112 protein-coding genes and 1 tRNA gene (2 of these 113 only partly in view) are annotated in these 112764 nt (G+C 63.2%); 45 read left to right on the top strand and 68 right to left on the bottom strand.

The features are described from left to right. On the top strand, positions 1-1165 hold the end of the coding sequence (locus GW587_RS04325; protein WP_166098903.1) for an ABC transporter permease. It extends 1250 nt beyond the left edge of the window; only the last 1165 of its 2415 coding nucleotides appear in the window; the start codon falls outside the window, past its left edge; it ends in the stop codon at positions 1163-1165. Positions 1166-1222: 57 nt separating this feature from the next. On the opposite strand, the gene GW587_RS04320 is transcribed toward GW587_RS04325, so the two are convergent. Next, complete coding sequence (locus GW587_RS04320; protein WP_229259273.1) at positions 1223-2080, bottom strand: FKBP-type peptidyl-prolyl cis-trans isomerase; 858 nt, start codon at positions 2078-2080, stop codon at positions 1223-1225. 139 nt (positions 2081-2219) lie between these two features. Then, positions 2220-4100: a potassium transporter Kup gene (locus GW587_RS04315; protein WP_166098898.1), complete on the bottom strand. Its 1881-nt coding sequence runs from the start codon at positions 4098-4100 to the stop codon at positions 2220-2222. Between the two features lie 194 nt (positions 4101-4294). Here GW587_RS04315 and rarD point away from each other — a divergent pair, with 194 nt between their 5' ends. The 4 genes from rarD to GW587_RS04295 all read left to right on the top strand — a co-directional run bounded on the left by rarD (position 4295) and on the right by GW587_RS04295 (position 10643). Continuing rightward, a complete protein-coding gene (gene rarD, locus GW587_RS04310) occupies positions 4295-5182 on the top strand; it encodes an EamA family transporter RarD (RefSeq protein WP_166098895.1) in 888 nt (295 codons plus the stop codon). 28 nt (positions 5183-5210) lie between these two features. Beyond that, a complete protein-coding gene (locus GW587_RS04305) occupies positions 5211-7124 on the top strand; it encodes a CocE/NonD family hydrolase (protein ID WP_166098892.1) in 1914 nt (637 codons plus the stop codon). A 117-nt stretch (positions 7125-7241) separates the two neighbouring features. Next, positions 7242-8909 carry an energy-dependent translational throttle protein EttA gene (gene ettA, locus GW587_RS04300; RefSeq protein ID WP_166098890.1) on the top strand — a complete coding sequence of 556 codons (1668 nt, stop codon included), beginning with the start codon at positions 7242-7244 and terminating at the stop codon, positions 8907-8909. Between the two features lie 201 nt (positions 8910-9110). Further along, positions 9111-10643, top strand: a complete 1533-nt coding sequence (locus GW587_RS04295) for a dienelactone hydrolase family protein (RefSeq protein ID WP_166098888.1) — start codon at positions 9111-9113, stop codon at positions 10641-10643. A gap of 104 nt (positions 10644-10747) precedes the next feature. Here GW587_RS04295 and GW587_RS04290 read toward each other — a convergent pair whose 3' ends face one another. Continuing rightward, complete coding sequence (locus GW587_RS04290; RefSeq protein WP_166098886.1) at positions 10748-11401, bottom strand: hydrolase; 654 nt, start codon at positions 11399-11401, stop codon at positions 10748-10750. Between the two features lie 244 nt (positions 11402-11645). Between GW587_RS04290 and GW587_RS04285 the strand changes: the two genes are divergently transcribed. Next, positions 11646-12281, top strand: a complete 636-nt coding sequence (locus GW587_RS04285; protein ID WP_207393320.1) for a helix-turn-helix transcriptional regulator — start codon at positions 11646-11648, stop codon at positions 12279-12281. A gap of 44 nt (positions 12282-12325) precedes the next feature. On the opposite strand, the gene GW587_RS04280 is transcribed toward GW587_RS04285, so the two are convergent. Next, the gene (locus GW587_RS04280) at positions 12326-12916 is read right to left on the bottom strand and encodes an outer membrane beta-barrel protein (protein ID WP_166098884.1); all 591 of its coding nucleotides are present in this window, start codon (positions 12914-12916) and stop codon (positions 12326-12328) included. A gap of 186 nt (positions 12917-13102) precedes the next feature. Beyond that, entirely contained in the window at positions 13103-13708 is a 606-nt protein-coding gene (locus tag GW587_RS04275; protein WP_166098881.1) for an alpha-ketoglutarate-dependent dioxygenase AlkB family protein, read from the bottom strand. A gap of 43 nt (positions 13709-13751) precedes the next feature. Here GW587_RS04275 and GW587_RS04270 point away from each other — a divergent pair, with 43 nt between their 5' ends. After that, a complete protein-coding gene (locus GW587_RS04270) occupies positions 13752-14327 on the top strand; it encodes a molybdopterin-dependent oxidoreductase (protein ID WP_166098879.1) in 576 nt (191 codons plus the stop codon). A 1-nt stretch (position 14328) separates the two neighbouring features. On the opposite strand, the gene GW587_RS04265 is transcribed toward GW587_RS04270, so the two are convergent. The 6 genes from GW587_RS04265 to GW587_RS04240 all read right to left on the bottom strand — a co-directional run bounded on the left by GW587_RS04265 (position 14329) and on the right by GW587_RS04240 (position 19139). Then, positions 14329-14691, bottom strand: coding sequence for a hypothetical protein (locus tag GW587_RS04265; RefSeq protein WP_166098877.1), 363 nt, complete (start codon positions 14689-14691; stop codon positions 14329-14331). Between the two features lie 183 nt (positions 14692-14874). Further along, positions 14875-15702, bottom strand: a complete 828-nt coding sequence (locus tag GW587_RS04260; RefSeq protein ID WP_166098874.1) for a Rossmann-like and DUF2520 domain-containing protein — start codon at positions 15700-15702, stop codon at positions 14875-14877. Continuing rightward, on the bottom strand, positions 15702-16313 hold the full coding sequence (locus GW587_RS04255; protein ID WP_166098871.1) for a DUF924 family protein: 612 nt from the start codon (positions 16311-16313) through the stop codon (positions 15702-15704). The genes GW587_RS04260 and GW587_RS04255 overlap by 1 nt, the downstream gene beginning before the upstream one ends. A 4-nt stretch (positions 16314-16317) precedes the next feature. Beyond that, positions 16318-17064: an MgtC/SapB family protein gene (locus GW587_RS04250; RefSeq protein WP_166098869.1), complete on the bottom strand. Its 747-nt coding sequence runs from the start codon at positions 17062-17064 to the stop codon at positions 16318-16320. Between the two features lie 12 nt (positions 17065-17076). After that, complete coding sequence (locus GW587_RS04245; protein ID WP_166098867.1) at positions 17077-17328, bottom strand: hypothetical protein; 252 nt, start codon at positions 17326-17328, stop codon at positions 17077-17079. Further along, positions 17325-19139: an aminopeptidase P family protein gene (locus GW587_RS04240; protein ID WP_166098864.1), complete on the bottom strand. Its 1815-nt coding sequence runs from the start codon at positions 19137-19139 to the stop codon at positions 17325-17327. The genes GW587_RS04245 and GW587_RS04240 overlap by 4 nt, the downstream gene beginning before the upstream one ends. Before the next feature lie 577 nt (positions 19140-19716). Here GW587_RS04240 and GW587_RS04235 point away from each other — a divergent pair. Further along, complete coding sequence (locus GW587_RS04235) at positions 19717-19863, top strand: hypothetical protein (RefSeq protein WP_166098860.1); 147 nt, start codon at positions 19717-19719, stop codon at positions 19861-19863. A gap of 90 nt (positions 19864-19953) precedes the next feature. On the opposite strand, the gene GW587_RS04230 is transcribed toward GW587_RS04235, so the two are convergent. Continuing rightward, complete coding sequence (locus tag GW587_RS04230) at positions 19954-20643, bottom strand: Crp/Fnr family transcriptional regulator (RefSeq protein ID WP_166098857.1); 690 nt, start codon at positions 20641-20643, stop codon at positions 19954-19956. 142 nt (positions 20644-20785) lie between these two features. Between GW587_RS04230 and GW587_RS04225 the strand changes: the two genes are divergently transcribed. From GW587_RS04225 to GW587_RS04170, 12 genes are all read left to right on the top strand, one after another. Further along, on the top strand, positions 20786-22732 hold the full coding sequence (locus GW587_RS04225) for an AMP-dependent synthetase/ligase (protein ID WP_207393345.1): 1947 nt from the start codon (positions 20786-20788) through the stop codon (positions 22730-22732). 14 nt (positions 22733-22746) lie between these two features. Next, the gene (locus GW587_RS04220) at positions 22747-23580 is read left to right on the top strand and encodes an ABC transporter ATP-binding protein (protein ID WP_166099166.1); all 834 of its coding nucleotides are present in this window, start codon (positions 22747-22749) and stop codon (positions 23578-23580) included. A 5-nt stretch (positions 23581-23585) separates the two neighbouring features. Next, positions 23586-24482 (top strand): branched-chain amino acid ABC transporter permease, encoded by an 897-nt coding sequence (locus GW587_RS04215; RefSeq protein WP_371875542.1) that lies wholly within the window; start codon positions 23586-23588, stop codon positions 24480-24482. 11 nt (positions 24483-24493) lie between these two features. Further along, on the top strand, positions 24494-25552 hold the full coding sequence (locus tag GW587_RS04210; protein WP_166098849.1) for a branched-chain amino acid ABC transporter permease: 1059 nt from the start codon (positions 24494-24496) through the stop codon (positions 25550-25552). A gap of 31 nt (positions 25553-25583) precedes the next feature. Beyond that, positions 25584-26897 carry an ABC transporter substrate-binding protein gene (locus GW587_RS04205; RefSeq protein ID WP_166098846.1) on the top strand — a complete coding sequence of 438 codons (1314 nt, stop codon included), beginning with the start codon at positions 25584-25586 and terminating at the stop codon, positions 26895-26897. Further along, positions 26894-27736 carry an ABC transporter ATP-binding protein gene (locus GW587_RS04200; RefSeq protein WP_166098844.1) on the top strand — a complete coding sequence of 281 codons (843 nt, stop codon included), beginning with the start codon at positions 26894-26896 and terminating at the stop codon, positions 27734-27736. Before GW587_RS04205 ends, GW587_RS04200 begins: the two co-directional genes overlap by 4 nt. Positions 27737-27743: 7 nt before the next feature. Beyond that, positions 27744-28091, top strand: coding sequence for an MmcQ/YjbR family DNA-binding protein (locus tag GW587_RS04195; RefSeq protein WP_166098842.1), 348 nt, complete (start codon positions 27744-27746; stop codon positions 28089-28091). Positions 28092-28095: 4 nt separating this feature from the next. Then, positions 28096-29361, top strand: a complete 1266-nt coding sequence (locus GW587_RS04190) for a phenylacetate--CoA ligase family protein (RefSeq protein WP_166098839.1) — start codon at positions 28096-28098, stop codon at positions 29359-29361. A 92-nt stretch (positions 29362-29453) separates the two neighbouring features. Beyond that, positions 29454-30023, top strand: coding sequence for a hypoxanthine-guanine phosphoribosyltransferase (locus GW587_RS04185; RefSeq protein WP_166098836.1), 570 nt, complete (start codon positions 29454-29456; stop codon positions 30021-30023). A gap of 10 nt (positions 30024-30033) precedes the next feature. Further along, positions 30034-30858 (top strand): substrate-binding periplasmic protein, encoded by an 825-nt coding sequence (locus GW587_RS04180; protein WP_166098832.1) that lies wholly within the window; start codon positions 30034-30036, stop codon positions 30856-30858. After that, positions 30795-31985 (top strand): AraC family transcriptional regulator, encoded by a 1191-nt coding sequence (locus GW587_RS04175; RefSeq protein WP_229259272.1) that lies wholly within the window; start codon positions 30795-30797, stop codon positions 31983-31985. Before GW587_RS04180 ends, GW587_RS04175 begins: the two co-directional genes overlap by 64 nt. A gap of 79 nt (positions 31986-32064) precedes the next feature. Beyond that, positions 32065-33522 (top strand): amidohydrolase family protein, encoded by a 1458-nt coding sequence (locus GW587_RS04170; protein WP_166098829.1) that lies wholly within the window; start codon positions 32065-32067, stop codon positions 33520-33522. On the opposite strand, the gene GW587_RS04165 is transcribed toward GW587_RS04170, so the two are convergent. From GW587_RS04165 to GW587_RS04150, 4 genes are all read right to left on the bottom strand, one after another. Beyond that, on the bottom strand, positions 33519-33974 hold the full coding sequence (locus GW587_RS04165) for a hypothetical protein (protein ID WP_166098826.1): 456 nt from the start codon (positions 33972-33974) through the stop codon (positions 33519-33521). The genes GW587_RS04170 and GW587_RS04165 overlap by 4 nt on opposite strands. Before the next feature lie 81 nt (positions 33975-34055). Further along, positions 34056-35009 (bottom strand): NAD(P)H-dependent flavin oxidoreductase, encoded by a 954-nt coding sequence (locus tag GW587_RS04160; protein WP_166098822.1) that lies wholly within the window; start codon positions 35007-35009, stop codon positions 34056-34058. 90 nt (positions 35010-35099) lie between these two features. After that, entirely contained in the window at positions 35100-36008 is a 909-nt protein-coding gene (locus tag GW587_RS04155; protein ID WP_166098820.1) for an MBL fold metallo-hydrolase, read from the bottom strand. Then, on the bottom strand, positions 36005-36211 hold the full coding sequence (locus GW587_RS04150; protein ID WP_166098817.1) for a DUF1289 domain-containing protein: 207 nt from the start codon (positions 36209-36211) through the stop codon (positions 36005-36007). The genes GW587_RS04155 and GW587_RS04150 overlap by 4 nt, the downstream gene beginning before the upstream one ends. Before the next feature lie 85 nt (positions 36212-36296). Here GW587_RS04150 and GW587_RS04145 point away from each other — a divergent pair, with 85 nt between their 5' ends. Continuing rightward, positions 36297-36710, top strand: a complete 414-nt coding sequence (locus tag GW587_RS04145) for a ribbon-helix-helix domain-containing protein (RefSeq protein WP_166098815.1) — start codon at positions 36297-36299, stop codon at positions 36708-36710. Between the two features lie 9 nt (positions 36711-36719). Next, positions 36720-37895, top strand: a complete 1176-nt coding sequence (locus GW587_RS04140) for an extracellular catalytic domain type 1 short-chain-length polyhydroxyalkanoate depolymerase (RefSeq protein WP_166098813.1) — start codon at positions 36720-36722, stop codon at positions 37893-37895. Here GW587_RS04140 and GW587_RS04135 read toward each other — a convergent pair whose 3' ends face one another. Continuing rightward, positions 37896-39734 (bottom strand): hypothetical protein, encoded by a 1839-nt coding sequence (locus GW587_RS04135; RefSeq protein WP_166098810.1) that lies wholly within the window; start codon positions 39732-39734, stop codon positions 37896-37898. It abuts the gene before it with no gap. A gap of 44 nt (positions 39735-39778) precedes the next feature. Next, complete coding sequence (locus tag GW587_RS04130; RefSeq protein ID WP_166098808.1) at positions 39779-39988, bottom strand: cysteine-rich CWC family protein; 210 nt, start codon at positions 39986-39988, stop codon at positions 39779-39781. A gap of 166 nt (positions 39989-40154) precedes the next feature. Here GW587_RS04130 and argB point away from each other — a divergent pair, with 166 nt between their 5' ends. Continuing rightward, the gene (gene argB / locus GW587_RS04125; RefSeq protein WP_117012405.1) at positions 40155-41048 is read left to right on the top strand and encodes an acetylglutamate kinase; all 894 of its coding nucleotides are present in this window, start codon (positions 40155-40157) and stop codon (positions 41046-41048) included. A 54-nt stretch (positions 41049-41102) separates the two neighbouring features. Continuing rightward, a tRNA-Thr gene (locus tag GW587_RS04120) sits at positions 41103-41177 on the top strand. A gap of 24 nt (positions 41178-41201) precedes the next feature. Here GW587_RS04120 and GW587_RS04115 read toward each other — a convergent pair. Continuing rightward, complete coding sequence (locus GW587_RS04115; protein ID WP_166098805.1) at positions 41202-42104, bottom strand: TraB/GumN family protein; 903 nt, start codon at positions 42102-42104, stop codon at positions 41202-41204. Between the two features lie 29 nt (positions 42105-42133). Here GW587_RS04115 and GW587_RS04110 point away from each other — a divergent pair, with 29 nt between their 5' ends. Genes GW587_RS04110 through GW587_RS04100 form a run of 3 tightly spaced genes read left to right on the top strand, consistent with a single transcriptional unit; the run spans position 42134 to position 45338 of the window. Further along, entirely contained in the window at positions 42134-42859 is a 726-nt protein-coding gene (locus GW587_RS04110; RefSeq protein WP_166098803.1) for a pyrimidine 5'-nucleotidase, read from the top strand. Between the two features lie 42 nt (positions 42860-42901). Beyond that, positions 42902-43477 carry a nucleoid occlusion factor SlmA gene (slmA, locus tag GW587_RS04105; protein ID WP_166098802.1) on the top strand — a complete coding sequence of 192 codons (576 nt, stop codon included), beginning with the start codon at positions 42902-42904 and terminating at the stop codon, positions 43475-43477. 7 nt (positions 43478-43484) lie between these two features. Further along, positions 43485-45338: a chorismate-binding protein gene (locus GW587_RS04100; RefSeq protein ID WP_166098800.1), complete on the top strand. Its 1854-nt coding sequence runs from the start codon at positions 43485-43487 to the stop codon at positions 45336-45338. Here the strand turns inward: GW587_RS04100 and GW587_RS04095 are convergent. Together GW587_RS04095 and ftrA are read right to left on the bottom strand one after the other, a co-directional pair. Beyond that, on the bottom strand, positions 45335-45694 hold the full coding sequence (locus tag GW587_RS04095) for a DUF1428 domain-containing protein (protein ID WP_166098798.1): 360 nt from the start codon (positions 45692-45694) through the stop codon (positions 45335-45337). The genes GW587_RS04100 and GW587_RS04095 overlap by 4 nt on opposite strands. Positions 45695-45736: 42 nt before the next feature. After that, positions 45737-46693 carry a transcriptional regulator FtrA gene (gene ftrA, locus GW587_RS04090; protein WP_166098795.1) on the bottom strand — a complete coding sequence of 319 codons (957 nt, stop codon included), beginning with the start codon at positions 46691-46693 and terminating at the stop codon, positions 45737-45739. Positions 46694-46789: 96 nt separating this feature from the next. Here ftrA and GW587_RS04085 point away from each other — a divergent pair, with 96 nt between their 5' ends. Beyond that, a complete protein-coding gene (locus tag GW587_RS04085; protein ID WP_166099161.1) occupies positions 46790-47182 on the top strand; it encodes a rhodanese-like domain-containing protein in 393 nt (130 codons plus the stop codon). Here GW587_RS04085 and GW587_RS04080 read toward each other — a convergent pair whose 3' ends face one another. Then, positions 47183-47782: a glutathione peroxidase gene (locus GW587_RS04080; protein WP_166098793.1), complete on the bottom strand. Its 600-nt coding sequence runs from the start codon at positions 47780-47782 to the stop codon at positions 47183-47185. A gap of 156 nt (positions 47783-47938) precedes the next feature. On the opposite strand from GW587_RS04080, the gene GW587_RS04075 reads away from it, so the two are divergent. Next, positions 47939-49003 (top strand): extracellular catalytic domain type 2 short-chain-length polyhydroxyalkanoate depolymerase, encoded by a 1065-nt coding sequence (locus GW587_RS04075; protein ID WP_229259271.1) that lies wholly within the window; start codon positions 47939-47941, stop codon positions 49001-49003. Here the strand turns inward: GW587_RS04075 and gabD are convergent. Genes gabD through GW587_RS04055 form a run of 4 tightly spaced genes read right to left on the bottom strand, consistent with a single transcriptional unit; the run spans position 48975 to position 54425 of the window. Continuing rightward, positions 48975-50429 carry an NADP-dependent succinate-semialdehyde dehydrogenase gene (gene gabD / locus GW587_RS04070; RefSeq protein ID WP_166098790.1) on the bottom strand — a complete coding sequence of 485 codons (1455 nt, stop codon included), beginning with the start codon at positions 50427-50429 and terminating at the stop codon, positions 48975-48977. The genes GW587_RS04075 and gabD overlap by 29 nt on opposite strands. 19 nt (positions 50430-50448) lie before the next feature. Next, entirely contained in the window at positions 50449-51291 is an 843-nt protein-coding gene (locus tag GW587_RS04065) for a polyphosphate kinase 2 family protein (RefSeq protein WP_166098788.1), read from the bottom strand. A gap of 12 nt (positions 51292-51303) precedes the next feature. After that, entirely contained in the window at positions 51304-52914 is a 1611-nt protein-coding gene (locus tag GW587_RS04060) for an NAD(P)-binding protein (RefSeq protein WP_166098786.1), read from the bottom strand. Further along, entirely contained in the window at positions 52914-54425 is a 1512-nt protein-coding gene (locus GW587_RS04055; protein ID WP_166098784.1) for a polyamine aminopropyltransferase, read from the bottom strand. Before GW587_RS04055 ends, GW587_RS04060 begins: the two co-directional genes overlap by 1 nt. Before the next feature lie 67 nt (positions 54426-54492). On the opposite strand from GW587_RS04055, the gene GW587_RS04050 reads away from it, so the two are divergent. The 7 genes from GW587_RS04050 (at position 54493) to GW587_RS04020 (ending at position 60029) form a co-directional block, all read left to right on the top strand. Beyond that, on the top strand, positions 54493-54879 hold the full coding sequence (locus GW587_RS04050; RefSeq protein WP_166098781.1) for a DUF350 domain-containing protein: 387 nt from the start codon (positions 54493-54495) through the stop codon (positions 54877-54879). 16 nt (positions 54880-54895) lie between these two features. Next, a complete protein-coding gene (locus GW587_RS04045) occupies positions 54896-55936 on the top strand; it encodes an SPFH domain-containing protein (protein ID WP_166098778.1) in 1041 nt (346 codons plus the stop codon). 69 nt (positions 55937-56005) lie between these two features. Then, positions 56006-57412 carry a DUF4178 domain-containing protein gene (locus tag GW587_RS04040; protein WP_229259270.1) on the top strand — a complete coding sequence of 469 codons (1407 nt, stop codon included), beginning with the start codon at positions 56006-56008 and terminating at the stop codon, positions 57410-57412. After that, entirely contained in the window at positions 57409-57588 is a 180-nt protein-coding gene (locus GW587_RS04035; RefSeq protein WP_166098773.1) for a hypothetical protein, read from the top strand. Before GW587_RS04040 ends, GW587_RS04035 begins: the two co-directional genes overlap by 4 nt. A gap of 23 nt (positions 57589-57611) precedes the next feature. Beyond that, entirely contained in the window at positions 57612-58025 is a 414-nt protein-coding gene (speD, locus tag GW587_RS04030) for an adenosylmethionine decarboxylase (protein WP_371875541.1), read from the top strand. Positions 58026-58074: 49 nt separating this feature from the next. Then, positions 58075-59265: an AAA family ATPase gene (locus tag GW587_RS04025; RefSeq protein ID WP_166098771.1), complete on the top strand. Its 1191-nt coding sequence runs from the start codon at positions 58075-58077 to the stop codon at positions 59263-59265. Then, positions 59262-60029: a hypothetical protein gene (locus tag GW587_RS04020; protein WP_166098768.1), complete on the top strand. Its 768-nt coding sequence runs from the start codon at positions 59262-59264 to the stop codon at positions 60027-60029. Before GW587_RS04025 ends, GW587_RS04020 begins: the two co-directional genes overlap by 4 nt. On the opposite strand, the gene GW587_RS04015 is transcribed toward GW587_RS04020, so the two are convergent. Continuing rightward, the gene (locus tag GW587_RS04015) at positions 60026-60652 is read right to left on the bottom strand and encodes a glutathione S-transferase family protein (protein WP_166098765.1); all 627 of its coding nucleotides are present in this window, start codon (positions 60650-60652) and stop codon (positions 60026-60028) included. The genes GW587_RS04020 and GW587_RS04015 overlap by 4 nt on opposite strands. A gap of 55 nt (positions 60653-60707) precedes the next feature. Between GW587_RS04015 and GW587_RS04010 the strand changes: the two genes are divergently transcribed. After that, positions 60708-61526 (top strand): AraC family transcriptional regulator, encoded by an 819-nt coding sequence (locus GW587_RS04010; RefSeq protein ID WP_308495371.1) that lies wholly within the window; start codon positions 60708-60710, stop codon positions 61524-61526. Positions 61527-61529: 3 nt separating this feature from the next. Here GW587_RS04010 and GW587_RS04005 read toward each other — a convergent pair whose 3' ends face one another. The 10 genes from GW587_RS04005 to GW587_RS03960 form a co-directional block, all read right to left on the bottom strand. Continuing rightward, positions 61530-63665, bottom strand: coding sequence for a glycoside hydrolase family 36 protein (locus GW587_RS04005; RefSeq protein ID WP_166098763.1), 2136 nt, complete (start codon positions 63663-63665; stop codon positions 61530-61532). Positions 63666-63678: 13 nt separating this feature from the next. Further along, on the bottom strand, positions 63679-64395 hold the full coding sequence (locus GW587_RS04000; RefSeq protein ID WP_166098760.1) for a carbohydrate-binding family 9-like protein: 717 nt from the start codon (positions 64393-64395) through the stop codon (positions 63679-63681). Positions 64396-64456: 61 nt separating this feature from the next. Continuing rightward, entirely contained in the window at positions 64457-65269 is an 813-nt protein-coding gene (locus GW587_RS03995) for a DeoR/GlpR family DNA-binding transcription regulator (protein ID WP_166098757.1), read from the bottom strand. A 108-nt stretch (positions 65270-65377) separates the two neighbouring features. Beyond that, positions 65378-66481, bottom strand: a complete 1104-nt coding sequence (locus GW587_RS03990) for an amidohydrolase family protein (RefSeq protein WP_166098754.1) — start codon at positions 66479-66481, stop codon at positions 65378-65380. Then, positions 66478-67479 carry an N-acetylglucosamine kinase gene (locus tag GW587_RS03985; protein WP_166098752.1) on the bottom strand — a complete coding sequence of 334 codons (1002 nt, stop codon included), beginning with the start codon at positions 67477-67479 and terminating at the stop codon, positions 66478-66480. The genes GW587_RS03990 and GW587_RS03985 overlap by 4 nt, the downstream gene beginning before the upstream one ends. A gap of 10 nt (positions 67480-67489) precedes the next feature. Next, on the bottom strand, positions 67490-68650 hold the full coding sequence (locus tag GW587_RS03980) for an SIS domain-containing protein (RefSeq protein ID WP_166098749.1): 1161 nt from the start codon (positions 68648-68650) through the stop codon (positions 67490-67492). Then, positions 68647-69945: a D-tagatose-bisphosphate aldolase, class II, non-catalytic subunit gene (locus GW587_RS03975; protein ID WP_166098748.1), complete on the bottom strand. Its 1299-nt coding sequence runs from the start codon at positions 69943-69945 to the stop codon at positions 68647-68649. Before GW587_RS03975 ends, GW587_RS03980 begins: the two co-directional genes overlap by 4 nt. A gap of 24 nt (positions 69946-69969) precedes the next feature. Continuing rightward, a complete protein-coding gene (locus GW587_RS03970) occupies positions 69970-70848 on the bottom strand; it encodes a DMT family transporter (RefSeq protein ID WP_166098746.1) in 879 nt (292 codons plus the stop codon). After that, complete coding sequence (locus GW587_RS03965; protein WP_166098743.1) at positions 70848-73619, bottom strand: TonB-dependent receptor; 2772 nt, start codon at positions 73617-73619, stop codon at positions 70848-70850. Before GW587_RS03965 ends, GW587_RS03970 begins: the two co-directional genes overlap by 1 nt. A 251-nt stretch (positions 73620-73870) precedes the next feature. Beyond that, entirely contained in the window at positions 73871-74569 is a 699-nt protein-coding gene (locus tag GW587_RS03960; RefSeq protein WP_166098741.1) for a CPBP family intramembrane glutamic endopeptidase, read from the bottom strand. A 111-nt stretch (positions 74570-74680) separates the two neighbouring features. Here GW587_RS03960 and GW587_RS03955 point away from each other — a divergent pair, with 111 nt between their 5' ends. Both GW587_RS03955 and GW587_RS03950 read left to right on the top strand, forming a co-directional pair. After that, entirely contained in the window at positions 74681-74902 is a 222-nt protein-coding gene (locus GW587_RS03955; protein WP_207393318.1) for a DUF433 domain-containing protein, read from the top strand. Then, entirely contained in the window at positions 74883-75203 is a 321-nt protein-coding gene (locus tag GW587_RS03950; protein WP_166098739.1) for a DUF5615 family PIN-like protein, read from the top strand. Before GW587_RS03955 ends, GW587_RS03950 begins: the two co-directional genes overlap by 20 nt. A 136-nt stretch (positions 75204-75339) precedes the next feature. On the opposite strand, the gene GW587_RS03945 is transcribed toward GW587_RS03950, so the two are convergent. The 15 genes from GW587_RS03945 to GW587_RS03875 all read right to left on the bottom strand — a co-directional run bounded on the left by GW587_RS03945 (position 75340) and on the right by GW587_RS03875 (position 88453). Beyond that, positions 75340-75810, bottom strand: coding sequence for an MFS transporter (locus tag GW587_RS03945; RefSeq protein ID WP_166098737.1), 471 nt, complete (start codon positions 75808-75810; stop codon positions 75340-75342). Between the two features lie 107 nt (positions 75811-75917). After that, positions 75918-76340 (bottom strand): F0F1 ATP synthase subunit epsilon, encoded by a 423-nt coding sequence (locus tag GW587_RS03940; RefSeq protein ID WP_166098735.1) that lies wholly within the window; start codon positions 76338-76340, stop codon positions 75918-75920. 60 nt (positions 76341-76400) lie between these two features. Then, on the bottom strand, positions 76401-77801 hold the full coding sequence (gene atpD, locus GW587_RS03935) for a F0F1 ATP synthase subunit beta (protein ID WP_166098732.1): 1401 nt from the start codon (positions 77799-77801) through the stop codon (positions 76401-76403). 29 nt (positions 77802-77830) lie between these two features. After that, positions 77831-78706, bottom strand: a complete 876-nt coding sequence (gene atpG / locus GW587_RS03930; RefSeq protein WP_166098730.1) for a F0F1 ATP synthase subunit gamma — start codon at positions 78704-78706, stop codon at positions 77831-77833. Between the two features lie 52 nt (positions 78707-78758). Further along, entirely contained in the window at positions 78759-80300 is a 1542-nt protein-coding gene (gene atpA, locus GW587_RS03925) for a F0F1 ATP synthase subunit alpha (protein ID WP_166098727.1), read from the bottom strand. A 65-nt stretch (positions 80301-80365) separates the two neighbouring features. Beyond that, positions 80366-80911 (bottom strand): F0F1 ATP synthase subunit delta, encoded by a 546-nt coding sequence (locus tag GW587_RS03920; RefSeq protein WP_166098725.1) that lies wholly within the window; start codon positions 80909-80911, stop codon positions 80366-80368. Between the two features lie 2 nt (positions 80912-80913). Further along, on the bottom strand, positions 80914-81384 hold the full coding sequence (locus tag GW587_RS03915; RefSeq protein ID WP_166098723.1) for a F0F1 ATP synthase subunit B: 471 nt from the start codon (positions 81382-81384) through the stop codon (positions 80914-80916). Positions 81385-81426: 42 nt separating this feature from the next. Next, entirely contained in the window at positions 81427-81705 is a 279-nt protein-coding gene (gene atpE, locus GW587_RS03910) for a F0F1 ATP synthase subunit C (RefSeq protein ID WP_135200866.1), read from the bottom strand. A gap of 63 nt (positions 81706-81768) precedes the next feature. Next, a complete protein-coding gene (gene atpB, locus GW587_RS03905) occupies positions 81769-82572 on the bottom strand; it encodes a F0F1 ATP synthase subunit A (protein WP_166098721.1) in 804 nt (267 codons plus the stop codon). Between the two features lie 21 nt (positions 82573-82593). Further along, positions 82594-82959: an ATP synthase subunit I gene (locus GW587_RS03900; RefSeq protein WP_166098718.1), complete on the bottom strand. Its 366-nt coding sequence runs from the start codon at positions 82957-82959 to the stop codon at positions 82594-82596. A 218-nt stretch (positions 82960-83177) separates the two neighbouring features. Continuing rightward, positions 83178-84065 carry a ParB/RepB/Spo0J family partition protein gene (locus tag GW587_RS03895; protein WP_166098716.1) on the bottom strand — a complete coding sequence of 296 codons (888 nt, stop codon included), beginning with the start codon at positions 84063-84065 and terminating at the stop codon, positions 83178-83180. Positions 84066-84077: 12 nt separating this feature from the next. Further along, positions 84078-84848 (bottom strand): ParA family protein, encoded by a 771-nt coding sequence (locus GW587_RS03890; RefSeq protein WP_166098714.1) that lies wholly within the window; start codon positions 84846-84848, stop codon positions 84078-84080. 110 nt (positions 84849-84958) lie between these two features. Continuing rightward, positions 84959-85609: a 16S rRNA (guanine(527)-N(7))-methyltransferase RsmG gene (gene rsmG / locus GW587_RS03885; RefSeq protein WP_166098712.1), complete on the bottom strand. Its 651-nt coding sequence runs from the start codon at positions 85607-85609 to the stop codon at positions 84959-84961. Beyond that, a complete protein-coding gene (gene mnmG / locus GW587_RS03880; protein WP_166098709.1) occupies positions 85606-87537 on the bottom strand; it encodes a tRNA uridine-5-carboxymethylaminomethyl(34) synthesis enzyme MnmG in 1932 nt (643 codons plus the stop codon). The genes rsmG and mnmG overlap by 4 nt, the downstream gene beginning before the upstream one ends. A gap of 157 nt (positions 87538-87694) precedes the next feature. Then, complete coding sequence (locus tag GW587_RS03875) at positions 87695-88453, bottom strand: sulfite exporter TauE/SafE family protein (protein ID WP_166098707.1); 759 nt, start codon at positions 88451-88453, stop codon at positions 87695-87697. Between the two features lie 136 nt (positions 88454-88589). Here GW587_RS03875 and GW587_RS03870 point away from each other — a divergent pair, with 136 nt between their 5' ends. Further along, the gene (locus GW587_RS03870) at positions 88590-89756 is read left to right on the top strand and encodes an iron-containing alcohol dehydrogenase (protein WP_166098705.1); all 1167 of its coding nucleotides are present in this window, start codon (positions 88590-88592) and stop codon (positions 89754-89756) included. Here the strand turns inward: GW587_RS03870 and GW587_RS03865 are convergent. The 8 genes from GW587_RS03865 to GW587_RS03830 all read right to left on the bottom strand — a co-directional run bounded on the left by GW587_RS03865 (position 89751) and on the right by GW587_RS03830 (position 99388). Then, positions 89751-91814, bottom strand: coding sequence for a 3-hydroxybutyrate oligomer hydrolase family protein (locus GW587_RS03865; RefSeq protein WP_166098702.1), 2064 nt, complete (start codon positions 91812-91814; stop codon positions 89751-89753). The genes GW587_RS03870 and GW587_RS03865 overlap by 6 nt on opposite strands. Positions 91815-91889: 75 nt before the next feature. Then, the gene (locus GW587_RS03860) at positions 91890-92873 is read right to left on the bottom strand and encodes a branched-chain amino acid ABC transporter permease (RefSeq protein ID WP_166098699.1); all 984 of its coding nucleotides are present in this window, start codon (positions 92871-92873) and stop codon (positions 91890-91892) included. Next, positions 92873-93757 carry a branched-chain amino acid ABC transporter permease gene (locus GW587_RS03855; RefSeq protein ID WP_166098697.1) on the bottom strand — a complete coding sequence of 295 codons (885 nt, stop codon included), beginning with the start codon at positions 93755-93757 and terminating at the stop codon, positions 92873-92875. The genes GW587_RS03860 and GW587_RS03855 overlap by 1 nt, the downstream gene beginning before the upstream one ends. 68 nt (positions 93758-93825) lie before the next feature. Then, positions 93826-95022, bottom strand: coding sequence for an ABC transporter substrate-binding protein (locus tag GW587_RS03850; RefSeq protein WP_166098694.1), 1197 nt, complete (start codon positions 95020-95022; stop codon positions 93826-93828). A gap of 51 nt (positions 95023-95073) precedes the next feature. Continuing rightward, positions 95074-95781 (bottom strand): ABC transporter ATP-binding protein, encoded by a 708-nt coding sequence (locus tag GW587_RS03845; RefSeq protein ID WP_166098691.1) that lies wholly within the window; start codon positions 95779-95781, stop codon positions 95074-95076. Then, positions 95781-96551, bottom strand: a complete 771-nt coding sequence (locus GW587_RS03840) for an ABC transporter ATP-binding protein (protein ID WP_166098689.1) — start codon at positions 96549-96551, stop codon at positions 95781-95783. The genes GW587_RS03845 and GW587_RS03840 overlap by 1 nt, the downstream gene beginning before the upstream one ends. A 122-nt stretch (positions 96552-96673) precedes the next feature. Next, a complete protein-coding gene (locus tag GW587_RS03835) occupies positions 96674-98302 on the bottom strand; it encodes a GMC family oxidoreductase (protein ID WP_166098687.1) in 1629 nt (542 codons plus the stop codon). A 48-nt stretch (positions 98303-98350) separates the two neighbouring features. Next, positions 98351-99388 carry an NAD(P)H-dependent flavin oxidoreductase gene (locus GW587_RS03830; protein WP_166098685.1) on the bottom strand — a complete coding sequence of 346 codons (1038 nt, stop codon included), beginning with the start codon at positions 99386-99388 and terminating at the stop codon, positions 98351-98353. Between the two features lie 937 nt (positions 99389-100325). On the opposite strand from GW587_RS03830, the gene GW587_RS03825 reads away from it, so the two are divergent. Further along, on the top strand, positions 100326-101012 hold the full coding sequence (locus GW587_RS03825) for a 5'-methylthioadenosine/adenosylhomocysteine nucleosidase (RefSeq protein ID WP_166098682.1): 687 nt from the start codon (positions 100326-100328) through the stop codon (positions 101010-101012). Positions 101013-101102: 90 nt separating this feature from the next. Here the strand turns inward: GW587_RS03825 and putA are convergent, their stop codons facing one another. Further along, entirely contained in the window at positions 101103-104756 is a 3654-nt protein-coding gene (gene putA, locus GW587_RS03820; RefSeq protein ID WP_166098680.1) for a trifunctional transcriptional regulator/proline dehydrogenase/L-glutamate gamma-semialdehyde dehydrogenase, read from the bottom strand. A 212-nt stretch (positions 104757-104968) separates the two neighbouring features. Between putA and GW587_RS03815 the strand changes: the two genes are divergently transcribed. Together GW587_RS03815 and GW587_RS03810 are read left to right on the top strand one after the other, a co-directional pair. After that, entirely contained in the window at positions 104969-105424 is a 456-nt protein-coding gene (locus GW587_RS03815) for an Lrp/AsnC ligand binding domain-containing protein (RefSeq protein ID WP_008443393.1), read from the top strand. 55 nt (positions 105425-105479) lie between these two features. Then, on the top strand, positions 105480-107039 hold the full coding sequence (locus GW587_RS03810; protein WP_166098677.1) for a methyl-accepting chemotaxis protein: 1560 nt from the start codon (positions 105480-105482) through the stop codon (positions 107037-107039). Here the strand turns inward: GW587_RS03810 and GW587_RS03805 are convergent. After that, positions 107036-107935, bottom strand: coding sequence for an AraC family transcriptional regulator (locus tag GW587_RS03805; protein WP_166098676.1), 900 nt, complete (start codon positions 107933-107935; stop codon positions 107036-107038). The genes GW587_RS03810 and GW587_RS03805 overlap by 4 nt on opposite strands. A 92-nt stretch (positions 107936-108027) precedes the next feature. On the opposite strand from GW587_RS03805, the gene GW587_RS03800 reads away from it, so the two are divergent. Continuing rightward, positions 108028-108921 (top strand): SDR family oxidoreductase, encoded by an 894-nt coding sequence (locus tag GW587_RS03800; protein ID WP_166099147.1) that lies wholly within the window; start codon positions 108028-108030, stop codon positions 108919-108921. Here GW587_RS03800 and GW587_RS03795 read toward each other — a convergent pair. Further along, a complete protein-coding gene (locus GW587_RS03795; protein WP_166098673.1) occupies positions 108915-109883 on the bottom strand; it encodes a LysR family transcriptional regulator in 969 nt (322 codons plus the stop codon). The genes GW587_RS03800 and GW587_RS03795 overlap by 7 nt on opposite strands. A gap of 170 nt (positions 109884-110053) precedes the next feature. Between GW587_RS03795 and GW587_RS03790 the strand changes: the two genes are divergently transcribed. Then, positions 110054-110335 carry a hypothetical protein gene (locus tag GW587_RS03790; RefSeq protein ID WP_229259269.1) on the top strand — a complete coding sequence of 94 codons (282 nt, stop codon included), beginning with the start codon at positions 110054-110056 and terminating at the stop codon, positions 110333-110335. A gap of 46 nt (positions 110336-110381) precedes the next feature. On the opposite strand, the gene GW587_RS03785 is transcribed toward GW587_RS03790, so the two are convergent. The 5 genes from GW587_RS03785 to GW587_RS03765 form a co-directional block, all read right to left on the bottom strand. Continuing rightward, on the bottom strand, positions 110382-110975 hold the full coding sequence (locus tag GW587_RS03785; protein WP_166098667.1) for a chalcone isomerase family protein: 594 nt from the start codon (positions 110973-110975) through the stop codon (positions 110382-110384). A 61-nt stretch (positions 110976-111036) separates the two neighbouring features. Beyond that, complete coding sequence (locus GW587_RS03780; protein WP_166098665.1) at positions 111037-111291, bottom strand: YfhL family 4Fe-4S dicluster ferredoxin; 255 nt, start codon at positions 111289-111291, stop codon at positions 111037-111039. Positions 111292-111303: 12 nt separating this feature from the next. Continuing rightward, on the bottom strand, positions 111304-111795 hold the full coding sequence (coaD, locus tag GW587_RS03775; RefSeq protein ID WP_166098662.1) for a pantetheine-phosphate adenylyltransferase: 492 nt from the start codon (positions 111793-111795) through the stop codon (positions 111304-111306). A 77-nt stretch (positions 111796-111872) separates the two neighbouring features. Beyond that, positions 111873-112523, bottom strand: coding sequence for a 16S rRNA (guanine(966)-N(2))-methyltransferase RsmD (rsmD, locus tag GW587_RS03770; protein ID WP_166098659.1), 651 nt, complete (start codon positions 112521-112523; stop codon positions 111873-111875). A 66-nt stretch (positions 112524-112589) separates the two neighbouring features. Beyond that, positions 112590-112764 carry the final stretch of a DUF6279 family lipoprotein gene (locus GW587_RS03765; RefSeq protein ID WP_229259268.1) on the bottom strand. It continues 656 nt past the right edge of the window, so 175 of the gene's 831 nt are visible here — the last part of the coding sequence; the start codon falls outside the window, past its right edge; it ends in the stop codon at positions 112590-112592.

Raw genomic sequence — 112764 nt, 5'->3', positions numbered from 1 at the left:
GCTGGCGCACCGCAGCGGCGAGACGCAGGGCGGCGCATGGATGCGGCGTCTGCTGACCGCGACCCAGTTCGCCGCCGCAATGGCGATGGGCAGCATGGCGCTGGCGATCCTGTGGCAGACGCAGTTCGCCGCAGCCGCGCCGACCGGCTTCGATCCGGCGCCGCTGCTGGTGGTGGAGCTGCCCGACAACACGGACGAAGCGTCGTCCAAAGCCTTCCGCGAGGCGCTGGCGCGGCTGCCCGGCATCGACGGCGTGGCGGACAGTTTTCAGGTGCCGGGTCGCGACGACCATACCGGCACGCGCGGCAGCCAGAACGTCAAGCACCTCGACGGCAGCGACGCGGCGCTGTCGGTGCGGATGGTCGGCGCCGATTTCTTCCGCGTCTACGGCTTGCAGGCGGTCGCCGGCCGCCGCTTCGATCCGGCGCTGGACCGGCCGGTCGACGACGGCGAGCAGAACGTGATGCTCAACATGGCTGCGCTGCGCGCGCTGGGCTGGCAATCGCCGCAACAGGCGCTGGGCCAGCGCATCGAAGGCGCGCCTTTGCGGGTGGTCGGCGTAGCGCCGGACCTGCTATGGGAAACGCTGCGTGATCCGGTGCGGCCGACGATGTACCAGCTGGCGCGCGGCGCCCGCCTGCTGACGCTGCGCATGCGCGCCGACGCGCCGGCCTCGCTGCAAGGCGACATCGCCGCCGCGTGGCGCCGCTACTATCCGGAGCGCGAACCGGTGATCCGCCCGGTCGCCGGCTACTACCGGCAGGCGTATGCGGACGATGTACGGCTGGCCGGCCTGCTGGCCTGCGCGACGGCGGTGGTGTTCGTGCTGGCGGCCTTCGGCATCTATGTGCTGGCGGCGCACAGCGTGCAGCGGCGGGCGCGCGAGATCGTGCTGCGCAAGCTGCATGGCGCCGGCCGCGGCGACATCGGCGCGCTGGTGGGACGCGAGTTCCTGCTGCTGACGGCGGTGGCCGCGCTGGCCGGGCTGCCGCCGGCATGGCTGGCGATCCAGCGCTACCTGGCGCCGTTCGCCGAGCGCTCGCCGCTGGGCGCCTGGGCGCCGGCCGCCGCGCTGGCCCTGACGCTGCTGGTGGTGGCGCTGGCCACCGCGCGCCACACGCTGGCGGCGATGCGCATCACGCCGATGCGCGCGCTGCGCGAATAAACGCCGCGCATATGAAAAAGGGCGGCCGCAGCCGCCCCTTTCCACTGATACCGTGTCTTACTTGACGGCGGTCAGCTCGATATCGAACACCAGCGTCGCGTTGGCGGGAATCGAACCGCTGCCGGTGGTGCCGTAGGCCTGATCCGGCGGGATGATCACGGTGCGCTTGCCGCCGACCTTCATGCCCTTGATGCCGGCATTGAAGCCCTTGATGACCGACAGCGGATTGGCGTCGACGGTGACGTCCAGCGTCGTGGTGCCGGTGACGTTGGTGTCGAACAGCACGCCCTTGCGCGTGTCGCGGGTGCCGTCATACAGCCAACCGGAGTATTTGACCGACGCGACCTTGCCGGCGGCGGCTTCGGCCCCGGTACCGACCGTCACTTCGGTGATGGTGGTCACGGTCGGTGCCGGCACCGATGGAATGACGACGGCCTTGGTCACCGAGACCATCTCGAAATCGTACACCAGCGCCGAGTAGGCCGGAATCGCGGCGTAGGTGTTGCCGTTGATCGGATCCTGCGCCGTGCGCGCGCTGGCGCCGTAGGCCAGGTTGTACGGCAGGACCGCGGTGCGGGTACCGCCGGCCTTCATGCCCAGCAGCGCCATGTCCCAGCCGGTCGGCAGGATGCCGACGCCGACGGTGTAGGCCGGCGACGGCTTGCCGGCGTCCACGGTGCTTTCGACCTTGGCGCCCTTGCCGCCGGTCTTGGTCGAGTCGTACAGGTAGCCGACGAAGTTGATCACGATGGTATCGCCCGCCGCCGCCGTCTCGCCGGTCGTGCCGACCTTGGTTTCGGTCAGCTTGTAGTCAGGCTGCGTCGGAATCACGGTGCCGGCCGGAGTCTTGTCCGTGCCGCCGCCGCAGGCCGTCAGGGCCACCGCGCACACTGCGGTGGCAATAAATTGAAACATCGATTTCATGATTACCTTTGATGGAAATGTTCGTATTCGCTGGTCTCGGCGCCGTTGGCGGCGACCTTATCGGAGCAGAAGTTTAGCAGACCGCGCCAATTCCGCTCCGGGCACTACATTCGGTTACATTTATTTGTCGTCAGATTTCCACTTGCGTGCCGAGTTCGATCACACGATTCGGTGGAATCTGGTAGTAGTCGGCGGCGCCGCGCGCGTTGCGCGACATGGTCACGAACAGATGCTCGCGCCAGGTCGCCATGCCGGAACCCGGCGCCGAGATCACCGTCTGGCGGGCGATGAAGAACGAGGTCTCCATCATCTCGAACGGCAGGCCGAGGCACTCGCACAGCGCCAGCGCCTTCGGAATGTCCGGTTCATCCTTGAAGCCGTAGTAGACGTTGAGCTGGTAGCACTGGTGGCCCAGGTCGGTCACCTTCACCTGTTCGTCCGAGGGCACATACGGTTCCTCGATCACGTGCACGGTGAAGAACACCACGCGTTCGTGCAGCACCTTGTTGTGCGACAGGTTGTGCAGCAGCGCGTGCGGCACGCCGTCGCTTTCGCCGCGCAGGAAGATGGCGGTGCCGTACACCCGGGTCGGCGGCGCCACGAACAGCGAGGACAGGAACTCCTCCAGCGGAATCGCGTGCTTCTGCAGGTTCTCGAACACCAGCTCGCGGCCGCGTTTCCAGGTCAGCATGATGGTGAACAGCACGGAGCCCAGCAGCAGCGGGAACCAGCCGCCGTGGAACAGCTTCAGCGTGCTGGCCGAGAACAGCAGCACGTCGATGGCGAAGAAGAAGCCGGTGGCGGCGATGCACAGCCACAGCGGCAGGTTCCAGCGGTAGCGGATCACGAAGAAGGTCAGCACCGTGGTGGCCAGCATGGTGGCCGTGACGGCGATGCCGTAGGCGCCGGCCAGCTTGTCCGACGAGCCGAAGCCGATCACCGCCAGCAGCACCACCGCCAGCTGGATCCAGTTCACCGCCGGGATGTAGATCTGGCCGATCTCGGTGGCCGAGGTGTGGGTGACGCGCATGCGCGGCAGCAGGCCCAGCGCGATCGCCTGCTTGGTCATCGAGAAGGTGCCGGAGATGGTGGCCTGCGAAGCGATCACCGTGGCCATGGTCGACAGCACCACCAGCGGGTAGACGCTCCACGCCCCCAGCTGCTGGAAGAAGGGATTCGACACCGCGTCGGGATGGGTCAGCAGCAGCGCGCCCTGGCCCAGGTAGTTCAGCGCCAGCGCCGGGAACACGATCAGGAACCAGGCGGCGCGGATCGGCTTCTTGCCGAAGTGGCCCATGTCGGCGTACAGCGCCTCGGCGCCGGTGAAGGCCAGCACCACCGCGCCCAGCGCGACGAAGGCGATCATGCGGTTCTCGAACATGAAGCGCAGCGCGTGCAGCGGATTGAGCGCGTACAGGATCTGCGGCGCGGCAATGATGTTGGTCACGCCCATCGCCGCCAGCGCGGCGAACCAGACCACCATCACCGGGCCGAACAGGCGGCCGATGCCGGCGGTGCCGTGGCGCTGCACCGCGTACAGCGTCACCAGCACGATGATCGTCAGCGGCACGATGTACTGTTCCAGCCCCGGCGCGGCCACTTCCAGGCCCTCGATCGCGCTCAGCACCGAGATCGCCGGCGTGATCACGCTGTCGCCGTAGAACATGGTGGCGCCGAACACCCCCAGCAGCATCAGCGGATAGTGCCAGCCCTGGGCGAACTTGCTGACCGAATTCAGCGCCAGCGCCATCAGCGCCATGATGCCGCCCTCGCCGCGGTTATCCGCGCGCAGCACCAGGCTGACGTATTTCAGCGAGACGATGAAGGACAGGCCCCAGAAAATCAGCGAGATGATGCCCTGCAGATTGGCCTCGTTCAGCGCCAACCCATGCTCGGGGTCGAAAATGGTCTTGAGGGTGTAGAGAGGACTGGTGCCGATGTCGCCATAGACGATGCCGACAGCCGACAGCGTGAGCGCTGCGAGACTGCTTTTCTTGTGTTGCTCGGTCAAGATTGCACCTGTTGTTGTTTTGGTGCATTGCACAATAGGTTATGTATTTGCAAAAGGCAAGGAGATTTTGGCATACGCGGGCGTTCCAAATAGTCAATAACGCCAGTGTACGCCGCCCCGGCCGGGAGCGCGAGCACGCGGCCGTGCCGGATCGGGGATAATGGCAGACTTTGCATCGTTTTTCGCCCTCTTCCATGAATCTTGGTATCGTCTACGCCGTCAGCGCGTTTTTCCTGTGGGGATTGTTCCCGTTGTACTTCCACGCCATCGACGAGGTGCCGGCGATGGAGATCCTGGCGCATCGGATGCTGTGGTCGCTGCTGTTCCTGGCCATCGTGCTGACCGCGCGCAGCCAGTGGAAATGGCTGCCGAAGGTTCTGCGCCAGCCGCGCGTGCTGGCCAGCTTCGCCGCCAGCGCGGTGCTGCTCACCGCCAATTGGTTCCTCTACATCTGGTCGGTCAACCACGGCCACGTGATCGACGCCAGCCTGGGCTACTTCATCAATCCGCTGATCAATGTGTTGCTGGGGATGCTGGTGCTGAAGGAAAAACTGCGGCGCGGCCAATGGATCGCGATCGGCGTGGCGGCGGCCGGCGTCGGCTGGCTGACCTGGCAGGCCGGCCAGCTGCCGTGGATCGCCATCATTCTGGGCATGACCTTCGGCGCCTACGGCCTGCTGCGCAAGACCGCCGCGCTGGCCGCGCTGGAGGGCTTGTCGCTGGAAACCATGATCCTGTTCCCGCTGGCGCTGGTGTATGTGCTGTGGCTGACCTGGCACGGCCAGAATACCTTCATCAACAGCGCCTTCGACAGCACCCGCTGGCTGCTGGCGGCGGCCGGGCCGATCACCGCCATCCCGCTGCTGATGTTCGCCGCCGGCGCGCGCAAGATTCCGATGGCGGTGCTGGGCCTGCTGCAATACCTGTCGCCGACCATGCAGGCCATCCTCGGCGTGTGGGTGTTCCATGAAGCGTTTCCGACCCCGCGCCTGATCGGCTTCATCGTCATCTGGGCGGCGCTGGCCTTGTATGTGCTGGAAGGCTTGTGGGTCGCGCGCCGCGCTTCAGCTACAATCGGCTGAGTTTCCCACTCGAAAGGACCTGCGGCACATGCGTACTCATCTGACCCCACTCATCCTGGCCATCGCGGCGCTCGGCGCCACGGCGGCGCAAGCGCAGGCGCCCGACGCCTCCATGATCCAGCTTGGCAGCGACATTCCCGCCAAGTGGAAAAAGCCGGAGGCCGGCTACGACTTCGTCCGGCGCGAGGCGATGATCCCGATGCGCGACGGCGTCAAGCTGCACACCGTGATCATGGTGCCGAACCAGGCGCGCGGGCTGCCGATGCTGCTGGAACGCACACCCTACGACGCCGACAACTTCGTCAAGAAGGACCAGCTGACGCTGCGCGACACCGTCGGCGCCGCCGGGCGCGAGTGGGTCGACGACGGCTACATCCTGGTGTATCAGGACATCCGCGGCAAATACGGTTCCGAAGGCAAGTATGTGATGACGCGGCCGCCGATCGGCCCGCTCAACCCGACCAAGACCGACGACACCACCGACGCCTGGGACACCATCGACTGGCTGATCAAGAACGTCCCGGAAAGCAACCAGCGGGTCGGCATGATCGGCTCGTCCTACGACGGCTGGACCGTGACCATGGCGCTGCTCGGCCCGCACCCGGCGCTGAAAGCGGCCGCGCCGGAAAGCCCGATGATCGACGGCTGGATGGGCGACGACTGGTTCCACTACGGCGCCTTCCGCCAGGTGAACATGGATTACTTCAGCGGCCAGACCAGCAAGACCGGCAAGGGCGAGAAGACACCACGGGCCGGCGGCGACGACTACCAGGCCTTCCTCGACGTCGGCACCGCCGGCAACTGGGCCAAGCAAAATGGTTTCGACCAGCTCGGCTTCTGGAACCGCCTGTCGGCGCATCCGGCCTACGACGCCTTCTGGCAAGGCCAGGCGTTGGACCGCGCGGTGGCGGCCAAGCCGTCCAGCGTGCCGACCATGTGGCTGCAAGGCCTGTGGGACCAGGAAGACATCTACGGCGCGATCACCGCCTGGGAAGCGCTGAAGGCCAAGGGCAAGGCCGGCAACAACCACCTGGTGCTGGGACCGTGGTATCACAGCCAGGTCAACCGCTCGGCTGAGCGGCTGGGTCCGCTGAAGTGGAAGGGCGACACCGCCGCCGACTTCCGTCGCGACGTGCTGATCCCGTTCTTCAACACCCATCTGAAGGACCGCAAGCCGGCCGAGCCGACGCCGCCGGTGCTGGTGTACAACGGCTCGGAAAACCGCTGGGACAAGTTCAGCGACTGGCCGGGCGCCACCTCGCTGACGCCGATCTACCTGCAGGCCGACGCCGGCCTGTCGTTCCAGGCCGCCACCCCGGGCGAGGACAGCTATGTCTCCGATCCGGCCAAGCCGGTGCCGTTCCTGGCGCCGCCGATCAGCTTCAGCGAGCGCGACCGCTGGACCTCGTGGCTGCTGCAGGACCAGCGTCCGCTGACCACGCGCACCGACGTGCTGTCGTACAAGAGCCCGGTGCTGACCAGCGCCGTCACCGTGCAGGGTTCACCGTTCGCCGACATCTACGCCAAGACCAGCGGCAGCGACGGCGACTTCGTCGTCAAGCTGATCGACGTCTACCCGGCCAGCGTGGCCGAGCAGCCGGAGATGGGCGGCTACGAGCTGCCGGTCAGCATGGACATCTTCCGCGGCCGCTACCGCCAGAGCTTCGAACATCCGACCGCGATCCCGGCCGGCGTGGTGCAACAGTACAAGTTCCGCCTGCCGCCGGTGAACTGGGTGTTCAAGCCGGGTCACCGCATCATGGTGCAGATCCAGTCCAGCCTGTTCCCGCTGTACGACCGCAATCCGCAGACCTTCGTGCCGAACATCTTCTTCGCCAAGCCTGAAGATTTCCAGAAAGCCACGATCTCGGTCCAGCGCGGCGCGGCGGGCGCCAGCGCGGTGCTGTTGCCGGTGGTGCCGGCCAGCACCGCCGTGAAATAAAGGCCGCGACGGCCTGCCAAGCGCGCCGCTTCCAGGGCGGCGCGCTTTATAATGCATCCCCATCGCCCCGACTTGCGGGCAAAATGAATATTGTTTATTTTTTAGAAAGCGTCAGCAATGGCTAATTACGTCTACACCATGAACAAGGTGGGCAAAATCGTCCCGCCGAAGCGCCAGATCCTGAAGGATATCTCGCTGTCCTTCTTCCCGGGCGCCAAGATCGGCGTGCTGGGCCTGAACGGTTCCGGCAAATCGACCCTGCTGAAAATCATGGCGGGCATCGACACCGACATCCAGGGCGAAGCCGTGCCGATGCCGGGCCTGAACATCGGCTACCTGCCGCAGGAACCGCAGCTGGATCCGGAAAAAACCGTGCGCGAGGAAGTCGAATCGGGCCTGGGCGAAGTGTTCGAGGCGCAAGCCAAGCTGGAAGCCGTCTACGCCGCCTACGCCGACGAGGACGCGGACTTCGACGCGCTGGCCACCGAGCAGGCGCGTCTGGAAGCGATCATCTCGACCTCCGACGGCGGCAACCTGAACCTGCAACTGGAAATGGCCGCCGACGCGCTGCGCCTGCCGCCATGGGACGCCAAGATCGGCGTGCTGTCCGGCGGTGAAAAACGCCGCGTCGCGCTGTGCAAACTGCTGCTGTCGAAGCCGGACATGCTGCTGCTCGACGAACCGACCAATCACCTGGACGCCGAGTCCGTCGATTGGCTGGAGCAATTCCTGCTGCGCTTCCCGGGCACCGTGGTCGGCATCACCCACGATCGCTACTTCCTCGACAACGCCGCCGAGTGGATCCTGGAACTGGACCGTGGCCATGGCATCCCATGGAAAGGCAACTACTCGTCGTGGCTGGACCAGAAGTCCAACCGCCTGAAGCAGGAAGAGTCGACCGAATCGGCGCGCCAGAAGGCGCTGCAGAAGGAATTGGAATGGTCGCGCCAGAATCCGAAGGCGCGCCAGGCCAAGTCCAAGGCCCGCCTGGCCCGCTTCAACGAGCTGAGCGAGTACGAATACCAGAAGCGCAACGAGACCCAGGAGATCTTCATTCCGGTGGCCGAGCGTCTGGGCAACGAAGTGATCGAATTCAAGAACGTCTCGAAAGCCTTCGGCGACCGCCTGCTGATGGACGATGTGTCGTTCACGATTCCGCCGGGCGCCATCGTCGGCATCATCGGCCCGAACGGCGCCGGTAAATCGACCTTGTTCAAGATGATCGCCGGGCTGGACAAGCCGGACAGCGGCGAAGTGGTGATCGGCCAGACCGCGCGCATCTCGCTGGTCGACCAGAGCCGCGACACGCTGAGCGACGCCAAGTCGGTGTTCGAGGACGTGTCCGGCGGCGCCGACATGCTGAGCGTCGGCCGTTTCGACATGCCGTCGCGCGCCTACCTGGGCCGCTTCAACTTCAAGGGTTCGGACCAGCAGAAGATCGTCGGCAACCTGTCCGGCGGAGAGCGCGGCCGCCTGCATCTGGCCAAGACGCTGCTCAAGGGCGGCAACGTGTTGCTGCTGGATGAACCGTCGAACGATCTGGACGTGGAAACCCTGCGCGCGCTGGAAGATGCGCTGCTGGAGTTCGCCGGCTCCGTGCTGGTGATCTCGCACGATCGCTGGTTCCTGGACCGGATCGCCACCCACATCCTGGCGTTCGAAGGCAACTCGCAGGTCACCTTCTTCGACGGCAACTATCAGGAATACGAAGCCGACAAGAAGAAACGCCTCGGTGAAGAAGGCGCCAAGCCGAAACGCATCCGCTACAAGCCGCTGACGGTGTAACGCCCGACGCGTGAGCATAAACCCCGAACGCCGGCGACGGCTTCGGGGTTTTTTATTGTCCGATGTGTCCGCTTCCTGCCGCGGCGGACGACCGGATAGCCGAGCATTGCTACGCAATCAAGCACTTAGGCGTGGCATGGATCATGCTCTGCTCCGGTATGCGTCACAACTCCAAGGAAAAAAATGCACAGGATTTTGCTTATGGCGCTGTGGGCCGCAGTCTGCACCAGCAGCGCGGCCAACTTCAGTTCGCCGAACGCGCCGGGCACGTATGGCGTCGGCTTCCGCGTGGCGCAGCAGTACGACCACGCCCGCGTCTTCAGGCAGAAGACCGATCTGACCAGCGGCGCTCCGGCCACGGGCGAAAGAGCGCGTCCGTTGCAGACCTTGATCTGGTATCCGAGCAAAAAGACCGCCGGCAAGCAGCTGCGTTACGGCGACTACCTGCGCTCCGCCGCCACGGAAACCACGTTTGCGCGCACCGACGCCGAGGTCGGCCAGGACGTCGCGACCGGACTGAGCGATAACTACGCCAACCTGAACGCCGATCAGAGCCGCAGCGAAACCGGGCAAACCATGCTCGCGGTGCGGGATGCGGCGCCGGCGGCGGGGAAATTCCCGGTCGTGATCTACGCACCGGGATCGAGCTCCGCCGCCCACGAAAACGCCGACCTCTGCGAGTACCTCGCCAGCCAGGGCTACATCGTGCTGGCCAGCGCCAGCATGGGCGTCAACACGCGCGGCATGACGATCGATCTGGAAGGGGGCGAAGCGCAGGCCGCCGACATCAGCTTCCTGGCCGGCTACGCGGCCGCGCTGCCGCAAGCCGACGGTTCGAGGATCGCCGTGGTCGGTTACAGCTTCGGCGGCCTGGCGAATGTGCTGGCGGCGGCGCGCGACGATCGTATCGGCGCCCTGGTCGGGCTGGACGGCTCGGTGCGCTACTTCCCCGCGATCGTCCAGGCTGCGACCTACGCGACGCCGGAACGGCTGGCCTTGCCGATGCTGTACCTGGGCGGCAAGCCATCGACCGCCGAGGCGATGAACCGGAACAAGCAGATTCCAAGCTACAGTCTGCTGAACCAGATGAAGTATTCCGATCTCTACAACGTCACGATGTACACGATGGAGCATGCCGCGTTTCAATCCGAATCGCTGCGCCTGGGGCCGGAGCAGCGCTTCGGCGACTACACGCGGGACGAGGCCGCGCTGGCCTACGGGTGGATGGAGAAATATGTGCTCGCCTTCCTCGACGCCTATCTGAAAAACGATGCGCCGGCATTGAAATTCCTGAACAGCGCGCCGAAGGCCAATGGCGTGCCGCCGCATCTGCTGTCGGTCGACGTGCATCGCGCCGAAGGCACCCCGCCGACGCTGGCGACATTGGCCGGCGAATTCGCCAGCCGCAAGCATGCCAACCTGGCCGAAGCATATGGCGGGATGAGCAAAAGCGCGCCCGGCTTCAAACCTGCGGAGCGCGCCTTGATTTCGTGGGGAGAACCGTTCCTGGAACAGAAACGCTACCGCGAAGCGATTGAAATCTTCGAGCTGACGAACGCCCTGTACCCGGACAGCGGCAGGGCGGCCTTTTATCTGGCTTTGGCCTACGACAGGAACAAGGACAACGCGCGCGCCATCGCAAGCTACCAGCGGATGCTCGGATTCTGGCCGGACATGACGGAGGCGAAGCAGAGCATCACCCGGCTGCGCAGCGAAGCGCAAGGCAAGCAATAATTCCCCCTCTCCTTCCGTGTCAGTGCCGACATTCGGACACGAACTCAGCCTTAACCTGGCTGGGCTCGTGTCCGAATGTCGGCACTGACACCGAAGTTGTTTTTTTAGTGGCCTTCGCCGGCGTTGAACATGGTCTTGGCGTAGATCAGGCCGAGGCCGTAGCCGCCGCCGTGGGCGATCGAGGTGGCGACGGTTTCGTTGTAGGTCTCGCCGCGCGCCCAGTCGCGTTGCAGTTCCAGCAGGTATTGCAGCGAGGTCATCGGACGGGCGCCCAGTTGCACCATGCGTTCAACGGCGCGCTCGTGCGCTTCGTCGGAGACGTCGCCGCTGGCGTCGGTGATCACATACACTTCAAAACCCTGGTCCAGCGCCGACAGCGCGGGACCGACGATGCAGACCGACGTCCACAACCCGGCCAGCACGATCTTGCCTTTGCCGATGGCGTTGACACGCTCGGCGATACGCGGGTCTTCCCAGGTGTTCATGCTGGTGCGGTCGATGGCGACTTCGTCCGGGAACACCGATTTGATTTCGTCGAAGATCGGGCCGGAGAACGATTTTTCCGCGACCGTGGTCAGGATGGTCGGCACCTTGAAGCCTTTGGCCGCCTTGGCGACCAGCGCCACATTGTTGCGCAACTGTACCGGGTCGATCGACTTGGTGGCGAACGACATCTGCGACTGGTGATCGATCATGATCAGGGTGTGGTTGCTTGGATCCAGCAGGGTGCTACCTGGTTTGGCGATGGCGGTCGGCATAATATTCTCCTAAATGATCTTCAATAATTTCGATGGGCTGAATCGCTTGTTTCGCGATGTCTTCTCTGCTGAAATGAAGTATGCGCGCCAACACGCAAAAAGAAAAACGGAAAAATTGCAGAGTTATATTCGAAATTTTCGATAGCAGAATATGCCCTTGGCGGACCACTGGCGGCAAACTGTCGTAGTGCTTTCAAGGTAAGCTGTGCATTCTCCAGTCACCAAAACAGACTGGAGCGACTCCATGGACGACGACATGAAAATCAACAGCAGCACCGTGAAACGCCTGCGTGCGGAACGCGCCTGGTCGCAGGAGCAACTGGCGGAAATCGCCGACGTCAGCTTGCGGACGATACAACGGGTCGAGGCCGAGGGCGGCGCGTCGCGGGAGACCCGGATGGCCATCGCCGCCGCGTTCGGCATCAACGTGGGCGAGTTGAACCTGCCCGATGCGCCGCCGCTGCAAGCGCCGCCGCAAACACCGGCGCTTGGGCCGGCCACGCTGGCGCGGCACCGCCACGCCGGCCAGGCGTCGCTGGCGATGGCGGTCATGGTCGGGATCACGCAGTATTTTCAGCTCGACGTCATCCCGCTGGCGATCGTCAACCTGCTGCTGATGGGCGCCATCACCGGCGCGCTATACGCCGGGTTCGGCTGGTACTTCTCCGGCCGCACCGCCCCCACCACGCCGGCGCGGCGCACGGTGCAATTCGGCTTTGTCTTCGGCGCCGTCGCGCTGGCGTTCGCCAGCCTGAGTCCGGCGCCGAAAACCGCCGCGCTGTCGGCGTTGCAATTGATGCTGCTGGCCTGCGCGATCCACGCTGCGTTCGGCATCCACCGCGCGCGCCAGGCCAAAAGCCAAGGGCCGGGTCCCGCTTGATGCGGAACCCGGCCCTCTGGTGCTGCGTGAATTAAAGCCAGCGCTTAGAAGTTGTAGCGCAGACCGGCGGTGACGGCGCCGGATTTACGGCCCTGGTCGATATCGCTATGGCCGTAGTTTTCATACTCCAGCGAGACCTTGACGTTCTTGTTGATCGCGTATTCCGCGCCAACCGAGGCGTACAGGGCGGTCTTGTTCTCGTCACCGCTGACGGCGGCCGCGCCGGTGGTGAACACTTCGTTGTGGTTGCGCGCCACGCCCAGCTTGCCGACCAGCGCGATCTGCTGGTTCACCGGCCAGGTGCCCTTGCCAGCGACATAGTAGGAATGCGCATCGGTATTGATGCCGCCCGGAGTGCCGGCCACCGAGTAGTTGTAGCTGCGCTTGCCGAAGTCGGCGTAGCCGGCTTCCACCGCCCAGGTGCTGTCGATGTTGTAGCCGCCGTAGACCTTGCCGCCGGCCTTGTAGCCGCTGTGGTTGTCGGCGCTGACCGCCGCGCCCGGCGCGTTGAACTCATACTTGCTGCCCACCACACCGGCGCCAATGTAGGCGGTGCCGGCATCATCGGCGGCGTAAGCGGAGGAACCTGCCAGTGCGGCAGCGGAAGCGACTAATGCGAACAGAATTTTATTCATGATATTTGGATCTTTCAGCAAAAAGTTAAAGCGGGAGTTGCTTGGGATCGCAGTTCTCTGAAGTGCGATGTGTCCACAATAGCACTCCGGTTTAACCCCGTCCGCGCCGATTTAGTAAGAAGTGTTACAGGATGTAAGCCGAATATTTAGTGGCTATACTCAGTTTCCGCCAAACTTAAGCGAAGCTTAAAATCCGCTCAGGATTTGCCGGAAAGTGAGGTTGATGCGGGGTCCGCGCGCGGCGGTTTCCTTGTTGATGCCATGCACCCAATGCGTTTGCAGCGCGCCCGCCATCAGCAGCAGGCAGCCGTCGCCCAGCGCCAGCTTGAGGGTTTTCGGCAGCCGCCGGTGCTTGAGGATGAAGGTGCGCGGCGCGCCGAAGCTGACCGAGGCGATGGCCGGATCCGGCCCCAGTTCGCGCTCGTCGTCGGCGTGGAAGCCCATGCTGTCGCGCTGGTCCCGGTAGTAATTGAGCAACACGCTGTTGAAGCGGCGCCCGGTGGCCTGCTCGACCGCCTGCTTGATCTGCAATTGCAGCGGCGTGAACGGCTGCGGATGGAAGGTCTTGCCGGAATAGCGATAGCTGGCCTCGCCGTGCCAGGCCGTCAGGCGCGGCTGCATGTGCAGCTTGCCCCAGACTTGCACCTGCTCGTGGCACCAGTCGGTGTCGTCCAGCAGGCGCTGCATGATCTCGCCCGGCGCGGCGTCCAGCGCCAGCCGCTGCTGGAACCACAGTTCGCCATCCTCGATCGGGATGGGGGTCAGGCTGGTGTCGTCGGCAAACAAGTCCATGCGCGGTATGATACCGGCACCACGTCACACAGGAGTATCCCGCATGAAAAAACGCCAGTTCCTCGGCGCCGCCGCGCTTGCCGCCGTTGCCGCCAGCGCGCCGGCGCGCGCCGCCAAGCCCGCGTCCGGCCCGGCGCTGCTGACGGTCACCGGCGCGATCGCCAGGCCGAATCGCGGCAAGCTCGATCCGGTCAAGGATCAGATGATGCACAAGCAGAAGGTCAGCTTCGACCAGGCCTGGGCCTTCGATTTCGCCGCCCTCGCCGCCCTGCCCGCGATCATCATCAAGCCGACGCTGGAATACGACGCCAAACCGCATACGCTGAGCGGCCCGCTGCTGCTGGATGTGGTGAAGGCCGCCGGCGCCAGGTTCGACGACGACAGCAAGCTGCTGCTGCGCGCGGTGGACGGCTATGTGGCGAGCGTGACGGTGGCGCAGGCGCGCGCGCAGCGCTACATCGTCGCCACCCATCTGGATGGCGCGACGATGCCGCTGGGCGGACTGGGTCCGCTATGGGCGATTTACGATGCGGACAAGGTGCCCGGGATGGCAGGCAAACCGCTGCCTGAGCGGTTCGGCGCCTGCCCGTGGGCGCTGTATCACATTGAAGTAGCGTGATTCAGGCGTAGGCTTCGGCCAGCGTCATGACGCGCGGCGCGATGGTGATGCCGATGCCGCTGAACAGCGCGGTGATGGCGGCCATGTTGGCTTCCATTTCATCCGCCTTCCAGCCCTGGAACAGGTCGGTGCCATCCTTCTGGAAATGCAGGTCCAGCACCTTGCCGCGATCCTTGTGGGTATAGCCGCCGCTGTAGGTATTCTTGAAGCCGAGCGAGGCCAGCGAGGCCAGCACTTCAGTCGGTGGATGATCCGGATCGGTGGCGATGAACACGCCAAAGGTCTTGCCTGGCGGTTTTGCGGCGATGTCGACGTCGTAAATTCCAGGCGCTTTAGTGACGGTCGTACTTTTCAGAAATAACATGTTCATACCCCTACTATTCAATTGGCGCCGGCGAAACTAGCTTGATTCTTGTAGAAAACATTCTAAGAAACAAGCTTATTGCTAATCCCGTGGTTTGTCGACAATTCCCGCGAGTTATTTGTGAATTCGTACCAATAAAACTGCATGGTTGTTGCGCAACCTTGTCCAACACAAAAGTAAGCGCTATTTCCCGGCTTTTCGGCGCGCCAGCTCGGCGGTCGGCGGCACCAGCGCCTGATACAGCGCGCCGGTCGCCGCGTCCCACTCGCCGACCGCCTGCTGCTGCCGCGCCACTGTAGCGAAATCGCCGCGCGCGACCGGGCCGCTCAGGGCGGCGGCGGCGCCGAGGCGGAACACATTGGCCATCGATTCGGCCGCCAGCGGCTGCGCCATGCGCCGCGCCACCTCTTCCGGAATGCCGGCCGCCTGGTAGGCGCGCAGCGCCGCGTCCAGCACGGTGACCAGGTAATTGCTGGCGAACACGGCCGCCGCGTGATACACGGTCTTGGCCGAGGCGTCGATCGGCACCGGCTGCGCGCCGATCGCCTGCAACGCCGGCGTCAGCACGGCCAGCGCGGCGGCGTCGCCTTCGACACCACAGAACGTGCCTGTAAATTGGGCAGCCACCGCCGCCGGATCGGCGAAGCTGCGGATCGGATGGACGCTGGCCACCAGCGCGCCGGCGTCGCGCGCCGCCTGCAAGCGGTCGGACGCCAGCGCGCCGCTGCAATGAAACACAATGCTGCCCCGCAGCGGCACCGCTTGCGCCAGCGCCTCGCACGCCGGCGCGATCTGGTCGTCGCCGACGGCCAGCAGGTGCACGGCGGCCGGCAGCAGCTGAGCGTAGCCGTCGACCGCGTCGCCGGCGCCGACGAACGCCACCGCTTCCTGCGCCGATGGCGCGGAGCGCGTCAACACCTGCTGGATATCGAAACAGCCATGCCGCGCGAACAAGCGCCCCAGCACTCGCCCGACGTGGCCGGCGCCGATCAGGTTCAGCGCGGGCGCCATCAGAAACCCGATCCGGGCTGTTTCAGGAATTCGATTTCTTCCGGCGTCGACGTGCGGCCGAGGATGGCGTTACGGTGCGGGAAGCGGCCGAAGCGCTGGATCACCTCGCGATGGCGCTTGGAATAATCGAGCGAGCTGGCGATGCTCTTGGCGGTGGCCGCCGACGCCGTGGCGCTTTCCGCGTCGGCCATGCGCGTGAACAGCGCCACCGCCTGCTCCTGCATGCCGATATCCTCGGCATGCTCGAACGGCATATAGACAAAGGCGCGCTGCAACGGCGGCAGCGTCAGGTCGTCTTCGACGTCGAGCATGTCGAGCGCCGACTGCAAGGCCAGACGGTCGCCGGCGAACGACAGCGGCGTGCCGCGATATACGTTGCGGGTGAACTGGTCCAGCAGCAGGATGCGCGCCAGCGCCGCCTGCGGCCCTTCGGCGTCCCACCGATCCAGGCCGCCCTCCAGCGCCAGCTCGATCTCGGCGCCGAAACGCTCGGCGATCAGACGGTCGAAAGCCGCGTCCTTCTTGAACCATTCGATACGCGGCGCGTCGGCGGCTTGTCCCGGCGACGGCTGGAACCAGAAATCGAATACCGCCTGGGCTTGTGGGTTCATGATGTCAGTTCCGTGCGTGGGTCAATTGGAAGCTGTGGATGCCTTCGAACTCCGCCAGCTCCGCCGACAGCACCGCCATCGGCGCGCCGCTGCGTTTGCTCAAGGCGATCGCAACAAAGCGCCATTCCTGCTGGCCGCCGTCGCTGCCGATCATCAGCGAGCCGCCGGCGATTTCATAGCCACGTTGCAGCGCCATCTGGCGCAAGGCCGGCTCCTGCGGCTTGTAGCCTGCCTTGAAGCGCATGGTGATCGCGATCGCGTGGCGCGACGGCAGCCAGGCTTCGACGCGGGTCAGCAGGATCATCGCGCCGGCGCACAGGATCGCCAGGCCGATGGCGCCGAGGTAAAAGCCGATGCCGACCATCACGCCGATCACCGACGAGGCCCAGATCGACGCCGCCGTGGTCAGGCCGCTGATATTGAAGCCTTCGCGCATGATGACGCCGGCGCCGAGGAAGCCGATGCCGGTAACGATGCCCTGCACGATGCGGGTCGGGTCGGAGTTGATCAGGTATTGCGAGACGTGGCCGCCGAACCAGTGTTCCGGGTAGCCGCCGATCACCGTCAGCGCGCAGGAGGCCATGCACACCAGGCCATAGGTGCGCATGCCGGCGGCGCGGCCGTGATAGGAGCGCTCGTAGCCGACCATCAGGCCAAGCAGCAAGGCGCCCAGCAAATTCAGCAAAATCACCGCGTTGGTGGCGAGTTCGGCATGGGACCAGTAGGCAAGCAGGAAATCGATGGCGGGCATGCGCGGGCTTTCTTATTTTTTGACCAGCTGCTTTTCGAAGGCGATATCCAGTTTGCTGACGCGGCGCGGCGGGCCGGGCGAGATGCCGTTGACGAAGGCGACGAAGTCGTCCAGCTCCATCGGCGCGCACAGCGGCGGATTGCCGGCGCCGTCGCTCAGGAAGAAGTGGCCGGCGCCGGTGCGCGACATCACGTACTTGGCGTTGCCGCTGCGGAGCTTGAGGCGGTCTACGGCCGTCGTGGCCCGGGTGGCGCGGCCGCTCATAGCGCCACCGTGCGGTTTTCCAGCCAGGCCAGCGCGTCGCCGGACAGCAGCGGCAGCAGGCGCTTGCGCACCGTGGCGTGGTAGTCGTTGAGCCAGCGCTTCTCGTCGTCGCGCAGCAGTTCCGGTTCGATGCAGCGGGTGTCGATCGGGCACAGGGTCAGCGTCTCGAAGTTGAGGAACTCGCCGAATTCGGTGGTGCCGGCGGGGCGGTTCAGCACCAGGTTTTCTATCCTGATGCCCCATTTTCCGGTGCGGTACAGCCCCGGTTCTATCGATGTGATCATGCCTGGTTCCATGGCGGTGTGCGGCTCCGGCATAGCCGATTGCGAAATCGACTGCGGGCCTTCGTGCACGTTGAGGAAGTAGCCGACGCCGTGGCCGGTGCCGTGGCCGTAGTCCAGGCCTTCGGCCCACAGCGGCGCGCGGGCGATGGCGTCGAGCATCGGCGATTTGGTGCCGCGCGGGAAGCGCGCCGACGACAGGGCGATCATCGCCTTCAGCACCAGCGTGAAGTCGCGCCGGTGTTCATGGGTGATGCGGCCGACGCCGACCACGCGGGTGATGTCGGTGGTGCCGCCGACGTACTGGCCGCCGGAGTCGATCAGCAGCAGGCCGTTGCCTTCAATGACCGAGTGGCGCGCTTCGGTGGCGCGGTAGTGCATGATGGCGCCGTTGGCGCCGAAGCCGGCGATGGTGGCGAAGCTCGGGCTGATGAAGCCGGGGCGGCGCGCGCGGGCGGCGGTGATGTGTTCGTCGATCGCCACCTCGGTCAGCGGCGCGCGGTCGATGTCGGCCAGCGTCTGATCGAGCCAGGTGAAGAACTCGCACAGCGCGGCGCCGTCCTGCTCCATCGTGGCGCGCACGTGGGCCGCATCGGGCTCGCTCTTCTTCGACTTGGCGAAGGTGGTCGGGTTGACCGCTTCGATGATCTTGATCTTGGCCGGCACCGCCTGGCGCGTGCCGTAGGTGACGCGGCGCGGGTCGATCAGCAGCGTGCAGTCGAGCGGCAGCGCGGCAAAGGCGGCGGCGGCGGACGTGTACGGCGCGACATCGACACCCTCTTCCGCCAGCGTGGCGCGCAGCTCGGCGGTGATCTTGCCTTCGCCGACGAACAGCGTGGCGCGGGTCGGCGCGACCAGCGCGTGCGCCAGGAACACCGGGTTGTAATGGACGTCGGCGCCGCGCAGGTTGAACAGATAGGCGATATCGTCCAGCGTCGAGATCAGGTGGCTCTTGGCGCCCAGCTGCTGCATCGCGATGCGCAGGTCGGCCAGCTTGCCGATGCGGCTTTTCGACGCGTACGGCGGCAGGTGCTCGAACACCGGCGCGGCCGGCAGCGCGGGGCGGTCGGTCCAGACCTGGTCGAGCAGATCGAGGTCGGTGCGCAGTGTGACGTCCTTGGCTTCCAGCGCTTGCTGCAGCAGGCGCGCGATCGCCAGGCCCAAGACGGCGCCGTCGACCGCCAGCGTCTGGCCGGATTTCAGCTGGCCGGCCAGCCAGTCAACGTATTGCACGCTGGCGCCGGAGGTCAGCTTCATCAGCTGGATGCCGGTTTCGGCCAGTTGCTGTTCGGCCTGGGTCCAGTAGCGGGCGTCGGTCCAGAGGCCGGCGAATTCCGGCGTGATGATGAAGGTGCCGACCGAACCGGTGAAGCCGGAGATCCACTCGCGGCCCTGCCAGCGTTCGGGCAAGTATTCGGACAGGTGCGGATCGGCCGACGGCACCATCAGCGCGTCGATCCGCTGTTGGCGCATGGCGGCCCGCAACAGCGCGAGGCGCTCGGCAACTTGGGAGGGGACTGGAGTAGGCATGAATAGCTCGGTAATCAGGGCGCCGCCGATGCGGCACAAACTTGCCGCTATGATACCGCGATTTAGCCCACGGCTTGGTGCGCCGCGCGGTCAGAAACTCGTGGCCGATGTGGGCGGTCGCCAGGCGGCTGATGCCCAAGCCGTCGAGGGTAAACTGGCGCATGGTTTCGCGTTGCAATAATCGGCCATTCGATCGCCGTCCAATTGCTGGAGGACGGCGCCAATGTGATTATTAATGGATGCAATGCAACAGGTCTCGAACAGGCGGTTGTGGCGCTGAATAAACGTTTCGGCCCGGGCCGCGCATTAGCGCTGGTCGCCGATATGAGCGTGGCCGGTAGCGAAATATCGCTTACCCCTCCATCGATATGCTTGTGAATAACATGGGAACTTATGCACCGAGCGATTCTTTCCACCTCGGATGAAGATTGGCAGCGCATGTTCGAATTCAATGTCTGGAGCGCGATTTCCCGTAGCCTTGCCGAATTTACCAAAGGTACTGTGAATTCGGTATTGCCCGGCCCGAACGAAACCGAAAGCCTGAAAGGTTTTATCTCGTCGGTGAATCCGGAAGTTTATGGCCGAGAATCCCCCATCGTCGCTGATTTATCGGCAGGCAAAACCGCACGAGGTGGCCAATGTCGTCGCCTTCCTGGCCAGCGAACGCGCCGCCGTGATCAATGGCGCCGCAATCCGCGCCGAGGGCGTACGGTTCCAACGATAGCCTGATCTGCGGCTTCGTGCCGGAAGTTGGCGAATACGCGCCAACTTTTGGCATAAAACGCGCGCAAAATCCCCCTTGGGCGATCCGAAATCAGGCTTCGTAACGCCGCAGGCCGTCGAGATCGAGAATGCGGATGCCGCCGTGGCCGATGCTGAGCAAGCCCTGTTTTTCCAAAAGCTGCAAAGCCTGGTTGGCGCGCTGGCGCGAGGCGCCGGATAAAAGACCGACTTCTTCCTGAGAAATCTGAATCAGCTTTTCCAGTCCGGGATATAAATGCGAATTAAACATCGACGCCAAACAACGCGCCACCCGCGTATCGGGATTTAATAAGCGATCGTTTTCCACCATGCCGATAAACTGGCCAAGCCGCTCATTCAACTGCATCATTAAAAACCGCGTGAACGGCAAACTATTATCGAGCAGCCACATAAACGTCGCCGCCGGCATGCGCGCGATGCGGCTATCGCGCAAGGCCATCGCATCGTATTTAAGGATTTCGTTCTTTAAAACCGAACCCTCGCCGAACCAGCCGCCCGGAGGCACGCCGGTGAATGTCACGCTTTTACCGGCGGCCGAGAAATTATTCATCTTGACCATGCCGTCGATAATACCGATCCAATTCTCGACCATCTCGCCTTTGCGGCAGACGTAACCACCCTTCGGAACAAAAGTCTCGAATGTCTCCGCTTCCACGCGCGCCATTTGTTCCGGCGTCAACCCCTGCGCCCAGATCGCCGAGCGCAGCGCTTCCTGCAAAGTGATTTGATATCGATCAGGCATTGTTGCGTCGCACCATAGAAATGTCGGTCAATTGTCGCCGAAAAGACAACCTGGCTTTCCCCGGCGCGCTAATATCATCACACAAAAAGCTGCCGTATCAAGAACACAAACTAATAAGTACGAGCAACCGCAACAGGAGACACTGGTGCAAACACAGAACGAGACTTTCCCGCGCCAGCTGCTGGCCCACGCCCGGATCCGGCCTGAAAAACCCGCCTTCCGCGAGAAATACCTGGGCATCTGGCAAAGCTGGAACTGGGCCGAGGTCAATGACGAAGTGCGCGCGCTGGCCTGCGGCCTCGCCGCGATCGGCTTCCAGCGCGGCATGAACCTGGCCATCATCGGCGACAACCGCCCGCGCCTGTATTGGGCGATGCTGGCCGCGCAATGCCTGGGTGGCGTGCCGGTGCCGCTGTATCAGGACGCGCCGGCCGCCGACATGGCCTACGTGCTGGAAAACGCCGAGATCCGCTACGCCATCGTCGAAGACCAGGAACAGGTCGACAAGTTGATGGAACTGCAAAGTTTATATCCGCATATCGAACATGTCGCGTACGACGACGAACGCGGCATGCGCCACTATCGGCAAAAAGGGCTGCTGTCCTTCGCCCGCCTGCAGGAAATGGGCCGCGCCTGGGACCAGGCCAACCCCGGCAAGTTCGACGCCGCCATCGAAGCCGGCAAAAGCGGCGACAACGCCGTCATCCTCTATACCTCCGGCACCACCGGCAAGCCGAAAGGCGTATGCCAGACCCACGCCGCGCTGATGGCCGCCGGCGTCGGCGGCACCGGTTTCGAGAATTTGACCGACGCCGAAGACATCCTGTCCTACCTGCCGATGGCCTGGGTCGGCGACTGCCTGTTCTCGTTCGCGCAGGCGATGGCGGCCGGCTTCACCGTCAACTGCCCCGAATCCGGCGACACCGTCATGACCGACATGCGCGAGATCGGTCCTACTTATTACTTCGCGCCGCCGCGCGTGTTCGAGAACATGCTGACCACGGTGATGATCCGGATGGAGGACGCCGGCGCCGTCAAGCGCCGCATGTTCCATCACTTCATGGCGGTGGCGCGGCGCTGCGGTGCTCAAATTTTGGACAACAAGCCGGTACCGCTGTCCGACCGCCTGCAATACGCGCTGGGCCGGGTGCTGGTCTACGGCCCGCTGAAAAACGTGCTCGGACTGTCGCGGGTGCGGGTCGCCTACACCGCCGGCGCGGCCATCGGCCCGGACCTGTTCCGCTTCTACCGCTCGATCGGCGTCAACCTGAAACAGTTCTACGGCTCCACCGAAACCTGCGCCTACATCTGCTTGCAGCCGGACGGCGAGATCAAGTTCGACAGCGTCGGCCTGCCGGCGCCGGGCGTCGAGGTCAAGCTGGCCGACAACGGCGAGGTACTGGTCAAGTCGCCAACCTTGATGGACTGCTATTACAAGCGTCCCGACGCCACCGCCGAGGCGATCGACGCGCAGGGCTACTTCCACACCGGCGACGCCGGCGTGTTCGACCACGAAGGCCATCTGAAGATCATCGACCGCGCCGCCGACGTGGGCAAGATGAACAGCGGCGCCATCTTCGCGCCCAACTACATCGAGAACAAACTCAAGTTCTTCCCCTTCATTAAAGAGGCGGTGGTGTTCGGCCATGAGCGCGACCAGGTCTGCGCCTTCATCAACATCGACATCGAAGCGGTGGGCAACTGGGCGGAACGGCGCAGCATCGCCTACTCCGGCTACACCGACCTGGCGGCGCACCCGCAGGTGTATGGCCTGGTGCGCGACTGCATCGAACAGGTCAACGCCGACCTGGCCGCCGAGAGCATGATGGGCGACACGCAGATCCACCGCTACCTGGTGCTGCACAAGGAACTCGATCCCGACGACGACGAGCTGACCCGCACCCGCAAGGTACGGCGCAAGTTCATCGCCGAAAAATACGCGGTGCTGATCGATGCGCTGTACAGCGGCAAGCAGTCGCAATACATCGAAACTCAGGTCAAGTTCGAGGACGGCCGCTGCGGCCTGGTGGCGGCGGACCTGAAGATCGAGCCGTGCAAGACCTTCCCTGCTGTCCAGGCAGCGGCATGACGGAGACCGCCACCATGCAGATGAACGAACCAGACGCCCACTTCGGCGCGGACGCGGACCAACCCCGGCGCCAAACCGGCCCGGTGATCCTCGACCTGAAGAACATCTCGCTGTCGTTCGGCGGCGTCAAGGCGCTGACCGACATCTCCTTCGACGTGAAGCAGCACGAGATCCGCGCCATCATCGGCCCGAACGGCGCCGGCAAAAGCTCGATGCTGAACGTGATCAACGGCGTGTACCGCCCGCAGAAGGGCGACATCATCTATCGCGGCGAGCACCGCAAGAATATGGACTGTCACGCCGCCGCCAAATCCGGCATCGCCCGCACCTTCCAGAACATCGCACTGTTCAAGGGCATGACGGTGCTCGACAACATCATGACCGGCCGTAACCTGAAGATGACATCGAACTTCCTGATGCAGGCCTTGTACTGGGGCCCGGCGCGGCGCGAGGAAATCGCCCACCGCATCAAGGCCGAAGAGATCATCGACTTCCTGGAAATACAGGCGATCCGCAAGACGCCGGTGGGCCGCCTGCCCTACGGCCTGCAAAAGCGCGTGGAGCTGGGCCGCGCGCTGGCCGCCGAACCGGAGATCCTGCTGCTGGACGAGCCGATGGCCGGCATGAACGTCGAAGAGAAACAGGACATGTGCCGCTTCATCCTCGACGTCAACGACCAATTCGGCACCACCATCGTGCTGATCGAGCATGACATGGGGGTGGTGATGGATATCTCGGACCGCGTGGTGGTGCTCGACTACGGCAAGAAGATCGGCGACGGCACGCCGGACCAGATCCGCGCCAACCAGGATGTGATCAACGCCTACCTCGGAAAGGCGGAATGCTAATGAACATCAACTTCTTCTTCGAGGTGCTGATCGGCGGCCTGCTGTCCGGCGTGATGTACGCGCTGGTGGCGATCGGCTTCGTGCTGATTTATAAGGCGTCCGGCGTGTTCAACTTCGCCCAGGGCGCGATGGTGTTCTTCGCCGCGCTGACCTGCGTCGGCATCATCGACAAATTCGGCGCGCCACTGTGGGTGGCGATCCCGATCACCATCGTCGTCATGATCGTGCTGGGGCTGGCCATCGAGCGGGTGGTGCTGCGGCCGCTGGTCAACCAGCCGGAAATCACGCTGTTCATGGCCACCATCGGCCTGGCCTTCTTCATCGAGGGACTGGCGCAGCTGATCTGGGGCGCGCAGGTGCACAAGCTGGAGCTGCCGATCGAGGACGTGCCGTCCGAATACCTGATGAACAAATTTAACATCCTGGTCTCGCAGTTCGACATCATGGCGGCCGCCGTCTGCGGCGTGCTGGTGACCACGCTGGCGCTGCTGTTCTCGCGCACCAAGGTCGGCCGCGCGCTGCGCGCGGTGGCGGACGATCACCAGGCCGCGCTGGCGGTCGGCATTCCGCTGCAGCGCATCTGGGCGGTGCTGTGGGCGGTGGCCGGACTGGTGGCGCTGGTGGCCGGTCTTCTGTGGGGCGCGCGCAACGGTGTGCAGTTCGCGCTGACCTTCGTCGCGCTGAAGGCGCTGCCGGTGCTGATCCTCGGCGGCTTCACCTCGATGCCGGGCGCGATCGTCGGTGGCCTGATCATCGGCGCCTCGGAAAAACTGGCCGAGGTGTATATCGGCCCTCTGGTCGGCGGCGGCATCGAGGGCTGGTTCCCTTACGTGTTGGCCTTGTTGTTCCTGCTGGTGCGGCCGGAAGGCCTGTTCGGCGAAAAAATCATCCGCAGAATCTGAGAGAGACCACCATGCTCTATCGCGAAGCAGGACAATTCAAAACCAGCTATCAGGCCGACAGCCAGATCTTCCCCATCCTGCAGGACCGGCTGGCGTTGTTTGCGCTGCTGGTGTTCGCGGTGGTGGTGGTGCCGCTGTTTGCGTCGCCGTACACCTTGTCGGCGATCCTGATCCCGTTCCTGATTTTCTCGCTGGCCGCGCTGGGACTCAACATCCTGACCGGCTACGCCGGCCAGCTGTCGCTGGGCACGGCGGCCTTCATGGCGGTTGGCGCCTTCGCCTCGTATAACTTCCTGGCGCGCTTGCCCGGCCTGCCGGTGCTGCTGGCCTTCGTGCTGGGCGGCTTGAGCGCGGCGGCGGTCGGCATCGCCTTCGGCCTGCCGTCGCTGCGCATCCGCGGCTTCTACCTGGCCGCGTCGACGCTGGCCACGCAGTTCTTCGTGGTCTGGTGCCTGACCAAGATCCCCTACCTGACCAACTACAGCACATCGGGCGTCATCACCGCGCAAAAGATCGTCATTCTCGGCTATGCCTTCGATACGCCGGACCGCAAATACCTGCTGGTGCTGGCCGTGGTGGCGCTGATGTCGCTGCTGGCCAAGAACATGATCCGCTCCAACGTCGGCCGCTCCTGGATGGCGGTGCGCGACATGGACGTGGCGGCCGAAGTGATCGGCTTCCGCCTGATGCGCACCAAGCTGCTGGCGTTCGCGGTCAGCTCCTTCTACTGCGGCGTGGCCGGCGCGCTGTACGCCTATGCCTATCTCGGCACGGTGGAGCCGGAGGCCTACAACCTCGACCTGTCGTTCCGCATCCTGTTCATGGTGATCATCGGCGGCGTCGGTTCGGTGCTCGGTTCCTACCTCGGCGCCGCGTTCATCGTGCTGCTGCCGGTGTTCCTCAACATCCTGGCGCACAGCCTGTCGCTGCCGACCAACGTCGCCTCCAACCTGGAGCTGATGGTGTTCGGCGCGCTGATTATCTTTTTCCTGATCGTGGAACCGCACGGTCTGGCGCGTTTGTGGCAAATCGGTAAAGAGAAATTGCGTCTGTGGCCTTTCCCGCACTGAACGCAAAACAATAACCCTGGAGGAGAAGACAATGAAGCGCATCGCATCTGTTGTAGTCGCACTCACGATCACCCTGACCAGCGCCGGCGCGGCCTGGGCACAGCCGGCCGCCGAACAGTACATCGCCCTGCCCTCGTACCGCGTCGGCCCTTATGCCGCGGGCGGTTCCGGCTTCTACGGCGGCATCATCGACTACTTCAACCTGGTCAACCTGGCGGGCGGCGTCAACGGCGTCAAGATCTCGTGGGAGGAATGCGAAACCGAATACAACCCGTCGCGCGGCGTCGAATGCTACGAGCGGCTGAAGACGCGCAACGGCGGCGCCACCCTGGTCGAGCCGCTGTCCACCGGCGTCGCCTACGGCGTGCTGGATCGCCTGGCCACCGACAAGATTCCGATGACGATGATCGGCTACGGCCGCTCGGACGCCGCCAACGGCAAGGTGTTCCCGTATGTGTTCCCGCTGATTACCAGCTACTGGAACCAGGCCGCCGCGATGATCAAATACCTCGGCGACAAGAACGGCGGCATGGACAAGCTCAAAGGCAAAAAGATCGTCCACCTGTACCACGACTCGGCGTTCGGCAAGGAACCCTTGCCGGTGCTGGAGGCGCTGGCCAAGCAGTACGGCTTTGAGCTGATCAAGATCCCGGTCACGCCACCCGGCAGCGAGCAGCAATCGCAGTGGCTGCAGATCCGCCAGGCCAATCCGGACCATGTGATCCTGTGGGGCTGGGGCTCGATGAACGCGGTCGCCATCAAGACCGCGCAGCGCAACGGCTTCCCGCGCGAGAAGATCCTCGGCGTGTGGTGGGCCGGTTCCGAAGAGGACACCGTACCGGCCGGCGACGCCGCCAAGGGCTACAGCGCGATGACCTTCAACACGCCGGGCAACTACCCGGTGATGGACGACATTCGCAAGAAACTCTACGGCGCCGGCAAGGGCAACCTGGCCGACAGCAATCGCATCGGCTCCGTGTACCACATGCGCGGCGTCAGCGCGGCCATCCTGTGGGTCGAGGCGATCCGCACCGCGCAGGAGAAGTTCGGCAAGGGCAAGCGCGTCAGCGGCGAGCAAATGCGCTGGGGCCTGGAGAACCTGAACGTCGACGAGGCGCGGCAGAAAGCCATCGGCGCCTTCGGCATGCTGCCGACGGTGAGGACCAGCTGCGACGATCATGAAGGCTCCGGCGCGGTGAAGGTCCAGCAGTGGGATGGCAAGAAGTGGAACGCCATCACGCCGAACTGGATCGTCGGCGACAAGGCGCTGACCCGCAGGCTGCTGGAGGAAAGCTCCGCCGCCTATGCGGCCGAGAAGAAAATCACGCCGGCCTGCGCCAAATGACGATCGCCACCGCAACCACCGCCGCCGCGCCGGCGGCGACGCCCTACCTCTCGGTGAACAACGTCGAGGTGATCTACGACCACGTGATCCTGGTGCTGAAGGGCGTGTCGCTGCAAGTCCCGCAAGGGAAGATCGTCGCGCTGCTGGGCGCCAACGGCGCCGGCAAGTCCACCACGCTGAAGACCATCTCCACGCTGTTGCGCGGCGAGCGCGGCGACGTCACCAAGGGCGAGGTCCAGTTCAAGGGCGAGCGCATCGACCAGCTCACGCCGAATGAGCTGGTCAAGCGCGGCCTGTCGCAGGTGATGGAGGGACGCCACTGCTTCGGCCACCTGACCATCGAAGAAAACCTGCTGACCGGCGCCTACACCCGCAGCATCTCGCGGGCGGAGCTCAAGCAATCGCTGGAGAAGGTCTATCACTACTTCCCGCGCCTGCGCGAACGGCGCGGCAGTCAGGCCGGCTACACCTCCGGCGGCGAGCAGCAGATGTGCGCCATCGGCCGCGCGCTGATGGCCAAGCCGTCGATGATCCTGCTGGACGAGCCATCGATGGGCATCGCGCCGCAGATCGTCGACGAGATCTTCGGCATCGTGAAGGACTTGAACAGCAAGGAGAACGTCTCCTTCCTGCTGGCGGAGCAGAACACCAGCATCGCGCTGCGTTACGCGGACTTCGGCTACATCCTGGAAAACGGCCGCGTGGTGATGGAAGGCGCGGCCGCCGAACTGGCCTGCAACGAGGACGTCAAGGAGTTCTACCTCGGCGTTTCCGCAGCCGGCCGCAAGAGCTTCCGCGACATGAAATTTTACCGCCGCCGCAAGCGCTGGCTGGCATAGGAGCGCAATGAACATCACGAAAGCCAAGGCCCTTTGCCGCTCCTTCCCCGGCGCCACCGAAGACACCAAGTGGGGCGCCGACCTGGTGTTCTCCGTCGGCGAGAAAATGTTCGCCGTCACGGCGCTGGAGGACAAGGCCAAGGGCATCAGCTTCAAGGTCGACGACGACCGCTTCCTGGAGTTGACCGACCGCCCCGGCATCATTCCCGCGCCCTACCTGGCGCGCGCCAAGTGGGTGTACATCGAAGACCTGAAATCCATCAGCGACGCCGAAGCGGGCGATCTGCTGAAACGTTCTTATGAGCTGGTGTTCGCCAAGCTGACCAAAAAGCTGCAACGCGAAATACAAGGATAACTATATGGCCGATACCCTCGACAACCTGGAATCCCGTCCGCCGGAGCAGCGCGAACGCGAACTGATGGCGCGCCTGCCGCAGCTGGTGGCGCGCGCCAAGGCCGCCGCCGGCTGGTCGCGCATCCTGCGCGACGTGAACGCCACCGACATCCACAGCCGCGCCGCGCTGGCCACGCTGCCGGTGACGCGCAAGTCCGCGCTGCACGCGCTGCAAAAGGGACAGCCGCCGTTCGGCGGCTTGAACACGACTCCGGTCGCCCAGCTGGGGCGGGTGTTCATGTCGCCTGGACCGATCTTCGATCCCGAGGGACGCGGCAAGGACTGGTGGCGTTTCGCGCGGCCGATGTACGCCGCCGGCGTGCGGCCCGGCGGCCTGCTGCAGAACTGCTTCTCCTACCACTTCACGCCGGCGGCGTTCATGGTCGAAGGCGGCGCCGCGCGCATCGGCTGCACCGTGATCCCGGCCGGCAGCGGCCAGACCGAGTTGCAGGTGCAGGCCATCAGCGAGCTGCGGCCCGACACCTACGTCGGCACACCGTCCTTCCTGAAGATCATCATCGAAAAGGCGCGCGAGCTGGGCACCGACATCGGCAGCATCAAGCACGCCATGCTGGGTGCGGAAGCGCTGCCCGAATCGCTGCGCGAGTGGTTCGCCGCGCACGGCGTGCCGCATGTGCTGCAGATGTACGCCTCGGCCGATATCGGCAGCATCGCCTACGAGACCAGCAGCGGCGGCGTGCGCGTGCCCGGCATGGTGCTGGATGAAGACGTGATCCTGGAGATCGTACGCCCCGGCAGCGGCGATCCGGTGCCCGACGGCGAGATCGGCGAAGTGGTGGTGACGGTCTTCAACCCGGACTATCCGCTGATCCGCTTCGCCACCGGCGACCTGTCGGCGATCCTGACCGGCGCCGACGCCTCGCCGTGCGGCCGCACCAACATCCGCATCAAGGGCTGGATGGGCCGCGCCGACCAGACCACCAAGGTACGCGCGATGTTCGTCCACCCGTCGCAGGTGCACGAAGTGACCCGGCGCCACCCGGAGATCGTCAAGGCGCGGCTGGTGGTCTCGGGCAGCATGGCGCAGGACGTGATGACGCTGCATTGCGAAGTCGCCGAGCCGGATGGCGCCGGCGCCGCCGACCTCGGCGCCAGCATCGTCGAATCGATCCGCGACCTGACCAAGCTGCGCGGCGAGGTGGTGTTCGCCGCCGTCGGCAGCCTGCCCGGCGACGGCAAGGTGATCGACGATGTGCGCGACTACAAATAGGCGTTGTGGCGTAAAACCAACGGCAAGCGGCAGCGCTGGATATGGCGGATAATATCGGTCTTCCCACCTGTTTTTAGAAGACCCAGAAGACCATGCAAGACTTCCACCACAACCGCGCCCGCGCCCTGCTGGAGAACGCCGAAGAGCTGTTCAGCAAAGAGAAAGTCGACAGCGCCGTCACCGCGATGGCCGACACCCTCAACACCCGCTTCAATCATCCCGATAGCGAAGAGTTCCCGCTGGTGCTGGGCGTGATGGGCGGCGCCGTGGTCTTCACCGGCAATCTGCTGCCGCAGCTGACCTTCCCGCTCGAATTCGACTATATCCACGTCAGCCGCTACGGCGACGACGACCAGGGCGGCCAGGTGGTGTGGAAGGTCGTGCCGCGTTCGAACGTCACCGGCCGCACCGTCATCGTGCTGGACGATATCCTCGACGAAGGCGAAACGCTGGCCCATGTCAAACAGCGCCTGCTCGACATGGGCGCCTCCGAAGTGATCCTGGCCGTCTTCGCCGACAAGGCGATCGGCAAGGCCAAGCCGGTCAAGGCCGACATCGTCGGCATCACGATCCCGAATCGCTTCGTGGTCGGTTTCGGCATGGACGCCTACGGCTACTGGCGCAATCTGCCGGGCCTGTGGGCGATCCGGACCGACGGCTGATCGGACGCCGGTGCGGACGCCGTCTCCATCCTGGCTGCTGCGTGGTGCCGGCTTTGCGGCGGTGGCTTTCTGCGCCTTGCCCGCCGCCGCCAACTGCGGCCGCCCGATCGTCACGCCGCTGGCGCCGGTCGGCATCGGCGTCATCATCGAAGGCAATCAGGTCAGCGGCATTTATCCGGCGCTGCTGAAGCAGGTCTCCGCCCGCACCGGCTGTGTGTTCAAGACTTCCGTGGTGCCGCAGGCGCGGCTCGAATCGATGTTCGAACTCGGCACGGCGGATGTGATGGTGCCCGCCGTCGGCACCCCGCGCCGCGACCAGTTCGGCGATTTCGTGCCGATGGCCAGCGCGCGCGCGATGCTGCTGTCGGTCGATGCCGACCGGCCGGCGGTGCGCGACCTGACCGAACTGCTGCAACGGCACGAGCTGCGCGTGGTCGCGGTGCGCGGCAACGACTACGGCGAAGCCTATCAGGCCGCGCTCGCGGAGCTGAGCCGCCAGGGCCGGCTGTACCTTGAACCGGATCCGCTGCAAGTGGCGCGCCTGCTGGGCGAAGGCATGGCCGACGTCACCATCCTGACGCCGATGAGCCTTGCCCAGGCGATGATCGAGAACCAGCGCGTGCGGCCATTGCTGGACCGCCTGCGCATCGAAGAGCTGCCCGAACTGCCGTGGAGCCATAGCGGTATCTACCTGTCGCGCAAGACGCTCAACGCCGAACAGCGCCGCTACCTGACCGCGCAACTGCGCAAGGGCTACGACGACGCCAAGGTATGGGAGCAGTACCGCCGCTACTATCCGGCCAACGTGGTCGCCGCCAGCATGCGCCTGCGCTGATGCTGGACGCCGCGCTGTCCGGATTATTCCTGCTGGCGATCGGCCAGGCGGTCATCCTCGCCGCCGCCCTGCTCAGCGCGCGACAGCCGGAAATGCGGACCGCAAACCGCTTGCTGTCGGCGTTGCTGCTGGTGTTCTCGGCCATCCTCGGCCACGCCTGGCTGGGACTCAATCACCTGTACCAGCAGTATCCGCATAGCGCGCTGGCCATCGTCACGCTCGGGCTGGCGGTGGGACCGCTGCTCTACCTTTATCTGCGCGCGATGCTGTCGGACCAGCCACTAGGCCGCCGCGCGCTGCTGCATTTCGCGCCGTTCGTCCTCGCCACGCTGGCGATGCTGCCGTTCTACCTGCGCCCGGCCGCCGAAAAACTGGCCTGGATGCGGCAGTGGGACGGCTGGCCGTGGTATCTGACGCTGGCGGGACTGGCCAAGCTGGCGATCCTGCTGCTGTACATCCGCGCCAGCCACCGGCTGATCCGGCGCGTGCCGGCGGATTCGGAGCTGGTGCACGGTTTGCGGCGGCTGATGCGCATCTGGCTGGCCAGCGGCGCCTTGAGCATCGCCGCGCTGGCGCTGGCCGTGTCCGGGGCGGACGCCAAGCTGCCGCTGTCCGGCGATGCGGTCGACGGCATCGCCCTGATGCTGTTCGTGTTCGCGACCGCCTTCACCGCGATGCGGCTGCCGCTCGGCTACCGTCCGCGCCCGCTGCCGCCGGAACCGCCACCGCCAGCGCAGCCCAAGCCGCGCTACGCGGGCAGCCAGTTATTCACAATCGACCGCGACGCCTTCCTGGCCCGCCTGACCGCCTGCATGGAACGCGAACAGCCGTACCGCAACGGTGAGTTGAAGCTGGACGAGCTGGCGGCGCAAGTGGCGATGACGCCGCACGAGCTGTCGCAACTGATCAACGAAAGCGCTGGCGCGAATTTCGCCGACTATCTGAACCGCCACCGCGTCGAAGCGCTCAAAAGCGCCTTGCACGACCCTTTGCAGGCCAGCGCCAGCATCCTCGACTTGGCGCTGGCAGCGGGATTTAACAGCAAAAGCGCGATGAACCGCGCATTTAAGAAACACACCGGCCTCACGCCCGGCGAATTCCGCAGCCAGGCCGAGACCCCGGTGTAGCGCGTGCCAAATCATCATTTGGGACGCAAGACGCGTCGCGCGGCGGCACACTGAAGGCCTCAAAGTCACGGAGCCGCACATGAAATCCCTTTACCTTGCCTTGTCCCTGCTGGTCTGCGCCCACGCCTCCGCCGGGCCGCAAACCTGGATCACCAACGTCAAACTGGTATCGCCGGAAAAGCTGGACCGCATCGAAAGTGGCAGCGTCTTGATCGAGGACCAGCGCATCATCCGCGTCGAACGCGGCGCGGCCAAGGCGCCCAAAGGCGCGCTCACCGTCGACGGCAAGGGCGGCTACCTGACGCCGGGACTGATCGACTCCCACGTCCACCTGTTGGCCGTCCCCGGCATGAGCTTCGAGCAGGCCGACCACATGAAGGCGATGGCCGCCGAATACTTCACACAGATGCCGCGCTCCTTCCTCTACTACGGCTACACCACGGTGATCGACCTGGCGGCCGGCAGCCGCGAATTCATCGACATGGTCAAGGCCTCGCCGCTGCACCCGGACGTCTACGACTGCGGCGCGCCGCTGGTGTTCGCCAACGGCTACCCGTCGTCGTACGCGCCGCCGGAGACGCGCTTCACCACCTTCTCCAATTTTATCTACGACCCGGCGCAGGCGGACAAGATCCCGTCGCGTTTCAAGCCGGAGGACTACACTCCGGCCAAAGGCGTGGCGCGGGTCAAGGCCGACGGCGCCATCTGCGTCAAGACCCATTTCGAGCACGGTTTCGGCAACCAGCGCAACCTGCCGGTGATGAGCCCCGCCGTGTATGCCGAGGTGCGCGCGGCGGCCAGCAAGGATGGCCTGGTGCTGGTCACGCACGGCAATTCGTTCGAGGCGCAGACTTTCGCCGTCAACGGCGGCGTGGATGTGCTGGCGCATGGCATGTGGCACTGGGGCGCGCTGAATAAATCGCCGCAGGTGCCGGACGAGATCAAGCTGCTGCTGGACCGCATCGCCGAGCGCAGGATCGGCTATCAGCCGACGATGCAGGTGCTGTACGGGCTGCGCGCCTACGTCGATCCGGATTATCTGAACAACCCTGCGCTGCCCAAGCTGCTGCCGAAGTCGATGCTGGCCTGGCTCAAGACGCCGGAAGGCAACTGGTTCAAGCAGGAGGTCACCGAGGACGACACCGACGAGGCGGCGCGGCAGGGGATGGAGGAGCCGTTGCGCCGGCAGCGGCAAGTGGTGGCCTATCTCGCGAAAAAAGACGCCAACTTCGTGTTCGGCACCGATACGCCGTCATCGCCGACCTACGGCAATATCCCCGGCTTGAATGGGTATCTGGAGATGCGTAACCTGCATCTGGCCGGCATGTCGCTGGCGCAGATCTTCAAGGCGGCGACCATCAACAACGCCCGCACCTTCAAGCTCGATGCGGACTTGGGGACGATCGAAGCCGGCAAGGTCGCCAATCTGGTGCTGATGAAAACCTCGCCGCTGGCCGACATCGCCGCCTACGACAGCGTGCAAACGGTCTGGATACGCGGCAAACAAACGGCGCGGGAAAATCTGGCGGCGCGCTAGCCGCCTTCGGATGCGAGTGGGACGATGCGGGTTTCGGCAGGCAGCGGCGCGACGTAGCGATAGCTGCGCGTCGCCGAGACGGTGCTCATATACCACTCCGCGTGGTCGCGCTCCATGAGCGTCAAGGCGATGCCGCCGGCGGCCTGGCCGTTGTTGTAGCGCGCGGTCGCGGCCATCCACTCCTGCTGGCGTGCGCCGATCTCCCGGGCCGCTTGCCGCACCTGGTCGCGGGCGGCGGCACTGTCATTCTTGTCCAGATAAACGCCGGCGCAACGCGTCCACGCGTCGATGCGCTTCTCAACGCGGCGCAAGCCTTCGGTGGAGGTCGAATACGAGGGAATTTGAGGTTGCACGCAATCGAAGGCTGACGGTTGCGGATCGCTGGCGGCGGCGAATGCGGCGCCACAGATGGCGGAAGTGGACAACATCGAGCAGAGCAGCAGCTTTTTCATGACGCTTCCCGGATTGTTTTGGTCAATCGATATTAACTTAAAAACAATCCAGGACCGCCCGAAATTTTGTTTCGCGCCCTGTTACAAAGCCAGGCGCGCGCGCGCGGCGTTGTACTCGGCCTTCAGGCGCGCCACCATCTCGGCGGTGGTCGGGATGTCGTCCATCAGGCCCACGCCCTGGCCGGCGCCCCAGATGTCGCGCCAGGCCTTGGCGCTGGCGGAGCCGAAGTTCATCGCGGTCTTGTCGGCCTGCGGCAGCGCGTCCGGATCCAGGCCGGCGGCGACGATGGATTTCTTCAGGTAGTTGCCGTGCACGCCGGTGAACAGGTTCGAGTACACGATGTCGGCGGCGGCCGATTCGACGATCGCCTCGCGATAACTTTCGCTGACGTTCGATTCCCTGGTCGCCAGCCAGCGCGAGCCGATGTACGCGAAGTCCGCGCCCATCGCCTGCGCCGCCAGCACCGCGTCGCCGGTGGCGATGGCGCCCGACAGCGCGACCGGACCGTTGAAGAACTTGCGCACCTCGCCCACCAGCGCGAACGGCGACAAGGTGCCGGCATGGCCGCCGGCGCCGCTGGCAACCAGGATCAAGCCGTCGACGCCCGCCTCCAGCGCTTTTTCCGCGTGGCGGATCGAGATCACGTCGTGCATGACGATGCCGCCGTAGCTGTGGATGGCGTCCAGCATTTCCTTCGGCGGCGCGCGCAGCGACGAGATGATGATCGGAATCTGGTGCTTGACGCAGACTTCGACGTCATGCGCCAGCCGGTCGTTCGACTGGTGCACGATCTGGTTGACGGCGATCGGGCCGACGCGCTTGCCCGGATTGGCGGCCTGATAGTCGGCCAGTTCCTGTTGCAGATCGGTCAGCCACACATCCAGCAATTCCGCCGGCCGCGCATTGAGCGCCGGGAAGGAACCGACGATGCCGGCCTTGCACTGCGCCGCGACCAGGGCCGGGCCGCTGGCGATGAACAACGGGGAGGCGATAACCGGGAGTGAAAGATTTTGCAACGCTGCAGGCAGGGCCATGGCGAACTCGCTGTGAGGAAATTAATCGGAAAAACGATTATAGATCGAAAAAAGTACGATCGTGCAGAAACTAGGCGAGTTCCTCTATTTTCACTCGTTCAGTAAGTACTCACCCTCGACGCGGGCGGCAGCGGCGCGTACCAGCTGGCTGACCGCCCAGCTGCCCAGCTGTTCCGGCGACTGGTGCAGGAAGTTGCGGTTGGCCGCTTCGAACACCGGCATCGCCAGCAGCAGCTGCGGTACGTCTGCCAGCGCGATGCGCTGCCGCTCCAGCAACAGGAACTTGAGCAGCACTTTCAGCGCGTTCTGCGCGTTGCGCAACGGATCGGCCGCCAGGTAGTCGAGCCGAGAATAGGCTCGCGCCAGCGCGCCGGCCACATCGGCGAACGGCGCGCCGTGGCCGGGGATCACCAGCCGCACGTCCAGCCCGGCGATCAGATCCAGCGTGGCGCGCGCCTCGGCGAAGCCGGATTCGCCGTCCAGCTCGGGGAAGATCACGCCGAAGCCGTTTTCCCACAGCGCGTCGGCCGAGACCAGCACCCGCTCCTGCGGGCAGTAGAAAATCAGCGAATGCGGATCGTGGCCGGGCGCGCCCAGCGCCCGCCATTCCATGTCGGCCAGTTGCAGCACGTCGCCCGGCGCAATGGTGGCGTCGAAGGTGAAGCGGTCGCAGCACTGGCCGGTGGCCTTGAAGCTGAGCGCGTCCACGTCCCAATGCCGCACTTTTTCCGCCTCGGCCACCGGAATCGCGGTGTCGCTGCCGTAGTGGGCCTGCAACAGCGCGTTGCCGCCGCAATGGTCGGAATGCAAATGGGTGTTGATGATGCGATCCAGATGGCGGCCACGCAAGGCGTGCCGCACCAGTTCCAGCGTCTGCGGCGCGTGGCTCAGGTAGCCGGTGTCGATGATGGCCGTATCGTGGCGGCCCAGCAACAGGATATTGTTCGACGAGAGCCAGCCCCGTTCGAACACCTGGATCGACTCCGGCAGCGCGTTCATTCGTCCTCTTCGGCGTCGACGGTGGCCCGGCGCGACGGCAGTTCGGCCCAGACGGCGCGCTTGTAATCGTCGTCGGCCTTGCTCCAGGCAATGATCTCGGGAATGGTGCGCAGGCAGCCCATGCAGTAGCGGCGGTCGGCATCCATCTTGCACAGGCTGACGCAGGGGGAAGGCACCGGCGTTATGTTGGTTGGTTCACTCATGCCGACATTATGACCTGAACCCGCTTGACTTTGTGCATTTCGGGCCCATACTACCATCCATATAGATGGTGAATGGATGGAGAACATGGCACAGCAAGAATTAAAACTGAAGACCGCAGAGTCGGAAAAGATCACGATCAACCTCGGTCCCATCGACTTGGGGCAGATTGACCTGCTGGTGCAGGAAGGGTTTTACTCGAACCGCACCGATCTGATCCGCACCGCGATCCGCAATCAGTTGAACCAGCACGCTGACGTGGTGAAACAGACCGTCGCGCGCAAAAGCCTGGTGCTGGGCATGCAGCACTATTCGCGGGCCGACCTGGAGCGTATCCAGGCCGCCGGCCAACGGTTGCAGATCCAGGTACTGGGCTTGGCCAGCATCGCCAGCGACGTATCGGTCGAACTGGCGCTGGCGACCATCGAATCAATTTTTGTACTCGGCTCGCTGCACGCCAGCGCCGTGCTCAAAACCGCACTGGCGCAGCGCATCCATTAAGGAACCACTATGAAATTACCATTTTTAAACAATATGCGCGACGTTGCGCAAAAACTGCAGCAAACCATGCAAGCGGTGCATCTGCATCGCCCGCCGGCGCCGGCGACGCAACCGGCCATGCGCGACATCAATCCGCCGCCGCCGAACGCGGCGCCGCGCAGCGAATCGAACGACGCCGGCACGCCGCCGCAGCATCAGGCCACCGCGCCGAACCCGGCCACCAATCCGACCGAATACGCGCAGGATATGTTGAACCGCATGGGCATCAAGATCGATCTGCAAGCGAATATCGATCGCGCCATCGATGTCGGTACCGTGTCGCACCCGGCGGCGGCGCTGCCGGAAGGCGCGCAATTCATCCGTGGCAGTTATAGCAACCATGCGGGGTCGCGCAATTACAAGCTGTACATTCCGTCAAGCTACCACGGCCAGGCGATGCCGCTGCTGGTGATGCTGCACGGCTGCACCCAGAATCCGGACGATTTCGCCGCCGGCACGCAGATGAACCAGCTGGCCGAGGAAATGGAATGGCTGGTGGCCTATCCAGAGCAGACCGCCAACCACAACCAGTCCAAGTGCTGGAACTGGTTCAACGCCATCGACCAGCAGCATGGCCAGGGCGAGCCGTCGATCATCGCCGGCATCGCGCAGCAGATCATCGACGAGTATCCGGTCAATGAGCGGCAGGTGTATGTGGCCGGACTGTCGGCCGGCGGCGCGATGGCGGTGATCGTCGGCACGCTGTATCCGGAATTGTTCGCGGCGGTGGGCGTGCATTCGGGGTTGCCGTTCGCTTCGGCGCAGGATCTGCCGTCGGCGCTGAGCGCCATGAAACGCGGCGCGGCCACTGCGCACAAGGGCGGGAATAGTTCGCAGCCCATCATCGTGTTCCATGGCGACAGCGACACCACGGTCAATCCGCGCAACGGCGAGCAGGTGATCGAGCAACGGCTGAACAGCCACAAGGACGCGCGGCCGTCGGTGCAATCGGGCGCGGTGCCGAACGGGCATCGCTACACGCAGACTACGCACGTCAAGAAGGACGGTACGGCGGTCGGCGAACACTGGGTGGTGCACGGCGCCGGCCACGCCTGGTCGGGCGGCAGCGCCCACGGCAGCTACACCGACGCCAAAGGCCCGGACGCCAGCCGTGAAATGCTGCGCTTCTTCAGCACGGTCGCCTGATCAGGCCGCGATCAGGCGGATGGCGACGCCGACGATCGCCACGGTATTAGTGACGAGCAAGCCGATCACCCAGCGCATGTCACGACCATGCCGTTCGTCCGAGCGGTCGACACGGTCGTTGGCGCGATCGAAGCCGCGCTCAATACGGTCCAGCAGTGAGCGATTGCTCTGGTCCATCCTGTCAGACAGCGACTGATTGTATATGTCCATCCTAGCGAGCGTCGATTGGTTGCCCTTGTCGATTTTCTCAGACAGCGACTGATTGTATACGTCCATCCTTGCGAGCGTCGACTGGTTGTCCTTGTCGATTTTCTCAGACAGCGACTGGCTGTACTGATCCATCCGGGCAAGCGTGGAGTGGTTGTTCCGGTCCACCTTGTCGGACAGCGACTGGTTGTACTGATCCATTCGGGCAAGCGTGGACTGGTTGTTCTGATCCACCTTGTCGGAGAGCGACTGATTGTACTGATCCATGCGAGCAAGCATCGACTGGCGGTTCTCGTCGATTTTAGCGAGCGCGAACTGGCTGCTTCGCTCCACCTTATCGGACAGCGACTGGTTGTACTGATCCATGCGAACAAGCGTGGACTGGCTGCTTTCGTCGATTTTAGCGAACGCGACCTGGCTGCTTCGCTCCACCTTGTCGGACAGCGACTGGCTGTACTGATCCATGCGAGCAAGCGTGGACTGGCTGTTTTCGTCGATTTTAGTGAGCGCGAACTGGCTGCTCCGCTCCACCTTATCGGACAGCGACTGGTTGTACTGATCCATCCGGGCGAGCGTGGACTGATTGTTTTGGTCCACCTTGTCGGACAGCGACTGATTGTACTGATCCATGCGAGCAAGCGTGGACTGGCTGTTTTCATCGATTTTAGCGAGCGCGAACTGGCTGCTTCGCTCCACCTTTTCGGATAACGACTGGCTGTATTGATCCATCCGGGCAAGCGTGGACTGATTGTTTTGGTCCACCTTGTCGGACAGCGACTGATTGTACTGATCCATGCGAGCAAACGTGGACTGGCTGTTTTCATCGATTTTAACGAGCGCGAACTGGCTGCTTCGCTCAACCTTATCGGACAGCGACTGGTTGTACTGATCCATCCGGGCAAGCGCGAACTGATTGTTTTGGTCCACCTTGTCGGACAACGACCGATTGTACTGATCCATGCGAGCAAGCGTGGACTGGCTGTTTTCATCGATTTTAGCGAGCGCGAACTGGCTGCTCCGCTCTACCTTTTCGGATAACGACTGGCTGTACTGATCCATCCGGGCGAGCGTGGACTGATTGTTTTGGTCTACCTTGTCGGACAGCGACCGATTGTACTGATCCATGCGAGCAAACGTGGACCGGCTGTTTTCATCGATTTTAACGAGCGCGAACTGGCTGCTTCGCTCCACCCTATCGGACAGCGACTGGTTGTACTGATCCATTCGGGCGAGCGTCGACTGGTTGTTTTGGTTCACCTTGTCGGACAGCGACCGACTGTACTGATCCATGCGAGCAAGCGTGGACTGGCTGTTTTCGTGGATTTTGGCGAGCGTGGATAGGTTGTTCCGGTCCACCTTGTCGGACAGCGAGTCTATCCTGTCGAGCATGGCCTGTTTGTTGTCGTCCATCCGCGTCAAGGCCAAGTGGTGGAGATGGTCCATCCGCGTCAACGCCAATTGGTGCAGATGATCCATCCGCAGCAGGGTGGACTGGTGATGTTCTTCCTCTTTCTTTTGCAAAGACGGAAGTATGCTGGTGACGTTGTCCATATTGGTCTCCAGCCGCACGATGCGGGCTATCTGACTATCTTCTGCACCGCCACTTTGTTTGTCAAGCGAGGTCTGGTTCATTTTGCGTGCTCCGGTCCGATGGATTTACCATTGTCGGACCGGGGTCAGGGCGGAGTTTGAGGCGTCGCAATCGTGTGCTGGGCGGCGATGTGTTGCTTCAGGCAGGCCGGGCACCAGCAACTGGCGCCGGGGGCGGACGGCACCGGCAGCGCGGCCGGCAAATAGGTGCACCAGCACGGCTGCGCCGGGGCCGACGGATCGGCGTCCGCCATCGCGCACGAGAACGACGCGCCGCAGCGCGAGCATGTACTCATTTACAACAGACGGTCGGGTGGAGGCGCATAAGCGGGGAGCGTAACGGAGCTTCTCTGAAAATACAACCGGATAGCCCTATAATGCGTGGTTGATTGCAGCGTCAGGCTGTAAAATTGCACAAAATTTCTAACCGGACTCGCCATGACCCAACTTCTTAACTTAGGCATGAATGACGACTTGACCGCGGTGGCACCGCAGATCAAGGCGCAGATCCTGGCTGAGGCCCTGCCCTACATCCGTAACTTCCACGGCAAAACCATCGTCATCAAATACGGCGGCAACGCCATGACCGACGAACGCCTGAAGCACGGCTTCGCCCGCGATGTCATTTTGCTCAAACTGGTCGGCATGAACCCGGTCGTGGTGCACGGCGGCGGTCCGCAAATCGACAACGCGCTGAAAAAAATCGGCAAGCAAGGCACTTTCGTGCAGGGCATGCGCATCACCGACGAAGAAACCATGGAAGTGGTGGAGTGGGTGCTGGGCGGCGAAGTCCAGCAGGACATCGTGATGTTGATTAATCACTACGGCGGCCAAGCGGTCGGCCTGACCGGCAAGGACGGCGGCCTGATCCGCGCCAAGAAGATGGCCATGCCGGACAAGGACAACCCAGGCCAGTTCCTCGACATCGGCTTCGTCGGCGAAATCGACGCGATCAACCCGGCCGTGGTCAAGGCGCTGCAGGACGATGCCTTCATCCCGATCATTTCCCCGATCGGCTTCGGCCAGGACGGCCAGGCGTACAACATCAACGCCGACGTCGTCGCCGGCAAGATCGCGGAAATCCTGAAAGCCGAAAAGTTGATCATGATGACCAACATCGCCGGCGTGCAGGACAAGCAGGGCAATCTGGTGACCGACCTGTCGGCGCGCGAGATCGACGAGATGTTCGCCGACGGTACGATTTCGGGCGGCATGCTGCCTAAAATTTCATCAGCACTGGACGCCGCCAAGTCCGGCGTCAACACCGTTCACATCATTGATGGACGAATTGAGCACTCTTTATTGCTCGAGGTGTTGACCGAACAAGCTTTTGGCACTATGATCCGGTCTCACTGAAAAAAAGGCGATGCACAAATCGCCTCGATTTCAAGTGCATCGTCTGACCAGTACGCCCTTTTAGCTCAGTGGTAGAGCACTCCCTTGGTAAGGGAGAGGCCACGTGTTCAATCCACGTAAAGGGCACCATCTCTTCGCAGCACCCTCCCCCCATCAGTAAATTCGTTCGACGCTCATGCCGCGCTGGCGCAGCAATTCCGGCACGCTTCCCTTGCCGAGCAAATGCAGCACACCCACCGCCGCGATACTGTTGTTTTCCCGCGCCATCAGCTTGGCCATGCCATCGGCCAGCGCCGGATTGCGGCCATCCAGCAACACCTTCTGCACGAAGCGGCCCGAAAAGGTCTGGTCCTGCTCCGCCTTGAGCGCCATCGCGTCCAGCGCCTTGATGTCGGCGCGCTTCCACGCCCGGGCGATCTCCTCCGCCTGCGCCGCCTGCTCCTTGTCCTCGATGCCGCTGATGGTCTCCTGCAGGAACAGCAGCTGATCGGCGGGCACCATCTGGTTGAACAGCGCCATCTGGCTCTCCACCGATTCCAGCTCGACGACTTTCTGGCCGGCGGCATGCGCCTGCTGCGACAGATGCGCGTCCACCGCCAGCGCCGCGTCGTAGCCCTGGGCCGCGAACTCGCTGACCGTCAGCAGGCTGGCCAGCAGCCACGGCTTCATCATCGCCACCGACTCCGGTTCGATGTTGTACTGCTTGAGCAAACGGTCGAGCCGCGCGCGCCAGGCCGGCGTCAGCACCGGCGCCGCGCCCTTGGCCAGCATGCCATGCCGCTGCACCGCGCCGGCCAGCTGCTGCGGGTCGCTCAGCGGATCGATCTCCAGCGCCAGCACCGGCGCCTTTTTCAACACGGCCGCCACGCGCGGCTCCAGCGGATAGAAATCCCTGGCGCCGACGTGGATGGTGCCGAACATGTACAGCGTGCGCGCGCCCTGCGTGACCTTGAACAGCGCGCCGCGATTCGGCGCGGCCGCGTTGTCCGCCGCCGACGTGAAACCGGGGGCGAACCAGAACAAACCGCAGAACATCACTATAATCAGGCGCTGCATGGACTGTTTCCTTTGTTAATAGAGATGACGTGAATATTACTCGCTACCCGCCGGTCTGGCTGTTCGACCTGGACAATACGCTGCACGATGCCTCGCATTCGATCTTCCCGGCGATCATGGCCGCGATGAACGTCTACATGGCGCGCGTGCTGGGCGACGGCATCACCCCCGCCACCGAGGAAGTGGTGAACGCCACCCGCACCATGTACTGGCGGCGCTACGGCGCCACCACGCTCGGCCTGGTCAAGCACCACGGCGTGCAGGCGGCGCACTTTCTCGACGAGACCCACCGCTTCGACGACCTCAATTCGATGATCCGCGCCGAACGCGGACTGCGCCAGCTGCTGCGGCGCCTGCCCGGCCGCAAGATCCTGCTGACCAACGCGCCGCACCGCTACTCGACCCAGGTGATGCGCCATCTCGGCCTGCAACGGCAATTCAAGCAGCACATCGCGGTGGAGGCGATGACGGTGCACCGGCAGATGCGTCCCAAGCCGTCCAAGCTGATGCTGCGCCGGCTGATGCGCCGCCTCGGCCTGCAGCCGCAGCGCTGCATCCTGGTCGAGGACACGCTGGCCAATCTGCGCAGCGCGCACGCGCTGGGCATGCGCACCGCCTGGGTCACGCAATACCTGACGATCGGCGACACCGCCGGCCTGGCCCATCCGCAAAAGCGCTTAATTCGCCCCGCTTATGTCGATGTCAAAGTAAAATCTGTCAGGAAATTACCGGCACGTCTGCACCACCTGCGTTGAATTGCCATATTTTTATTCCCATTCACTTATCCGCGAGATCACATGGCAAGCACACCGCCGGGCCAGCGCCGCATGCAAATCCTGCAGGCGCTGGCGGAGATGCTGGAACAGCCCAAGGGCGATAAAATCACCACCGCCGCGCTGGCGCGCAAGCTGGAGTTTTCCGAGGCCGCGCTGTACCGCCATTTCGCCAGCAAGGCGCAGATGTTCGAGGGGCTGATCGAGTTCATCGAGACCAGCGTGTTCGGCTTGATCAACCAGATCGCGGAGCGGCACGACGACGGTCTGGCGCAGGCGCGCGACATCGTCGGCATGCTGCTCAACTTCGCCAGCCAGAATCCGGGCATGACGCGGGTGCTGATCGGCGATGCGCTGCTCAACGAGGACGAGCGCCTGCAGGCGCGCATGAACCAGTTCTATGACCGGGTCGAGCTGGCGCTGAAGCAGGCCTTGCGCCTCGCCGTGACCGAAGGCCAGGCGCACGAGGCGGACGTGCAGGCGCGCGCCTGCATGCTGTCCAGCTTCGTCATCGGACGCTGGCACCGCTACGCCAAGAGCGGCTTCAAGAACCACCCGTCGCAGGACGCGGCGCTGCAAATCGCCCTGCTGTTATCGTAAGTAGAAAATGAACACAGAAGTATTCGCGCTGCTGGACGACGCCAGCCCGGAAGGCGCCCAGCCAGGCACCACGCGTTCGCGCCTGTACACCGGCCACACCGGCACGCTGCGCTGCGACGATATCGGCGCCTGGCCGCAGCTGCTGCAACAGATGCAGGCGGCGCTGGCGCGCGGCGAGCACGCGGTCACGGTGTTGAGCTATGAGCTGGGCAACGCGCTGCTGGGGATCGCGGCGCCCGATGCTGCATCCGCGACGGCACCGACCGCGCCGCCGCTGGCGCAGGTGCTGCTGTTCTCGCACTGCGCGCAGCTGTCCGCGATCCAGGTCGGCGACTGGCTGGCGGCGCGCTCGTTCCCGATCGACCGCCCGGCCGGCGTGGCCGGCATCCGCGCCAACGTCACGCAGGACGTCTTCAGCGCCGCGCTGGCGCGCATCCACGACTACATCGAACGCGGACACACCTACCAGGTCAACTACACCTACCGCCTGCGCTTCGACGCCTTCGGCGGCATCCACGCGCTGTATGCGCGCCTGCGCGGCCGCCAGCCGGTGCCCTACGGCGCCCTGATCGCGCTGGACGACGGCACCGCCATCCTGTCGCTGTCGCCGGAACTGTTCGTGCGCCACGAGCACGGCGTGCTGACCGCGCGCCCGATGAAGGGCACCGCGCAAGCCGCCCCGGCCAACCAGACCGCCGAGAACATCCTGCGCGCCACCAACCTGGCCGCCGATCCCAAGAACCGCGCCGAGAACCTGATGATCGTCGACCTGCTGCGCAACGACGTCGCGCGCATCGCCGACACCGGCAGCGTCGAGGTGCCGGCGCTGTTCGAAGTGCACCGCTACAGCAGCGTGCTGCAAATGACCTCGACCATCACCGCCAGGCTGCGCGCCGACGCCACGCTGGGCGAGGTCTTCGACGCGCTCTACCCCTGCGGCTCGATCACCGGCGCCCCCAAGCGGCGCACCATGGAAATCATCCGCGAACTGGAGCCGGATCCGCGCGGCATCTACACCGGCGCCATCGGCTGGTTCGATCCGACGAGCGGACAGCGCATCGGCGACTTCTGCATGTCGGTGCCGATCCGCACCCTGACCCTGCAAGCCCCCGACGCCGGCGGCGTGCGGCGCGGCGAAATGGGCGTCGGCGCCGGCATCGTTCACGACAGCGACGCCAAGGACGAATTCGCCGAATGCCAGCTCAAGGCGCGCTTCCTCACCGGTCTGCAAAACGACTTCGAGATATTCGAGACCATGCGCGCCACGCCGGGCGGCGGCGTGCGCCATCGCGAACGCCACCTGAAGCGGCTGGCCGCATCGGCCGCCTACTTCGGCTTCCCGTGGGACGCGGCGGCGGCCGACGCCTACGTCGATACCGCCTGCGCCATGCTGGCGCCGTCCAGCCCCGTCTACCGGCTGCGGCTGGCCTTGTCGTCGTCGGGCGCGTTCTCGGTGCAGCACGCGCCGCTGGCGCCGCTGGCGGACACGGTGCGGGTACTGCTGGCGGCCGACGCCACCAGCAGCGACGACCTGTTCCTGCGGCACAAGACCAGCATCCGCGCCCGCTACGATGAAGCCTGGCGCGACGCCGAAGCGCAAGGCGGGTTCGACACGCTGTTCTTCAACCAGCGCGGCGAGTTGACCGAGGGCGGCCGCAGCAACGTGTTCGTCCGCATCGGCGGCCGCTGGCTGACGCCGCCGCTGGGCAGCGGCCTGCTGCCGGGCGTGATGCGCGGCGTGCTGCTGGACGATCCCGACTGGAACGCCGAAGAAGCGACGATCACCCGCGCCATGCTCGACGCCGCCGACGACCTCATCGTCTGCAACGCGCTGCGCGGCGTGCTGAAGGCCGTGCTTTAAAGATCGATCATCATCTCGAAGCCGCCGTAGATCATGCGCTTGCCGTCGAACGGCATGTTCTTCGGATCCATGTAGGAGGCGATGCGCGGATCCTTCATCACCTTCTCGTTGATCTCATCGCGCCTGGCGCGCGACTCGTAGACGATCCACGAAAACACCACCGCCTCGTTTTCCTTCAGGTCGACGCTGAGCGGGAACGACGTCACCTTGCCGGGCGGGACATCGTCGCCCACCGTTTCGCGAAATTGCAGTGCGCCGAATTCCTTCCAGACCTTGCCGCACTCCAGCGACATCTTCTTGTACGCCTCCAGGTTTTCCTTGGGTACAGGAATCACAAAACCATCTACGTATGCCATGACCGTCTCCTTGTGGGTGAGTGGAGCGCCTAGGTTAGCACTTCACGCCTCGCGCACAAAACGGCGCCGGTACGCGCCCGGCGTGGTCGCGGCCAGGCGGCGGAAGTGGTGGCGCAGCGATTCCTCGGAAGCAAAGCCGGCGCGCTCGGCGATGCGCGCCAGCGGCAGGTCCGGCACTTCGAGCAGGTCCTTGACGATGGCCACGCGTTCGCGGATCAGCCACTCGATCGGCCCCTGGCCGGTGGCCTGCTGGAACTGGCGCTGCAAGGTGCGCGGACTCATCGCGGCGCGCGCGGCCATGCTGGCCACCGTGTGCGGCTGCGCCGGATGGCTGCGCAGCCAGTCCATCAATTTCGACAAGCGTCCCTGCTCGCCCTGCGCCATCGGCCGCGGCAGGAATTGCGCCTGCCCGCCTTCGCGATGCGGCGCCACCACCAGCCGCTGCGCCACCAGGTTGCCGACGCGCGCGCCGTGATCGCGCCGCACCACATGCAGCAGCATGTCCAGCCCGGCGGCCGAGCCGGCGGCGGTGATGATCCGGCCGTTGTCGACGTACAGATGATCCGGCTGCACCTCGATCGACGGATAACGCCGCGCCAGTTTTTCGGCATAGCGCCAGTGGGTGGTGGCGCGCTGGCCGTCGAGCAAGCCGGCGGCGGCCAGCACGAACACCCCGGAGCAGATAGAGCACAGGCGCGCGCCGCGAAGGTGGGCGGCGCGCATCCACTCCAGCAACTGCGGCGGCGGCGCCTCGTCGGCATCGCGCCAGCCGGGAATGATGATGGTGTCGGCCAGCGCCAGCAATTCGGGCGCGTACGGTGCCTGCACCGTGATGCCGCCGGCGGCGCAGATCGGCCCCGGCTCGATGGCGCAGACGGCGAAGTCGTACCAATCCACGCCCAGTTCCGGGCGCTCCAGCGCGAACAGCTCGACCGCGCAGCCGAACTCGAACGTGCACAGCCGGTCGTAGGCCAGCACGACCACAAGATGTCTTTTCATGGCGTTATCTTAACGCACTATGGCAGATGCGCCACTGCCGACGATGGCGGCGCGGCGGCACAATGAGTGCATCATCCACCCACGCAGGAGATCATGATGTCCCTCGTCAGCGCCGTACCCGCCGCCGCCAGCACGCTCGCCCTGGCCCACTTCGAAGCCAGCTTCGCCTATGAAACCGACTGCTGGGACGTGCACGATGCGCTGACCGGCGGCCAACAGGATTTTGTTTTACTGGATGTGCGCGGCACGGAGAAATACGCGGCCGGCCACGTGCCGGGCGCTTTGGACTTGGCGCAGCGCAAGATCATCGCCTCGAAGCTGGCCGAGTTCCCGGCCGACACGCTGTTCGTGGTGTATTGCGCCGGACCGCACTGCAACGGCGCGGCCCGCGCCGCCGTGCGGCTGGCGCAGCTGGGCCGGCCGGTCAAGCTGATGACCGGCGGCATCACCGGCTGGCTGGACGAAGGTTTCGCCCTGGCCAGCGGCTGATTACATCGCCAGCGCTTTTTCCACCGCGCCGACCAGGGTCTTGTCGGTCGGGGTGACCTTGCTGCCGAAGTTATCCACCACCTTGCCGTCGCGGCCGATCAGGTATTTGTGGAAGTTCCAGGCCGGCGCCTTGCCGGTGACCTTGATCAGGTTGGCGAACAGCGGATTCGGCTCCTTGCCGGACACCACCGACTTGGCGAACATCGGGAACTTGACGCCGTAGGTGTTGTAGCAGAAATCGGCGATCTCCTTGCTGCTGCCCGGCTCCTGCTGGCCAAAATCGTTCGACGGGAAGCCGAGCACCACCAGGCCCTTGCTGCCGTATTTGGCATACAAGCCTTCCAGCCCTTCATATTGGTTGGTAAAACCGCAATAACTGGCGGTGTTCACCACCAGGATCACCTTGCCGGAATACTGGCACAGGTCCTGCGGCGCCTCGTCCTGCAGGCGCTTGAAGGTTTGCTTGAGGATGGCCGGGCAGCTGCCCACCGCCGCCGGCGCGGCCGCCGGGGCTGCGGCGGGCGCTTGTGCGAACGCGGACGCGCCCGCCAGCATGGTCAGCGAGGAAACGAGGCACAACTGGGCGAAGGATTTGGACATGATGATGGGCGCCGAAATGAATAAAAAAATCATTCTATGCCAATCCCGCCAAACTTGCCGATTAAGCCAAAAAAATCGTTCCATGCGCACGATTGACGGTAATTAAACAAGCCCGCCGCCCGAGCGCTATCGTCGTGGATGCCGAAGGAGGTCGCCATGCGTTGGATATTGCTTGTGCTGGTATTGCTATGCGGCGCCGCGCCGGCGCAGGTGGTGTCGCTGCCGGCGATGAAGGCCGGCCAGGTCAGCGTCTCCGGCCTGTCGTCCGGCGCCTTCATGGCGGTGCAGTTCGAGGTCGCGTTCTCGCGCACGGTGACCGGCGCCGGGGTCATCGCCGGCGGGCCATATTTCTGTTCGCAGGGCAGCGTGTACATCGCCACCACCAGTTGCAGTTGCACTATCGAGCTGTTCAGCTGCCGCGTGCGGCCCGGCGGCACCCGCGTGCCGGACCTGATCGCCATCACCGACTGGTTCGCCGCCGCGCAAACCATCGATCCCACCAGCGCCATGGCCGGTCACCGCGTCTGGATGCTGTCCGGCAGCGCCGATTCGGTGGTGCCGCAGCCGGTGATGAACGACCTCAACACCTACTACCGTCACTACATCGACGCCAACCGCATCTTCTACAAGCGCAACCTGAACGCCGAGCACGCGATGCCGACCGATAACTACGGCAACAGCTGCCTGACCTTGGGTTCGCCCTACATCAACGACTGCGACTACGACGCGGCCGGGGAACTGCTGAACTGGATCTACGGCCCGCTGGCGGCGCGCGCCAATCCGGCCGGCCGCTTCATCGCCTTCGACCAATCGGAATTCATCTCGCTGCCCGGCTGGCACGGCATGGCGGACACCGGCTACCTGTACGTGCCGCCGGCCTGCGACGACGGCGTCAACGGCCAGGGCTGCCGGCTGCACGTTGCCTTTCACGGCTGCCTGCAGGATCTGGACGACATCGGCACCACCTTCGTACGGCGCGCCGGCTACAACGCCTGGGCCGACAACAACCGCTTGCTGGTGCTGTATCCGCAGGCGTCGGCGCTGTACCCGTTCACCAACCCGAACGCGTGCTGGGACTGGTTCGCCTACGACGACACCCGCTACGCGCAAAAAAGCGGCCGCCAGATGGCGGCCGTCAAACGCATGGTGGACCGGCTGACCGGCGTGACGGCGATCGCCGGCGAGCCGCCGCTCAGATGCCGCCGAGACAGATGTACTTGATGACCAGGAACTCGTCCAGCCCATAGTGCGAACCCTCGCGCCCCAGGCCGGATTGCTTGACGCCGCCGAACGGCGCGACCTCGTTGGAGATCAGCCCGGTGTTGACGCCGACCATGCCGCTTTCCAGCCCTTCGGCGACGCGCCAGATGCGGCCGATGTCGCGCGAATAGAAATAACTGGCCAGGCCAAACTCGGTGTTGTTGGCCAGCGCCACCGCCTCCTCGTCGGTGCTGAAGCGGAACAGCGGCGCCAGCGGACCGAAGGTCTCCTCGGTGGCGACGATCATGTCGTTGCCGACATCGGCGATCACGGTCGGCTCGAAGAAGCCGTGGCCCAGCGCGTGTCGCTTGCCGCCGGTGAGCAGGCGGCCGCCCTTGGCCAGCGCGTCGGCCACGTGCTGCTCGACCTTTTGCACCGCCTTCTCGTCGATCAGCGGGCCTTGCGTCACGCCCGGCTCGACCCCGTTGCCGACCTTGAGCTTGGCGACGGCGGCCACCAGCTTGTCGGCGAACTGGTCGTAGACGCCATCCTGCACATAGATGCGGTTGGCGCAGACGCAGGTCTGGCCGGCGTTGCGGTACTTGGACGCCAGCGCGCCTTCGACCGCCGCGTCCAGGTCGGCGTCGTCGAACACGATGAACGGCGCGTTGCCGCCCAGTTCCAGCGACAGTTTCTTGATCGTCGCGGCGCTTTGCTGCATCAGCAGCTTGCCGACAGCGGTGGAACCGGTGAAGGTCAGCTTGCGCACGATTGGGTTCGAGGTCATCTCGCCGCCGATGTCCTTCGGCGTGCCGGTGACCACGCTGAATACGCCGGCCGGCACGCCGGCGCGCTCGGCGAGGACCGCCAGCGCCAGCGCGCAGTACGGCGTCGACTCGGCCGGCTTGAGCACCATGGTGCAGCCGGCGGCCAGCGCCGGGCCGGCCTTGCGGGTGATCATCGCGATCGGGAAATTCCACGGCGTGATCGCGGCGCAGACGCCGATCGGCTCCTTGGTCACCAGCAGGCGACGATCCGGCCACGGCGACGCCAGCGTCTCGCCGGCGACCCGCTTGGCCTCCTCACCGAACCATTCGATGAACGACGCGCCGTACGCGACTTCGCCGCGCGACTCTGACAGCGGCTTGCCCTGCTCGGCCGTCATCAGCTGCGCCAGGTCTTCGGTGTTTTCCAGGATCAGGTCATTCCACTTGCGCAGGATGGCAGCGCGCTCCCTGGCGGTCTTCTTGCGCCAGGCCGGCCAGGCGGCGTTGGCGGCGTCGATGGCACGCCTGGTCTCGGCCGCGCCCATCAGCGGAATAGTGCCGAGCTGCTCGCCGGTGGCGGGATTGGTCACCGCCAGCGTGGCGCCGTTGTCGGCGTCCAGCCACTCGCCGTTGATGTAGGCCTGCTGGCGCAGAAGCGAAGTGTCTTTCAGTTGCGGCATGCGAGTGCTCCTTGAATGGCTATTCGACCTTGAACGACGACAGGTCGGGATGCGGCGGCGGATAGCTCAGCTCCATCCCTTCCAGCGTCTCCAGCAACAGGCTGGCGATCACCAGGTTGCGGTGGGTCTTGGAGTTGGCCGGTACGATGTACCACGGCGCGTGCGGCACATCGGTGGCGCGGATCGCCTTTTCGTACGCCCGCAGATAGTCGTCCCACTTCTTGCGCTGCTCGACGTCGGCCGGGTTGAACTTCCACTGCTTGTCCGGGTCGTCCAGCCGCTCCTGCAGGCGCTCGCGCTGCTCCTCCTTGGAGATGTGCAGGAACACCTTGACGATCACGGTGCCGGTTTCGGCCAGCATACGCTCAAAGTCGCAAATCTGCTGGTAGCGCCGTTTGCACTCCTTGTCGTCGATCCAGCCCTGGACGCTGGTGATCAGCACGTCCTCGTAATGGCTGCGGTTGAAGATCGCGATCTCGCCGCTGACCGGCACCTGCTGGTGCACGCGCCACAGGTAATCGTGCGCCAGTTCGTTGTCGGTCGGCGCCTTGAAGGCTGCGGCGCGGATGCCCATCGGGCTGATGCCGCTGAACATGGCGCGCACCGTGCCATCCTTGCCGGAGGTGTCCATGCCTTGCAGGATCAGCAGCACCTTCTGCTTGTGCTGCGCGTACAGCTTGTCCTGCAAGGCGCCGATGCGCGAAATCAGCGCGGCGGTGCGCGCGATGTCGAGCGCCTTGCCTTTGGACTTGCTCAGCTTGGGGTTGGCGGCACGGCTGGAGAAGGCGCTGTCGCCAGCGTCTTCATCTCGCAGTTTCTGTTTGGCGGAGGCGCGAAAGCGCTGGCGGGCGTCATGTGTCATGGCTGAAGAATATCACTTAGCGGCGAGCCCTGCGGCACGGTAGCCCCACCACGCGGCCTCCTCGAACACCGAGAAGCCGGACAAGTCCGCGTGCGCGAACAGAATCGGGCCGTCGACTTCGCGCAAGGCTTTCATGCCGGCGTTGCCGCGGAAATTCGGCCACGGCACCGCCATCGCATGGCCGCGCAACGTGATGTCGACCCGCTCGACGCAAGCGGCGAACTGCGCGCCGTAAGCCGTCTTCAGATCGGCGCTGGCCAGCGCCAGCAACTCCTCCGGCTTGGCCGACGCCATCCAGTGGCGCGCGCTGCTGGCCTTGCGGTCCGACAGCGCGACGTAGGCGCTGAACACGGTCTGCTCCGGCGGCCGCACGCGGATGTCCTGGTGCGTCGACACCACGAAGCCCAGCCCCGGCTCGCTGTAGACCACGTTGTCCCACGATAGGGGTTGGCTTGGAAGCTCGTCGGGAAAGCGCTTGAGCAGGAAGTTGGCCACCATCCACGGCGCGTACTCGGGGATGTGCTTCGCCGGATCGAAACCGTAATCTCCGATGTTATCCACAACCCGCGCCGCGACGTACACCGGCATCGCGCAGATCGCCTTGCGGGCGCGGACCAGATACGTGACCGGCTTGCCGCCCTCCAGCTTGAAGCACAGCGCCTCGACGCCGCCCGCCGTTTTTTTCAGCGACACCACCGTCCCCGCCATGCGCTTGACGCCGGCTGATCGCTCCATGCCGCTGGCCAGCGGTTGCAGGCCGCCGGGCCAGGTCAGCCAGGCGCCGTTGCCGGCGTTGGCGGCCTGGCCCCAGCGGCTGCAATAGTAATGCAGCCCGGCCCACGCCGACACCTTGTCATAGCGCGTGCCGTAATCGTCGCGGCAGCAGTAGTTCAGGTACCAGTGCAGGGTCGGTGCGGTGTAGCCCTCCCGCTCCATCCACTGCTTGAGCGAGATGCGGTCCAGCGCCTGCCATTGCGGGTCTTCCGACGACATCACGGTCGGGAACACGAACACGCGGCGGCCGTCGGCGCCGTGCGTGCCGCGCAGCCGTTCCACCTCGGCGAAGAAGCGCTTGTGCTGGTCCAGCTCCCATTGCGGCACGCCGTCGGTGGGGATAAAGCCGTCCTGCCAGTGGCCGTTGAACAGCAGCCGCTCCTCCGGTCCGTGCAGGATGAAGCGCTCGTCGTAATACGGCTTCTCCGCCATCGCATCCTTCTGGATGATGCCCAGGTCGGCCAGGATCTCGCGCACGTGCGTCGATTCCGGCGACGGCAGCGGCAGATAATGCGCGCCGGTCGGATATTCGTATTCGCCGAAGGCGCCGCCGGCGGCGTTACCGTGCGGTTGCGGGCCGTCGATCATCAGCACATCGGTCTTGCCCAGCTTTTTCAGCTTCCACGCGGCGGTCAGCCCGGCGATGCCGGAACCGAGGATGGCGATGTCGGTATGGATCACCCGCGACGGCGGCGGCAGCGCGCGGCGGTCGCGGAGAAAATGGCCCTCGTCGCGGCCCGGATAATGCAGCGCCGGCGTGATCTCCTGCCAGCGCTGGAAAGCGGCCACGCTGCCGGCGGCGGCCAGGCCGCTGGCGCCGGCCCAGACCAAAAATGAACGGCGCAGCATCAGCGGATCACCCTGCGCCAATCCTGCTCGAACTCGTGCACCAGCGATTGCGTGTTCAAGCGGTTCGGCGCCATCGGCAGCGCCTTCATATCGGGCGGAAAAGTGAACATCTCGCGCGTGGTGTCGGCGTTCAGGTAGCGCATCGGCAAACGGTATGTCGTCGGCGGCGTGTAGTCCGCCTGCGGCGAGGCCAGGATGAAGCCCCATTCGCCGAACGACGGCACGTAGGCGTGATACGGCCAGGTCTTCATGCCGACCTCGCGCAGCGTGGCATCGATGGTCCAGTAGGCGTGCGGCGCGAAGAACGGCGACGTCGATTGCACCGTCATCAGCCCGTTGGCCGCCAGGTGCTTGCGCACCATGCCGTAGAACGGCACCGAGTACAGCTTGCCGAGCGCGAAGCTGGACGGATCGGGGAAATCGACGATCACCGCGTCGAACATCTCCTGCGTGTGCTGCAGCCAGATCGCCGCGTCGGCGTTGATGACGCGCACCCGCTTGTCGCTGAGCGAACCGTGATTCAGCTTGACCAGTTCCGCGCGCTGCGCGAAGGCGCCGGTCATCGCCGGATCCAGGTCGACCAGCGTGACCTGCTGGATGTTAGGATAGCGCAGGATCTCGCGCAAGGCCAGGCCGTCGCCGCCGCCCAGCACCAGCACCCGCCGCGCCCACGGCAGCGCCTCCAGCACCGGATGCACCAGCGCCTCGTGATAACGGTACTCGTCGCGCGACGAGAATTGCAGGTTGCCGTTGATGTACAGCCGCAGGTCGTCCTGCCAGCGCGTGATCACCAGCCGCTGGTACGGCGTGGTGGTGGCGTACACGATCTCGTCGCCGAACAGGCCATGCTCGCCCCAGTAGGTCAGCTTGTCGGCGAAGGCGAAGCCGAACACCAGCGCGCACAACACCGCGCAGGCGCGCAACATGCGGCCACCGACATTTTTCAGCTCTGTGCGGAACACCGAAATTGTCCACAGGGCGACGCCGATATTCAGCATCCCGAACAGGAAGCCGGTGCGGACCAGGCCCAGATACGGCGCCAGCACCAACGGGAACAGCAGCGACACCGCCAGCGCGCCCAGGTAATCGAAGGTCAGCACCCGGCTCACCAGTTCATTGAACTCGGTATGGCGCGCGTTCAAGGCGCGCATCACCAACGGCACCTCCATGCCGACGAACACGCCGATCAAAAACACCATCGTGTACAGCAGCGTGCGGAACGGCGCCGCCATCCACGAGAAGGTCAGGAACAGCACCGCCGCCGAGACGCCGCCGACCAGGCCGACCGCCAGTTCGATATCGACGAAGCGCGCCAGCACGTCCTCGTCGCGCACGTATTTGGAGAAGTGCGCGCCGACGCCCATCGCAAACAGATAACATCCGATGATGGTCGAGAACTGCAGCACCGAATCGCCCAGCAGGTAGCTCGATAGCGCCCCGGCGATCAACTCGTACGCCAGCCCGCAGGAAGCGACCACAAACACCGACAATATGAGAATCTTTTTGTTCATCGAGGGCTTTTCTGCATTATTATCAACGAATCATTGCCAAGTTCGCCACTTTACCTGAAGGTGCGTCGTGCCCGCCATCCTAAACTACCTGATTCATCTTTTATTGGCCGCAGTGCTGCTGGCGGTGTTCTTCGTCGCCTACACGCGGGTGACGCCGTACAACGAGGTGCTGCTGATCCGCCAGGGTAACCAGGCGGCGGCGCTATCGCTGGGCGGGGCGCTGATAGGTTTTTCCATCACCATCGGCTCGGCGCTGATGCATACTGGGGATTATCAGGAGTTCGCGGCCTGGGCCTTCGGCGCGATGGTGGTGCAGATCCTGGCGTACGCGATCACCACCCGCGCCCTGAACATGTCGAAAGACCAGATCGAAGCCAACAACAGCGCCTTCGGCGGCCTGCTGGGCGCGATCTCCATTTCCATCGGCGTCATCAACGGCGCCGGCATTTCATAATTTAGCGAGGACCATCATGGGCATCGGCAGCTTTATCAAGAAGCAGTTTATCGACGTACTGCAATGGAACGAGGAAGTCGACGGCGTACTGGCGTGGCGTTTTCCGATGGCCGACCAGGAGATTCAAAGCGGCGGCGTGCTGGTGGTGCGCGAATCGCAGATGGCGGTGTTCGTCAACGAGGGCCAGATCGCCGACGTGTTCGGCCCCGGCACCCACAAGCTGACCACGCAAACGCTGCCGCTGCTGACCAACCTGAAAAACTGGGACAAGCTGTTCGACTCGCCGTTCAAGTCGGATGTGTATTTTTTCAGCACCCGGGTGCAGACCGGCCGCAAATGGGGCACGCCGCAGCCGATCACGATCCGCGACAAGGACTTCGACATGGTGCGCGTGCGCGCCTTCGGCATGTACTCGTACCGCATCGTCAATCCGCGCGCCTTCTTCACCGAAATCAGCGGCACCCGCGAGGCCTACACCCGCGACGAGGTGGAGGACCAACTGCGCGGCATCCTGATGGCGACCATGGCCAGTTCGCTGGGCGCGTCGCAAGTTCCCTTCCTCGACATGGCGGCCAACCAGGCGCTGATGGCGCAGCAGGTCAAGGGCGACCTGGGCGCGGCGTTCGCGCGTTACGGCATCGGGCTGGATGAATTCAACGTCGCCAGCGTCAGCCTGCCGGAGGAATTGCAGGCCGCGCTGGACGAGCGCATCGGCGCCGGCATGAAGGGCGGCATGAGCGCGGACAAGATGGCCGGCTTCACCAAATACCAGGTGGCCAGCGCGATCCCACTGGCGGCGCAGAACGAAGGCGGCGTGGCCGGCCTCGGCGCCGGCCTGGGCGCTGGCATGACTATCGGCCAGGTGATGGGCCAGACGCTGGGCGCGACGCTGTCGCCGGCGCCGGCGGCTCCGGCTGCGGCCCCCGCTCCGGCGGCGGCCGAAGACTCGATCGAAGCCCGTCTGGAAAAACTGAAAGGGCTGCTCGACAAGGGCCTGATCTCGGCCGCCGACTACGACAGCACCAAGGCCGAGCTGCTGAAAAAACTGATCGGCTAACACCGCATGCAAATCGTTTCCTGTCCCAGCTGCGGCGCGGAGGTCAAATTCCGCTCGCACGCGTCGGTCATGGCTGTCTGTGAATATTGCAGCACCCGCGTGCTCAAGGACGCCGATGCGGTCAAGGACCTGGGCAAGATGTCGTCGGTGCTGGAGGATTACTCGCCGATCCAGATCGGCACCTCCGGCGTGCTGGGGGGACGGCCGTTCACCGTGGTCGGCCGCATCCAGCTGCGCTACTCGGCCGGCATGTGGAACGAGTGGTATCTGCTGTTCGACGACGGCAAGACTTCATGGCTGGGCGATTCGTCCGGCATGTACACCATCACCGCGGAATACCAGGGCGACGGCGAGCTGCCGGCGTTCGAGCAGCTACAGCCGGGCCGGAACTATCCGATCAACGGCAGCCCCTACACGGCGGCCGAGATCCGCGTCGCCGATTGCATCGGCGGCCAGGGCGAGCTGCCGTTCGCGGTCGGCGACGGCTACCAGGCCAAGGTGGCCGACTTCCGGCGCGGCACGGAATTCATCACTCTCGATTATTCGGACGGCCCGCGCCCGGTGGTCTACACCGGCTTGTCGGTGACGCTGGACAGCATGCAATGCCAGCTGCTACGCGACGACGACACCATCCAGCGCGCCGCCGGCCGCTATCGCGGCAAGCTCGACGCGCTCGACTGCCCGTCCTGCGGCAGCGGCATCAAATACCTGCCGGGCGTGACCGCCAACCTGGTCTGCCCGGCCTGCCACACACAGATCGACGCGGCCAGCCCGGAAGCACAGGTGCTGGCGGCGGGCGAACGGGTCGCCGCCGTGCCGCTGACCATCGAACTGGGCGCGACCGCCAAAATCAACAACCAGGACTTCACCATCATCGGCATGATGCGACGCGCCGACGACGAAGGCGCGCAGTGGAACGAGTACCTGATGTACGGCCCGCGCGCCGGCTTCTCGTGGCTGGTCGAGACCGACGACGGCTGGTCCGGCGCCAACGTGCTGTCGAATTGGCCGGCGTGGTACGCGCCCGGTTCCGCCAAGGTGACTGTGGATAAGGTCGAATTTACCCGCCTGTACGATTACGGCTCGGTGGTGACCTACGCGGCCGGTGCCTTCAACTGGCGCGTGGCGGTCGGCGACCGCACGCGGGTGGAGGAATTCGAGGCCGGGCAATTGCGTTTGTCGTCCGAGAGCACGGCGCAGGAAATGACCTGGTCGCGTTCGGCGCCGGTATCGGCGGACCAGTTGGCGCTGTGGTTCGGCGCCGCGTTCAAGGGTCGCGTGAAAGCGCCGTCGAAGTCCAAACCGTTCGGCAACACGCGCTATCGCAGCACCGCCAAGTACATCATCTGGTTCATGCTGGCGTTGAACGCGATCCCGCTGCTGGCGAATTTTTCCGGCACCTGGTTCCTCAGCGCCGTCGGCGCGCTGGCGATTTATCTGCCGGCGGTCTTCCTGGATAACAACGACAAATCATGAGCAAATTCTTCATCTACGCCATCATCGTCACGCTGGCGACCGCCGGCAGCAGCTGGATGCGCATGCTCGGCGGCAGCAGCAGCAGCGGCGCCAGTCGCGGCAGCGCCTGGAGCTCGCACACCGGCGGCGGCGGCGGCAGCTGGGGCGGCGGCTCCGGCGGCGGAGGCCACAAGTGAAGCGCGAACCGATCCCCGCCGACATCGGCGCCGGCCCCGCGTCGGCCAGTGCGCCTGAGATCGTGCCCACCGCCGTGCACGCGCCATCCGGGACTCACGTGCTGGCCGACCTGAGCGGCATCGCTGCCGAAAAATTAAGCAGCTGTGCGCAACTGGAATCGCTGCTGCGCGCCGCCGCCGAGGCCGCGCACGCGCAAGTGCTGTTCAGCCATTTCCACGGCTTCGGCGAAGGCCTTGGCGTGACCGGCGTGGTGCTGCTGGCCGAATCGCACATCAGCATCCACACCTGGCCCGAATGCGGCTTCGCCGCCGCCGACATCTTCATGTGCGGCAACGCGCAACCGGAGTTAGCGCTCGCTCTTATCAAAGATGCGTTACAGCCATCGATCAGCCAAGTCAGCGCGATGCGGCGCGCTCCACCGGCGATGCTAGAATGAATAACATCAACACGCCATAATGGCGGGGCTGTTATCGGAGAAGGCTGTAATGATCGAGCAAATCACCGTTAAAAACTTTAAATCGCTGGCTGATGTCACCATCAATTTCAGCAAATTTAATTGTTTTGTCGGAATGAACGGTGCGGGGAAAACCACGGTCCTGCAAGTCCTGGATTTCATCTCCCAGCAAATGCGCGGAGACATCAGCGGTTGGCTGGAAGAACGCGGATGGAGCGCTGACGACCTGGCATACCAAGGCCCCGACGCACCGAAACTCCCCTCGACCATCCTGGATGTCCGCTACCGCCTAGGCAATGGCGAGCTGCTGCGTTGGACCGGCTTTTTCAACCGGCCTCATCTGCAAATGATTACCGAAGTCGGCGAAATCATGGGCGACGGCAAGCAGCAAATTTTCAGTACCGTGCCCGATTTCTACACGATCGACAAGGTGACCCGGGACATCTCTTTTAACTACGAGGGATCCGTCCTTTCCCAGTTAAGAGATTCAGCCCTCCCCGCTCCTTTGCTTGAGTTGCGCACGGCCTTGATGAATATGCGCTCGATGTATTTGCTGGCACCACATTTATTGCGGAACTATTCCCGACCAAGCGACAACGGCCATGGTATTGCCGCGGGCGGCGATCGGCTTCCCGCCTTTCTGGATGGGATGACAGCGGAGTCAAAAGAAAAATTAACAACCCTGCTGCGAAACTTTTACCCAAATCTGAATGACTTCAAGATCGTCAGCACCAACGACGGCTTGAGAAGGCTGTATATCTCCGAGCGCCGAACCGGACTGGATAGTTCCGGCGTAGCCGTCCTTGAAACATCGGCTGGGCATTTGAACGACGGCTTGCTGCGTATTTTGGCGATCCTGGCACAGATTGAGACCGATAGCACCAATCTGCTGCTGTTGGATGAAGTTGAAAACGGCATCAATCCAGAGATTACCGAAAAGCTCGTTGATCTGCTGGTGCAATCCCCCGCCCAAATTGTCATCACCACCCACAGCCCGATGATCCTGAATTACATCGCTGACGACGTGGCGCGAAAATCGGTTCAATTTGTATTCAAGGATAGGCGCGGCCAGACCGATGTCCAGCCATTCTTTTCCCTGACTAATACGGCGGAAAAACTGGCACACATGGGACCGGGCGAGGCTTTTGTGGATACCAATCTGGAACAGCTGAGCGAAGCGTTTATTGAAGCGAGATCAAGCCGGGTACCGGAGCATCCATGATTGTCGTGTTGAGCGGCGAAGGAAAGTCCGATCTCGGCTACTGCAACAACAATCAGGGCGAGTGCCGGACACCGGAATTTGTTCCCGGGCCGATGACTTGGATCGCCGACAAGATCATAGCGGACCGGCTACGGTACTCCATGCTTGAAGCCACGCCGGCACAGTACATTTTCATAGGCAAAACCCAACTTTTGAACTTGGAGGCGCGCCGTAAGGAACAACATCGCAAAGTCTCGCTGACAGGAAAAAAGCGCCAGCAAGAAACGGGTTCTTTCCATATCAATGCCTGGATGCTGGGCGCCGAGGCGCTGCGCATCGAAGCGGAGCACGGCGAGGCGGCCATCGCCATCCTGTTTCGCGACTGCGATGGCACTCGCGCCTCGCCGAACGGCCTATGGGATGGCAAATGGGAGGCGATGACTGGTGGTTTTCTTCGCGCACGGCTGGGCGATAAAGGCGTGCCCATGCTGCCCAAGCCAAAATCGGAATCCTGGCTGCTGTGCGCCGCCCAAGCAGCGCCTTATCAGCACTGCGGGCGGCTGGAATCCATGTCCGGCAACGACGGCTCGCCGAATTCTGTCAAGGATGCGCTGGAGGCCGCCCACGGAGCAAGACTTTCCGCCGCCCAGCACGTGGCATGGTTGGACGACCATGGATACGACCATGCCGCAGTCGCCGACCAGATGCCCAGCTTCAGTCGATTCAAACAGCAATTGAACCGGGCCCTGACCGAAGTGGGCGTACCGGAGGACCGGGGCAACTAAGCTGCCTGCGCGATGCCCAGCTCCTTGTCCTTCTCCGCCGCCGCGACGGCGGCCGGGCGGCTTTGCACGCGGGCCACGTAGTCGGTGATCTCCTGGCGCTGCGGCAGCAGGCCGAAGGCGCTCATCCAGCCCAGCGACGTGCCCCACAGCACGTCCACCGCCGTGAACCTGTCGCCCAGCAGGTACGGGCCGTTGGCCAGCTGCGTCATCATGGTATTGAACATGTCGTCGAAATCGCCGTAGCCGCAGGCCTGCTTGTCGGCCGGCGCGCGCTTCATCCATTGGTCGATGATGGCCGGCTCGAAGCAGCTGCCGTAGAACGCCATCCAGCGCAGATACGGCCCGCGCTCCGGATCCCCCAGCGGCGGCGCCAGTCTGGCGTCGGGGAACAGGTCGGCCAGGTACAGGTAGATCGCCACCTGCTCGGTGATGACGGCGTCGCCGTGGCGGATCGCCGGCACCTTGCCCATCGGGTTGACGGCCAGGTAGGCGGCTTCGCGGTTCTCGCCCTTTTTCATGTTCATCACATGCAGCTCGTAGGGCGCGTGCAGTTCCTCCAGCAAGGTCATCACGCCGGTGGAACGGGAAAACGGGCAGTGGTACAAGGTCAGTTGCGGTGTCATGAATTTCTCCTGTCGGTGGTGAAACGCCAAGATAACTCTTGCTATGATGAGGGTCTTGCAAAAACGCGAAGCCGATATGACGCACAGCTACAAAGGCGTGGTCAACCCTGCGGCGGTCGGCAAAGTGTTCCGCCTGGAGCGCTTCACGCCGGCGCCGGACCTGGCACCCTTCGTCGAACACTTCTGGCTGGTGGCGTGGACGCTGCCGGACGGCGTCACGCATGTGCAACGCACCCTGCCCTCGCCCTGCATCCACCTGGTGTTCGACGCCGGCCGCACGGCGGTGTTCGGCGTGATGACCGGCGCGTTCGAATATACCCTGAAAAACAGCGGCCGCGTACTCGGCGTGCGTTTCCGGCCGGGCGCGTTTCGTGGGTTTTTGGGGCGGCCGGTACAGTCGATCACCGACCGCGAGCTGAAGTTGTCGCAGCTGTTCGAATGCGACGACCAAGCGGCCGAACACGCGGTGTTGTCGGCGCCCGACGACGCCGCCATGGTGGCGGCGGCCTCCGCCCTGCTGCGTGGCGCGCTGCCGTCGCCCGATCCGGCAACCGAACGCGTCGCCGCCATCCTGCAAGCGATTCAGCAGCAGCCCGAGATCACGCAGGTGGGGCAGCTGGCCGAACACGTGGACCTCAGCGTGCGGCGGCTGCAAATCCTGTTCAAGGAGTACGTCGGCGCGACGCCGAAGTGGGTGATCCGCCGCAACCGCCTGCTCGACGCGGCCGAGCGGCTGGCCGGCGGCGCCGAGGTCGACCTCGCCACGCTGGCGCAGACGCTGGGCTATTACGACCAGTCCCACTTCACCACCGATTTCGAGCGGCTGGTCGGCAAGCCGCCGGCCGACTACCGCCGCAGTTGCAGGCAGCCGTGAACGTCAGGCGTCGGCCACCGGCACCGCCTCGACCAGCAGGAAGCGTTCGAAGCCGACGTTGAGGCGCTTCTGCCCCGCCGCCAGCTGACCCAGGTCGCGCTCGTTGAAATAATCGCGCAGGCGATACGCCCGTCCCGCCGCCAGGCCACGAATCTCGATCACACCCGACCAGCGCGGCGCGTAGAACGCGTAGTACAGCACGCCGTCTTTTTCGACCACGTGGGTTTCCGGCTTGTCGAAGCCGATGTCGTACAGCGTGCCGCGATAGACGCCCTGCGCCAGCATCTTCTGCTTGTACAGCCCGATCCATTTACGCCACAGCAGCTCCTTTTCCTCGGTCAGCAGGAACGGGTTGGCGACGCCGGGCATGGCCGGCCAGGTGAACTTGGTCGACACCACGGCGCCGATGCCGACGGTGGAGGCGAAGTCGTCGCCACGGTCGCTGAGCTCGACGTGGTCGCCGGCGAACGGCGCCGACGGCCCCATCAGCGCCTTGGTGGTCTTGCCCTTGAGCCTCACCTGCCATGAGCTCAGCGGATCGGCCGCCGGGGTCTGGTTCATATACGGCATGTTGTGGAAGGCGAACGAGGTACCGCACGGACAGATCTCGACCACCGCGTGCGGATTGACCTCCATCGCGGTGTCGTAGACGGCCTTCCAGAAATCCTGCAGGCGCTCGACCGATTCCTCGGGACGCGCATGCTTGTGCGCCGGGTTGTAGCACGGCGCGACGCCGTTCAGGTGCTGGCCGTCGATCTTCAGGCCGGCGTAGCCCCACTCGCCGAGGATCTTGCGCACCAGCGCCTTGGTATGCTCCAGCGTCTTGTCGTAGGCCGGGCACAGGTAGAAGCTGTTCCACCAGGTGATGTTCTGCACCGCGCCGTCCTTGTCGAGCAGCAGCATGTCGGTGTGATCGTGCAGCAGGTCGGTGCCGGGATAGACCGCCAGCGGCGCGACCCACAGGCGCGGCTTCATGCCGGCGTCGCGCACCGTTTGCACCAGCGCCTTCATGTCCGGATCGCCGTGCGGGAATTTTTTATGGTCCAGCTGCCAGTCGCCGATCGCGTTTTGCCAGCCGTCGTCCAGCACCGCCCATTCCAGGCCGAGCTCCTTGGCCTTGGACAGCGTGCCTTCCATCAGCGGCACGGTGAAGCCGCGCTCGTAGCCCCAGGCACACCACACCGCTTCGTACGACTCGGCCGGCGCATGCGGCGCCCGCAAGCCGCGTTCGTCCATCAGGCGCCGATAGCTGTCGAGCGAAGTGAAATAATCGCCCTGGTGCACCGCGATGAAGGTATCGATGCTGGCCAACGTATCGCCCGGCATCAGCGTCACGGCGGTGTCGTACTCGACCGCCAGCCGCGCGCCGCCGGCGACCGCCTGCAACGGCAGCGCCACCAGTTTCGGCGAGGTCTCGATGTGGCCGACGGCGATGCCGCCGTCGCGGTGCCAGACGTCGGTCACCGGCGTGCCGCCGCCGTAGTCGGAAGCGTTCATGCCCATGAAGTTGTGCTGGTCGAAGCCCGGCTGCACCGGCTGCACCCAGTCGCGGCGGTCGGCGTACGAGGCGCCGGAGAACGACCAGAAATCGACCGGACCGCGCGCCTTCAGCGTGTGCGCGCCGTTGACCCACGCCGCCACTGGCAGCGCGCCCTGGCCGTTGTGGCGGTAGCTGACGTTCAGCACGGCGAAGCCGGGATAGCGTTCGTACAGGCTGACCATCACGGTTTTTTCGATGCCCTCGGCGGAGCTGCCGGTGAAGCGGTGGCGCACGCCGGCGCCATGCGGTCCGGCGATGACGTCGACCGCCTGCGCGCTCAGCGCGAAGCGCGTGATCAGCTTGCCGCTCTTGAGGCGCAGGTATTCGCTGTCGTCGATGCCGGTCAGCGCCAGCACGTGGCCGCCGTGCTTGATCGAGACGCGGGTGCGCATCTGCTCGTCCAGCTCCAGCAGCATGCGCTCGTCGCCGAAGCGGGCGATGTGGCGGCCGTTGCGCGGCAGCGCCTGGGTTTGCGTGGATGTCTGCGTCTGCACCGTACCGCTCAGCGCGGCCTGCGCCACGCCGGCGCCCATGCCCAGCGCCGCAGCGGCCAGCGCCTGCAGGAAGGTACGGCGCCGGGTTTCGAATTGCTGGTTCATGTTTGCTCCTTGTTTATTTTTGATGTGCCGGCGCGGCATCGAAGCGCAAGCCGGCGTAGTCTTCCCAGCGGTGGAAGCTGGCGACGGTCAGCGGCGCGCAGGAACCGAGTTCGGGTTCGGTACCGTCGGCGCCATAATCGTAGAAGGCCAGCTGGAATTTCCATTGCTCGCCGACCGCCGGGCGGCGGGCGGTGGCGGCGAACAGCGACCACGGGATGCGTCCTTCGACCACCCAGCGGCCGTCGTGGGTGCGCGTCGCCACCGACATGCCGAGCGGCGGGCCGCCCAGCAGCGTTTCAAACGAGACGGCGCGCGACGGGAAGGCCAGCTCCAGCATGGTTCCCCATGGGTTGACCTCCAGCTCGTAGTAGGCGGGGCTGTCCTCGCGCGGCTTGAAGAAGAGTTCGAACACATCGCCCAGCCACAGGCGGTCGTTGTGTTGCTTGCCGTGCGGGCGAATCAGGTCGTCCGGCAATTCGGCGAAGTAGTACAGCGCCTCGTCGTCCCACAGCAGGCGCGCGCGATGCTGGCGGCGCGCTTGCTTGCCGTCCCAGAAAGCGCCGAACGTGGTGATCGGCGTGGCGTCGGCCCAGGCGGCCTCGTCGTCGTTGCCGTCGATGCGCGGCGCATGGGCGGTGCGGGTGGCGCTGAACACCGGCGGCGCGGCGGCGGATGCGGCCGACAGCACCGCCAGCAGGGACAACGCGAATAACAGCTTACGGTACAACATGGCGATGGCTCCGGTCTCTGTTTTCAAAAGCAGACTCAAACAGAGCGGCCATCCCGGGACGTCACACCAGCACGACGTCCACCTCGTGCTCGCGCAACGCCTTGACGATGGCGGGATTGGCTCCCGCATCGGTGATGATCTGGTCGATCTGGTTAATCTGTGCAATCACCGACAAACTGCGCCGGCCTATCTTGGAGGAATCCCCCACCAACACCACCCGCCGCGCGATCTGGATCATCTGCATGTTCAGCCGCGCTTCCAGCAAGTGCGGCGTCATCACCCCGATGTCCGGGTCGAGCCCGTCGAAGCCGAGGAACAGCACATCGGCGTGCAGGCTTTGCAGCGCCGCCTCGGCCTGCGGCCCACCCAGCGAATACGAACTCGGCCGCAGCACGCCGCCCAGCATGATCAGCGTCACGTGCGGCACGCCGGCCAGTAACACCGCGATGTTCAGCGCGTTGGTGATCACGTTAATCGACTGCAGTTTCAAGCCACGGATCTGCTTGGCGATTTCCCCGGTGGTCGTGCCCGAATCGAGGACGATGGTCTGGCCGTCCTTGATCTGGCTGACCGCCGCCGCCGCGATCAACATCTTCTCGGGGCGGTGCACGTTCTGCTTGACGCTGATCGGCAAATCCTCTTCCTCGCGATGCGCCAGCGCGCCACCACGGGTGCGCACCAGCGCGCCGATGTCGGCCAGCGCGTTCAGGTCGTTGCGGATCGTCACCAGCGAGATATCGAAATGCGCCGACAGCTCCTCGACGGTGACCCGTTCGCTGGCTTCGACCATCTCGCGTATCAGCCGCCGCCGCTCCTCGACCAACAGTGTTTTCCCCTGATCGTGCGCGGCGCTGGCCTGGATTTTCTTATTCATCGTCATTCTTTCCACTGGGTGGCTGTTGTCCCTTTTGAATGGGGATCATACAGGATAGCCCAATGGAATTGAGCAATTAGTTGCCCAATCCAGCACCTCAAACCGCCGCTACTTTGCCTTCGCCGCAGCCTGCCACGCGCCCGGATATTGGGCCTCCGCATTGCGCCGGTAAATCTTGTCGACCACCTCTTTTGGCAGGGCCAGACCGCGCACTCTCTGATCCAGTTCCGGCACCTTGAACGAGGTCGCGGTGTTGAAGTAGCGCCAGTCGCGGCGCCACACGGTGTCCGCATCTTTGTTGAACAGCGCGTCGCTTTGCTCGCTCGATTGCGCCAGATCGGTGCCGTACATCAGGCGGTCCTGGTACTTGATCAGGAACGCGCGCACGTGCTCGTACTTGAGGTTCGACTGGTATTGCAGCTGGCCCATGCGCGCGGCCAGATCGACCTTGGCGGTGGGGAAGCGGTCGAGGAAGCGCGCCAGCTCGTCGACGCTCCATTCCAGCGACGCCATGTGCATGCCGACGAAGCGCAGGTCCGGATGGCTTTCCAGCATGCCGTCGCGCGCGGCCATCTGCGCTTCGTAGCTCGGCATCTCCGGATGCTTGTACATGTGGTAGTGCGGGTGCGCCTTGAAGTATTCGCGGTCGTTGTTGACCGTCATTTCCTCCAGCGGCAGCCAGCAGTTTTTCGGTTCGCCCTGGTGGCCCAGCAGCGAGATCTTGTGCTTGATGGTGAAGTCGAACACCGGTTCGAGGCGCGGATCCTGCACCGTCAGCAGTTTGCCGTCGGCGCCGCGCAGCTCCATGCCGATGTTCTTCCACACCTTGACACCGACCGCGCCGGCGGCCAGGTCCTGCTCCAGGCCCTTGACGGTGCGCTCGGCCCAGCCCGGCTGCTCGAAGCCGACCATCGAGAAGCTGGCGACGAAGGCGGCGTCCAGCGGATAGTCGCGGCGCAGCGCGATGGCGACGCGGCGCTGCTGTTCAAGCGGCGGGAAGTCGGCGTAATCGACGTTGACCGCCAGCACTTTGAACTTGTCCTTGCGCGCCTGCTGCATGAACGCCGTCGTGCTGTTGTTATGCAGGTGCAGGTGGGCGTCGATCTTTTCGACCTTGTCGAAATCGGCCATGGTGTAGCTGGCGGGCGCGGCCAGTGCGCTGCCGACGATCGGCAGCAGCAAGGCGCCGAGGGTGAATGCGATCTTGTTCATAACAACTCCAGGGTTGGTGATTGATTGACCTGGCCGGCCAACGCCGCCAGCGCGGCGGCGGAAAACTCCACGCCGATCAGCTGGGCGGCATGAATGGCGGCGCCGATCACCGGCGGCAGCAACGGCGTTTGCAGCGTGTAGGCGGGACCGTTCGGATTGGCTTCGGCCAGCGCGGCGCGGAACGGCGCCAGCACCAGCTCGCCGCTGTTGAAGACACCGCCGGAATACGACACCGGCAGCAAAGCGCCGGCCGGCACGCCTAGTTGCGCGCCGACGGCCTTGACGATCTCGGTCAGCTCCAGGGCGGCGGCGTTGAAGATGGCGCGCGCCTGCACGTCGCCGGCGGCGGCGGCCTCGGCCACCAGCAAGGACAGCCTGGCCAGCTTGCTGCGGTCGGTCATGTCGCCGCCGTAGATGGCGGCGCACAGGTCGAGGTCGTCGTCCAAAGCGAAATGGCGTCGCAGCAGGCCGTGCAGCGGGCCCTTGGCGGTGCGGCCGTCGCTCATGCGCGAGAACAGCGTCAGGCCGGCGCGCGCGATCCAGTAAGCCGAGCCTTCGTCGCTGAACAACTCGCCCCAGCCGCCGACCCGCGCGCCGCAGCCTTGATAGCTGCCGTAGGCCATCGAGCCGGTGCCGGCGATCACGCTGATGCCGTCGCGGCAGGCCAGCGAGCCGGCCCAGCTGCAGATCATGTCGTTGCCGCAGCGGTAGCGCTGGTGCCCCAGCAGCTGGCCCGGCAGGCCGTCCAGCAGCGCTTGCAGGCGCTTGTCCTCGCCGTAGGCCGGCAGGCCGAAGAAGCTGAAGCTCAGCTCCTGCGGCGTGATGTTGGCCTTGGCCAGCGTGGCGGCGAGGCCGTCGCGCAGCGTGGCCTCGACGTTCTCCAGGCCGACCTCGTGATAATAAAGGCTGCTCGCCTCGTGCGTGGCGCGCAGGCGCCCGGCGTCGTCGATCAACGCGAATGCGGTCTTGCTGCCGCCACCATCGATACCCAGATACATCGCGTTCTCGCTAGCCGAAAGGATAAATGTTCACACCGCTCACCACACGGTTCACAGTGCCGGACATGCTGGGCGTGTCGGGACGGATCTCCAAGGCAAGAGAATAGAGAAAAGCGAACATTTGTGCAAAGACGATGTACGGCAATGCCAGTTCCAGGTCGCTGGAGGCGGCGGCGTGGTTCAGCAGCAGGTGGTCGCCGTCGGTGGCGCCGCTGTCTTGCGCGCTCAGCGCCAGCACCTGGCCGGCGCGGCCGTCGGCGCGCAGTTCGCGCAGCAGGTCGCTGTCGTAGCGGCGCGTGTAAGGATCGTTGGACATCATCAGCACCACCAGCGTGTCGCTGTCGATGATGGTCTTGGGGCCGTGGCGGAAGCCCAGCGGCGTGTCGAACATCGCCACCACCTTGCCGTCGCTCAGTTCCAGCAGCTTCAGCGCGGCTTCCTGCGCCAGGCCCTTGAGTTCATTGCTGCCCAGGTAGACCACGCGCTTGAAGCGGCGCGCCACCAGCTCGTTGATCAGCGGCAGTCCGCCCACCATCAGGTCGCCGGCAGCTTGTTGCGCCGCCGCCAGCGCCGGGCCGGCGCCGTCGATCACGCCGAACACCAGCGATGCCGTCAGCAGCATCGAAGTGAAGCTGCTGGTCATCGCGAAAGCGCGGTCGTGAGTGGCGTCCGGCAGCACGATGGCGTAGGCGTTGGCCTGGCCCTGGGCATGCTGGTACAACAGGCCGTCGCCGTTGCAGGTGATGATCAGGTGATAGACCTGGCTGACCAGCTGGTCGGCCAGCGCCACGGCGGCCACGCTTTCCGGACTGCTGCCCGAGCGCGCGAACGACACCAGCAAGGTCGGCACCGCCGCTTGCAGGTACTGCGCCGGCGCCGCCACCAGGTCGGTGGTGGCGATGGCTTCGACCCGGCGGCCGAGGCGCTTCAGCAGCGACGGCAGCAGGCAGTCGCCGATGAAAGCCGAGGTGCCGGCGCCGGTCAGGATGATGCGCAGGTCGGCGCGCGCCAGCAGCGGCGTCAGGAAGGCCGACAGCGCCGGGCCTTGCGTGGTCACCAGTTGCGCTACCTCGCCCCAAACCGGGGCCTGGTGGGTGATCTCGCTGGCGGTGAAGGCGCCGCCCCGCTGGTCCAGGATGGTCTTGTCTACGCCTAAAATGTGTTCCGTCATTGTGTGCTCTCCAGGGTCGGCGCGCTGGCGCCGCTCGCATGCATGTATTGACGCAGCACTTTGGCCACGCCTTCGTTCAGGATGTCGCCCGGCAGGTTGCGCAGGCGGCCATCGCGGATGGCCTGATATTGATCGGGCAGGTATTGGCTCAGCAGCGCCAGCGGCGGCACGTCACGTTCCAGGTTGGCGAACAGCGCAGCCTGCGCGCGCTGGATCTCCGGATGCGGCCAGTAGTAGCGCATGCGGTCGCTCAGGCTGTATTGCAGGTCGTAGCGCTCGCGCTCGGCGTCGCAGTAGTACTTGTGCCAATACTCGGGCTGCTGCTTCATCACCGTCAGCACCACGTTCTTGAAGTCGGAGCTGGCGTCCGCGCCCAGCCACTCGCGTTCGATGTCGGCCAGCGCCCACAGGGTTTCGCGCAGCGCGAAGGTGACGCCGGGGCCGACCTTGAGGATGGCGAAGTGGTCGCGCACCAGCGACTTCAGGTTGGCTTCGGTCTGGTAGTCGGTCGAGTGGGCTTCGAACACCAGGCCCTGCTGCGATTCGATGAAGCGGCTCAGTTCGGTGGCGGCGTCGGGCAGATAGTCGATCACCTTGTTGTGGTCGAACTCGACGCCCGGCTGCACCACCAGGCCCACCACCCTGCTCCACGCTTCGTCCAGGCCGGCGGCGGCGAAGGCGGCGCGGTGCACGGCGATGGTGGTTTGCGCGGCGGCGCTGCTGGTCACGGCCAGCGCGTCCAGTTCTTCATGCGCGCCGCCCGGCACCGGCACTTCGGTGCCGACGATGTAGACCGGGGCTTCGCCGCCGGCCTGTCGCCACGCCTGCTCGGCGACGCCGCACAACAGCGCGGCGCGCTCGGCCACGGTGGCGTCCGGCAGCGGCACCGGATCGCCGGCACAGGACATCGAGCAATCGAGGTGGATCTTGCGGAAACCGGCCGTCACATACTGCTCGATCAGCACGGCGGACTTGGCCATCGCCTGCTCGGCCGGTTCGCCTTGCCAGCAATTCGGACCGAGGTGGTCGCCGCCCAGCAGCAGGCGCCGCAGCGGAAAACCGACGTCGGCGGCGATGCTTTCGACGAAGCGGCGGAAATCGGCCGGCGTCATGCCGGTGTAGCCGCCGTCCTGGTTGACCTGGTTGGAGGTGGCTTCGATCAGCACCGGCGCGTCGTTCTCCAGCCCGACCCGCAGCGCCGCTTGCAGCACCAGCGGGTGGGCGGAACACACGGAATAGATACCGACCGGGACGCCGCTCTTGTGGCGTTGCACTAAATCCAGCAACACTTTCATATAACAGACTCCATCTCTAAAAAATTATGCCTGCGCGGCTTCTTCGGGTTGCAGCGCCAGCAGCAGCGCGGCGGCCAGCGACAGGCCGATGCCGAGCAGCTTGGCGCCGCCGGGCAAGGTGGCCGCCATCAGCACCGACAAGATCGTGGTCAGCAGCGGCGCGCCGGCGTTGACCATCGGCGACACCACCAGCGCCTTGCCGTAGCGGAAGGCGTACACCAGCGCCAGCGCGCCCAGCGCGTTGAGCACCTGGGTGGCGGCGGCCAGGTAAGGCCCCTGCCAGCCCATGTTGATCGGCTGCGAAAAATCCGTCATCAGCAAGGCCAGCGGAATGAACAGCAGGCCGGACGCGGTCATGTAAAAGAAGATGCTTTCGGCTTCCATCGTGGCGTTGGCCAGCTTGATGAAATACGCTTGCAGCCCCCACGCCAGCAGCACGCCGATCGCCATCAGGAACCACGGGCCGTAGGAATGCGCGGCCGCGCCCGGGCTGTAGTCGAACAGCGGCAAGGCCAGCACCGCCAGCACGATGCCGGCCATGCCCAGCCGGCCGGTGCGTTCCTTCAGCAGGCAGTACGACAGGCCGATGGTGATCACCGGCGACATCGAGATGATCGGGAAGATCAGATAGCTCGGACCATCCTTGACCGCGTAGAACAGGATCATCTGGCCGCCGGCGCCGAGCACGCCGATCACCAGCCCCAGCACCACCGCGCGGGCGTCGCGTTGCAGGCGCCAGCCGGCGCGGTGCAGCACCAGCAGGGCCGGCGGGATCATGGTCAGCGCCCACACCACGTAGATCAGCGTTTCGGGAAAGCCGTGCTGGCTGGGCAATCCGGCGAACGCGCCCCACACGCCCATCAGCGTGGTTGCCAGCAAGGTGTAAGTGAGCCAGCTTTTCATCAGAACTTGGCGCTCATGCCGACCACCACTGTGCGTCCCCACGACTCGAAACCGTAGGCGGTGTCGGCGCGGCCGAGGGTCGAGCGCATCTTCGCGTCGGACAAGTTCTTGCCCTCGATGAAGACGGTCACGTTCTTGGTGACGTCGTACGAAGCCGAGGCGGTCACCCAGGTGATCTCATCGACCACCGCCGGATAACCGGCCACCACGTTCGACGATTGCGTGTACTTGCCGGTGTAATCGAACGCCACCTGGGCGTTGATGCCGTGCGCTTCGTACAGGAAGGCGATCGACGAGGCCGACGGCGCCACGCCTTCGAGCTGGCCGGTGTAGACGCCGCCCGAATACGCCTTGGTGTTGGTCTTGGTGAACTTGGCGTTGACGCCGAAGCCGTTGTCGAAGAAGTGCTGCGCGCCCAGCTCCATACCCAGCACCTTGGCGGTGTCGCCGTTGACCGGGTGGGTCACGGTGTACAGGTAGCCCGGCACGCCGATGTCGACGTGCTCATCGGTCTGGTAGGTGATGAAGTTCTTGATCTGTTTGGCGAACACGGCGGCGGTCAGCGCCGACTTCGGCTTGTAGTACCACTCGGCCGACAAGTCCTGCTGCTTGGCCTCGGTCGGCTTCAGCTTCGGATCGCCGGCGATGTTGAGGTGGTAGGTGCGGTCCAGCGTGCTGTCGGTGCGGGTCGCGGCCAGCTTGTCGAGCGACGGCCGGGCCATGACCTTGGCCACGGCGGCGCGGACGGTCAGTTGCGGCGTCACCGAATAGGCGATATTGGCCGACGGCAGCAGCTTGGTGTAGGAACCCTCTTCCGTCACCGGCGTCGCGTTGCTGTACTTGACGATCGGGCTGCTGGTGGCGACGTCCGGCGTGGCGTCGACGATCGAGATGATCTGGTTGATCGCGCTCTGCGACTTGGTCTTGGTGTGCACCAGGCGCGCGCCGATATTGCCCGACCATTTGTCGCCCGACAGATCGAGCTGGGCGTAGCCGGACACCGTGTCTTCGGTCACGTGGTAGGAGTTGGTCGGATCCAGCACCGCCGCCAGCTGGGACGAATCGTAGACGCCGGTCTGCACGCCGTTGGCGTCGTACTTCGGCTTGCCGTCGAGCGATTTCAGGCCGGCGAAATAGGCCGGCACGTCGAAGCGGACAAAGCTCATCGGGAAGCTGCCGCCGGAACCGCTCATGTAGTTGGGCACGGTCATGGTGCTGACCACCTTGGCGCCGAACGAGTCGAAGGTGGTGCTGTACTTGCCGCAGTACATGCAGGAACCGCCGGTCTGGTCGTTGCCGATGAAGTTGCGGGTTTTTTCGCGCGAGGTGTTGGCCAGGCCGAAGTTGAGCGCGTCGGCGAACCAGGCGCCGCTCAGCGACCAGCGGCCGTCGACCGATTCGCCGGTGATCTTGTCGTTCACGTCGGTACCGGACAGGCCGGCGTAGTGCGGACCGTAATCCTTGTCGCTCAGGGTGCCGGCGGCGGCGGCCGTGGCCAGGTCGCGGCCGTCCGCCAACGCCACGCGGATGCTCGGCAGGCCGTTGTTGTTGAGGGTGTAGTAGCCGGTGTTGTTGCCGGCGATACCGGCCACCACGTAGGTGTCCTTGCCACCCGAGTTGCGCACCGAGGTCGAACGGTAGGCGTCGCCCACCAGCGTCAGGTCGTCGGTCACGCGCCAGTTGGCCTTGACGCCGAACTGCTTGGTATCGACCACGCGGTTGGAGGTGATATTGGCGATCTCCGGAATCATGTCGGCCACCGTCATGCTGGTGACCACGTGGTCCTTGATCACGACGTCGGACCAGCGTCCTTCGGTGGCTTTGACGTAATAGGCCTGGTTGTAGCCGATCTGCGGCGCGTCGAGGCGGGTCAGCAGGAAGTCGGTGGTCAGGCGGAAGTCGGCCGACGGTTTCCAGTCGAAGGCGCCGGACAGGGCCGCGCGTTCCTTTTGCTCGAACACCGATCCGAAGGCGATACAGCAGACGCCGAGCAGACCGCTCTCGTCGGCCGAAATCTTGCCGTCCTTGTTGGCGTCGAAGCTGCCCGGGCTGTCGGCGTCGAAGGTTTGCGACTGCAGCGAATCGGTGCGCACCGTGCGCTTGGAGTAGACCGCGCCCAGCAACACGCCCATGGTGTTGTTGTTGAAGGTCTGGCTGTAGACGCCGGAGATCTTGCGGCCGTACTTCTCGGACATGTCGTTGTGGTCGGCTTCGGCGCGCAGCGAGGTGTGGGTGCCGGGATAGTCGAGCGGACGGGCGGAACGCAGGTTGACCGAGCCGCCGATACTGCCTTCGATTTGCGACGCCTGCGCCGACTTCATCACGTCGGCGCCGGAGATCACTTCGGACGGCAGGACATCGAAAGCGAAATCGCGGCCGTCGCCGTCGGTGGCGAGGATGCGGTTGTTCAGGGTGACGATGTTGTAGCCGGAGCCGAGGCCGCGCACATTGATGTACTGGCCCTCGCCGCCTTTGGTGCGCGAGATCGAGACGCCGGAGATATGGGCTAGCGAGTCGGCCACGTTATCGTCGGGGAAGCGGCCGAGTTCGGTCGCGGAAATGGAGTCCTGGATGATCGAGGCGTTGCGCTTCAGATCCAGCGATTTCGCCAGCGAGGCGCGGGTGCCGCTCACCACCACGCTTGGCGCGGCGGCGTCGCCGTCCGCTGCGGCCTTGACTTCGTCTTGAGCCCAAGCGCCGTTGCACACCACCATCCCGATGGCCAGCGCCAATGTTGTCTTTTTGAACCTGGTACCGTTTGCGATTCGCATATCTGATCCCGATCTATCGTTATGTCTTTTATTTCAATTTAATGACCCGGAATTGATAGTATTCGACACAATTCGAAATTACAAGAAATCTTCACAGCATTTCGTATTGTGTTGTTTTCGAAAGCAATCGACAGTTATCGAAAGGCGGTAAAACGACAAAAATCACGTTTTGGGAGGAAAAACAGAGGCGGCGAGCCAACTTTATTCGAATTTAAGCTGATTTCGTTTCGAAAGGAAACGAAAGATATAGGTCAAGAAGCCGTGGCCGGCTTCGCCGGACGCGCCGCCAGCTTTTTCAGCATCGCGGGCAGGAAGATGATGAGGGAATCGATCAGGGTGTGGGCGATGATGCAGGCGATCAGGTCGCGTTGCCACAAATACAGCCCGGTCAGCACCGCGCCGCCGAAGAACACCCCGACCAGGTGGCCGAGCGACCAGGCGCTGAGGTGGGCGAACACGAACACCGCCAGCGGGATCGCGGCGGCCAGCCACAGGTTGCCGGTCAGCTCCAGCAGCCGCTCGATCGGATAGCCGCGAAACATGATTTCTTCGGTGATGCCGGCGGTGAGCACGACCACATAGCGGAACCACAGCGGCGTTTGCAGCAAGCGCATCAAGCCCTGCTCGGAGTCCTCTGGGATGGCCTGCTTGCCCGCCCTGCCGGCGGTCCAGATCGACACGACCGACGTGCCCAGGATAAGGCCGCCGAGGGCGAAGCCAATGGCCCAGGCCCAATAATTTCCCCATACGATACCGAGGCTGGACAAAGTCCGCCGCTCCCAGAACAGCACCAGCGCCAGCAACGCCAGGCAAGTGCCCCAGGTGACGCTCAGATGCCGCGACTGATCGATGGCCGCGCGCTTGTCGGCATGCTTGAGAAAGGCGAGCAGCGTGGTCGCACCGAGGGCGATCAGCAGCCCGGCCAGCGAAGCGATGGGGTAATCATTCATGACGCCGATGGTCGCATGCGCTAGTTGATAAATCAACTTTGGTTTGTGGCTTGATATATCGTTAAATTGACTATACTGCCTTTAGATATAGTCGTTTTAATGCGAGGACATATGAGCCAACAAGTGATACATCGTGATCCTGAGATCTACAGCGGTGCAGTCGTTTTTGTTGGCACGCGGGTGCCGCTATCATTCATGTTTGACTACTTAAAAGCAGGCGCATCAATTGAAACTTTCATAGATCACTATCCATCCGTATCTAAGCAAGCAGCGGTTGCAGCATTGGAGATAGCGGGACAACTCGCGGACAAACATGCGCATCTTGTTCGATGAATCGATGCCTGCGCCACTCGCAGCCGATCTGACTAGTCACAGCGTGCGCACAGTCGTGCAATGTGGCTGGGGAGGCACCAATAACGGCCAGTTACTGAAGCTGGCGGCGCAGAGTTTCGATGTGCTTTTTACAGCAGACAGAAATATCCAATACCAACAGAATCTCAATACTCTGCCTGTGGCGGTAGTTGTACTAACCACGCCGGACGGGCTATTGTCGTCATTTCGGCAACTGGTTCCCAAGATACTGGCAACGCTGCCGACCTTGGCGCCTCGAACCTTGATCGAACTCCAGCTTTAATTATGAAGTAGATTGTGCTGATCGCGACCGGGCCGATCACGTTGGCGCGGCTGGCGGTGCTGGCCAGCACGCCCTCCAGATCCGAGCCGATGCTGCCCGACAACGCCGGCGCGACGTTCGCCCCAACGCTCCGAGTTCACGCTTCCCGGCCGAGTCCCCATTGCGCGCCGTATGCGACTCCCGCACCATGAACAAAGTCGTTCATCGCCGCCGCCGCCAAAAATGGCGCCCGTACCCGGTGGGAGCCGAGCTCACCGCCGATCACCGGGCCGATGATGAAGCCGATGCCAAAGCAAGCGCCCAGCTGGCCGTAGCGGCGCGAATGCAGGTCTTCCGGCGTGACGTCGGCGATGTAGGCCGAGGTCGCGGCCATGCTGGTGCCGGTGATGCCGGCGATGGCGCGGCCTAAAAAGAGCAGCGACAGCGATGGCCCGATCGCCATGAACACATAATCGACCACGCTGCCGGCCAGAGACAGCAGCAGCACAACCCGGCGGCCGAAGCGATCGCTGAGCATGCCGAGGATGGCCAAGAACACAAACCGCATCAGCGCGTACAAGCCGGTGAAGGGGCCGAAACGCCAGTGGGACGTTCGAACGGTCGGCAAAGGCTGCCGGGCGGAACAAACGGGTAGGAAAGAAAAATTTACTAGCGGCCGACATAAAAAAAGGCAGCCTCGGCTGCCTTTTTGCTGTGTTGCTTGCTGCGCGCTGATTAGTGCTTTGCGCGGAGTTTGGCGATCGCCGCCAGCTGGCCGATGGCCGCTGCCAGTTCGGCTTGCGCTTTCGCGTAGTCGATACCGGAGGTGTTGTTCGCCAGCGCTTCTTCGGCGCGTTTCTTGGCCGAAGTCGCTTTGGCTTCGTCCAGATCCTTGCCGCGAATCGCGGTATCCGCCAGCACCGTCACAGTACCCGGCTGCACTTCCAGCAGGCCGCCGGCGACGAAGACAAATTCTTCCTCAGCTTGACCTGGTACCTGGATGCGCACCGCGCCCGGACGGATGCGGGTGATCAACGGCGTGTGCTTGGGATAGATCCCCAGCTCGCCCTGCTCGCCCGGCAACGCGACGAATTCGGCTTCGCCCGAGTAGATCAACTCCTCGGCGGAAACCACGTCAACGTGAATAGTGTTTGCCATGTGTGTCCTGTCGGTGTGATGCGGCCCCGTTCGCACGGGACCGCGATCGAAACTCAACGATTAGTTGAGCTTCTTGGCTTTTTCGATGGCTTCTTCGATCGTGCCTACCATATAGAACGCTTGTTCCGGCAGGTGGTCGAGTTCGCCCGACGCGATCATCTTGAAGCCCTTGATCGTGTCTTTCAGCGAAACGTATTTACCCGGCGCGCCGGTAAACACTTCAGCAACGTGGAACGGCTGCGACAGGAAACGCTGCATCTTACGCGCGCGGGCCACCAGCAGTTTGTCTTCCGGCGCCAGTTCGTCCATGCCCAGAATCGCGATGATGTCGCGCAGTTCCTTGTAGCGCTGCAGCGTCATCTGCACGGCACGTGCGGTGTCGTAGTGCTCTTGACCGACGACCAGCGGATCCAGCTGGCGCGAGGTCGAGTCCAGTGGATCGACCGCAGGGTAGATACCCAGCGAGGCGATGTCACGCGACAGAGCGACGGTCGAATCCAGGTGACCGAAGGTGGTTGCAGGCGACGGATCGGTGTAATCATCCGCAGGAACGTAGACGGCCTGGATCGAGGTGATCGAACCGGTCTTGGTCGAGGTGATGCGCTCTTGCAGACGGCCCATCTCTTCGGCCAGCGTCGGCTGGTAACCCACGGCGGAAGGCATACGGCCCAGCAGTGCCGACACTTCGGTACCGGCCAGGGTGAAGCGGTAGATGTTATCCACGAAGAACAGAACGTCCTTGCCTTCGTCACGGAACGATTCCGCCATGGTCAGACCGGTCAGCGCGACGCGCAGACGGTTGCCTGGTGGTTCATTCATCTGGCCGTAGACCATCGCCACTTTGGAGTTCTCTGGATTTTCCAGATCGACCACTTTGGCATCGGCCATCTCGTGGTAGAAGTCGTTACCCTCGCGGGTACGCTCACCCACGCCGGCGAACACGGAAACACCCGAGTGCGCCTTGGCGATGTTGTTGATCAGTTCCATCATGTTCACGGTCTTGCCGACGCCGGCGCCGCCGAACAGGCCGACTTTACCGCCTTTGGCGAACGGGCACACCAGGTCGATCACCTTGATGCCGGTTTCCAGCAGCTCTTGCGATGGCGACAGTTCGTCGTATGCAGGAGGCGCGCGGTGGATCGAGGCGATCTGCTCGTGCGAGACAGGACCGCATTCGTCGATCGGGTTGCCCAGCACGTCCATGATGCGACCCAGGGTCGCTTTGCCCACTGGCACCATGATCGGCTTGCCGGTGTTCTGGATCATCATGCCGCGGCGCAGGCCGTCGGACGAACCCAGAGCAATGGTACGGACCACGCCGTCGCCCAGCTGTTGTTGTACTTCCAAGGTCAGCTCGGAGCCTTCCATTTTCAAGGCATCGAATACCTTAGGCATCGCGTTGCGTGGAAACTCTACGTCCACCACAGCGCCGATACACTGAACGATTTTGCCATCAGCCATGTTCGTTCCTTCTATATAGTTTAATTCGTTTAAACCGCAGCCGCACCGGCGACGATTTCGGAAAGTTCTTTGGTAATCGCAGCTTGGCGGGTTTTGTTGTAGATCAGCTTCAATTCGCCGATCACGCTGCCAGCGTTGTCGCTCGCAGCCTTCATCGCCACCATACGCGCCGATTGCTCGGACGCCAGGTTTTCCGCCACCGACTGGTACACCAGCGCTTCTACATAGCGCTCCAGCAGTTCGTCAATCACGGTCGCAGCGTCCGGCTCGTAGATGTAATCCCAGTTGTGATTACCCGCGTCGGCCTGCGTCTTGGCGGCTGGCAGCGGCAGCAACTGCTCCACCACCGGCTCTTGCTTCATCGTGTTGATAAACCTGGTGTAGCACAGGTAGACTGCGTCGACTTCACCGTTCTGGAACTTTTCCAACATGACCTTGACCGGTCCGATCAGTTTTTCCAGGTGCGGCGTGTCGCCGATCTGCGTTACTTGCGCAACGACAGGGACGCCTACGCGATTCAAAAACCCCAAACCTTTGTTACCGATAGCTACCGCGGCAATCTTGTTGCCGGCTGTTTCCAGCTCACGGGTTTTCGCCGTCACCATGCGCAGCACGTTGGTGTTCATGCCGCCGCACAGACCTTTGTCCGTGGTGACGACGATGAAGCCCACCGCCTTCGCCGTTTCCTTTTGCTCTGTTGCCAGGAACGGGTGGGTGTATTCCGGATTTGCGGTAGCCAGATTAGCGGCGATATTGCGAATCTTCTCACTGTAGGGACGGGCGGCGCGCATGCGATCCTGCGCTTTGCGCATTTTCGATGCGGCGACCATTTCCATCGCCTTGGTGATCTTCTTCGTATTTTCTACGCTCTTGATCTTGCCACGTATCTCTTTGCCTGCTGCCATGAGTCCTTACTCCTTCTGCGCGGAAGGCGACCCGTCAGGATCGCCGTTTCGCTTAATATGCGCCGGATTTCTTGAAGTCGGCAATGGCGGCCGACAGCGTTGCTTCGCCGTCTTTGTCCAGTTGCTTCGATGCTTCAATCTTGGACAGCAGGTCGGCTTGCTTGGTCTTCAGGTAGCCGTGCAGGCCAGCTTCGAACGACAGCACTTGCTTGACCGCGACATCATCCAGGAAGCCCTTGTTCACTGCGAACAGCGAAGCGGCCATCAGCGAGATCGACAGCGGCGAGTACTGCGCCTGCTTCAGCAGTTCGGTGACGCGGGCGCCACGGTCCAGCTGCTTGCGGGTCGATTCGTCCAGGTCCGAAGCGAACTGCGCGAACGCAGCCAGTTCACGGTACTGGGCCAAGTCGGTACGGATACCGCCGGACAGGTTTTTGATGACCTTGGTCTGGGCGGCGCCACCGACGCGCGACACCGAAATACCGGCGTTGATCGCAGGACGGATACCGGCGTTGAACAGCGAGGTTTCCAGGAAGATCTGGCCGTCGGTGATCGAAATCACGTTGGTCGGCACGAAGGCCGACACGTCGCCTGCTTGCGTTTCGATGATCGGCAATGCGGTCAGCGAACCGGTCTTGCCGGTGACGGCGCCGTTGGTGAACTTCTCGACGTAGTCTGCGTTCACGCGGGCTGCGCGTTCCAGCAGGCGGCTGTGCAGGTAGAACACGTCGCCGGGATACGCTTCGCGGCCTGGTGGACGGCGCAGCAGCAGCGAGATTTGACGATAAGCGACGGCTTGCTTCGACAAGTCATCGTAGACGATCAGTGCGTCTTCGCCGCGGTCGCGGAAGTATTCGCCCATGGCGCAACCGGAGTAAGCCGAGATGTACTGCATCGCGGCCGATTCCGACGCGGTGGCGGCGACGACGATGGTGTATTCCATCGCGCCGTGCGCTTCCAGCGAGCGAACGATGTTTTTAATGGTCGAAGCTTTTTGACCGATGGCGACGTAGATACACGTCATGCCCTGGCCTTTTTGGTTGATGATCGCATCAACGGCCACGGCCGATTTACCGGTCTGGCGGTCGCCGATGATCAGCTCGCGCTGGCCACGGCCGATCGGTACCATCGCGTCGATCGATTTCAGGCCGGTCTGCATCGGCTGCGAGACGGACTCACGGGCGATCACGCCTGGAGCGATCTTCTCGATCGGCGAGGTCATTTTCGCGTCGATGGTGCCCTTGCCGTCGATCGGCTGGCCCAGCGCGTTGACCACGCGGCCTTTCAGTTCAGGACCAACAGGCACTTCCAGAATGCGGCCGGTGGTTTTGACCGTGTCGCCTTCGGAGATGTGCTCGTAAGCACCCAGGATCACGGCGCCGACGGAGTCGCGCTCCAGGTTCATCGCCAGGCCGAAGGTGTTACCAGGGAATTCCAGCATTTCGCCTTGCATCACGTCCGACAGGCCGTGGATGCGGACGATACCGTCGGCGACGGAAATAACCGTGCCTTGGTTGCGTACTTCAGCGCCGCCATCAAGGCCTTCGATACGGCTCTTGATCAGCTCGCTGATTTCAGATGGGTTGAGTTGCATACTAACTCCTAAAAGTGTTTCTCTCAGCTTGCGCGAGGGGAAGAATCTGTTCTAAGCGGGTCTGCTTACGCGACCAGTGCAACACGCATTTGCTGCAGCTTGGCGCGGACCGAAGTGTCCAGCACTTCATCGCCAACCACCACGCGCACGCCACCGATCAACGCTGGATCCACGGTCACGACCGGGTTCAGCTTGCGGCCGAATTTCTTTTCCAGCGTCGCGATCAGCTCGCTCACCTGGGCCGAGCTCAGGTCGAAAGCGCTGGTGATGTCGGCGTCTGCCGCACCTTCCACGGCGTTTTTCAACGCCTGGAATTGCGCGCCGATTTCCGGCAGCAGACTGATGCGGCCGTTTTCGACCAGCATCGCCAGGAAGTTTTTCGCTTCCGTGTTCAACGACGATTTCACCAGCGCCGTGATGGCGGCGGTGACATCGGCTGCCGACGCTTTCGGGTTGCGGGCGAATGCTTGCACCTCGGGGTGGGCACCGATCTGGGCCAGTTCGGCCACCAGTTCGGACCACGCCGCGAGGTTGAACGATTCCTTACCTGCTTGGGCTACGCGGAACAAAGCTTCCGCGTAGGGACGGGCGACGGTTGCGTTTTCTGCCATGATTACAGCTCGACAGCCAGGCGCGACAACAGATCGGCGTGGGCCGAGGCGTTGACTTCGCGCTTGAGGATTTGCTCGGCGCCCTTCACAGCCAGGTCAGCCACCTGAGCGCGCAGCGCTTCGCGCGCCTTGGTCAGTTGCTGATCGGCGTCGGCCTTGGCTTGCGCAATGATGCGGTCCGCTTCGGCTTGTGCATTCGCTTTGATTTCTTCGGCGACCAGTTGCGCGCGCTTTTCAGCGTCGGCAACGCGTTGCGAAGCTTCTTCGCGTGCACCTGCCAGCGCTTCGCTGGCGCGCTTTTCAGCGACTACCATCGCTTGCTGACCCTGGTCGGCCGCAGCCAGACCGTCAGCGATACGCTTGGCACGCTCATCCAACGCTGCGTTCAGCGATGGAAATACGAACTTCATCGATACCCAGACCAACACCGCGAAGGTGATCATCTGACCGATGAGAGACATATTGATGTCCATACCTTTGCTCCTAACTAAAAGTTTCTCCTAGGGTGGAGCGGATTACTGAGCAGCGGACAGAACGGCAGCCAGGAATGGGTTGCTGAAGGTGTACAGCAGAGCAACGCCGACGCCGATCATCGAGATCGCATCCAGCAGACCAGCGATAACGAACAGCTTGGTTTGCAGTTGTGGCATCAGTTCTGGTTGACGGGCCGACGCTTCCAGGAATTTGCCGCCCAGAATTGCGAAACCGAGTGCGGTGCCGATAGCGGCCAGACCGATGATGATTGCTGCGGCCAGAACGGTCATGCTTTGTACTTGTGCGATCAGAGCTTGCATTGAAATTTCTCCTAAGATTTTAAAAAAGACTACAGATACTAAAAAGGTAAAACAGAATGTTGCTTAATGCTTCTCAACCGCGAGGCTCAGATACACCACAGTCAACGCCATAAACACAAACGCTTGCAGGGTCACCACCAGGATGTGGAAGATAACCCAAGGACCACCCAGCAGCCACTGCGCCCACCATGGCAGCAGAGCGATCAGAATGAACAGCAGCTCGCCGGCGTACATATTGCCGAAGAGTCGCAGCGACAGCGACAGTGGCTTGGCCAGCAGCTCGATCATCTGGAAGATGAAGTTGACCGGCGCCAGCACGATGGCCATGAAGCCATGCGCGTGGAACGGGGCGGTCAGCAGCTCTTTACCCCAGCCGCCGAGACCCTTGGCTTTGATCGAGAAACCGATAATGCACAGCATGACGCCGAACGACATGCCGAAAGTGTGGTTGACGTCGGCGGTCGGCACGACGCGCAGCTTGTGCACGCCGGCGTAGCCGAGCAGCTTCGGCAGCAGGTCGACCGGCAGGAAGTCCATCGCGTTCATCAGCCAAACCCAGCAGAAGATGGTGATCGCCAGCGGCGCGATGACCTTGCTCTTGGCGTGGAAGGCGGAGTTGACCACCTCGTTGACCAGTTCCATCACGGCTTCGACGAAGTTTTGCAGCTTGCCCGGGACGCCGGCGGTGGCGCGGCGCGACGCCATATAGAACACGCCGAGGAAAATCAGGCCCAGAATGGCCGAAACCCAGAACGTGTCCAGGTTGTAGGCGCCATCCGCGCTTTTCAGGTGGGACAGGTGATGCTGAATATACTCAATTGAGGTCGGCGCATCGTGGTGCGCTCCTGCAGCGTTTTCTGTGGTCATAAAAGTATTAGATTTTGGTGATTAAATTGCGAGCAGTGAAAACCAGTAAGCCAAGGTTGCCACCGCGAAACCCAAGATCAGCCATAACCAAGAGGCCGACTGAAACAGCGCCAGTGCCAGAATAAACAGCACTACCGTGATAAATATTTTCACTACTTCGGCGCGTACATGCGACCGGAAAGCTTTTTTCGCGTCATTTGTTCCGCCCGCAACAATCATCGCGTACATCAGACTCCCGATGACTGCGATTGCTCCGCCATAGGCGGCCGACCAAGCTTTGAGACCTCCACCCCAGTTCCAGGCGAGCAAGGCGAATCCAGTTGCGATGGCTAACTGGAGGGCGACGACTTTGAAAATCGGCTTGGAAATACTCGTCGAATCACTCATCTGGCGAGGCTCCCAAAATGCCGATAAACCTAAAGACGCGTGATTATATGTGTCTTTCATGTATCGCGTCAAACATGCTGCACCGCAGCAGAGCATTCGTGTGCGCGAAAGAGACGCTTTTACAAACATTTCAGCGCGCTTTGCACCAACTTGAGGCGAGTTAAGCGTTTTCCGTTTTGTTAAGTAATACTTAACAAAACGGTGGGCCTCATTTAGTTTTATGCGCGCAGACGGGCCAGCACGCCGTCGAGGATATCCAGGTCGGCGAAGTCGATGATCATTTGACCACGGCCCTTGGCGCCCATCTTGAATACCACCGGCGTCGCCAGCGCGTCGGACAATTCTTCCTCCAGGCGCTGGATGTCGCCGGATTTTTCCTTCTGGCGTGCTTCGACCGGCGCCGCCTTTTGTTCTTCCAGCGTGCGCGCAACCAGTTTCTCGGTTTCGCGGACCGACAAACGCTTGGCGACCACGGTGTTGGCGAGGTTGATCTGGCTGGCGGCATCGACCGACAACAGCGCACGGGCGTGACCCATGTCGATATCTCCAGCCATCAGCATGGTTTGCACCGGATTCGCCAGGTTCATCAAACGCAACAGATTGGATACCGCGCTGCGCGAACGGCCGACCGCGTTGGCCGCCTGTTCGTGGGTGAAACTGAAATCGGTGATCAGGCGATGGATGCCCTGCGCCTCCTCCAGCGGATTCAGATCCTCGCGCTGCATGTTCTCGATCAGCGCCATCGCGGCGGCGGCCTGGTCGTCGACGTCGCGTACCAGCACCGGCAACACTTCCAGCCCGGCCAGCTGCGCCGCGCGGAAGCGGCGTTCGCCGGCGATGATCTCGTACTTGACCGAACCGGTCAGCTTGTCGGTGCCGACCGGCCGCACCAGGATCGGTTGCATGATGCCCTGGGTCTTGATCGACGCCGCCAGTTCCTGCAATCCGCCCTCGTCCATGCGGGTACGCGGTTGATACTTGCCTGCCTGCATTTGCGTGACCGGCAGCTGGGACGGCGTGTTGGCGTCCGGGGTGTTCATGTCGCCATCGCCGCCGAGCAGCGCGTCCAGGCCGCGACCGAGACCTTTGAGTTTTTTAGTTGCCATGATTGTGATGCCTTACATTTTCTTGATGCGCTTGACCATCTCGGCGCCGAAGGCGATGTACGCCTGCGCGCCCTTGGAGGACGGATCGAATGTGACGCCCGGCAAGCCGTACGACGGCGCTTCGGCCAGACGCACGTTGCGCGGGATGATGGTCTTGAAGACCTTGTCGCCGAAGTGCTGCTCCAGCTGGGCCGACACCTGCTGCGACAAGGTCATGCGCGGATCGAACATCACGCGCAGCAGACCGATGATCTTCAGATCGGGGTTGAGGTTGGCGTGCACCTTCTTGATGGTGTTGACCAGGTCGGACAGCCCTTCCAGCGCGTAGTACTCGCACTGCATCGGAATGATGACGCCGTGCGCGGCGCACAGGCCGTTCAAGGTCAGCATCGACAAGGCCGGCGGGCAGTCGATCAGGATGAAGTCGTAGTCCTTGTCGACCAATGCCAACGCATCCTTGAGGCGGCGCTCGCGGTTGTCCAGTTCCACCATCTCGACTTCGGCGCCGGCCAGCTCGCGGTTGGACGGCAGCACGTCGAACTGACCGGGCTCCGAACGCTGGCGCGCGGTGGCGACGTCGGACGAGCCGAGCAAGACCTCATAGGTCGATGCCGGCAGTCCCGCCTTGTTGATGCCCGCCCCCATCGTGGCGTTGCCCTGAGGGTCGAGGTCGACCAGCAATACGCGCTGGTTCAGCTTTGCCAATCCGGCGGCCAGGTTGACCGTCGTGGTGGTCTTGCCTACGCCACCCTTTTGATTCGCTACGCAAAAAATTTTCGCCATGTATTTTTTTAGTTGTACTGCTTAATTATTTATACTATTAAAACGATATAAACGATTTATATAGTTTATACGGAATAAACTGTATATTTCATTTATATCGTATAAATCGTTTATACCGATTCTGCTTTAATGAAAACCAGGTGACGCTCCGCATCCAGTCCCGGTACCTCCAAAGGCTCCAGTTTCTGCACTTTCCATGGCTCTGGGAGTCGCTCGCGCTCCTCCGCCGGCGCCGTCCCTTTCAAGGCGATGAATTGCCCGCCCTCGGCCAAAACGTGTCCCGACCAGTTGACGAAGTCGGAAAGGTCGGCAAAAGCGCGCGAGGTGATGACGTCGAATTTCGTCTTCACTTCCAGCTGCTCCACCCGCTTGGTGTACACCGTGACGTTGGCCAATTCCAGCTCCGCCTTCACCTGGTTCAAAAACGCGGTCTTCTTGTGCACCGTGTCGATCATCGACACTTTCATGTCCGGCCGGCTGATCGCCAGCACCATGCCCGGCAATCCACCCCCTGCTCCCACGTCCAGCACGTTCTTCGCATCCTTGAATGCGGGAACGGCCGCCAGCGAGTCCAGCACGTGCAGCGTTACCATCTGCATCGGATCGCGCACCGATGTCAGGTTGTACACCGAGTTCCACTTGTTCAGCAGCGCCAAGTAGTCCAGCAGCTTTTCCACCTGGCCGTCGTTCAGGTCCAGTTTCAGGTCTTTGATGCCTTGTTTTAAAACATCCGCAATCACTACACGGTCAAACACCTTCATTGAACAGCCTCGTCTTTTTCATTCACAAATCCACCGAAACCGGCTTTCTTCAGGTGCACCAACAGCAGCGAGATCGCCGCCGGCGTCACGCCGGAAATGCGCGACGCCTGACCCAGGGTCTCCGGACGCTGCGCGTGCAGTTTCTGCCGCACTTCCACCGACAGCGCGGTGATGTCCAGGTAGTTGAAACCTTCCGGCAATTTCAGGTTTTCGTAGTGCTCGTGGCGCTCGACTTCCTTGGTCTGGCGGTCGATATAACCCGAATATTTGAGCTGGATTTCCACCTGTTCGCGCACTGCTTCATCGGTCACGCCGGGACCGGCCAGCTCGCGGCCGTCGATGCCGGACAGGCTCATCAGCTTGTCGTAATCGACGCCGGGACGCGCCAGCAGGTTGGCCAGCGAATACTCGCGCTCGATGGCCTGGCCGATCACGCGCTCGGATTCGGCCGCTTCCAGGATGCGTGGATTGACCCACGTGGAGCGCAGACGCTCCAGTTCCAGCGCCACCGCCTCGCGTTTGGTCTCGAACGCCTGCCACTGAGCATCGCCAACCACGCCCAGTTTGCGGCCGATTTCGGTCAGGCGCATGTCCGCGTTGTCTTCACGCAGGCTGAGGCGATACTCGGCACGGCTGGTGAACATGCGGTACGGCTCCAGCACGCCCTGCGTGACCAGATCGTCAACCAGCACGCCCAAATATGCCTCGGACCGGGCCGGCGTCCACGACTCGCGGCCCTGGGTTTGCAGCGCCGCGTTGATACCGGCCAGCATGCCCTGCGCCGCCGCCTCCTCGTAGCCGGTGGTGCCGTTGATCTGGCCGGCGAAGTACAGGCCGCTCACAGCCTTGGTTTCCAGCGATGCTTTCAGACCGCGCGGGTCGAAATAATCGTATTCGATGGCGTAGCCCGGACGCAGGATGTGGGCGTTTTCCATGCCCTTCATCGAGCGCACCAGCTCGATCTGCACGTCGAACGGCAGGCTGGTCGAGATGCCGTTTGGATAGAACTCGTTGGTGGTCAAGCCTTCCGGCTCCAGGAAAATCTGGTGCGATTCCTTGGCCGAGAAGCGATGGATCTTGTCCTCGATCGACGGGCAATAGCGCGGGCCGACGCCTTCGATCACGCCGGTGTACATCGGGCTGCGGTCCAGCCCGGCACGAATAATGTCGTGGGTCTTGGTGTTGGTGTGCGTGACCCAGCACGGCATCTGCGCTGGGTGCATGGCCGCGTTGCCCATCACCGAGAACACCGGCACTGGATCGAGGTCGCCCGGCTGCTCGGTCATCAGCGAGAAATCGATGCTGCGGCCGTCGATGCGCGGTGGCGTGCCGGTCTTCAGGCGGCCCTGTGGCAGCTTCAGTTCCTTCAGGCGCGCCGACAATGAGATCGCAGGAGGATCGCCGGCGCGGCCGGCCGAGTAGTTCTGCAGGCCGACGTGGATCTTACCGTCGAGGAAAGTGCCGGCGGTCAGCACCACGGCCGGTGCCAGGAACTTCAGACCGATCTGGGTGACGGCGCCGACCACGCGGTCGCCCTCCACCATCAGGTCGTCAACGGCCTGCTGGAACAGCCACAGGTTGGGCTGGTTTTCCAGGCGCGAACGGATCGCCTGCTTGTACAGGATGCGGTCTGCCTGGGCACGGGTGGCGCGCACGGCCGGGCCTTTGGACGAGTTCAAGATGCGGAACTGGATGCCGGATTCATCGGTGGCGATGGCCATGGCGCCGCCCATGGCGTCGACTTCCTTGACCAGATGGCCTTTGCCGATGCCACCGATGGAGGGGTTGCACGACATCTGGCCCAGCGTCTCAATGTTATGCGTTAGCAGCAAAGTCTTCTGGCCCATGCGGGCGGAAGCGAGGGCAGCCTCGGTGCCGGCGTGACCACCGCCGACAACGATGACGTCGAAATTAGTTGGAAATAACATGATTGGAATGGTTTAAAGCGAAGGGATCAAGGTCAGATTATAGAGTCTTTTTACAGCTGCGACTTTTTTAAGCAAAAAATAATCCGCGATTGTTCCACGTGAAACATTGAAAAAGGGAGGCCGCAGCCTCCCTTTTTTGTTCCACGTGAAACAATCCTCAACGTATCCAAGCGTCGTATCCCGTCTTGACGATCAGCACCGACACCACGATGAGGAATAACTTGCGGACAAATCCACTGCCGTGCTTCATCGCCAACCGCGAGCCGACCAGCGAACCGCCTATCTGGCACACGGCCATGATCGCGCCAAGTTGCCACAACAAATGGCCGCTGTAGCCGAACCACACCAGCGCCGCGAAGTTGCAGGCAACGTTGACGATCTTGGCCACCGCCGACGCGCCGAGGAAGTCGAAGCCGAAGATGCGCACGAACAGGAACACCAGGAAACTGCCGGTACCGGGACCAAAGAAGCCGTCGTAGAAGCCGATGCCGGCGCCGATCAGCAGCGCCAGCGTCTGTTCCTTGGCGCCCGAGTGCAGCGGCGCGTGGACGCTGCCGAAATCCTTCTTGGCGAAGGTGTAGATCGCCACCAGCAACAGCACCACCGGCAATGCGCCGCGCAGAAAGTCGGGCGATACCTTGGTCACCGTATAGGCGCCGCAGAACGAGAAGATCAACGCGGCGATGGCGGCCGGCGCGGCGACGGTCCAGGCGATCGCAACCCGGCGCGCGTAGCTGACGGCGGCGACGCTGGTGCCGAAGATGCCGGCCAGCTTGCTGGTACCGACCAGCGTGGCCGGCGCCATGTTGGGAAACACCGTGAACAACACCGGCAACTGTATCAGTCCCCCGCCCCCAACCACCGCATCCACCAGGCCCGCCGCAAACGCGGCGATCGCCAACACCAGATAATCCATACGCCCGCCATCTCTACATGTGCCGAAAGACTACATTGTACGGAAGAAATCCCGCCATCCTTATGCGGATGCTGCATAACCGCAAGCTGCATGAGGTAAGCTTTGATCTGAAATCCACCACACAGCGAAAGCAGCCATGAACGATTTCCCAGCGTTTGCATTCAGCACCGTCTCCCACATCATCTCCGAACTTGGCGCCGCAGGACGGCTGGGCGAGCACATCGCCCAACGCTTCCCCCACGCACGCCGCGCCCTGCTCGTCACCGATCCCGGCTTCCTGCGGACCGGCCTGGTGGACGCTCCGGCGGCCAGCCTGCGCGCCGCCGGACTGGCGGTCGCAGTCTATTCCAACGTGGTGGCCGACCCACCCGAACAAATCGTGTTGGACGCGGTCGAAGCCGCACGCGCACACGGGACCGACATCGTCATCGGTCTCGGCGGCGGCAGCTCGATGGACGTCGCCAAACTGATCGCGGTGCTGGCCGGCAGCGATCAGCCCATCGGCGCGATCTACGGCATCGGCAATGTCAAAGGTTCGCGGATGCCGCTGGTGCAGATCCCGACCACCGCCGGTACCGGTTCGGAGGTTACCAACATCGCCATCGTCACCACCGGGGCTACCACAAAGATGGGCGTGGTGGCGCCGCAACTCTATGCCGATATGGCATTGCTGGACGCGGAACTGACGCTCGGCCTGCCGCCGCTGGTCACCGCCGCCACCGGCATCGATGCGATGGTGCATGCGATCGAGGCCTACACCAGCCGGCACAAAAAGAATCCCTTGTCGGACATCCTGGCTCGCAAGGCGCTTGGGCTACTGTCGTCCAGCCTGATACCGGCCTGCGAAAACGGCGGGAATCTGGCGGCGCGCCAGGCCATGCTGCTCGGCGCGATGCTGGCCGGTCAGGCGTTTTCAAACGCGCCGGTGGCGGCGGTGCATGCGCTGGCTTATCCGATCGGCGGTATCTTCCACGTGGCGCACGGCCTGTCGAATTCGCTGGTGCTGCCGCACGTACTGCGCTTCAACGCGCCGGAGGCGGCGGGGCTGTATGCGGAGTTGGCGGAGATCGTGGTGCCAGACGCGAGCGGCAGCATCGAGGCGAGGGCGGAGGCATTGGTTGTTGCGATGCAGCAAACGGCCATCATCACCGGCATAGAGCGGACCTTGCAGCAGGTCGGCATCAAGGAATCGGACCTCGACCGGCTGGCCGACGAGGCCATGCTGCAAACCCGTTTGCTGGGAAATAACCCGCGCGTCGTGACGCGTGACGACGCGCGGGCGATCTACGCCGCCGCCTTATAGCGGGATATCGACCGTAGTGCCGCTGACGGTGATGGTGGTGCCGTTCAATGGCGTGGCGGCGATGGGCGGCACGTTGACGACCGTGATCGGCGTCGTGTTGTCCAACCGCGTCACGGTGCGCACCACCTGCGACGGCGGCAACGGCGTGGCGCTGCTGCGCAGGTTGGCCAGCATCGCATCCAGCGCGCGGAACAGGTACACATGCAGCGGCACGATGTTGGCCGGCAGCGCGTTGGTGAACGAGTCGAAATGGTTGGCGTTGGTCACTTCGATGTAGCGCAGCTTGCTGGTGCCGCCCTCCACCGACGCATTCAGGCCCAGATACGAGCGCGAGGCAAGGTTCACCGGGATCAGCGTATCGCTGCGCCCGTGCACGATGATGGCAGGCTTGCCGCGCAGATTGCCGGTCGCCGCCACCTCGGCCACGCCCGCCCTGACCCGCGCGCTCTGCGCCGCCAACGCCGCGCCCAACGGTCCGCCGCCGACCGGATCGGCGCCGGTCGCCAGCGCGCGCAGGCACAGGAAGCCGTCCAGCGACTGGTCCGACAGCGCGCTGCTCGGCGAGACGCCCAGGTTGTACGCCTTGGCGCCGCCGACCGAATCCTCGTACACCACGCTGCCGACGATGCCGTTCTGGGTAGCGAAGCTGCTTGCTTTTTGAGCAGCCGTGAACGCCAGCGGCACGCCGGCCGCATCGGTCTGGGCGAACGAGAAGCCGCACAGCTTGTCGCTGGCGGCGAACTTGCCGTAAGCGTTGGCATACGTCACCGCGACCAGAATGTTGGTGCCGGCGTGTAGCGCTTGCAGCGGATCGGAATCCGGCAACCAGCCGTAGGCTTTGAGTCGCGCCTTGGCGTCGGTCTGCTGCGCGGTCAGATCGGCGCCGGTCAGCAGGCCCTTGGCCACCAGCGCCGTGCAACGTCCTGGAGCGGCCGCCGTGGCCGCCACGCACGGCTGGTACAGCGCGGCATAGGTCGAGTAGTCGAACAGCGACTTGCCCTGCCCCGTGACGTTGGCGCCGCCCTGGCGCACCGTGTAGCCGATGGCCGACTTGGGCTGGATCTGCGGCTCGGTCGCGGCCACGCCGCTGATCAGGCCCTTGCTATCCTGCTCCAGCGCCAACAAGGCCGAGCCGGCGCCGTTGGAAATGCTGGAGGCGATGGTCACCGTGTTCTTCGGCGTGAACTTGACGATGTGGCTTTTGTTGTCGCTGGCCAGTGTGCCGTACTTTTCGTTCAGCACGTAGAACGCGAATTCCACCGATTGCAGCGTGAACTTGCCCCAGTCCTTTTCCGGATTCTGCTGCGAGTAAGCGTGCTTGAATGCTATCCGCGCCGGCGATGCGGCGGCGAAGGCGGCCCGGTCGGCCTCGCTCAATCCCGGCGGCGCGAAGATGGCGCTCTTGGCGGCCGCCGTGCGCGTGGCGCGTACACCGCTCTGCAGGTTCACGCCGTCGTCGTCGAAAGTGTAGAGGCCGGTGCCGCTGCCCTTATCGCTGTAGGCGACCGCGCAGTTGTTCTTCAAGCCCCACTCGCCGGCGCTGCCGATGGCGCCGTACACGCCGCGCGATCCACTCGACGTGCCGGTGACGATGCACGGGTTGTTGGCGTCGAAACCGGCCGGCACCTGCACCATCAAGGTCACGTTCTGGTTGCCGCTGCCGTCGTCGCTGTAGGCGATGTATTCGGTGCCGGCGACCTTGCCCTCACCCGCGCCGGCGACACCCTTGGCGTCGACGTTCGGGCCGTACAGCGTGCCGTAGCCGCTGTTGGCGGCGATGTCGAGCACGGCGCGGTAGTTGGCGTGGATGGCGTTGCGGCGCAGCTCGGCGGCGCTGGGATTGGCCGGATCGGCGTAGGCCGGCGCGGCGCCGGCCAGCCCGGTCTTGCCCAGGCCGGCGGTCAGCAGATCGTCGCTGGCGCCGTCGTAGGTTTTGCTGCCGATCGAGCCAAGGTAGCCGGGCAGCTGGTTCAGCTCTTCGGTCTTGTCGTGCTCGTTCGAGCCGCAGGCGGCCAGCACGCCGGCAGCCAGCGCCAGCACTAGGGGTGTGGTTTGCATGTCCATCCTCTTTCTTCTAGTTGTCTAAAAGGTGGAGAAAAAACGCCGGACTGGACGTCCGGCGTGTGCGTTTTATCAAGCGGCTTTCTTGGCGCCGCTACGATCGAACAAGGCGATGAACTCGCCGATGATGCCGCGCCGGAACAACAGCACGCAAATGATGAAGATCAGCCCCACCACCATGTTGACCGCTTCGCCGATGGTGTTGAACCATTCGATGCCGGTGGCGTTGGTGAGGAAAATGCCCCAGTCGCCCAGCTTGTTTTCCAGCGCGATGATGATGATCGCGCCCAGCATCGGACCGGCCAGCGTGCCCATGCCGCCCACCAGCGTCATCAGGATCACCAGGCCGGACATGGTCCAGTGCACGTCGGTCAGGGTCTCGAAACCCTGCACCAGCATATTGGTCGCGCCCGCCAGGCCGGACAGCGCGGCCGACAGCACGAAGGCCAGCAGCTTGTACCTGTCCACATCGTAGCCGAGCGAAATCGCGCGCGGCTCGTTTTCCTTGACCGCCTTCAGCACCTGGCCGAACGGCGAATGCACGGTGCGCACGATCAACGCGAACGCCAGCACGCAGATGCCGAGCACGAAGAAGTACAAATTGGTGTCGTTGGCCAGATCGACCACGCCCAACAGTTTTCCACGTGGAACACCCTGCAGGCCATCTTCGCCGCCGGTGAACTCGCCGGCGCGCAGCGCGCCGAAGTACACCATCTGCGCCAACGCCAGCGTGATCATCGAAAAGTAGATGCCCTGGCGACGGATCGCCAGCGCGCCCATCACCAGGCCGATCAGCCCGCCGGCGACGGCGCCGGCCAGGATGCCCAACTCGACCGGCCAGCCCCACACCTTCATCGCGTTGCCGGCGACATAGCCGGCGGCGCCGTAGAACGCGGCATGGCCGAACGACAGCAGTCCGGTGAAGCCGATCAGCAGGTTGAAGGCGCTGGCGAACAACGCGAAGCACAGCAGCTTGGACAAAAACACCGGGTAGCCGACGAAAGGCGCCGCCAGCGCGATGGCGAAGGCGATCAAATAGCCTATTTTCTTGTTCATTATTTTTCCTTGCCAAACAAACCCGCCGGGCGGATCAGCAACACGATGACCATCACCAGGAACACCACCGTCGACGAAAACTCGGGATAGAAGACCTTGGTCAATCCCTCGATCACGCCCAGCGCCAAACCGGTCAGGATCGACCCCATGATCGACCCCATGCCGCCGATCACCACAACGGCGAACACGACGATAATCAGGTTCTGACCCATCAGGGGCTGCACCTGGATGATCGGGGCCGCCAGCACCCCTGCAAAGCCCGCCAAAGCGACGCCGAAGCCGTAGGTCAGCGTGACCATCAGCGGCACGTTGACGCCGAACGCTTCCACCAGCTTCGGATTCTCGGTGCCGGCGCGCAGATAGGCGCCCAGCTTGGTCTTTTCGATCACGTACCAGGTCGACAGGCAGACACCGACCGACGCCACCACCACCCAGGCGCGGTAGTTCGGCAGCATCATGAAGCCGAGGTCGGTCGCGCCGGCCAGCGCTTCCGGCACCTGGAACGGCTGGCCGGACACGCCGTAGAACGAACGGAACACGCCCTCCACCAGCAGCGTGATGCCGAAGGTCAGCAGCAGGCCGTACAGATGGTCGAGCTTGTACAGATGGCGCAGCATGGTCTTCTCGATGATGACGCCGAACACGCCGACGATCAGCGGCGACAGCACCAGCATCACCCAGTAGTTGAGACCGAAATAAGCCATGCCCATCCAGGCCACGAACGCGCCCATCATGTACAACGCGCCATGGGCGAAATTGATCACGTTCAGCAAGCCGAAAATCACGGCCAGGCCGAGCGACAGCATCGCGTAGAAGGAGCCGTTGACCAGGCCCAGCGTTAGCTGGCTCATAATCATGGGCAAGGGATAGCCGAATATTTCCATAGAATCGCTATATAAAAATCAGGGAAAAAAAGGGCAGGCCGAGTGGCCTGCCCTGTGTACAACTCAGCTTATTTCCACAGGCTGCACTTGGTTTCCGCCTTGGTGGCGTAGGCCTGGTCGCCGGGGATGGTGGCCACGACCTTGTAGTAATCCCACGGATACTTCGATTCCGACGGCTTCTTCACTTCCATCAGGTACATATCGTGCACCATGCGGCCGTCCGGACGGATCACGCCGTTCTTGGCGAACATGTCGTTGATCTTGTTGGCTTTCAGGTAGGCCATGACCTTGTCGGAATCGTCGCTGCCGACGGCCTTGACCGCCTTCAGGTAGTTGGTGGCGGCCGAGTAGTCGGCGGCCTGCAGCATCGACGGTTCCTTCTTCATCTTCTCGAAATAGCGCTTCGACCAGGCGCGCGTCTCGGCGTTCTGGTCCCAGTACCAGCCGTCGGTCAGGTACATGCCTTGCGTCATGTTCAAGCCCAGCGAGTGCACGTCGTTGATGAAGATCAGCAGGCCGGCCAGCTTCATTTTCTTGGTGATGCCGAATTCGTTGGCGGCCTTGATCGAGTTGATCGCGTCGCCGCCGGCGTTGGCCAGGCCGAGGATCTGCGCGCCCGACGATTGCGCCTGCAGCAGGAAGGACGAGAAGTCCGACGCCGACAGCGGATGCTTGACCGCGCCCAGCACCTTGCCGCCGCCGGCCTTGACCACGTCCGAGGTGTCTTTTTCCAGCGACTGGCCGAAGGCGTAATCGGCGGTCATGAAGTACCAGTTCTTGCCGCCCTGCTTGACGATGGCGCCGCCGGTGCCGCGCGCCAGCGCGATGGTGTCGTAGGCGTAGTGCACGGTGTACGGCGTGCACTCCTCGTTGGTCAGGCGGGCCGAGCCGGCGCCGATCGAGATGAAGACTTTTTTCTTCTCGGCCGCGACCTTGGCCATGGCCAGGTTGGCGCCGGAGTTGGTGCCGCCGACCAGCATGTCGACGCCCTGCTGGTCGAACCACTCGCGCGCCTTGGAGGCGGCGATGTCGGCCTTGTTCTGATGGTCGGCGGAGATGAACTCGACCTTCTTGCCGGCGATGACCACGCCGGCGTCGGCGATCGCCATCTTGATCGCCTCGGCGCCGCCGGCGCCGTCGATGTCCGTGTACAGGCCGGACATGTCGGTGATCATGCCGATCTTGATGGTGTCGCCAGAAACCTGGGCTTGGGCAGCGAACGATGCGCACATGGCGGCTGCGATGGTGATGGCTTTGAGTTTCATTTCGTCTCCGTTCAGGAAGTAGTGTTATTGCTTATTTTTCGTACACTTACCTTAGACGCCCAGCAGCTCGGTCAGGACCGGCATCTTGGCGCTCAATTCTGATGCAACAAAGGTCTCGACGATCTGACCGTGTTCCATCACATAAAACCGGTCCGCCAACGGCGCGGCGAACCGGAAATTCTGTTCCACCATGACGATGGTGTAACCCTTGGATTTGAGCGTGGTGATCATGCGCGCCAGGCCCTGCACGATCACCGGCGCCAGCCCTTCCGAGATTTCATCCAGCAGCAGCAGCCGCGCCCCGGTGCGCAGGATGCGCGCCACCGCCAGCATCTGCTGTTCGCCGCCGGACAGGCGGGTGCCCTGGCTGTGCTTGCGTTCCTCCAGGTTGGGAAACATGGCGTAGATTTCCTCGATCGACATGCCCTTTTCGCCGGTCGACAATTGCGGCGGCAGCAGCAGATTTTCCTCGGCCGACAGCGACGAGAAAATGCCACGCTCCTCGGGGCAATAGCCGATGCCGAGGTGGGCGATTTTATGCGTCGGCATGCCGATCGATTCGACGCCGTTGACCTTGATCGACCCCTTGCGCGCGCCGGTCAGGCCCATGATCGAACGCAGCGTGGTGGTGCGGCCGGCGCCGTTGCGGCCCAGCAGCGTCACCACTTCGCCCGGCTGCACCGACAAGTTGACGTTGTGCAGGATGTGCGATTCGCCGTACCAGGTTTGCAGGTTGGAGATCTCCAGAGCGGCCGCCATCAATGGGCTCCTTCCAGCACTGCCGCTTCGGTGCCCATATAGGCTTCCATCACCTGCGGATTGGTCGAGACTTCCGCGTAGCTGCCCTCGGCCAGCATGGCGCCACGCTGCAACACGGAGATCTTGTCGCAGATGCCGGAGACGACTTTCATATTGTGTTCAACCATCAAAATGGTGCGGCCGGTGGAGACTTTTTTAATCAATTCGGTGACGCGGTGCACGTCCTCGTGGCCCATGCCCTGGGTCGGTTCGTCCAGCAGCATCAGCTCAGGCTCCATCGCCAGCGTGGTGGCTATTTCCAGCGCGCGCTTACGGCCGTAGGGCATGTCGACGGTGACGGTGTCGGCGAATTCGGTCAGGTCGACCTCGGCCAGCAGTTGCATGGCTCGGTCGTTGAGCTTGTCCAACGCGCGTTCGCTTTGCCAGAAATGGAAGCTGGTACCCAGTTGGCGCTGCAATCCGATGCGGACATTCTGCAGCACCGTCAGATGCGGGAATACGGCGGAAATCTGGAACGAACGGATCACTCCCATGCGGGCGATCTGCGCCGGCCGGGCGGCGGTGATGTCGTTGCCGTTGAATAGAATCTGCCCGGAGGTCGGCACCAGGAACTTGGTGAGCAAATTGAAGCACGTGGTTTTGCCGGCCCCGTTGGGGCCGATCAGCGCGTGGATGTGACCGCGCTGCACTTTCAGATTAACGTCGTTGACCGCGGTAAAACCCTTGAATTCCTTGGTCAAATTCTTTGTTTCCAAGATAACGCCGGACATCCTGTCTCCTAGTTATTCTTTTCAAACTACTAAATTTTTCTAGATCATACACAGTAACAAATTGGCTAACAATACAGTATAAATACGGTCGTTTTTTGATCTAAAGCTAAGGGACGCACGCTTCATTTCCATGCTGAACGGATCATTTCTGAAGCTTTTTCAGCGATCATGATGGTGGGGGAGTTGGTGTTGCCGGAAGTGATGAAGGGCATGACGGAAGCGTCGACGACGCGCAAGCCGGCCACGCCGATGACGCGCAAGTCCGGACCGACCACCGCGGTCGGATCGTCGGTTCGGCCCATCTTGCAGGTGCCGACCGGATGGAAAATGGTGGTGCCGATGGCGCCGGCCGCCTGCGCCAATTCCTCCTCGGTACGATAGTGGACGCCTGGCTTGTACTCTTCCGGCGCGTACTGCTTCATCGCCGGCGCGGCGACGATGCGTCGGGTCAGGGACAGCGCGTCGCCGGCGACCTTGCGGTCTTCCGGCGTGCTCAAGTACATCGGCGTGATCTTCGGCGGCGCATAGGAGTCGGCGCCGGCAATGCGCACGTGGCCGCGCGAGGTCGGCCGCAAGTTGCAGACGCTGGCGGTGAACGCGGGAAAGGCGTGCAAGGGATCGCCGAACTTTTCCAGCGACAGCGGCTGCACGTGGTATTGCAGATTCGGCGTCGCCTGATCCGGATCGGAACGCGCGAACGCGCCCAGCTGCGACGGCGCCATCGACATCGGCCCGCTCTGAAACATCGCGTATTCCAGGCCGATTTTCATCTTGCCGAACCAGCCGGCGGCCAGCGTGTTCAAGGTCCGCGCATTCTTGCCGAGTTTGTAGACCATGCGTAATTGCAGATGATCCTGCAGGTTATCGCCAACGCCGGGCAGGTCGACCATTGGCGTCACGCCGTGCTGATGCAACAGCGCGGCGGCGCCGATGCCGGAGGTTTGCAAAATCTGCGGAGAATTAACTGCGCCTGCCGCCAGCAGGGTTTCCTTGTTGGCGCTGGCGCTGTACTGCGCGCCGCCGCCGGTGAAGATCACGCCTTTGCAGACCGCCGCACCGTCATTTTTTTCGATCAGTAAACGTTCCACGTGGCAGCCGGTCATGATGGTCAGATTCGGCCGGCCCGAGATCGGCTTCAGGTAGGCCTTGGCCGTATTCCAGCGGATGCCGCGTTTTTGGTTGACGTCGAAATAGCCACAGCCGGCGTTGTCGCCACGGTTGAAATCGTCCACTTTCTGGATGCCGGTTTGCTCGGCGGCATCGCGGAAGGCGTCCAGTATCTGCCAGGACAAGCGCTGTTTTTCCACTCGCCATGGGCCGCCAGCGCCGTGAAACTCCGAGGCGCCGCCATGATAATCCTCGCTCTTTTTAAACAGCGGCAGCACCGACTCCCAGCGCCAGCCCGGATCGCCGGTCAACTCGGCCCAGCGGTCGTAGTCGCCGGCCTGGCCGCGCATGTAGATCATGCCGTTGATGGAGGAACTGCCACCCAGCACTTTGCCGCGCGGGTAAAGCAAGCTGCGGCCGCCGAGTCCGGGATCAGCTTCGGTGCGGAACATCCAGTCAGTGCGTGGATTGTCGATGCAATGCAGATAGCCAACGGGAATGTGGATCCACACATAATCGTCCTTGCCGCCGGCCTCGATCAGCAGCACTTGCGCGTTCCTGTCCGCGCTTAAGCGGTTCGCCAATACGCAGCCCGCCGAGCCTGCACCTATGATGATGTAATCGTACTCGCCTGCTGATTCCAAAAATGGCTCCTCCAAGGGGTTGTTCGGTATGCCCGGGCTTTGCGCTCTCTAGGCTGCGGCGATCTCCGCCAATAATGTTTCGACCAGCTTCGCCGCCGGCATTGGCCGCGCGCGCGCCACGCCCGTACCGCACCAGAGGGACATCAACTCGGTTTCGCCGCGCTTGGCCGCCTCCGCGCGGATCGGCGATGTTAGCGCGTTTTGAATTGGATATACCGGAAGTTGTTGCTCGATGCCGGCAAGTTCACGCATGAAGCGATTTTCCAAACCACGTGCATAGCGGCCGGAAAAAGTGCGCGTCAGCCGGGTCGGATGGTCGCCGGCCGTGAGCAGGCGCTGCTTGTAGTCCTTCTGGATGCTGGATTCATCACAAACCAGGAAGGCTGTTCCCATTTGCACCGCCTGCGCGCCACCATCCAAGGCACGCTTGATATCGGCCCCGTCCATGATGCCACCGGCCGCGATCACCGGAATATTCACGGCCGAGACGATGGTCGGCAACAGTTCGAAGGTCGTCAGTTTCGCATCTTCCTGGGCACCGATGAAGGTGCCGCGATGGCCGCCCGATTCCGTGCCGGACGCGATCACGGCATCGGCGCCCCTGCTTTGCCAGGCCAGCGCTTCGTCCGCATGGGTAATCGTGCCGATGACGAATATCCCGGCTGCATGCAAGCGCTCGATTTGTTCCGCGCTGAGGATGCCGAAGGTGAAACTGGCGACGGCCGGACGCAATTCGATCAGCGCCTCGAACTGAGCAGCGAAATCCTCACACCATTTGCTCGGCGTCGGCAAGTCGGTCCAGCCCAACGACGACCACAGCGGCTTGAGCCACTGGACGGCGCGCTCGACCTCGGCTGGAGAAGGTTTCGGTGTCTCAAGAACAAAGAAATTCAAGCAAAACGGCCGGTCAGTAAGCGCCCGAATCTGGGCGGTTTGCGCGCGGATCGCGTCCGGCGGCAGCAGCGAACAGGCCAACGAGCCCAGCGCGCCAGCGTTCGACACTGCGGCCACTTGCGCCGGCGTATTGTTACCGCCAGCCGTAGGTCCCTGAATGATGGGATGCGGAAAGATGGATGCCAATTTCATCTGAATTCTCACAAAAAGGGCGTTTACAGCTGTGGATAACGCTATGGATATCCACAGGCACCGAATGTGAGTAAACAAAACAAATTTTAGGAGGTCTTTTTTTATCCCAAAACAGTTCCGTGCTCATACACGCCTTACCAGCCTTCTTATAAAGCTCGTAAACGCCTGATTCTAATCCAAAATGAGTAGTTATCCACAGAAAAGTGTCTGCGTTAACAACTACTACTATTTTTATATATACATCTTTAGGGTAAACCATAAACCCAAAAGCCACATCCTCGGGCTGCAGCTACCGGAATAGTGGTTCTCAAGCATCAGCTTTCCCCTATATCGAGTTGCAAGCAACCACCAGTGCACTTTTCACTGCGCGACCGCGTCTTGTTCGTGCCAGCCGGCAAATGAAGGAATCGATGAATCTGGCCACCCGCGAGCGGATAACTGTGGTTGATCTACGGAGCGAAACGCCGCAGCAATTGGTAGCCCTGATGGCTGCACGCTGAATCTGTTCTGAAGGCCGATTTCAGGCCTGGAAACGGAAGAACGACTACAAAACCAGCCGCCCCTGTGGATAAGGTCCTGCATATCCACAGGACGACTTGTGAGTAAGGACCGAAGTTGTACCGGGGTCGATATTTTATACAGAATTGCTCCTGATTTGATACAGCGCTTATGCAGGTGCTTGTTTACGTCGTAAGCGGATGATTTGTAAACGTATACATGACTTATCCACAGCTTTACGGTCGTTTACTACTACTACTATTTTTATATAAATCTTTTGTAAACTACTAAGACCTTAAAAGCGAAATCTGGAGCCCTGCTCCCCATCAAAAAACCATTTGCACAGCAAAAAACCCTTTAAAATCCACTTTTTTTCGCTACGCGCTGTGGAAAAAGCGCTGGATACCCACAAGCGAACTTGCAAAACCACAGGAAAAATATGCGTCTAGGCATCATCAGCGCGCTGGCTGAAGAACAGCATGGGCTGCTAGAAGCCCTTCAGAGCCCCTCCAGGCACGTTCACGGCATGCGTGAGTACACGACAGGGAAACTGTGGGAAATCGACGCTGTGTGCGTTCTATCGCGTATAGGCAAGGTCGCAGCGGCCATGACAGCCGCCATCCTTGTGGAAAAGTTCGGAGTTACCCACATCATCTTCACCGGCGTCGCCGGAAGCGGGGATAAAAATGTCAAAGTGGGGGATATCGTGATCGCCGAATCGCTGATCCAACACGATTTCAATGCCAGCCCGTTGTTTCCGCAGTACGAAATCCCATTGACGGGCATTTCGCGCTTCGCGACGGATGTGACGTTGACTGAGCGCCTTGCTGGCGCCGCTGAGAAAACCACGCGTGTACACAGAGGATTAATCGCCAGCGGTGATCAATTTATAGGCAAATTGACGCAAATACAGGCCCTGAAAGCCGCATTGCCCGATTTACTGGCGGTGGAAATGGAAGGCGCCGCTGTGGCGCAAGTGTGTTTCGAAATGGGAATACCATTCGCGGTGATCCGAACGATTTCGGACAACGCCAACGACGAAGCCGCCGTCGATTTCATGCATTTCATCAAAACTGTAGCCTCGCGCTACGCCTTTGAAGTGATCCGCAACTTCTGCAAGTCCTAAAAATCCGGGGTCAGAGCTAAAAACTGGACACAAGCTCTGCCGTTAGCAGTCGAGCTCGTGTCCAGTTTTTAGCTCTGACCCCGGAGTTGCTTAGGCTTCCAGCGTCATCAGGCTAGCGTTGCCGCCGGCTGCGGTCGTATTGACGCACAGCGCCCGCTCAGCGACCAGACGCCACAGGGGGATGGCGGTGTCCTCGTTGGTGTCGATCAGGCTCACCAGCGCCCCGCTACGGGCCGCCAGCGTGCTGTGCAGGGTGGCGGCCAGCATCGATTCCACCAGGGCGACCTGGAACTCGCAATCGAAGTCCTTCAGGCTGCCGACCGCCTGGATGCGATCCTTCACCGCCGCCGGCAGATCAGCCGGCAGCAAATTGGCCGATTCCGCCACCACCAGCGCGATATTGCCGGTCGCTAAGGCCGCTGCGATCTGGTTCAGCAGGCCGCCCTGCGTTCCGGCCGCGCACAGGACGGAGCCGCGCGACACCAGCGCCAGCGTGTTGCGTTCGCCCGTCGGGCCCGGCAGGACCGTCAAATGGCCCAACAGCGTGGTGCGGCTGTATTGTTCGGCCAGGCCGGTCAGGCGCTCGTTGCCATGCATTTTCGACCAGACCGCCAGCGCGTCCAGCGATGGCGCGGCTTGGCGCTGATGCTGCACACCGTTGACGGCGCCCCGTTGCAGGCGTTTCAGGTACAGCGGTCCGCCCGCTTTCGGGCCTGTGCCGGATTTGCCCTCGCCACCGAACGGTTGCACCCCGACCACCGCGCCGACAATGTTGCGGTTGACGTAGATGTTGCCCACATGCGCGCGCTGCGTGATGTAGTCGATGGTTTCATCGATGCGCGAGTGGATACCCAGCGTCAGGCCGAAGCCGCTGGCGTTGATCTGCTCGACCACTTTCGGCAAATCGGCGCGCTTGTAGCGGATCACGTGCATGACCGGGCCGAACACTTCCTGCGTCAGCTCGTCCAGCGAGCGGATCTCCAGCACCGTCGGCGGGACGAAGGTGCCGGCGGTCGTGACCTGCGACGGCAGGTCCAGCGAGAAGTAGTTCAGCGCCGTTCCCTTCAGCTTGTTGATGTGAGCCAGGAGGTTTTGCTGCGCTTCGGCGTCGATCACCGGGCCGATGTCGGTCGCCAGGCGGTCCGGGTTGCCGACTTTCAGCTCCAGCATCGCGCCTTTGAGCATCTTGATGGTCTTGTCGGCGATGTCTTCCTGCAGGAACAGCACCCGCAGCGCCGAGCAGCGTTGGCCGGCGCTGTCGAATGCCGACGAGATCGCATCTTGTACCACCTGCTCCGGCAGCGCCGAGGAGTCGACGATCATCGCGTTCTGGCCGCCGGTCTCGGCGATCAGCGGGATGTCGGCGTTTTCCGCGACGGCGCGCTTGGCCAGCGTGCGGTTGATCAGCTGCGCCACTTCGGTCGAGCCGGTGAAGATCACGCCCTTGACGCGGCTGTCACCAGTCAGCGCGGCGCCGACCACTTCGCCGCGGCCCGGCAGGAATTGCAGCGCGGCGCGCGGGATGCCGGCTTCGTGCAGCAGCTCGACCGCGCGGTGCGCGATCAGCGGTGTCTGCTCGGCCGGCTTGGCCAGCACCACGTTGCCAGCCGCCAGCGAGGCGGCGACCTGACCTGTGAAGATGGCCAGCGGGAAGTTCCACGGGCTGATGCATGTGACCGGACCCAGCGCGAGGGTGTTGGCGCCGCCCGCCACTTCGCCGGCGTAGTAGCGCAGGAAGTCGACCGCTTCGCGCAGTTCGGCGATCGCGTTCGGCAGCGATTTGCCGGCTTCGCGGATGGCCAGCGTCATCAGTTCCATGGCATTGGACTCAAACAGGTCGGCGGCGCGATTCAGGGCGGCGGCGCGTTGCGACGGTTCGGTGGTTTGCCAGTCCATGGCGAAATTGCTGGCGCTGGTCAGCGCGGTTTCGACGTCGGTGGCGCTGGCTTCGACCAGTTGACCGACGATGTCGTTGCGTTGCGCGGGGTTGCTGACATCCTGCACCGGCTGGCCGACGCTGACCGGACCGGCCAGCAGCGGCATCGCGTACCAGCTGCGCGCTTCGGCCAGTGCCGCCGAGATATCGCGCAGCACGTTTTCATTGGCCAGGTCGAAGCCAGACGAGTTCTTGCGGTCGCCGAACATGTTCAGCGGCAGCGGAATGCCGGCGTGCGGCTGGCCGCCCTGCTCACGCGCCATGGCGACCGGATCCTTGATCAGCGATGCGACCGGGATGTTTTCGTCGACGATCTGGTTGACGAACGAGGAGTTGGCGCCATTTTCCAGCAGGCGGCGCACCAGGTAGGCCAACAGCGTTTCGTGCGTGCCGACCGGGGCATAGATGCGGCACGGCTTGTCCAGGTTGTCCTTGCCGACCACCTGGTCGTACAGCGATTCGCCCATGCCGTGCAGGCACTGGAATTCATAATCGGTGACGCCGTCGCGCTTGGCCCAGGTGTAGATAGTCGACAAGGTCTGCGCGTTGTGGGTGGCGAACTGCGGATAGATGACGTCGGTCGCGCCCAGCAGTTTTTGCGCGCACACCAGGTAGGAGACGTCTGTGTAGACCTTGCGGGTATAAACCGGATAGCCGCTCATGCCGTCGACCTGTGCGCGTTTGATTTCCGCATCCCAATATGCGCCCTTGACCAGTCGCACCATGAACTTGCGGCCGCTGCGCTTGGCCAGGTCGATCAGGTATTCGATGACGAACGGGCAGCGCTTCTGATACGCCTGCACTACGAAGCCGATGCCGTCGAAGCCGGCCAGCTCCGGGTCGTAGGCCATCGCTTCCATCAGATCCAGCGACAGTTCCAGGCGGTCGGCCTCTTCCGCATCGATGTTCAGGCCGATGTTGTAGTGCTTGGCCAGCAGCACTAGCTGGCGCACGCGCGGCAACAGTTCTTCCATGACGCGGGCGCGCTGGGCGCGGCTGTAGCGCGGGTGCAGCGCCGACAGTTTGACCGAAATTCCCGGACCATCCTTGATGCCGCGTCCGTTGGAGGCTTTGCCGATCGCATGGATCGCGGTTTCGTAGGATTTGTAATAGTTCTGCGCGTCGGCCTCGGTCAGCGCCGCTTCGCCCAGCATGTCGTAGGAGTAGCGATAGCCGCGCGCTTCGTTGCCCTGGCCGTTTTTGATTGCTTCGTCGATGGTCTGGCCGGTGACGAACTGGTTGCCCAGCATGCGCATCGCCAGGTCCACGCCTTTGCGGATCAGCGGCTCGCCGCCTTTGGAAATCAGCTTGGTCAGCGCCGAGCCGAGGCCGTTCTCGCTGTTGGTCGACACCAGTTTGCCGGTGATAAGCAATCCCCAAGTTGCGGCATTGACAAACAACGATGGCGATTCGCCCAGGTGTTTGCGCCAGTCGCCCTTGCTGATTTTGTCGGCGATCAGGCGATCGGCGGTGGCATTGTCGGGAATACGCAACAGTGCTTCCGCCAGGCACATCAATGCCACACCCTCTTCGGACGACAGCGAAAATTCATGCATCAGCGCATCGACACCCGACGCGCGGGTGCGTTCCGCGCGCACCGAACTGACCAGTTTATGCGCCAATTGTTGGGCCTGCTGGAGGCTGGCGGCGTCGTTGTTTTGCAGCGTGTCGATCAGCCATTGCACCGCGCTGACTTCGTCGCGGCGATAGGCCGCCGTCACTGCTGCGCGCAGGGGAATCGGGTCGCGCAGGACTTCAGCCTGGAGGGCTGCGAAAGGAGTGAAACCGGAGGAAACTGCTGCTTGCATTGAGAACTCTCAGAATAGGAATTTTGGAGCACGTCCACGTACAAAAACACGCTCGGCAAGCATGCGCTGGCGAGCGTGGAAATGGGGACTGCTAATGATTCGATTGTAGTGGGAATTCTTCTGGATTAATTCTGGTAATGCAGGGGGCTAGCAATAGATTGTTTTTAGTGCGACAATTTAACCAAATAATATTTATTTGGGAGTTCCCGGAAATGTTAGACAAGATCAGCAAAAAAATCTTGATGGAATTGCAGAGCGATGGCCGCATCAGCAATGTGGAACTGGCGGCGCGCGTCAACCTGTCGCCGGCCGCTTGCCTGGAACGCGTGCGCAAATTGCACGAGTCCGGCTACATCATGGGCTACACCGCGCAACTGAATCCCCAGTTGCTGGATGTGTCCCTGTTGGTCTTCATCGAGGTGGTGCTCGATCGCACCACGCCCGAAGTCTTCGACGCCTTCAAGCACAGCGTCCAGGTGATTCCGGAAGTGCTGGAATGCCACATGGTCGCCGGCGGCTTCGACTACCTGGTCAAGGCCCGCGTCAAGGACATGGCCGCCTATCGCGAATTCCTGGGTAAAACCCTGCTCCAGAAAGGCGTGCGGGAGACCCACACCTACGCCGTCATGGAAGAAGTCAAGAATACCACCAAGTTACCCATCAAATAGCATACAAGAAATAAATTAGTCGATCGACTCGACGCGCCGTTACAACGGGGGACAAATGAAGCTTTTGCAGCAGAAGTTGGTGCAACGTGGATTATGGATTTTGGGGGCGACGGCGGGTGGTACCTGCCTGGCGTATTTGTTTAGTTCGATGGGGGCGTCGCCGGTGGTCTCGGCGATTCCGGCCGCGCTGACCGGCGCGCTGGTGGCATGGTGGGCCGTCCGGCTCAACAGCGATGAGGGCGGCGTGCGCCACTTCGCCCACACTGTCGGCGAGGAAATCGACGCCATCATGATCGGCGCGGCGGAAACCTCGTATTTCGTCGACTCGGTCAAAAAGAAAATCGAGCTGGACGTCGGCACCGCCAGCAGCATTGTCCAAAGCTCCACCCAAAACGCCGATACCACCGAGCGCATCGCCGCCAACGCCGAGCGCGCCGCCAGGATCGCGGCCCAGGTGCGCGGCGAAACCGCCGCCGGCCTTGCCGAGGCCGATCACGGCCTGAAGCGCATCAGCACCGCGCGCCAGGACGCGCAGACCGCCGCCGCCGTCATGACCGCGCTGCAAGTCAATTCCCGCAAAATCTACGGCTTCACCGAGGCGATCAGCGAGATTTCCGCGCGCACCAATCTGCTGGCGCTGAACGCCGCCATCGAGGCGGCGCGCGCCGGGGAACAGGGACGCGGTTTCGCCGTGGTCGCCAGCGAGGTGCGCCAGCTGGCGCTGCGCACCAAAGAGGCAACCGACGAAATCAGCACCATGGTGCGCGAGATCAATATTCAGGCGGAACAGGCCGCTACCGGCATGAATTCGCTGGCGGCCAAGGTCAGCGAGGCGGCCGGCAATGTCGAGACGGTGCACGGTTTACTCGGCAATATCGAGCGTTCGTCCGGCGTGTCCGAAGACGAGATCGGCCAGATCGCCCGTGCCTCGCGCGAGCATGTCGCCACCACCGAGGACATCGCCGCCGCCATCCTGAGCATCCGCGACAGCCTGCTGTCCACCGAGAAGGAATTGCCGCGCGCCGCCAGTTCGGCGATGGCGCTGGCCGAGCGCGCCGAAATCATCACCGGCGCCCTGGGCGAGTCGTCGATCGAGACCTCGCACGATGCGATCCGCATGGCGGCGCAAAAAGCTGCGGCGGAAGTCGGACGCATTTTCGAGGCCGCCATCAGCTCCGGCAAGATCACGCGCGAGGCGCTGTTCGACCGCACCTACACGCCGATCCCGAACACCGATCCGCCCAAGCACAAGACGCGCTTCGACGATTTCACCGACCGCGCGCTGCCGTCGTTGCAGGAACCGCTGCTGGCGGAGATGCCGCAACTGGCCTACGCCGGCGCTGTGGATAACAATGGATATTTCCCCACCCATAACAAGAAGTTTTCCCAGCCGCTGACCGGCAACTACGACGTCGATATCGTCAACAACCGCACCAAGCGGATTTTCAGCGACCGCACCGGCAAGCGTTGCGGCTCGAACACCAAGCCCTTCCTGCTGCAGACCTACAAGCGCGACACCGGCGAAGTGATGCACGACCTGTCGGCGCCGATTTATGTGAACGGCAAGCACTGGGGCGGTTTCCGCATCGGCTACAAGTCCAGCACCCGCCATTAAGCCTTGTATTGGCGCGGCGCGCAGCCCATCACCCGCTTGAAGGCGGTGCTGAAGGCGCTCTCGGATTCGTAGCCCAGCGCGGGCGCGATGACGGAGATCGGATCGCTGGAATTGGCGAGCCGGTCGCCCGCCAGCAGCATGCGCCAGCGCGTCAGGTAGTCCATCGCCGACATGCCGACCATCTGCTTGAACCTCAGCGCGAAGGCCGAGCGCGACATGTGCACCCGCTCCGCCAGCGATTGCAGCGTCCAGCGCTGCGCCGGCGCCGCGTGCATGGCGCCGATCGCCGCGCCCATCTGCTTGTCCGCCAGCGCGAACAGCCAGCCGACTCCGCCCGCGCCTTCGTCCATGTGCAGCCGCAGCGCCTGCACCAGCATCATGTGCGCCAGGTGCTCGGCGATCAGGAAACTGCCCGGCCGCTGTTGCTGTAACTCCAGCATCATGCGCTCCACCGACCAGCGCAGTGCCGCCTGCTCCGATTCCTTGCTGATATGGACCACCGGCGGCAGCATCGCCAGCAGGATCTCGGCGTGGCTGCCGCTCAGCACGAAGCGGCTGCCCACCAGAAACAAGTCGCCGCCGCCGTTCAGGGTGACCACATTGCCGATGCGTGGGGCTCCAAAGATTTCGGTCGACGCGGTGGCGGGCAAGGCCGGATCGCTGGCCAGCCGGAACGTGCGTCCGCCTGGCAGCAGGAAGCAGTCGCCTCCCTTCAGCGCAATCGGATCGGCGACGCCGTCCACCACCAGCCAGCAGGCGCCGGACACCACCGCGTAGCATTTGATGCCGACGTTGTGCGGAAAGCCGACCGACCACGCGCCGCCGGCGTCGAAACCGGCGGATACATAGCTGCGCGGTCTCAGCAACGCCAGCACATCGGATAAAGGGTCAGTCATTTTTGGACGATCAACAAGATAAGCAGGACTCCACAGCATAGATCGTATCGCCCAAGGTGTCTATCATGGTCCCATTCACCAAGGAGAACGACATGCGTATTTTTGTGACGGGCGCGACCGGCTTTATCGGCTCGGCCATTATTGAAGACCTGATCCAAGCCGGCCACCAGGTGCTGGGACTGGCCCGCAACGCCGAAGCGGCCGCATTGCTGGAGCGCCGTGGCATCGCCGCGCACCTGGGCGACGTGTCGGCGCCCGACAGCGTGGCCGCCGCCGCGCGCCTATGCGATGGAGTTATCCACACCGCATTTATCCACAACTTCGCCGATATCGCGGCTTCCGGCCGGATCGACCTAGCCGCCGTGCAGGCGATGGGCGAAGCGCTGGCCGGCAGCGGCAAGCCGCTGGTAGTGACCTCGGGCACGGCGGTGCTGCCGGCCGGCGTCGAAGGGCATGAGGACGACGCCACCGATCCGCAATCGGCCGGCAAGCACCGCATCCCGTCCGAGCAGGCGACACTGGCGCTGGCGGCGTGCGGCGTGCGCGCCTCGGTGCTGCGCCTGCCGCCGTCGGTGCACGGCGACGGCGACCACGGTTTCGTGCCGGCGCTGATCGCCACCGCGCGCGCTACCGGTGTATCCGCCTATACCGGCGACGGCGACAACCGCTGGCCGGCGGTGCATCGGCTGGATGCGGCACGGTTGTTCAGGCTGGTGTTGGAACATGGCGCTGCTGGCGCTTGTTATCACGCCGCAGCTGAGGACGGCGTGCGTACCAAGGAGATTGCGGAAGTGATCGCCCGCAGGCTGAACCTGCCGCTGGTGGCCAAGTCAGCGGATGAAGCAAACGCTCACTTCGGCTGGCTGGCGCATTTCTTCGGCCGGGATTGCCCCGCCTCCAGCGCGCAGACGCGGCGTGAACTGGACTGGCGTCCAAGCCACGCCGGACTGATCGCCGACCTCGACCGGCCGGCGTATTTTCAGTAAGTGTCTTTTTTCGGCGCGCTGCCGGGGGCGGTGCGCGCCGTGACCTGGTTCATGCCTTCCAGATGCATGCGCAGCCACTTGTGCGCCGGGCTGCGCGCGTCGCGCTCGTGCCACAGCATGTCCAGGTGGACCGCAGGCAGCTGGAACGGCAGTTCCTTTGAAATCAGCGCATCGGTCATGCCGGTCGACGCGATCAAGTGGCGCGGCAGCACGGTGATCAGGTCCGAATTGGCGACCACGCGCCCCGCCGTAAAGAATTGATTCACCGTCAGCAGGATGCGGCGCTCGCGCTGGATCTGCGCCAGCGCCTCGTCGACCAGGCCGTGGGCGCGGCCGGAGAAGCTCACCAGCAAGTGATTCGCCTTGCAATAGTTATCCAGGTTCAGCTCGACCTTGGCCAGCGGATGGTCGCGTCGCATCACGCACACATAGTGGCCGGAATACAGCCGCTCGTGGCGGATCGGCGAGCCGGTCTCGTACGACAGCTGCGCCGCCACGCCCGGGAAGAAGCCCACCGCCAGATCGATGTCGCCGCGCAGCAGCATCGGCCGCGGTTCGCGCGTGGTCAGCGGCACCATGCGCACGTTGACGCCCGGCGCCTCGCTCTCGATCGAGCGCATCAGCGACGGCAGCCAGAAGGCGGCGGTGGCGTCAGCCATCGCCATACGGAAGGTGGCGTGGGCGGCGGACACATCGAAAGTCTCCGGCGCCACCGCCGCTTCCAGGCTTGCCAGCGCGCTGCGCACGGACGGCCACAGCGATTCGGCGCGCGGCGTCGGCTTGACGCCGTAGGCGGTGCGGATCAGCAACTCGTCGCCCAGGCTTTCGCGCAGGCGCTTGATGGCGTTGGATACGGCGGGCTGGGTCATCGCCAGATGGCCGGCCGCGCGGGTCAGATTTTGCTCCGTCATCACGGCGTCGAAGACGCGTAACAAATTCAAGTCCAGCGTCAGAAAGCTCATAGCGACTCAGGTGAGAAGTTTAGGTGGATGCAGTATCAAGAAATATGGATTTCCCGTCAACGATAACACATCCCATTCACCAAACGAATAATTGTTATGGTGAAAGGAAATTGGATTGTTATGTTGCGGCGCACTATAGTTACGCTAGATTCTAAATGTACGACCACACCATGTCCACCATCATTTCCGCAGTACAAGATTTTTCCTTGCTAGCCTCCGTCCAGCTGGCGCTGGTTGTTGCCGTGACCGTCGGCTTCCTGGTGCTGTTCAAGCCGCTGCTGCGCGGCTGCGTGCGCGCCGCCGTGCTTGTCGTGAAGCCAAAGTTGAGCAAAGAAGAACGACTGCAGCGTCGCCAGATGCGGGATGCGATGATGTTGAAGCGCATGCTGAACCGCAACGAATGCAATCCCAGCCACGCCGCCGAACTGCGCGCCATGGCTTCGCGTGCCTAAGATTTAAGCAAGCGAGACCGGCAACAGCCGATCTCGCAGCGCAGCATTATTTCTCGCCCAGCAGGGCCGGCTTCAAGGAAGTGTCCGCCGGCTTATCACCCAGCCAGATACGCAGCACCGCGTTGTAGAACGCCTGGTCCGGCATCAACTCCCCGATTTTCTTCGCATTCAGATAGCACTGCGTGCCCTCGCCCGGGGTCCAGTCCAGCAGCAACTGGTCGCCTTTTTTCAGCGTCTGGATCTGCGCGAACACTTCGCCGAACTTCATCGTCTGCGGCAGGATCTTGGTGCGTTCGGTTTTCTCGGTGTTGGCGTTGAGGCCGTCCATGAAGGCCTTGCCGAAATCGTCCGAGCTCACTTCGCGCAGCATGGTGATGGCGACGCGGCGCGGACCCGGCACGGCCAGCACGTCGGCCACGGTGGATTTCTTTTCCGCCAGGTAGAGGCCGGCGGCATAGACTTTGAAGATGACTTTGGTGCGGATGCCGGCGCCGTTGAGCTTGAGCTCCTTGCCGGCGACGGTGACGGTGTCGTCGAATTTCACGCCGGCCACTTCCGTGGCGGCAAATGCGGGTAGCTCGAAGCCGGTCGCCAGGAAGGCGGCCAGCGCCATGCTTTTCAGGATGATTCTGCGATTCATTGTTTTTGTCTCCGTGGTAGGCCGAAACCGAATATACCACCACGGAGCAGGAACAATGGTATTAGGCTTTGGCCGCCTGCAAGCGATCGTATTTGGCGCGCAGTTGTTCTTCGGATTCGCGCCAGGCGGGATCGAAGGGGATGCAGCTGACCGGGCACACCTGCTGGCATTGCGGCTCGTTGAAATGGCCGACGCACTCGGTGCACTTGTTTGGATCGATTTCGTAGATTTCCGCGCCCATGTAGATCGCGTCGTTCGGGCACTCGGGCTCGCACACGTCGCAGTTGATACAGTCGTCGGTGATGATTAATGCCATGATAAAACTCTCTTACTCGGCTTGGGTGGCTGCGATCTTCTTTTGCAGCCAGCGGTCGACCGATGGGAAAACAAACTTGGAGACATCGCCGCCCAGCACCGCGATTTCGCGCACGATGGTGCCGGAGATGAACTGGTACTGGTCGGACGGGGTCAGGAACAGCGTTTCGACGTCCGGCAGCAGGTAGCGGTTCATGCCCGCCATCTGGAACTCGTACTCGAAGTCGGACACGGCGCGCAGGCCGCGCACGATCACGCGGGCATCATGCGCGCGGACGAAATCCTTCAGCAGGCCGGAAAAACTCTCGACCTTGACGTTGGGATAGTGACCCAGGACTTCGTTGGCAATGGCCAGGCGCTCGTCCAGCGAGAAGAAAGGCTTCTTGTTCTTGCTGTCGGCGACGCCGACCACCAGCGTGTCGAACAGACCGGATGCGCGACGCACCAGATCTTCATGACCACGGGTCAGCGGATCGAAAGTTCCTGGATAAACAGCTACTACCATTGCGGCTCTCCTGCAGTGCACCAATATAGAACGCGCATTATGCCTGAAAAACGATGTTTGCCTTAATATAGGGCAGCTTATGCGGCTTTTAGGCGCAATAAATGGAAGAACACCATCCCCGCCTTGTCCGCCCGCAGCACTTCCCACGGCGCCATCCATTCCGGGGTCTCGTCCTCAGCGAACTCCAGCGCCGCGCCGGACTCCGCGTAGATCAGACCGCCCTGCTTCATCAGCCGCGTGCACAGCGGCAGGCAGCGTTCCAGGAATTCCAGCTGGTACGGCGGATCAAGGAAGATCAGGTCGAATTTCTGTCCGCGCGCGGCGGCAGATTGCGCCACCGCCAAGGCGTCGCCGCGCGTGATCTGCACGTTGTCGGCCTTCAGTTTGGTCTTGATTTCATCCAGCTGGCGCACGACCGGCACGTTGGTGTCGATCATCGTCACCGATTGCGCGCCACGGCTAGCGGCTTCGAAGCCGAGCGCGCCGCTGCCGGCGAACAAGTCCAGCACCTGGGCGTCGGCCCAGTTGGCGTCGCGCTGGTGGTTGATCCAGTTGAACACCGTCTCGCGCACGCGGTCCGGGGTCGGGCGCAGGCCCTGTGCGCTCAGCACCGGCAACGGCGTGCGTTTCCACGCGCCGCCGATGATGCGCACCTGGTTGCTGTGCTGGGGACCGTGGACCGGGACTTTTGCCGGTTTCGCGGCTTTGCTTGCTGGCTTCTTTGGCATGTGGCTGTGTTCTAAGTCTTTGATTCAACAGGGGCCATCATACCATAGGGGGCTCGCCGCAGCCGGTCAGTGGACCTCCGCCGCCAGCGCGGTGAAGTCGTCGATCCAGCCCTGCATGCGTTTCTGCGCGTGGGCTTTTTGCTCCGGCGTGGCGATCTTGATCACGGTCAGGATCAGCTGGATCGAGGCCTGCTCCGAGGCTTCGAGGAAGGCCTTGTGCGGCGACTGGTCCTGGCGCTTG

Source organism: Duganella aceris, from assembly GCF_011090165.1.
Lineage (GTDB): Bacteria > Pseudomonadota > Gammaproteobacteria > Burkholderiales > Burkholderiaceae_D > Rugamonas > Rugamonas aceris.
The sequence above is the reverse complement of the archived record's forward strand: the minus strand, read 5'-3'. Positions and strand labels throughout refer to the sequence as shown.

Excerpts from the sequence above, each read along its gene's own strand:
- GW587_RS04320 (WP_229259273.1), bottom strand. The coding sequence starts at position 2,080 with ATGTTTCAATTTATTGCCACCGCAGTGTGCGCGGTGGCCCTGACGGCC.
- rarD (WP_166098895.1), top strand. The coding sequence starts at position 4,295 with ATGAATCTTGGTATCGTCTACGCCGTCAGCGCGTTTTTCCTGTGGGGA.
- GW587_RS04305 (WP_166098892.1), top strand. The coding sequence starts at position 5,211 with ATGCGTACTCATCTGACCCCACTCATCCTGGCCATCGCGGCGCTCGGC.
- ettA (WP_166098890.1), top strand. The coding sequence starts at position 7,242 with ATGGCTAATTACGTCTACACCATGAACAAGGTGGGCAAAATCGTCCCG.
- GW587_RS04295 (WP_166098888.1), top strand. The coding sequence starts at position 9,111 with ATGGCGCTGTGGGCCGCAGTCTGCACCAGCAGCGCGGCCAACTTCAGT.
- GW587_RS04290 (WP_166098886.1), bottom strand. The coding sequence starts at position 11,401 with ATGCCGACCGCCATCGCCAAACCAGGTAGCACCCTGCTGGATCCAAGC.
- GW587_RS04285 (WP_207393320.1), top strand. The coding sequence starts at position 11,646 with ATGGACGACGACATGAAAATCAACAGCAGCACCGTGAAACGCCTGCGT.
- GW587_RS04280 (WP_166098884.1), bottom strand. The coding sequence starts at position 12,916 with ATGAATAAAATTCTGTTCGCATTAGTCGCTTCCGCTGCCGCACTGGCA.
- GW587_RS04275 (WP_166098881.1), bottom strand. The coding sequence starts at position 13,708 with ATGGACTTGTTTGCCGACGACACCAGCCTGACCCCCATCCCGATCGAG.
- GW587_RS04270 (WP_166098879.1), top strand. The coding sequence starts at position 13,752 with ATGAAAAAACGCCAGTTCCTCGGCGCCGCCGCGCTTGCCGCCGTTGCC.
- GW587_RS04265 (WP_166098877.1), bottom strand. The coding sequence starts at position 14,691 with ATGTTATTTCTGAAAAGTACGACCGTCACTAAAGCGCCTGGAATTTAC.
- GW587_RS04260 (WP_166098874.1), bottom strand. The coding sequence starts at position 15,702 with ATGGCGCCCGCGCTGAACCTGATCGGCGCCGGCCACGTCGGGCGAGTG.
- GW587_RS04255 (WP_166098871.1), bottom strand. The coding sequence starts at position 16,313 with ATGAACCCACAAGCCCAGGCGGTATTCGATTTCTGGTTCCAGCCGTCG.
- GW587_RS04250 (WP_166098869.1), bottom strand. The coding sequence starts at position 17,064 with ATGCCCGCCATCGATTTCCTGCTTGCCTACTGGTCCCATGCCGAACTC.
- GW587_RS04245 (WP_166098867.1), bottom strand. The coding sequence starts at position 17,328 with ATGAGCGGCCGCGCCACCCGGGCCACGACGGCCGTAGACCGCCTCAAG.
- GW587_RS04240 (WP_166098864.1), bottom strand. The coding sequence starts at position 19,139 with ATGCCTACTCCAGTCCCCTCCCAAGTTGCCGAGCGCCTCGCGCTGTTG.
- GW587_RS04235 (WP_166098860.1), top strand. The coding sequence starts at position 19,717 with ATGGCCGAGAATCCCCCATCGTCGCTGATTTATCGGCAGGCAAAACCG.
- GW587_RS04230 (WP_166098857.1), bottom strand. The coding sequence starts at position 20,643 with ATGCCTGATCGATATCAAATCACTTTGCAGGAAGCGCTGCGCTCGGCG.
- GW587_RS04220 (WP_166099166.1), top strand. The coding sequence starts at position 22,747 with ATGCAGATGAACGAACCAGACGCCCACTTCGGCGCGGACGCGGACCAA.
- GW587_RS04210 (WP_166098849.1), top strand. The coding sequence starts at position 24,494 with ATGCTCTATCGCGAAGCAGGACAATTCAAAACCAGCTATCAGGCCGAC.
- GW587_RS04205 (WP_166098846.1), top strand. The coding sequence starts at position 25,584 with ATGAAGCGCATCGCATCTGTTGTAGTCGCACTCACGATCACCCTGACC.
- GW587_RS04200 (WP_166098844.1), top strand. The coding sequence starts at position 26,894 with ATGACGATCGCCACCGCAACCACCGCCGCCGCGCCGGCGGCGACGCCC.
- GW587_RS04195 (WP_166098842.1), top strand. The coding sequence starts at position 27,744 with ATGAACATCACGAAAGCCAAGGCCCTTTGCCGCTCCTTCCCCGGCGCC.
- GW587_RS04190 (WP_166098839.1), top strand. The coding sequence starts at position 28,096 with ATGGCCGATACCCTCGACAACCTGGAATCCCGTCCGCCGGAGCAGCGC.
- GW587_RS04185 (WP_166098836.1), top strand. The coding sequence starts at position 29,454 with ATGCAAGACTTCCACCACAACCGCGCCCGCGCCCTGCTGGAGAACGCC.
- GW587_RS04175 (WP_229259272.1), top strand. The coding sequence starts at position 30,795 with ATGGGAGCAGTACCGCCGCTACTATCCGGCCAACGTGGTCGCCGCCAG.
- GW587_RS04170 (WP_166098829.1), top strand. The coding sequence starts at position 32,065 with ATGAAATCCCTTTACCTTGCCTTGTCCCTGCTGGTCTGCGCCCACGCC.
- GW587_RS04165 (WP_166098826.1), bottom strand. The coding sequence starts at position 33,974 with ATGAAAAAGCTGCTGCTCTGCTCGATGTTGTCCACTTCCGCCATCTGT.
- GW587_RS04160 (WP_166098822.1), bottom strand. The coding sequence starts at position 35,009 with ATGGCCCTGCCTGCAGCGTTGCAAAATCTTTCACTCCCGGTTATCGCC.
- GW587_RS04155 (WP_166098820.1), bottom strand. The coding sequence starts at position 36,008 with ATGAACGCGCTGCCGGAGTCGATCCAGGTGTTCGAACGGGGCTGGCTC.
- GW587_RS04150 (WP_166098817.1), bottom strand. The coding sequence starts at position 36,211 with ATGAGTGAACCAACCAACATAACGCCGGTGCCTTCCCCCTGCGTCAGC.
- GW587_RS04145 (WP_166098815.1), top strand. The coding sequence starts at position 36,297 with ATGGCACAGCAAGAATTAAAACTGAAGACCGCAGAGTCGGAAAAGATC.
- GW587_RS04140 (WP_166098813.1), top strand. The coding sequence starts at position 36,720 with ATGAAATTACCATTTTTAAACAATATGCGCGACGTTGCGCAAAAACTG.
- GW587_RS04135 (WP_166098810.1), bottom strand. The coding sequence starts at position 39,734 with ATGAACCAGACCTCGCTTGACAAACAAAGTGGCGGTGCAGAAGATAGT.
- GW587_RS04130 (WP_166098808.1), bottom strand. The coding sequence starts at position 39,988 with ATGAGTACATGCTCGCGCTGCGGCGCGTCGTTCTCGTGCGCGATGGCG.
- argB (WP_117012405.1), top strand. The coding sequence starts at position 40,155 with ATGAATGACGACTTGACCGCGGTGGCACCGCAGATCAAGGCGCAGATC.
- GW587_RS04115 (WP_166098805.1), bottom strand. The coding sequence starts at position 42,104 with ATGCAGCGCCTGATTATAGTGATGTTCTGCGGTTTGTTCTGGTTCGCC.
- slmA (WP_166098802.1), top strand. The coding sequence starts at position 42,902 with ATGGCAAGCACACCGCCGGGCCAGCGCCGCATGCAAATCCTGCAGGCG.
- GW587_RS04100 (WP_166098800.1), top strand. The coding sequence starts at position 43,485 with ATGAACACAGAAGTATTCGCGCTGCTGGACGACGCCAGCCCGGAAGGC.
- GW587_RS04095 (WP_166098798.1), bottom strand. The coding sequence starts at position 45,694 with ATGGCATACGTAGATGGTTTTGTGATTCCTGTACCCAAGGAAAACCTG.
- ftrA (WP_166098795.1), bottom strand. The coding sequence starts at position 46,693 with ATGAAAAGACATCTTGTGGTCGTGCTGGCCTACGACCGGCTGTGCACG.
- GW587_RS04085 (WP_166099161.1), top strand. The coding sequence starts at position 46,790 with ATGTCCCTCGTCAGCGCCGTACCCGCCGCCGCCAGCACGCTCGCCCTG.
- GW587_RS04080 (WP_166098793.1), bottom strand. The coding sequence starts at position 47,782 with ATGTCCAAATCCTTCGCCCAGTTGTGCCTCGTTTCCTCGCTGACCATG.
- GW587_RS04075 (WP_229259271.1), top strand. The coding sequence starts at position 47,939 with ATGCGTTGGATATTGCTTGTGCTGGTATTGCTATGCGGCGCCGCGCCG.
- gabD (WP_166098790.1), bottom strand. The coding sequence starts at position 50,429 with ATGCCGCAACTGAAAGACACTTCGCTTCTGCGCCAGCAGGCCTACATC.
- GW587_RS04065 (WP_166098788.1), bottom strand. The coding sequence starts at position 51,291 with ATGACACATGACGCCCGCCAGCGCTTTCGCGCCTCCGCCAAACAGAAA.
- GW587_RS04060 (WP_166098786.1), bottom strand. The coding sequence starts at position 52,914 with ATGCTGCGCCGTTCATTTTTGGTCTGGGCCGGCGCCAGCGGCCTGGCC.
- GW587_RS04055 (WP_166098784.1), bottom strand. The coding sequence starts at position 54,425 with ATGAACAAAAAGATTCTCATATTGTCGGTGTTTGTGGTCGCTTCCTGC.
- GW587_RS04045 (WP_166098778.1), top strand. The coding sequence starts at position 54,896 with ATGGGCATCGGCAGCTTTATCAAGAAGCAGTTTATCGACGTACTGCAA.
- GW587_RS04040 (WP_229259270.1), top strand. The coding sequence starts at position 56,006 with ATGGCTGTCTGTGAATATTGCAGCACCCGCGTGCTCAAGGACGCCGAT.
- GW587_RS04035 (WP_166098773.1), top strand. The coding sequence starts at position 57,409 with ATGAGCAAATTCTTCATCTACGCCATCATCGTCACGCTGGCGACCGCC.
- GW587_RS04025 (WP_166098771.1), top strand. The coding sequence starts at position 58,075 with ATGATCGAGCAAATCACCGTTAAAAACTTTAAATCGCTGGCTGATGTC.
- GW587_RS04020 (WP_166098768.1), top strand. The coding sequence starts at position 59,262 with ATGATTGTCGTGTTGAGCGGCGAAGGAAAGTCCGATCTCGGCTACTGC.
- GW587_RS04015 (WP_166098765.1), bottom strand. The coding sequence starts at position 60,652 with ATGACACCGCAACTGACCTTGTACCACTGCCCGTTTTCCCGTTCCACC.
- GW587_RS04005 (WP_166098763.1), bottom strand. The coding sequence starts at position 63,665 with ATGAACCAGCAATTCGAAACCCGGCGCCGTACCTTCCTGCAGGCGCTG.
- GW587_RS04000 (WP_166098760.1), bottom strand. The coding sequence starts at position 64,395 with ATGTTGTACCGTAAGCTGTTATTCGCGTTGTCCCTGCTGGCGGTGCTG.
- GW587_RS03995 (WP_166098757.1), bottom strand. The coding sequence starts at position 65,269 with ATGAATAAGAAAATCCAGGCCAGCGCCGCGCACGATCAGGGGAAAACA.
- GW587_RS03990 (WP_166098754.1), bottom strand. The coding sequence starts at position 66,481 with ATGAACAAGATCGCATTCACCCTCGGCGCCTTGCTGCTGCCGATCGTC.
- GW587_RS03985 (WP_166098752.1), bottom strand. The coding sequence starts at position 67,479 with ATGTATCTGGGTATCGATGGTGGCGGCAGCAAGACCGCATTCGCGTTG.
- GW587_RS03980 (WP_166098749.1), bottom strand. The coding sequence starts at position 68,650 with ATGACGGAACACATTTTAGGCGTAGACAAGACCATCCTGGACCAGCGG.
- GW587_RS03975 (WP_166098748.1), bottom strand. The coding sequence starts at position 69,945 with ATGAAAGTGTTGCTGGATTTAGTGCAACGCCACAAGAGCGGCGTCCCG.
- GW587_RS03970 (WP_166098746.1), bottom strand. The coding sequence starts at position 70,848 with ATGAAAAGCTGGCTCACTTACACCTTGCTGGCAACCACGCTGATGGGC.
- GW587_RS03965 (WP_166098743.1), bottom strand. The coding sequence starts at position 73,619 with ATGCGAATCGCAAACGGTACCAGGTTCAAAAAGACAACATTGGCGCTG.
- GW587_RS03960 (WP_166098741.1), bottom strand. The coding sequence starts at position 74,569 with ATGAATGATTACCCCATCGCTTCGCTGGCCGGGCTGCTGATCGCCCTC.
- GW587_RS03955 (WP_207393318.1), top strand. The coding sequence starts at position 74,681 with ATGAGCCAACAAGTGATACATCGTGATCCTGAGATCTACAGCGGTGCA.
- GW587_RS03950 (WP_166098739.1), top strand. The coding sequence starts at position 74,883 with ATGCGCATCTTGTTCGATGAATCGATGCCTGCGCCACTCGCAGCCGAT.
- GW587_RS03940 (WP_166098735.1), bottom strand. The coding sequence starts at position 76,340 with ATGGCAAACACTATTCACGTTGACGTGGTTTCCGCCGAGGAGTTGATC.
- atpD (WP_166098732.1), bottom strand. The coding sequence starts at position 77,801 with ATGGCTGATGGCAAAATCGTTCAGTGTATCGGCGCTGTGGTGGACGTA.
- atpG (WP_166098730.1), bottom strand. The coding sequence starts at position 78,706 with ATGGCAGCAGGCAAAGAGATACGTGGCAAGATCAAGAGCGTAGAAAAT.
- atpA (WP_166098727.1), bottom strand. The coding sequence starts at position 80,300 with ATGCAACTCAACCCATCTGAAATCAGCGAGCTGATCAAGAGCCGTATC.
- GW587_RS03920 (WP_166098725.1), bottom strand. The coding sequence starts at position 80,911 with ATGGCAGAAAACGCAACCGTCGCCCGTCCCTACGCGGAAGCTTTGTTC.
- GW587_RS03915 (WP_166098723.1), bottom strand. The coding sequence starts at position 81,384 with ATGGACATCAATATGTCTCTCATCGGTCAGATGATCACCTTCGCGGTG.
- atpE (WP_135200866.1), bottom strand. The coding sequence starts at position 81,705 with ATGCAAGCTCTGATCGCACAAGTACAAAGCATGACCGTTCTGGCCGCA.
- atpB (WP_166098721.1), bottom strand. The coding sequence starts at position 82,572 with ATGACCACAGAAAACGCTGCAGGAGCGCACCACGATGCGCCGACCTCA.
- GW587_RS03900 (WP_166098718.1), bottom strand. The coding sequence starts at position 82,959 with ATGAGTGATTCGACGAGTATTTCCAAGCCGATTTTCAAAGTCGTCGCC.
- GW587_RS03895 (WP_166098716.1), bottom strand. The coding sequence starts at position 84,065 with ATGGCAACTAAAAAACTCAAAGGTCTCGGTCGCGGCCTGGACGCGCTG.
- GW587_RS03890 (WP_166098714.1), bottom strand. The coding sequence starts at position 84,848 with ATGGCGAAAATTTTTTGCGTAGCGAATCAAAAGGGTGGCGTAGGCAAG.
- rsmG (WP_166098712.1), bottom strand. The coding sequence starts at position 85,609 with ATGAAGGTGTTTGACCGTGTAGTGATTGCGGATGTTTTAAAACAAGGC.
- mnmG (WP_166098709.1), bottom strand. The coding sequence starts at position 87,537 with ATGTTATTTCCAACTAATTTCGACGTCATCGTTGTCGGCGGTGGTCAC.
- GW587_RS03875 (WP_166098707.1), bottom strand. The coding sequence starts at position 88,453 with ATGGATTATCTGGTGTTGGCGATCGCCGCGTTTGCGGCGGGCCTGGTG.
- GW587_RS03870 (WP_166098705.1), top strand. The coding sequence starts at position 88,590 with ATGAACGATTTCCCAGCGTTTGCATTCAGCACCGTCTCCCACATCATC.
- GW587_RS03865 (WP_166098702.1), bottom strand. The coding sequence starts at position 91,814 with ATGCAAACCACACCCCTAGTGCTGGCGCTGGCTGCCGGCGTGCTGGCC.
- GW587_RS03860 (WP_166098699.1), bottom strand. The coding sequence starts at position 92,873 with ATGAACAAGAAAATAGGCTATTTGATCGCCTTCGCCATCGCGCTGGCG.
- GW587_RS03855 (WP_166098697.1), bottom strand. The coding sequence starts at position 93,757 with ATGGAAATATTCGGCTATCCCTTGCCCATGATTATGAGCCAGCTAACG.
- GW587_RS03850 (WP_166098694.1), bottom strand. The coding sequence starts at position 95,022 with ATGAAACTCAAAGCCATCACCATCGCAGCCGCCATGTGCGCATCGTTC.
- GW587_RS03845 (WP_166098691.1), bottom strand. The coding sequence starts at position 95,781 with ATGGCGGCCGCTCTGGAGATCTCCAACCTGCAAACCTGGTACGGCGAA.
- GW587_RS03840 (WP_166098689.1), bottom strand. The coding sequence starts at position 96,551 with ATGTCCGGCGTTATCTTGGAAACAAAGAATTTGACCAAGGAATTCAAG.
- GW587_RS03830 (WP_166098685.1), bottom strand. The coding sequence starts at position 99,388 with ATGAAATTGGCATCCATCTTTCCGCATCCCATCATTCAGGGACCTACG.
- GW587_RS03825 (WP_166098682.1), top strand. The coding sequence starts at position 100,326 with ATGCGTCTAGGCATCATCAGCGCGCTGGCTGAAGAACAGCATGGGCTG.
- putA (WP_166098680.1), bottom strand. The coding sequence starts at position 104,756 with ATGCAAGCAGCAGTTTCCTCCGGTTTCACTCCTTTCGCAGCCCTCCAG.
- GW587_RS03815 (WP_008443393.1), top strand. The coding sequence starts at position 104,969 with ATGTTAGACAAGATCAGCAAAAAAATCTTGATGGAATTGCAGAGCGAT.
- GW587_RS03810 (WP_166098677.1), top strand. The coding sequence starts at position 105,480 with ATGAAGCTTTTGCAGCAGAAGTTGGTGCAACGTGGATTATGGATTTTG.
- GW587_RS03805 (WP_166098676.1), bottom strand. The coding sequence starts at position 107,935 with ATGACTGACCCTTTATCCGATGTGCTGGCGTTGCTGAGACCGCGCAGC.
- GW587_RS03800 (WP_166099147.1), top strand. The coding sequence starts at position 108,028 with ATGCGTATTTTTGTGACGGGCGCGACCGGCTTTATCGGCTCGGCCATT.
- GW587_RS03795 (WP_166098673.1), bottom strand. The coding sequence starts at position 109,883 with ATGAGCTTTCTGACGCTGGACTTGAATTTGTTACGCGTCTTCGACGCC.
- GW587_RS03790 (WP_229259269.1), top strand. The coding sequence starts at position 110,054 with ATGTCCACCATCATTTCCGCAGTACAAGATTTTTCCTTGCTAGCCTCC.
- GW587_RS03785 (WP_166098667.1), bottom strand. The coding sequence starts at position 110,975 with ATGAATCGCAGAATCATCCTGAAAAGCATGGCGCTGGCCGCCTTCCTG.
- GW587_RS03780 (WP_166098665.1), bottom strand. The coding sequence starts at position 111,291 with ATGGCATTAATCATCACCGACGACTGTATCAACTGCGACGTGTGCGAG.
- coaD (WP_166098662.1), bottom strand. The coding sequence starts at position 111,795 with ATGGTAGTAGCTGTTTATCCAGGAACTTTCGATCCGCTGACCCGTGGT.
- rsmD (WP_166098659.1), bottom strand. The coding sequence starts at position 112,523 with ATGCCAAAGAAGCCAGCAAGCAAAGCCGCGAAACCGGCAAAAGTCCCG.